Annotated in this window: 101 protein-coding genes and 1 pseudogene (1 of these 102 only partly in view); 52 read left to right on the top strand and 50 right to left on the bottom strand. The window is 71.7% G+C overall.

Annotated elements, in window-relative coordinates; genetic code table 11:
• A protein-coding gene (locus ABGB05_RS00510; protein WP_347651068.1) for a response regulator transcription factor crosses the window boundary here: on the top strand, positions 1–791 show its 3' portion. 10 nt of this gene lie to the left of the window's left edge; 791 of the gene's 801 nt are visible here — the last part of the coding sequence; the start codon falls outside the window, past its left edge; its stop codon occupies positions 789–791.
• Between the two features lie 123 nt (positions 792–914).
• Here the strand turns inward: ABGB05_RS00510 and ABGB05_RS00505 are convergent, their stop codons facing one another.
• Both ABGB05_RS00505 and ABGB05_RS00500 read right to left on the bottom strand, forming a co-directional pair.
• Entirely contained in the window at positions 915–1,346 is a 432-nt protein-coding gene (locus ABGB05_RS00505) for a VOC family protein (protein WP_347651067.1), read from the bottom strand.
• A complete protein-coding gene (locus ABGB05_RS00500) occupies positions 1,333–1,905 on the bottom strand; it encodes a cob(I)yrinic acid a,c-diamide adenosyltransferase (protein WP_347651066.1) in 573 nt (190 codons plus the stop codon). The genes ABGB05_RS00505 and ABGB05_RS00500 overlap by 14 nt, the downstream gene beginning before the upstream one ends.
• 64 nt (positions 1,906–1,969) lie before the next feature.
• On the opposite strand from ABGB05_RS00500, the gene murA reads away from it, so the two are divergent.
• Positions 1,970–3,397, top strand: coding sequence for a UDP-N-acetylglucosamine 1-carboxyvinyltransferase (gene murA / locus ABGB05_RS00495; RefSeq protein ID WP_347651338.1), 1,428 nt, complete (start codon positions 1,970–1,972; stop codon positions 3,395–3,397).
• A gap of 59 nt (positions 3,398–3,456) precedes the next feature.
• Here the strand turns inward: murA and ABGB05_RS00490 are convergent, their stop codons facing one another.
• Positions 3,457–4,026, bottom strand: coding sequence for a MarR family winged helix-turn-helix transcriptional regulator (locus ABGB05_RS00490; RefSeq protein ID WP_347651065.1), 570 nt, complete (start codon positions 4,024–4,026; stop codon positions 3,457–3,459).
• Positions 4,027–4,131: 105 nt separating this feature from the next.
• Here ABGB05_RS00490 and ABGB05_RS00485 point away from each other — a divergent pair, with 105 nt between their 5' ends.
• Positions 4,132–4,695, top strand: a complete 564-nt coding sequence (locus tag ABGB05_RS00485; RefSeq protein WP_347651064.1) for an NAD(P)H-dependent oxidoreductase — start codon at positions 4,132–4,134, stop codon at positions 4,693–4,695.
• 92 nt (positions 4,696–4,787) lie between these two features.
• Here the strand turns inward: ABGB05_RS00485 and ABGB05_RS00480 are convergent, their stop codons facing one another.
• Positions 4,788–6,236 (bottom strand): hypothetical protein, encoded by a 1,449-nt coding sequence (locus tag ABGB05_RS00480; RefSeq protein ID WP_347651063.1) that lies wholly within the window; start codon positions 6,234–6,236, stop codon positions 4,788–4,790.
• A 225-nt stretch (positions 6,237–6,461) separates the two neighbouring features.
• On the opposite strand from ABGB05_RS00480, the gene ABGB05_RS00475 reads away from it, so the two are divergent.
• The gene (locus tag ABGB05_RS00475) at positions 6,462–7,310 is read left to right on the top strand and encodes a 3-hydroxyacyl-CoA dehydrogenase family protein (protein ID WP_347651062.1); all 849 of its coding nucleotides are present in this window, start codon (positions 6,462–6,464) and stop codon (positions 7,308–7,310) included.
• Between the two features lie 47 nt (positions 7,311–7,357).
• On the opposite strand, the gene ABGB05_RS00470 is transcribed toward ABGB05_RS00475, so the two are convergent.
• The 3 genes from ABGB05_RS00470 to ABGB05_RS00460 all read right to left on the bottom strand — a co-directional run bounded on the left by ABGB05_RS00470 (position 7,358) and on the right by ABGB05_RS00460 (position 9,775).
• On the bottom strand, positions 7,358–8,209 hold the full coding sequence (locus tag ABGB05_RS00470; protein WP_347651061.1) for an ABC transporter permease: 852 nt from the start codon (positions 8,207–8,209) through the stop codon (positions 7,358–7,360).
• Between the two features lie 22 nt (positions 8,210–8,231).
• Positions 8,232–9,080 carry an ABC transporter ATP-binding protein gene (locus ABGB05_RS00465; RefSeq protein WP_347651060.1) on the bottom strand — a complete coding sequence of 283 codons (849 nt, stop codon included), beginning with the start codon at positions 9,078–9,080 and terminating at the stop codon, positions 8,232–8,234.
• Between the two features lie 65 nt (positions 9,081–9,145).
• A complete protein-coding gene (locus ABGB05_RS00460) occupies positions 9,146–9,775 on the bottom strand; it encodes a DUF4126 domain-containing protein (RefSeq protein ID WP_347651059.1) in 630 nt (209 codons plus the stop codon).
• Positions 9,776–9,848: 73 nt separating this feature from the next.
• On the opposite strand from ABGB05_RS00460, the gene nucS reads away from it, so the two are divergent.
• The gene (gene nucS / locus ABGB05_RS00455) at positions 9,849–10,508 is read left to right on the top strand and encodes an endonuclease NucS (protein ID WP_347651058.1); all 660 of its coding nucleotides are present in this window, start codon (positions 9,849–9,851) and stop codon (positions 10,506–10,508) included.
• Between the two features lie 75 nt (positions 10,509–10,583).
• Here the strand turns inward: nucS and ABGB05_RS00450 are convergent, their stop codons facing one another.
• On the bottom strand, positions 10,584–13,865 hold the full coding sequence (locus ABGB05_RS00450) for a glycosyl hydrolase (protein WP_347651057.1): 3,282 nt from the start codon (positions 13,863–13,865) through the stop codon (positions 10,584–10,586).
• Between the two features lie 139 nt (positions 13,866–14,004).
• On the opposite strand from ABGB05_RS00450, the gene ABGB05_RS00445 reads away from it, so the two are divergent.
• From ABGB05_RS00445 to ABGB05_RS00410, 8 genes are all read left to right on the top strand, one after another.
• Positions 14,005–15,003, top strand: a complete 999-nt coding sequence (locus tag ABGB05_RS00445) for a LacI family DNA-binding transcriptional regulator (RefSeq protein WP_347651056.1) — start codon at positions 14,005–14,007, stop codon at positions 15,001–15,003.
• 201 nt (positions 15,004–15,204) lie between these two features.
• Positions 15,205–16,101 carry an NAD(P)-dependent oxidoreductase gene (locus tag ABGB05_RS00440; protein ID WP_347651055.1) on the top strand — a complete coding sequence of 299 codons (897 nt, stop codon included), beginning with the start codon at positions 15,205–15,207 and terminating at the stop codon, positions 16,099–16,101.
• Positions 16,098–17,369 carry an enolase C-terminal domain-like protein gene (locus tag ABGB05_RS00435; protein ID WP_347651054.1) on the top strand — a complete coding sequence of 424 codons (1,272 nt, stop codon included), beginning with the start codon at positions 16,098–16,100 and terminating at the stop codon, positions 17,367–17,369. The genes ABGB05_RS00440 and ABGB05_RS00435 overlap by 4 nt, the downstream gene beginning before the upstream one ends.
• A 72-nt stretch (positions 17,370–17,441) precedes the next feature.
• The gene (locus ABGB05_RS00430) at positions 17,442–18,800 is read left to right on the top strand and encodes an extracellular solute-binding protein (protein ID WP_347651053.1); all 1,359 of its coding nucleotides are present in this window, start codon (positions 17,442–17,444) and stop codon (positions 18,798–18,800) included.
• Between the two features lie 152 nt (positions 18,801–18,952).
• Positions 18,953–19,852, top strand: coding sequence for a sugar ABC transporter permease (locus ABGB05_RS00425; protein ID WP_347651052.1), 900 nt, complete (start codon positions 18,953–18,955; stop codon positions 19,850–19,852).
• Positions 19,849–20,736, top strand: coding sequence for a carbohydrate ABC transporter permease (locus ABGB05_RS00420; RefSeq protein WP_347651051.1), 888 nt, complete (start codon positions 19,849–19,851; stop codon positions 20,734–20,736). The genes ABGB05_RS00425 and ABGB05_RS00420 overlap by 4 nt, the downstream gene beginning before the upstream one ends.
• 55 nt (positions 20,737–20,791) lie before the next feature.
• Complete coding sequence (locus tag ABGB05_RS00415) at positions 20,792–21,928, top strand: cellulase family glycosylhydrolase (RefSeq protein WP_347651050.1); 1,137 nt, start codon at positions 20,792–20,794, stop codon at positions 21,926–21,928.
• Positions 21,929–22,076: 148 nt separating this feature from the next.
• On the top strand, positions 22,077–23,675 hold the full coding sequence (locus tag ABGB05_RS00410; protein WP_347651049.1) for an FAD-dependent oxidoreductase: 1,599 nt from the start codon (positions 22,077–22,079) through the stop codon (positions 23,673–23,675).
• Positions 23,676–23,740: 65 nt separating this feature from the next.
• Here ABGB05_RS00410 and ABGB05_RS00405 read toward each other — a convergent pair whose 3' ends face one another.
• The gene (locus tag ABGB05_RS00405; protein WP_347651048.1) at positions 23,741–25,282 is read right to left on the bottom strand and encodes an FAD-dependent oxidoreductase; all 1,542 of its coding nucleotides are present in this window, start codon (positions 25,280–25,282) and stop codon (positions 23,741–23,743) included.
• A gap of 31 nt (positions 25,283–25,313) precedes the next feature.
• On the opposite strand from ABGB05_RS00405, the gene ABGB05_RS00400 reads away from it, so the two are divergent.
• The gene (locus ABGB05_RS00400) at positions 25,314–26,081 is read left to right on the top strand and encodes a helix-turn-helix transcriptional regulator (protein WP_347651047.1); all 768 of its coding nucleotides are present in this window, start codon (positions 25,314–25,316) and stop codon (positions 26,079–26,081) included.
• A 187-nt stretch (positions 26,082–26,268) separates the two neighbouring features.
• Here the strand turns inward: ABGB05_RS00400 and ABGB05_RS00395 are convergent, their stop codons facing one another.
• Entirely contained in the window at positions 26,269–26,472 is a 204-nt protein-coding gene (locus ABGB05_RS00395) for a DUF397 domain-containing protein (RefSeq protein WP_347651046.1), read from the bottom strand.
• Positions 26,459–27,358 (bottom strand): helix-turn-helix transcriptional regulator, encoded by a 900-nt coding sequence (locus ABGB05_RS00390; protein ID WP_347651337.1) that lies wholly within the window; start codon positions 27,356–27,358, stop codon positions 26,459–26,461. Before ABGB05_RS00390 ends, ABGB05_RS00395 begins: the two co-directional genes overlap by 14 nt.
• A 277-nt stretch (positions 27,359–27,635) precedes the next feature.
• Between ABGB05_RS00390 and ABGB05_RS00385 the strand changes: the two genes are divergently transcribed.
• From ABGB05_RS00385 to ABGB05_RS00375, 3 genes are read left to right on the top strand one after another with little or no spacing between them, the layout of a single operon-like run.
• Positions 27,636–27,812 carry a hypothetical protein gene (locus ABGB05_RS00385; protein ID WP_347651045.1) on the top strand — a complete coding sequence of 59 codons (177 nt, stop codon included), beginning with the start codon at positions 27,636–27,638 and terminating at the stop codon, positions 27,810–27,812.
• A 25-nt stretch (positions 27,813–27,837) separates the two neighbouring features.
• Positions 27,838–28,086, top strand: coding sequence for a hypothetical protein (locus ABGB05_RS00380; protein ID WP_347651044.1), 249 nt, complete (start codon positions 27,838–27,840; stop codon positions 28,084–28,086).
• Positions 28,087–28,110: 24 nt separating this feature from the next.
• Complete coding sequence (locus ABGB05_RS00375; protein ID WP_347651043.1) at positions 28,111–29,658, top strand: hypothetical protein; 1,548 nt, start codon at positions 28,111–28,113, stop codon at positions 29,656–29,658.
• Between the two features lie 33 nt (positions 29,659–29,691).
• On the opposite strand, the gene ABGB05_RS00370 is transcribed toward ABGB05_RS00375, so the two are convergent.
• Entirely contained in the window at positions 29,692–30,354 is a 663-nt protein-coding gene (locus ABGB05_RS00370) for a class I SAM-dependent methyltransferase (RefSeq protein ID WP_347651042.1), read from the bottom strand.
• A gap of 79 nt (positions 30,355–30,433) precedes the next feature.
• Positions 30,434–31,924: an aldehyde dehydrogenase family protein gene (locus ABGB05_RS00365; protein WP_347651041.1), complete on the bottom strand. Its 1,491-nt coding sequence runs from the start codon at positions 31,922–31,924 to the stop codon at positions 30,434–30,436.
• Positions 31,925–32,172: 248 nt separating this feature from the next.
• Between ABGB05_RS00365 and ABGB05_RS00360 the strand changes: the two genes are divergently transcribed.
• The 3 genes from ABGB05_RS00360 (at position 32,173) to ABGB05_RS00350 (ending at position 35,887) form a co-directional block, all read left to right on the top strand.
• A complete protein-coding gene (locus ABGB05_RS00360) occupies positions 32,173–32,730 on the top strand; it encodes an FHA domain-containing protein (protein ID WP_347651040.1) in 558 nt (185 codons plus the stop codon).
• Between the two features lie 132 nt (positions 32,731–32,862).
• Positions 32,863–33,918 carry an alpha/beta fold hydrolase gene (locus ABGB05_RS00355; protein WP_347651039.1) on the top strand — a complete coding sequence of 352 codons (1,056 nt, stop codon included), beginning with the start codon at positions 32,863–32,865 and terminating at the stop codon, positions 33,916–33,918.
• Between the two features lie 121 nt (positions 33,919–34,039).
• Positions 34,040–35,887 carry a 3-hydroxybutyryl-CoA dehydrogenase gene (locus tag ABGB05_RS00350; protein ID WP_347651038.1) on the top strand — a complete coding sequence of 616 codons (1,848 nt, stop codon included), beginning with the start codon at positions 34,040–34,042 and terminating at the stop codon, positions 35,885–35,887.
• A gap of 13 nt (positions 35,888–35,900) precedes the next feature.
• Here ABGB05_RS00350 and ABGB05_RS00345 read toward each other — a convergent pair whose 3' ends face one another.
• The 6 genes from ABGB05_RS00345 to ABGB05_RS00320 all read right to left on the bottom strand — a co-directional run bounded on the left by ABGB05_RS00345 (position 35,901) and on the right by ABGB05_RS00320 (position 43,015).
• Positions 35,901–36,989, bottom strand: coding sequence for an Ig-like domain-containing protein (locus tag ABGB05_RS00345; protein ID WP_347651037.1), 1,089 nt, complete (start codon positions 36,987–36,989; stop codon positions 35,901–35,903).
• 164 nt (positions 36,990–37,153) lie between these two features.
• Positions 37,154–38,275 carry an FG-GAP-like repeat-containing protein gene (locus tag ABGB05_RS00340; RefSeq protein WP_347651036.1) on the bottom strand — a complete coding sequence of 374 codons (1,122 nt, stop codon included), beginning with the start codon at positions 38,273–38,275 and terminating at the stop codon, positions 37,154–37,156.
• 52 nt (positions 38,276–38,327) lie between these two features.
• Positions 38,328–39,440: an Ig-like domain-containing protein gene (locus ABGB05_RS00335; RefSeq protein WP_347651035.1), complete on the bottom strand. Its 1,113-nt coding sequence runs from the start codon at positions 39,438–39,440 to the stop codon at positions 38,328–38,330.
• Positions 39,441–39,480: 40 nt separating this feature from the next.
• Entirely contained in the window at positions 39,481–40,584 is a 1,104-nt protein-coding gene (locus ABGB05_RS00330) for an FG-GAP-like repeat-containing protein (protein WP_347651034.1), read from the bottom strand.
• A 59-nt stretch (positions 40,585–40,643) separates the two neighbouring features.
• Positions 40,644–41,759 carry an Ig-like domain-containing protein gene (locus ABGB05_RS00325; protein WP_347651033.1) on the bottom strand — a complete coding sequence of 372 codons (1,116 nt, stop codon included), beginning with the start codon at positions 41,757–41,759 and terminating at the stop codon, positions 40,644–40,646.
• Positions 41,760–41,905: 146 nt separating this feature from the next.
• Positions 41,906–43,015: an Ig-like domain-containing protein gene (locus ABGB05_RS00320; protein ID WP_347651032.1), complete on the bottom strand. Its 1,110-nt coding sequence runs from the start codon at positions 43,013–43,015 to the stop codon at positions 41,906–41,908.
• Between the two features lie 175 nt (positions 43,016–43,190).
• Between ABGB05_RS00320 and ABGB05_RS00315 the strand changes: the two genes are divergently transcribed.
• Positions 43,191–43,517, top strand: a complete 327-nt coding sequence (locus tag ABGB05_RS00315; RefSeq protein ID WP_347651031.1) for a hypothetical protein — start codon at positions 43,191–43,193, stop codon at positions 43,515–43,517.
• Positions 43,518–43,545: 28 nt separating this feature from the next.
• Positions 43,546–44,346 (top strand): alpha/beta hydrolase, encoded by an 801-nt coding sequence (locus ABGB05_RS00310; protein ID WP_347651030.1) that lies wholly within the window; start codon positions 43,546–43,548, stop codon positions 44,344–44,346.
• Between the two features lie 79 nt (positions 44,347–44,425).
• On the opposite strand, the gene ABGB05_RS00305 is transcribed toward ABGB05_RS00310, so the two are convergent.
• From ABGB05_RS00305 to ABGB05_RS00280, 6 genes are read right to left on the bottom strand one after another with little or no spacing between them, the layout of a single operon-like run.
• Entirely contained in the window at positions 44,426–45,421 is a 996-nt protein-coding gene (locus ABGB05_RS00305) for a glycosyltransferase family 2 protein (protein WP_347651029.1), read from the bottom strand.
• Entirely contained in the window at positions 45,418–46,272 is an 855-nt protein-coding gene (locus tag ABGB05_RS00300; RefSeq protein WP_347651028.1) for a glycosyltransferase, read from the bottom strand. The genes ABGB05_RS00305 and ABGB05_RS00300 overlap by 4 nt, the downstream gene beginning before the upstream one ends.
• Complete coding sequence (locus ABGB05_RS00295) at positions 46,269–47,117, bottom strand: glycosyltransferase (RefSeq protein WP_347651027.1); 849 nt, start codon at positions 47,115–47,117, stop codon at positions 46,269–46,271. The genes ABGB05_RS00300 and ABGB05_RS00295 overlap by 4 nt, the downstream gene beginning before the upstream one ends.
• Positions 47,114–48,520: an O-antigen ligase family protein gene (locus ABGB05_RS00290; protein ID WP_347651026.1), complete on the bottom strand. Its 1,407-nt coding sequence runs from the start codon at positions 48,518–48,520 to the stop codon at positions 47,114–47,116. Before ABGB05_RS00290 ends, ABGB05_RS00295 begins: the two co-directional genes overlap by 4 nt.
• 53 nt (positions 48,521–48,573) lie before the next feature.
• Positions 48,574–49,554, bottom strand: a complete 981-nt coding sequence (locus ABGB05_RS00285; protein WP_347651025.1) for a hypothetical protein — start codon at positions 49,552–49,554, stop codon at positions 48,574–48,576.
• A gap of 60 nt (positions 49,555–49,614) precedes the next feature.
• Positions 49,615–50,970 (bottom strand): glycosyltransferase family 4 protein, encoded by a 1,356-nt coding sequence (locus ABGB05_RS00280; protein ID WP_347651024.1) that lies wholly within the window; start codon positions 50,968–50,970, stop codon positions 49,615–49,617.
• A 435-nt stretch (positions 50,971–51,405) separates the two neighbouring features.
• Here ABGB05_RS00280 and ABGB05_RS00275 point away from each other — a divergent pair, with 435 nt between their 5' ends.
• Positions 51,406–54,237: a PQQ-dependent sugar dehydrogenase gene (locus ABGB05_RS00275; RefSeq protein ID WP_347651023.1), complete on the top strand. Its 2,832-nt coding sequence runs from the start codon at positions 51,406–51,408 to the stop codon at positions 54,235–54,237.
• Positions 54,238–54,521: 284 nt separating this feature from the next.
• Complete coding sequence (locus ABGB05_RS00270) at positions 54,522–57,380, top strand: PQQ-dependent sugar dehydrogenase (RefSeq protein ID WP_347651022.1); 2,859 nt, start codon at positions 54,522–54,524, stop codon at positions 57,378–57,380.
• A 23-nt stretch (positions 57,381–57,403) separates the two neighbouring features.
• Here ABGB05_RS00270 and ABGB05_RS00265 read toward each other — a convergent pair whose 3' ends face one another.
• Entirely contained in the window at positions 57,404–58,132 is a 729-nt protein-coding gene (locus ABGB05_RS00265) for an SDR family oxidoreductase (RefSeq protein WP_347651021.1), read from the bottom strand.
• Positions 58,133–58,235: 103 nt separating this feature from the next.
• On the opposite strand from ABGB05_RS00265, the gene ABGB05_RS00260 reads away from it, so the two are divergent.
• Positions 58,236–59,087 carry a helix-turn-helix transcriptional regulator gene (locus tag ABGB05_RS00260; RefSeq protein WP_347651020.1) on the top strand — a complete coding sequence of 284 codons (852 nt, stop codon included), beginning with the start codon at positions 58,236–58,238 and terminating at the stop codon, positions 59,085–59,087.
• A 37-nt stretch (positions 59,088–59,124) separates the two neighbouring features.
• Here the strand turns inward: ABGB05_RS00260 and ABGB05_RS00255 are convergent, their stop codons facing one another.
• The 4 genes from ABGB05_RS00255 to ABGB05_RS00240 form a co-directional block, all read right to left on the bottom strand.
• Positions 59,125–60,726: a lipopolysaccharide biosynthesis protein gene (locus tag ABGB05_RS00255; RefSeq protein WP_347651019.1), complete on the bottom strand. Its 1,602-nt coding sequence runs from the start codon at positions 60,724–60,726 to the stop codon at positions 59,125–59,127.
• Positions 60,727–60,790: 64 nt separating this feature from the next.
• Positions 60,791–61,705, bottom strand: a complete 915-nt coding sequence (locus ABGB05_RS00250; protein WP_347651018.1) for a glycosyltransferase family 2 protein — start codon at positions 61,703–61,705, stop codon at positions 60,791–60,793.
• Positions 61,706–61,719: 14 nt separating this feature from the next.
• The gene (locus ABGB05_RS00245) at positions 61,720–62,898 is read right to left on the bottom strand and encodes a methyltransferase domain-containing protein (protein WP_347651017.1); all 1,179 of its coding nucleotides are present in this window, start codon (positions 62,896–62,898) and stop codon (positions 61,720–61,722) included.
• A complete protein-coding gene (locus tag ABGB05_RS00240) occupies positions 62,895–63,935 on the bottom strand; it encodes an SDR family oxidoreductase (RefSeq protein ID WP_347651016.1) in 1,041 nt (346 codons plus the stop codon). The genes ABGB05_RS00245 and ABGB05_RS00240 overlap by 4 nt, the downstream gene beginning before the upstream one ends.
• 179 nt (positions 63,936–64,114) lie before the next feature.
• On the opposite strand from ABGB05_RS00240, the gene ABGB05_RS00235 reads away from it, so the two are divergent.
• Genes ABGB05_RS00235 through ABGB05_RS00215 form a run of 5 tightly spaced genes read left to right on the top strand, consistent with a single transcriptional unit; the run spans position 64,115 to position 69,518 of the window.
• Positions 64,115–65,344: a class I SAM-dependent methyltransferase gene (locus tag ABGB05_RS00235; protein WP_347651015.1), complete on the top strand. Its 1,230-nt coding sequence runs from the start codon at positions 64,115–64,117 to the stop codon at positions 65,342–65,344.
• A 25-nt stretch (positions 65,345–65,369) separates the two neighbouring features.
• Positions 65,370–66,194: a glucose-1-phosphate cytidylyltransferase gene (locus ABGB05_RS00230; protein WP_347651014.1), complete on the top strand. Its 825-nt coding sequence runs from the start codon at positions 65,370–65,372 to the stop codon at positions 66,192–66,194.
• Positions 66,194–66,829 (top strand): PIG-L family deacetylase, encoded by a 636-nt coding sequence (locus ABGB05_RS00225; RefSeq protein WP_347651013.1) that lies wholly within the window; start codon positions 66,194–66,196, stop codon positions 66,827–66,829. Before ABGB05_RS00230 ends, ABGB05_RS00225 begins: the two co-directional genes overlap by 1 nt.
• A 29-nt stretch (positions 66,830–66,858) precedes the next feature.
• Positions 66,859–68,157, top strand: a complete 1,299-nt coding sequence (locus ABGB05_RS00220; RefSeq protein WP_347651012.1) for a polysaccharide pyruvyl transferase family protein — start codon at positions 66,859–66,861, stop codon at positions 68,155–68,157.
• 26 nt (positions 68,158–68,183) lie between these two features.
• The gene (locus tag ABGB05_RS00215; RefSeq protein ID WP_347651011.1) at positions 68,184–69,518 is read left to right on the top strand and encodes a Coenzyme F420 hydrogenase/dehydrogenase, beta subunit C-terminal domain; all 1,335 of its coding nucleotides are present in this window, start codon (positions 68,184–68,186) and stop codon (positions 69,516–69,518) included.
• Here ABGB05_RS00215 and ABGB05_RS00210 read toward each other — a convergent pair.
• The 5 genes from ABGB05_RS00210 to ABGB05_RS00190 all read right to left on the bottom strand — a co-directional run bounded on the left by ABGB05_RS00210 (position 69,488) and on the right by ABGB05_RS00190 (position 77,363).
• Entirely contained in the window at positions 69,488–70,828 is a 1,341-nt protein-coding gene (locus ABGB05_RS00210; RefSeq protein ID WP_347651010.1) for a hypothetical protein, read from the bottom strand. The genes ABGB05_RS00215 and ABGB05_RS00210 overlap by 31 nt on opposite strands.
• 296 nt (positions 70,829–71,124) lie before the next feature.
• Positions 71,125–72,354: an AI-2E family transporter gene (locus ABGB05_RS00205; protein WP_347651009.1), complete on the bottom strand. Its 1,230-nt coding sequence runs from the start codon at positions 72,352–72,354 to the stop codon at positions 71,125–71,127.
• An 89-nt stretch (positions 72,355–72,443) separates the two neighbouring features.
• A complete protein-coding gene (locus ABGB05_RS00200) occupies positions 72,444–74,732 on the bottom strand; it encodes a hypothetical protein (protein WP_347651008.1) in 2,289 nt (762 codons plus the stop codon).
• A gap of 182 nt (positions 74,733–74,914) precedes the next feature.
• Positions 74,915–76,195, bottom strand: a complete 1,281-nt coding sequence (locus ABGB05_RS00195; RefSeq protein WP_347651007.1) for a cell division protein DivIVA — start codon at positions 76,193–76,195, stop codon at positions 74,915–74,917.
• A 154-nt stretch (positions 76,196–76,349) separates the two neighbouring features.
• Positions 76,350–77,363, bottom strand: a complete 1,014-nt coding sequence (locus tag ABGB05_RS00190) for a TIGR03621 family F420-dependent LLM class oxidoreductase (protein WP_347651006.1) — start codon at positions 77,361–77,363, stop codon at positions 76,350–76,352.
• A 131-nt stretch (positions 77,364–77,494) separates the two neighbouring features.
• Here ABGB05_RS00190 and ABGB05_RS00185 point away from each other — a divergent pair, with 131 nt between their 5' ends.
• Positions 77,495–78,421, top strand: coding sequence for a hypothetical protein (locus ABGB05_RS00185; protein ID WP_347651005.1), 927 nt, complete (start codon positions 77,495–77,497; stop codon positions 78,419–78,421).
• A 48-nt stretch (positions 78,422–78,469) separates the two neighbouring features.
• On the opposite strand, the gene mce is transcribed toward ABGB05_RS00185, so the two are convergent.
• Positions 78,470–78,940, bottom strand: a complete 471-nt coding sequence (gene mce, locus ABGB05_RS00180) for a methylmalonyl-CoA epimerase (RefSeq protein WP_347651004.1) — start codon at positions 78,938–78,940, stop codon at positions 78,470–78,472.
• Between the two features lie 65 nt (positions 78,941–79,005).
• Here mce and ABGB05_RS00175 point away from each other — a divergent pair, with 65 nt between their 5' ends.
• Both ABGB05_RS00175 and meaB read left to right on the top strand, forming a co-directional pair.
• Positions 79,006–80,235 (top strand): acetyl-CoA C-acetyltransferase, encoded by a 1,230-nt coding sequence (locus ABGB05_RS00175; RefSeq protein WP_347651003.1) that lies wholly within the window; start codon positions 79,006–79,008, stop codon positions 80,233–80,235.
• Between the two features lie 92 nt (positions 80,236–80,327).
• Positions 80,328–81,287, top strand: coding sequence for a methylmalonyl Co-A mutase-associated GTPase MeaB (gene meaB, locus ABGB05_RS00170; protein WP_347651002.1), 960 nt, complete (start codon positions 80,328–80,330; stop codon positions 81,285–81,287).
• A 58-nt stretch (positions 81,288–81,345) separates the two neighbouring features.
• Here the strand turns inward: meaB and ABGB05_RS00165 are convergent, their stop codons facing one another.
• On the bottom strand, positions 81,346–81,807 hold the full coding sequence (locus ABGB05_RS00165; RefSeq protein WP_347651001.1) for a DUF2000 domain-containing protein: 462 nt from the start codon (positions 81,805–81,807) through the stop codon (positions 81,346–81,348).
• 49 nt (positions 81,808–81,856) lie between these two features.
• Here ABGB05_RS00165 and ABGB05_RS00160 point away from each other — a divergent pair, with 49 nt between their 5' ends.
• The 5 genes from ABGB05_RS00160 to ABGB05_RS00140 all read left to right on the top strand — a co-directional run bounded on the left by ABGB05_RS00160 (position 81,857) and on the right by ABGB05_RS00140 (position 87,476).
• Positions 81,857–82,684 (top strand): AraC family transcriptional regulator, encoded by an 828-nt coding sequence (locus ABGB05_RS00160; RefSeq protein ID WP_347651000.1) that lies wholly within the window; start codon positions 81,857–81,859, stop codon positions 82,682–82,684.
• A 105-nt stretch (positions 82,685–82,789) separates the two neighbouring features.
• Complete coding sequence (locus ABGB05_RS00155) at positions 82,790–83,239, top strand: Asp23/Gls24 family envelope stress response protein (protein ID WP_347650999.1); 450 nt, start codon at positions 82,790–82,792, stop codon at positions 83,237–83,239.
• A 115-nt stretch (positions 83,240–83,354) separates the two neighbouring features.
• Entirely contained in the window at positions 83,355–85,043 is a 1,689-nt protein-coding gene (locus tag ABGB05_RS00150; protein WP_347650998.1) for a methylmalonyl-CoA mutase family protein, read from the top strand.
• A gap of 101 nt (positions 85,044–85,144) precedes the next feature.
• Entirely contained in the window at positions 85,145–86,077 is a 933-nt protein-coding gene (locus ABGB05_RS00145; protein WP_347650997.1) for a tetratricopeptide repeat protein, read from the top strand.
• Positions 86,078–86,141: 64 nt separating this feature from the next.
• Positions 86,142–87,476 carry an arginase family protein gene (locus tag ABGB05_RS00140; protein WP_347650996.1) on the top strand — a complete coding sequence of 445 codons (1,335 nt, stop codon included), beginning with the start codon at positions 86,142–86,144 and terminating at the stop codon, positions 87,474–87,476.
• Positions 87,477–87,561: 85 nt separating this feature from the next.
• On the opposite strand, the gene ABGB05_RS00135 is transcribed toward ABGB05_RS00140, so the two are convergent.
• Complete coding sequence (locus tag ABGB05_RS00135) at positions 87,562–88,755, bottom strand: macrolide family glycosyltransferase (protein WP_347650995.1); 1,194 nt, start codon at positions 88,753–88,755, stop codon at positions 87,562–87,564.
• Between the two features lie 123 nt (positions 88,756–88,878).
• On the opposite strand from ABGB05_RS00135, the gene ABGB05_RS00130 reads away from it, so the two are divergent.
• The 6 genes from ABGB05_RS00130 (at position 88,879) to ABGB05_RS00105 (ending at position 93,624) form a co-directional block, all read left to right on the top strand.
• Positions 88,879–89,484: a TetR/AcrR family transcriptional regulator gene (locus ABGB05_RS00130; protein WP_347650994.1), complete on the top strand. Its 606-nt coding sequence runs from the start codon at positions 88,879–88,881 to the stop codon at positions 89,482–89,484.
• Between the two features lie 81 nt (positions 89,485–89,565).
• Entirely contained in the window at positions 89,566–90,120 is a 555-nt protein-coding gene (locus ABGB05_RS00125) for a WHG domain-containing protein (RefSeq protein ID WP_347650993.1), read from the top strand.
• A gap of 111 nt (positions 90,121–90,231) precedes the next feature.
• Positions 90,232–91,635 (top strand): cellulase family glycosylhydrolase, encoded by a 1,404-nt coding sequence (locus ABGB05_RS00120; protein ID WP_347650992.1) that lies wholly within the window; start codon positions 90,232–90,234, stop codon positions 91,633–91,635.
• A gap of 86 nt (positions 91,636–91,721) precedes the next feature.
• Complete coding sequence (locus tag ABGB05_RS00115) at positions 91,722–92,201, top strand: OsmC family protein (RefSeq protein ID WP_347650991.1); 480 nt, start codon at positions 91,722–91,724, stop codon at positions 92,199–92,201.
• A gap of 143 nt (positions 92,202–92,344) precedes the next feature.
• Positions 92,345–92,746 (top strand): cold shock domain-containing protein, encoded by a 402-nt coding sequence (locus tag ABGB05_RS00110; protein WP_347650990.1) that lies wholly within the window; start codon positions 92,345–92,347, stop codon positions 92,744–92,746.
• On the top strand, positions 92,743–93,624 hold the full coding sequence (locus ABGB05_RS00105; RefSeq protein WP_347651336.1) for a metallophosphoesterase: 882 nt from the start codon (positions 92,743–92,745) through the stop codon (positions 93,622–93,624). Before ABGB05_RS00110 ends, ABGB05_RS00105 begins: the two co-directional genes overlap by 4 nt.
• Before the next feature lie 64 nt (positions 93,625–93,688).
• Here ABGB05_RS00105 and ABGB05_RS00100 read toward each other — a convergent pair whose 3' ends face one another.
• Positions 93,689–94,537, bottom strand: coding sequence for a class I SAM-dependent methyltransferase (locus ABGB05_RS00100; RefSeq protein WP_347650989.1), 849 nt, complete (start codon positions 94,535–94,537; stop codon positions 93,689–93,691).
• A 105-nt stretch (positions 94,538–94,642) separates the two neighbouring features.
• On the opposite strand from ABGB05_RS00100, the gene ABGB05_RS00095 reads away from it, so the two are divergent.
• Positions 94,643–95,146 (top strand): hemerythrin domain-containing protein, encoded by a 504-nt coding sequence (locus tag ABGB05_RS00095; RefSeq protein WP_347650988.1) that lies wholly within the window; start codon positions 94,643–94,645, stop codon positions 95,144–95,146.
• 25 nt (positions 95,147–95,171) lie between these two features.
• Here the strand turns inward: ABGB05_RS00095 and ABGB05_RS00090 are convergent, their stop codons facing one another.
• Positions 95,172–96,143 (bottom strand): phosphotransferase, encoded by a 972-nt coding sequence (locus tag ABGB05_RS00090; RefSeq protein ID WP_347650987.1) that lies wholly within the window; start codon positions 96,141–96,143, stop codon positions 95,172–95,174.
• On the bottom strand, positions 96,130–96,633 hold the full coding sequence (locus ABGB05_RS00085; protein WP_347650986.1) for a hypothetical protein: 504 nt from the start codon (positions 96,631–96,633) through the stop codon (positions 96,130–96,132). The genes ABGB05_RS00090 and ABGB05_RS00085 overlap by 14 nt, the downstream gene beginning before the upstream one ends.
• Positions 96,634–96,754: 121 nt before the next feature.
• On the opposite strand from ABGB05_RS00085, the gene ABGB05_RS00080 reads away from it, so the two are divergent.
• The 3 genes and pseudogenes from ABGB05_RS00080 to ABGB05_RS00070 form a co-directional block, all read left to right on the top strand.
• Positions 96,755–97,297 (top strand): SigE family RNA polymerase sigma factor, encoded by a 543-nt coding sequence (locus tag ABGB05_RS00080; RefSeq protein ID WP_347650985.1) that lies wholly within the window; start codon positions 96,755–96,757, stop codon positions 97,295–97,297.
• A complete protein-coding gene (locus ABGB05_RS00075; RefSeq protein ID WP_347650984.1) occupies positions 97,297–98,580 on the top strand; it encodes a hypothetical protein in 1,284 nt (427 codons plus the stop codon). Before ABGB05_RS00080 ends, ABGB05_RS00075 begins: the two co-directional genes overlap by 1 nt.
• 49 nt (positions 98,581–98,629) lie before the next feature.
• Positions 98,630–99,356 (top strand): annotated as a pseudogene (locus tag ABGB05_RS00070) (FtsX-like permease family protein); the annotation flags it as partial.
• A 58-nt stretch (positions 99,357–99,414) separates the two neighbouring features.
• Here the strand turns inward: ABGB05_RS00070 and ABGB05_RS00065 are convergent.
• Complete coding sequence (locus tag ABGB05_RS00065) at positions 99,415–100,254, bottom strand: hypothetical protein (protein ID WP_347650983.1); 840 nt, start codon at positions 100,252–100,254, stop codon at positions 99,415–99,417.
• A 37-nt stretch (positions 100,255–100,291) separates the two neighbouring features.
• Between ABGB05_RS00065 and ABGB05_RS00060 the strand changes: the two genes are divergently transcribed.
• A complete protein-coding gene (locus ABGB05_RS00060; protein WP_347650982.1) occupies positions 100,292–100,951 on the top strand; it encodes a VC0807 family protein in 660 nt (219 codons plus the stop codon).
• Positions 100,952–100,976: 25 nt separating this feature from the next.
• On the opposite strand, the gene ABGB05_RS00055 is transcribed toward ABGB05_RS00060, so the two are convergent.
• Both ABGB05_RS00055 and ABGB05_RS00050 read right to left on the bottom strand, forming a co-directional pair.
• A complete protein-coding gene (locus tag ABGB05_RS00055) occupies positions 100,977–101,498 on the bottom strand; it encodes an HAD domain-containing protein (protein ID WP_347651335.1) in 522 nt (173 codons plus the stop codon).
• Positions 101,495–102,352: a peptidylprolyl isomerase gene (locus ABGB05_RS00050; RefSeq protein WP_347650981.1), complete on the bottom strand. Its 858-nt coding sequence runs from the start codon at positions 102,350–102,352 to the stop codon at positions 101,495–101,497. The genes ABGB05_RS00055 and ABGB05_RS00050 overlap by 4 nt, the downstream gene beginning before the upstream one ends.
• Before the next feature lie 175 nt (positions 102,353–102,527).
• On the opposite strand from ABGB05_RS00050, the gene ABGB05_RS00045 reads away from it, so the two are divergent.
• The gene (locus tag ABGB05_RS00045) at positions 102,528–103,322 is read left to right on the top strand and encodes a hypothetical protein (protein ID WP_347650980.1); all 795 of its coding nucleotides are present in this window, start codon (positions 102,528–102,530) and stop codon (positions 103,320–103,322) included.
• Positions 103,323–103,470: 148 nt separating this feature from the next.
• The gene (locus tag ABGB05_RS00040; RefSeq protein WP_347650979.1) at positions 103,471–103,818 is read left to right on the top strand and encodes a DUF6223 family protein; all 348 of its coding nucleotides are present in this window, start codon (positions 103,471–103,473) and stop codon (positions 103,816–103,818) included.
• A gap of 20 nt (positions 103,819–103,838) precedes the next feature.
• On the opposite strand, the gene ABGB05_RS00035 is transcribed toward ABGB05_RS00040, so the two are convergent.
• Positions 103,839–104,501 (bottom strand): response regulator transcription factor, encoded by a 663-nt coding sequence (locus tag ABGB05_RS00035; protein ID WP_347650978.1) that lies wholly within the window; start codon positions 104,499–104,501, stop codon positions 103,839–103,841.
• The gene (locus ABGB05_RS00030) at positions 104,498–105,637 is read right to left on the bottom strand and encodes a sensor histidine kinase (RefSeq protein ID WP_347650977.1); all 1,140 of its coding nucleotides are present in this window, start codon (positions 105,635–105,637) and stop codon (positions 104,498–104,500) included. Before ABGB05_RS00030 ends, ABGB05_RS00035 begins: the two co-directional genes overlap by 4 nt.
• A 205-nt stretch (positions 105,638–105,842) precedes the next feature.
• Between ABGB05_RS00030 and ABGB05_RS00025 the strand changes: the two genes are divergently transcribed.
• Positions 105,843–107,741 carry a heavy metal translocating P-type ATPase gene (locus ABGB05_RS00025; protein WP_347650976.1) on the top strand — a complete coding sequence of 633 codons (1,899 nt, stop codon included), beginning with the start codon at positions 105,843–105,845 and terminating at the stop codon, positions 107,739–107,741.
• Here ABGB05_RS00025 and fdhF read toward each other — a convergent pair.
• The 4 genes from fdhF to ABGB05_RS00005 form a co-directional block, all read right to left on the bottom strand.
• Positions 107,713–110,397, bottom strand: coding sequence for a formate dehydrogenase subunit alpha (gene fdhF / locus ABGB05_RS00020; RefSeq protein ID WP_347650975.1), 2,685 nt, complete (start codon positions 110,395–110,397; stop codon positions 107,713–107,715). The two genes, ABGB05_RS00025 and fdhF, sit on opposite strands and share 29 nt — an antisense overlap.
• The gene (locus tag ABGB05_RS00015; protein WP_347650974.1) at positions 110,394–112,139 is read right to left on the bottom strand and encodes an NAD(P)H-dependent oxidoreductase subunit E; all 1,746 of its coding nucleotides are present in this window, start codon (positions 112,137–112,139) and stop codon (positions 110,394–110,396) included. The genes fdhF and ABGB05_RS00015 overlap by 4 nt, the downstream gene beginning before the upstream one ends.
• Positions 112,140–112,238: 99 nt before the next feature.
• Complete coding sequence (locus ABGB05_RS00010) at positions 112,239–112,430, bottom strand: DUF397 domain-containing protein (protein WP_347650973.1); 192 nt, start codon at positions 112,428–112,430, stop codon at positions 112,239–112,241.
• A complete protein-coding gene (locus ABGB05_RS00005; RefSeq protein WP_347650972.1) occupies positions 112,421–113,224 on the bottom strand; it encodes a helix-turn-helix transcriptional regulator in 804 nt (267 codons plus the stop codon). The genes ABGB05_RS00010 and ABGB05_RS00005 overlap by 10 nt, the downstream gene beginning before the upstream one ends.
• Between the last annotated feature and the right edge of the window lie 284 nt (positions 113,225–113,508).

Below are 113,508 nucleotides of genomic sequence, written 5' to 3'. Positions count from 1 at the left end.
TCCTCGTGGTGGACGACCAGGCCCTGGTCCGGGCCGGGGTCACCCTGTTGCTGCGGACCGCCGGCGGCTTCGACATCGTCGGCGAGGCCGGCGACGGCCGGGAGGCGGTCCGGCTCGCCGAACGGCTTCGCCCGGACGTGGTGCTGATGGACCTGCGGATGCCCCGGATGGACGGCATCGAGGCGACCCGGCGGATCCTCGACCAGCATCCCGCCACCCGGGTGCTGGTCCTCACCACCTTCGCCGACGACGCCAACATCTACGGGGCGCTCGGTGCCGGCGCGATCGGCTACCTGGTCAAGGACGGTGCTCCGGAGGACCTGGTCGACGCGGTCGGCCGGGCCGCCCGGGGCGAACCGCTGCTGGCCTCGGCGGTGCTGTCCCGGATCGTCAGCCGGGCGTTGCGGGCACACCACCAGGAGACCGAGCGGGAGGCCGACAACGCCCGGCCGTCGGCGCGCCGGCTGCTCAGCGTACGGGAGCGTGAGGTGCTGGCCCTGGTCGGCGCTGGCCTCTCCAACGCCGAGATCGCCGCCCGGATGCACCTGGGCGTGACCACGGTCAAGACGCACGTCTCGGCGGCGATGGAGAAGCTGGGGCTGCGCAACCGGGTGCAGGCGGCGGTGGTCGCGCACCGGCTCGGGCTGGTCGACGACGAGTTCCGTCCGGTCGATCCCGACGGCCGGGTCCGGACCGGGTCCGGTCGGGATTCCGGCCACCTCGGCCCGGGGTGGGACGGGGCCGGTGACGACGGCGCCGGTGACGACGCCGACCCGCAGCCGGCACGTTGACCTGCCGGAGTGACGACAGCACGCCGACCTGCCGGGGTGACGACGGCACGGCACGTTGACCTGCCGGGGTGACGACGGCGGCCGGACCCGGCCGGGCCACCACCGGCGCCTGGCCGGCGCTGGTCAGTGACCGCCGGTGGGGACCGTGGCGCAGAGTTCCACCTCGAACCCGGCCCCGTCGGCCAGGTAGCCGGCGTAGTTGTCCGGCCCGCCGGCGTACGGGTGGCGGTCGGCGAAGAGCAACGTCCAGCCGTACGCCGGGGCTTCGGCGACCAGCCGGTCCACGACGGCGGGCGGGCCGGCGTGGAAGGCCAGGTGGTTGAGGCCCGGGGCGAGCCGGTCGTGCCGGCGGGAGGACAGCGCCGGCGACTCCTCCAACACCAGGTAGGTGTGGCCGAGTCGCCAGGACCGCCCGGCCGGCCAGTCCTGGAACGGGGTCCAGCCGAGTTCGCCGAGGAGCCAGCCCCAGCTCGTCACGGCACGGTCCAGCGCCGGTACCCAGATCTCGACGTGGTGCAGTCCGCCTACCGGTGGGACGGGGTCAACGCTCGCCACCGGGGACCCATAGCACATCGCCGTTCGGATTTGCCGTTCTTGCCAGGATGAAGAGCAGATCCGAGAGCCGGTTGAGATACTTTGCCGGAAGAGGACTGGTTCGATCCGCTTCATGAGTGACGAGCGCCCACGCGGAACGTTCCGCGCGGCGGGCGATCGTGCGGGCCACGTGCAGCAGCGACGCACCCGGAGTGCCGCCGGGCAGGATGAAGGAGTCGAGCTTGGCCAGTTCCGCGTTGAACTCGTCGCACCAGCCCTCCAGCCGGTCCACGTATTCCTGGGTGACCCGCAGCGGCGGGTACGCCGGTTCCGGCTCGACGGGATTGGACAGGTCCGCGCCGACGTCGAAGAGGTCGTTCTGGATCCGGCCGAGGACCACCCGGAGGCGCTCGTCGAGCTGGCCGAGGGCCAGCGCCACCCCGATCGCCGCGTTGCACTCGTCCACGTCGGCGTACGCGGTGATCCGGGGGTCGGTCTTCGCGACCTTCTCGTTGTTGGTCAGCCTGGTCGTGCCGGCGTCGCCGGCCCTGGTGTAGATGCGGTTGAGGTGGACGGCCATGACGCACAGCGTACGGATGTCGGCACCGACCACGTCCGCCCGGCCGGGCGCGGGCGGGGACCCGATGGCCGGAGCGGTCCAGGGCTGGCCGGACGGTACCGGGCCGGGGGGAGCCGACGACTCTACGATCTGCGACGTGGACGTGATCAGAGTCAGTGGCGGGGTCCGGCTGGCGGGCCAGGTGCACGTGGTCGGCGCCAAGAATTCGGCGCTCAAACTGATGGCGGCGGCCCTGCTCGCGCCGGGACGGAGCGTGATCACGAACGTACCCCGGATCACCGACATCGCCATCATGGGCGAGGTGTTGCGCCGGCTCGGCTGTGAGGTGTCGTTCGTCGACGACGTGGGCCCGGCGACGGTCGGCACCGGCACCGGCAGTGGCGTCGGGGCGGCGGGCGGCGACGGGGCCCGCTCCTGTTCGGTGGTGATCGACGTGCCGGAGGCGCCGGGCACCGAGGCGGACTACGACCTGGTACGCCGGCTCCGCGCCTCGATCTGCGTGCTCGGCCCGCTGCTGGCCCGTCGGGGGTACGTCCGGGTGGCGCACCCGGGCGGCGACGCGATCGGCTCCCGAGGGCTGGACATGCACGTGGCGGGGCTGGCCCGGATGGGTGCCGACATCTCCGGCGAACACGGCTTCGTCATCGCCTCGGCACCGCAGGGCCTGCACGGCGCCACCATCTGGCTCGACTTCCCCAGCGTCGGCGCCACCGAGAACCTCGTGATGGCGGCGGTGCTGGCCAGCGGGATGACCGAGATCGACAACGCGGCCCGGGAGCCGGAGATCGTTGACATCTGCACGATGCTGAACCGGATGGGCGCCCGGATCGAGGGGGTCGGCACCTCCACCCTGCGGATCGAGGGTGTCCCCGAGCTGCGGCCGGTACGGCACGCCACGGTCGGCGACCGGATCGTCGGCGGCACCTGGGCCTTCGCGGCGGCGATGACCCGGGGCGACGTGACGGTGACCGGGGTGAGCCCGGCCTTCCTGGAGATCGCGCTGGACAAGCTGGTCTCGGCCGGTGCTCTGGTGGAGACCCGGACCGACGCGTTCCGGGTGCAGTTGGACCGCCGGCCGTCCGCGGTCGACGTGGTGACCCTGCCGTTCCCGGGATTCGCGACCGACCTGCTGCCGATGGCGATCGGGTTGGCCTCGGTCAGCGAGGGAGCCTCGCTGGTCACCGAGAATATTTTCGACGGCCGGTTCATGTTCGTGAACGAGATGGCCCGGCTGGGGGCGGACATCAAGACCGACGGGCACCACGCGGTCGTCCGGGGACGGGAGCGGCTCTCCAGCGCACCGGTCCGGGCCACCGACATCCGGGCCGGGGCCGGCCTGGTGATCGCCGGGCTCTGCGCGGACGGCGTCACCGAGGTGTCCCACGTACACCACGTGGATCGTGGCTACCCGGACTTCATCGCGGACCTGCGGGCGCTCGGCGTCGAGGTCGAGCGGGCCACCGCGCCGGAAGAGCCGGCGTTCACGTTATGACCGCCCGGTGTCCGGCGACGGCCGGCTGCTCCCGCTCCCGTGCCGCTCCGGTGCGGGAGTCAGGAGTTGGCCGCGAGACCGGTGGCCCGGCCGTTCGCCGGGGCGGCCCGCCGGTTGTCGTCCGGCCCGCTCGGTGGCGCGGGCGGAACCCGGCCGTCGTCCGGATGGTTCGCGCAGATTCCGGTGGTCGCCAGGTTCTGCAGGGCGGTGGCGAGCTGGCGGAGGTCCAGACCCTCGAGGTGGTCGACGATGTGTCGCCGTACGCTCGCCAGTTGGGTCGGGTAGGCCTGCTCCAGCCGGGTCAGGCCGGCGTCGGTGAGGACGGCGTTCCAACCGCGGGCGTCCTCGACGCACCGTTCCCGGACGATGTAGCCCGGCTGCTCCAGCCGGCTGACGATTCGGGTCATGCCGCTCAACGAGAGGTCACAGGCGGCGGCGAGTTCGCTCATCCGCATCTGTCGGCCCGGGGCCTCCGAGAGGTGCTGCAGCGCCGAGTACTCGTTGAGCGACATCCGCTGCTCCCGGGACAGGTCGGCATCGAGTGCCCGGGGGACGACCAGGATGGCCCGGGCGAGGGCCCGGACCACCGCCTCCTCCTCGGGATTCAGCGGCGGCAGGGAGCCTGTCATGGAAACCACACTACCACCTCGGTTGCTTGACAAAGCAATAAAATCGCTATTTGCTTGAGTCGACAGCGCATGCAACTTGCGTAGATTTGGAAGGGAACAAGCAGTATGACCAGGATTGGGATCATCCTCGGTAGCACCCGGCCCGGCCGCAACGGTGAGGCCGTGGCCCGCTGGGTGCTGGACAACGCGGTCCAGCGCGGTGACGCGGAGTACGAGCTGGTCGACCTGCTCGACTACAAGCTCCCACACCTGGACGAGGCGATTCCGCCGTCCATGGGGCAGTACGCCCAGCCGCACACCCTGGAGTGGGCCGCCAAGATCGCTTCGTTCGACGGCTTCGTGATGGTGACTCCGGAGTACAACCACTCCACCTCCGGTGCGCTCAAGAACGCGATCGACTTCCTGTTCGCCGAGTGGAACCACAAGGCGGTCGGGTTCGTCAGCTACGGCTCGGTCGGGGGCACCCGGGCCGTCGAGCACCTGCGGTTGATCGCCGGCGAGCTGATGATGGCGGACGTCCGGACCCAGGTGGCGTTCGGGCTGGCCACCGACTTCGAGAACTACAGCGTCTTCAAGCCGGCCGAGTACCACATCGGCCCGCTGAACATGATGCTGGACCAGGTCGTGGCCTGGAGCGCCGCGCTCGCCCCGCTGCGCGCCGCGCAGTGACCCGACGGCGCCGCTGACCCGGCGCCGAGTCTGAACCGGGTACGGCGGTGGTCACGGAACCCTCCATCGCCGTACCCGGGACAGCGGCGGAGCTACCAGCGCCAGTTGCGCCAGGCCAGCAGTTCCGGATGGTTCCGGACGGCCGTGCCGGCCTGCCGGCCCAGACGGCCGAGCAGCGGCACCGTGAACCAGAGCAGCACCAGGGCGTAACCGGCGAGCGCGAGACGCTGCAACCCGGTCAGCGGCGGCGCCTCCATCAACGGTGCCCACAACGCGCTGTACTCCGGGGTGAAGTGGCAGAGCGCTTCCAGGTACCAGTTGTTGTCGTAGCAGACGAAGGGCCGGACCTGCCCGTACACCAGGCTGTTGGCCGCGCCCCAGACCGAGAGCAGGACGGCGGCGAGGGCGGCCAGGTTGGCCCACGGCCCGGCCCGCTCGGCGCAGAGGCAGACGGCCAGCCCCAGGCAGGCCGGCAGGATGGCGAAGAGGAAGAACCTCGGCCCCCAGTACATGCCGCCGTACCAGGCCCACCAGGACGCGTAGACCAGCACCAGGCCGGCCACGAAAACCGTCCACAGCAGCCAGAACGACCGGACGTCGTCGCCGGTCGTCCCGCCCTCCTCCCGGAGCCGTCGACCGATCGGCAGGAAGAGTCCGGGGGTGAACCAGAGCAGCCCCCGGCCGAAGGAGAAGAGGATGGCCACGACTCCGAGCAGGAACGGATAGGAGAACCCCGGCTCACCCGAGTACGGCATGACCGTCGGGCCGCCGCCGTTGTCCAGGTATTCACTGTGCAGTGGGCTGCCGAAGCGCAGCCACGCCTCGCCCATGATCACGAGCACCGCGGCCAGCGGTACCGCCAGGTACCGCAGCCGCCTCCGGCGCAGGCAGAGCAGACCGACGACCAGTCCGAGCGCCAGCAGGGTGGCCGGGGTGTTGGCGACCCCCAGCACCACCGCGACCCAGCCGCCGAACCGGGTCCAGCGTCCGGTCCAGGGCAGCGTCGCGGCGAGCAGCCCGACGCCGACCGTCATGGTGGTGAAGACCTCGCCGTAGAAGTCCTGCAGATGCGCGCCGATCATGCTGCCGGCGATCAGCAGCAGCAGGAACCGACGGAGCAGTCGGTCGTCGATCCGCCGGTGCAGCAGGGCGTGGATCATTGCCAGGCCGAGCGTGAAGAGCAGGAAGTTGTACTGGGCCACCACGGGCTGGGCGTCCCCGGCCCACTGGCCGACGAGCCAGAGCGGGGTGGCGAAGAGCGGCCCGATCATCGAGTACGCGTCGTCCGCCAGTTGGCGGTGCTCGAGCAGCCCGGTCAGCGCGTGGTAGCGGGCGAGGCCGTCGCCGATCATCTCGCCGCGCGGGGTGATCGCCAGCACCACCATGCCGAGCGTGATCAGGGCCCACTCCACCCAGGCGGTCACCCGGCCGGCCGGGCGGGCGTCCGGGGCGCCGCCGGGCCGGGCCGCGTCCGCGTCCCCGGCCTCGGCCGGGTTCTCCGGCTCCTCCCGGATGTCGTCGGCGACCGGCGGGTTCAACAACAGGTCCTCCTGCGGGTCAGTCCTGGGGGCCGGCCGCGTCGTGACGACGGCCACAGGCAGTGTGCCAAACATGGCCCGGGGGAGCCAGCGACGGAGCTGGATGGCGGTCGGTTCCGGCGCTTCTCGGGCCCGGGGGTGGTCGGGGTACGGGATCGCTCCCGGAGTGCCGGCCCGAGCGAGCGTTAAGGTGCTCCCAGAAGACAATCCAGCCGGAGGAGTGAGCACATGGCGGGTCGACTCGCGGTCATCGGAGCCGGGCTGATGGGGTCGGGTATCGCGCAGGTCGCGGCACAGGCGGGCTGGCGGGTGACCCTGCGTGATCTCGACGACGCCGCCACCGCCCGGGGACTGGCCGGCATCCGTACCTCGTTGGAGAAGTTCGCCGCGAAGGGCGTGATCGAGGCCGGTGACGTGGAGGCGACGCTGGCCCGGATCCAGCCGACGACGGAGCTGGAGGCGGCGGCGGACGCGGACATCGTCGTCGAGGCGGTCTTCGAGCGGCTGGAGGTCAAGCAGGAGGTGTTCCGGGCGCTGGACAAGATCTGCGCGCCCGGTGCGGTCCTGGCGACGAACACCTCGGCGATCCCGATCACCCAGATCGCGGCGGTGACCGGGCGGCCGGAGTCGGTGGTCGGCACCCACTTCTTCTCGCCGGTTCCGATGATGAAGCTCTGTGAACTGGTCCGTGGTTACAAGACCAGCGACGAGACGCTGGCCACCGTCCGGGCCTTCGCTGAGGAGATCGGCAAGACCGTGGTGGTGGTCAACCGGGACATCGCCGGCTTTGTCACCACCCGGCTGATCACCGCCCTGGTGATGGAGGCGGTCAAGCTGGTCGAGTCCGGCGTGATCTCCCCGGAGGACCTGGACACCGCCTGCAGGCTCGGCTTCGGTCACGCCATGGGACCGCTGGCCACCACCGACCTGACCGGGGTGGACGTGCTGCTGAACGCGACGAGGAACATCTACACCGACACCGCGGACGAGAAGTTCTTCCCGCCGGAGCTGCTCCAGCGCATGGTCGCCGCCGGTGACCTGGGTCGGAAGACCGGCAAGGGCTTCTACTCCTACTGACCGTCGACGCGGGCTGGGGTGTACGGGAGGTGGCCTTCCCCGACACCTCAGCCGTCGCGTCGGGTGGTCCAGCGGAAGGTGGTCAGGCAGAGCGCCAGACCGACCACGCACCAGACGGCGAGGACGATCGCGACCCGGCCGAGTTCGAAACTGCCGGCGGGTTCGGCGGCGGCGAACGTGTCGGGCAGGAAGACCGCGCGCAGCCCCTGGCACATCCACTTCAGCGGGAAGATCGCGGCAACCTGTTGCATCCAGGTGGGCAGGTCGGTGAAGACGAAGAAGACGCCGGAGATGAACTGGAGCACCAGGGCGACCGGGGTGGCCACCGCCGAGGCGCCGCGTCCGCTGCGGGCCAGGGAGGAGAAGGCGATCCCGCAGAGGGTGCAGGCGGTGGTGCCGAGCGCGGACACCCAGAGCAGGGTGAGCCAGCGGGCGGCGCTGTCGGGCAGGTCGAGGTCGAAGAGCAGGGTCGCGACCGCGAGCAGCAGGACCGTCTCGGCGAGGGCGATCAGTGCCACCATGATCACCTTGCCGGCGAAGTAGACCCACCTCGGCATCGGCGTACCGCGCAGCCGCTTGAGCACTCCCCGGTCGCGTTCGATCGGGATCTGGATCGCCAGGCTCTGGAACCCGACGGTCATCAGGCCGGTGGCGATCATGCCGGTGACGAAGTACTGGGTGAACCGCACCCCGCCGCCGATCTCGCCCTTGAAGATCGACGCGAAGATCAGGATCATCACCACCGGGAAGAGCATGGTGAAGACGACCGACTCCCGGCTGCGCAGGAACTGCCGTACCTCCAGCCGGCCCTGCCGGACCGCGAGGGCGACCGGGCCGACCCGGCGGGCGCGCGGCGGTGCCGGCGCGGCGGCGGTCGGGGTGGTGGCGGTGGTGCTCATGCCCGGATCTCGCTTCGCTCGCTCATCGGTGCCCGATCATCCGTAGGTAGACGTCTTCCAGGGTGGGCCGGGTCACGGTCAGGCCCGGGACCTCGCCGCCGAACCGCGCGGCCAGTTCGGCGACCAGCGCCGTCGGCGTCGCGCTCTCCGCGCGCTCCACGGTCCCGTCCGGGGTACGCCAGGCGACGGTGGCCAGCGCATTTTCCCGGTCGCCGAGCCGGGCGGGGGTGGCCACCTCGACCAGCCGGCCGCCCGCGATCACCCCGACCCGGTCGGCCAGCGACTCGGCCTCGTCCAGGTAGTGGGTGGTCAGCACGATCGTGGTGCCGGCGGCGGCCAGGTCGCGGATCAGCTCCCAGAACTCGCGGCGGGCCTCCGGGTCGAAGCCGGTGGTCGGCTCGTCCAGGAAGAGCAGTTCGGGGCGCCCGACGATGCCGAGCGCGACGTCGAGCCGGCGCTTCTGTCCGCCGGAGAGGGTGTGTGTCCGGGCCCGTGCCTTGCCGGCCAGCCCGACCCGGTCGATGACCTTGTCCGGGTCGTCCGGGTTCGGATAGAACGCCGCGAAGTGGTGCACCACCTCGGCGACGGTCAGGTCGTCGAACTCGCCGGTGCCCTGGAGCACGATCCCGACCCGGGAGCGCCAGGCCGCGTCCGCCCGGTCCGGGTCGACGCCGAGCACGCTGACCTCGCCGGTGTCCCGACGGCGGTAGCCCTCCAGGATCTCCACCGTGGTCGTCTTGCCGGCGCCGTTGGGCCCGAGCAGGGCAAAAACCTCACCCCGGTACACCGACAGGTCGATGCCGCCCACGGCGACGTTCCCGCCGTACGCCTTGTGGAGCCCCTGTACGGAGATCGCCACCTGCTCGCTCATGGCATCAACTATGCGTGACGGCTCGGCAGCGGGGGACACCGGGTGTGTCCCGATGTCGAGCCCCGTCAGTACTCGACAAGCGTCTCGTCCCGGGCGGCCCGGGCCGCCTGCCGCTCCCGCCGGCGACGCCGCCGGCGGCTGACGATCCACCCGACAAAAAAGCCCAGCGCGACGATGAAGATCAGCACCAGGGCCGGGAAGAGGAGCGCGGCCAGCGAGGCGAGGATGCTCGTCGCGTCCTCGGCGGTGCTCGCCACCGGGGCGCCGATGCCGCCGGTACCGGCGTTGATCACCGGTCGGGCGGCCGCCTTCACCCCGTGCACGCCGAGCGCGATCAGCACCCCGGCCACGACCGGTACCCACTGGTGGGAGCCGAAGAACTCTCCCGGGTTACTCACGGTCACCGTCTCCGCGCCGGAACCCGCACCGAACGCCAGCCCGCCGGCGGTCGGCCGGACCACGGTCTGCACCAGATCGTTGACGTGGTCGACCACCGGCACCTTGTCGGCGACGATCTCGATCCCGAGAAGCACCACCAGGATCGCCAGTACCCAGCCGTTGGAGAGCCACTGCCAGCCGCCGGGCAGGGTGACCAGGTCGCTGAAGCGGGCCAGCAGGCCCACGGTGAGCAGGGGAATGTACGCGTTCAGTCCGGCCGAGGCGGCGAGACCGGTTCCGGTGAGGGCTTCCAGCACGGCATCCAGGATCGCACCGACTCGCCAGCCCGGCCCGCCGAGCGTCGCCGGCGGGCTCGGCTACCCTCGTCGGGTGCGGTTGGTGATTGCGCGGTGCTCGGTGGACTACGTCGGACGACTCTCGGCACACCTGCCGTTGGCGACCCGATTGCTGATGGTCAAGGCCGACGGGTCGGTCTCGATCCACGCCGACGACCGGGCGTACAAGCCACTGAACTGGATGAGCCCGCCGTGCAAACTGGAGGAGGCCCCCGGGGTGTGGCGGGTGGTCAACAAGGCCGGCGAGGAACTGCGGATCACCCTGGAGGAGATCTTCCAGGACACGTCCTACGAGCTGGGTGTCGATCCCGGGTTGCGCAAGGACGGTGTGGAGGCGCACCTGCAGGAGTTGCTGGCCGCCAGCCCGACCGAGTTGGGTGACGGGTTCACGCTGATCCGCCGGGAGTACATGACCGCGATCGGGCCGGTCGACCTGCTCTGCCGGGACGGCGCCGGGGCCACGGTCGCGGTGGAGGTCAAGCGGCGCGGCGAGATCGACGGGGTGGAGCAGCTGACCCGCTACCTGGAACTGCTCAACCGGGACCCGTTGCTCGCGCCGGTCTCCGGCGTCTTCGCGGCGCAGGAGATCAAACCGCAGGCCCGGGTCCTCGCGGCCGACCGGGGGATCCGGTGCGTGGTGGTCAACTACGACCGGCTGCGCGGCATCAAGCGCGACGAACTGACCCTTTTCTGACCTCTCACCTCGGTGCGGCGGGTCCGCCGGCGGCGGAGAGGGCCGGCCTCTCCGCCGCCGTCCAGGTGGGGGCTGTCAGGGGCGGTCGATCGTCCGGGCCCGGGTCGACAGGTCCACCTCGTCACCGCCCGGGGGCATGAGCCGCAGGGCGTGGAACAGACTCGGATCCTTCGCCTCGGCGACACCCCTGCCCCAGGTGCTCCAGCCGCGGCGGCCCGACCCGTCGTTCTCGTTGACCGCGATCGTGGCGGCCATGATCCGACTGGCCGGGTCGACCCCGACCGCCGCCCACGTCGCAGCCAGCTCGTAGGTCGTCGTTTTCGTCTGCTCGTCCCGCTTCACCACGGCCGTGACGCCGTCCGTCCCGCCGCCCACCGGCAGCCACCGGGTGAGGTCGACCGGTCCCACGTCGGTCAGGGCGCTGCCGACCTCCCCTACCGGCCTGCCGCCTTCGCCCGGCCAGCCGGGGGAGGACCCGACCTGGAGGCTGTCACCCTGCCAGATGTCCGTACCCCTGGCGGGCTGCGCGTGGACGTCGTCGACGAGCTGCGCCGTGAGGTAGAGCCGGCTGTCGTCGTGTGTGATCCACAGGCTTCCGCCGAGGTCCTGCGGGCCCTGCCATCCGGTGATCACCTGCTCGTCCTCCCCCAGCGTCTGCGCCGGGAGGTTCCTCAGGGCGGGATCCAGCACGCCGTCGACCTGAATCGTCTGGTACGGGACGTCCACCGCCACCGAACTCGCCGCCACGACGATGCCGCTCACGCTGTCGGTCGCAGGTCCGGAGACGGTCGCCGACCACGCGCCGAAGGCGGTGAGTGGAACATCCTGTACGGCCGTGGCTCCGCCGGCCACCTGCGCATCGGCGAGCACCGTTCCCTGCGAACCGCCGAGGGTCCAGGTGACGCCGTCGAGGCGTACCGCATGCGTGCCGCGGTTGCGAACCCGTAGTCGCAGCACGTCCGCGCCGGCGGCGTTCAGCGCGTGCTCACCCGTCAGCTGCAGTGCGGGAAGAACCTGCGCGGCAGCGGTGAGGACGCCGATCGCGTGACCTCCCTCCCGTACGACCGCGGTCCAGGTGCGCTGCCCGACCTGAGCGGGCGCGAGCGCCGCCGCGACGTCCTGCGTGGCCCCGGCGGGCACGGTCGCCTGCGTGGTCAGCCCGTCGGAGACGAGCGAGAGGGGGCGGGCCGACGTCCCCGTGTTGGCGATGTGCCAGGTGGCATCCGGCGCGCTGCCACCGACGGCACCCGTCACGGCCAGCGAGAACGGTGAGCCGGTCGTAACCGTGCCCAGTGCGCCCCGCAGATAGACCGGCTCCGCACCCACCGAGACGTGCACCCGTCCACTGGTGTCGGGCTCTACGACGGTCGTACCGCCGTAGAGGTTGGTGACCGTTACCGAGCCGGTCGCCTGGACGCTCCAGGTCTGCGGCGTCAGTGCCCACAGGGCCTGCATGCGGGTGTCAGCGGACTCGCCGGTACGTCGGCCGAACTCGACCCCGTAGCGGCCGGTGCCGAGCGACAGGACCGCGCGGACGGGACGCTCCGCCGTCTGACGTGTCAGTACGCCCTGAGCGGTGAACGCGGGCTTCGGGACGTACGCGCCACGAACGTCGGCCTCGTTGCGGATCATCCCGAAGTTGTGCTCGGGATCGGTCGGGTTCGTGCCGTCGTCCTTGAAGTCGTAGACGGTGTAGCGCCCGATCCCGTCGCCGAGGCTCAGCAGTTGTGCGCGCGCGAGGTTGCGGGCCTGTACGGCAGGCGTCACGCCGGGCGGGTTCGGCGTCGTGTACCAGCCGTGCTCGGTGAACCAGATCGGCAGGTCGGGGTGGCCCGCCGCGGCGAACTTCTGGCGCAGGGTCGCCACGTGGGTCCGGAACGTCTCCGGCTCGGCGGTGAAGTTGTACGGATGGGTCGAGAACGCGTCGAGGTGGTCGAGGCCGCCGGCGGAGATGAAGCCGTCGAGCCAGCCCTGCCAGTCGTTCATCGGCGCGAGGGCGGGCCCGGCCAGCGTCGCGTCCGGATGCGTCGCCTTCACTCTCGCGGCCGTCGCGGCGAGCAGCGCGACGTAGTTCTGCGGCGTCGCCCCCGCGGGACCGTTCACGTCGCGGATGTTCCACTCGTTCCACACCTCGTACGCCGCGTGTGCGGTGCCGAAGTGATCGACGGATGCCTGGGCGTACCCGGCGAAGCCGGCCCGCCCGGCGTCGGTCGCGGGTGCTTCTCCCGCGTGGTAGAGCGCGTTGCCGTAGTCGAGTATCTGCAGGAAGTCCACGTCGGTCGCGCGTAGCGCAGCCGTGGCGCTTTCGACCCGGGCGGGGAAGACGTACGTGCCTCTGACCCGTTCGACCTCCGACCAGTACGCCTCGTCGCGGGCGAAGCCGAGACCGGCCTTTCCGAGCAGGGGCGCGGAGGTGCCCGGCCAGAGGCCACCGTAGTGCGTCGCGGCACCGATGCGTCGTTCACGGACAGTGGTCGCGGGCAGTACCGAGACGTCCGTGCCGCCGTTGACGGTGGTGCCGTCGGGCTGGACTGCGGTTATGTCGACGGTGTACCAGCCGGTCCCGAGCGTACCGAGGGAGATGGTGTTTCCGAGCTGCGCCGGGGTGCCGGAGCCGGTGGCGACGACGCCTCCGTACGCGTCCCGTGCCGACCAGCGCAGTGACGTGGCGGCCGTGTCGACGCCGAACGACACGGTGTCGCCGGTGGTGAATACGTTGCCGAGCGTGGTCGGCTTGATGGCGAGCGGGGGTGGTCCCTGGACGACAACGTCGTCGACGTCGAGCGTCACGGCGGGGCCGGGTGAGATGCGGAACGCGTCGATCAGCAGTGAGATCTGCTTCAGCGGCCCGTGCCACACGCCGTCATTGGCGCCGCCCCAGTGAATGTACTGGGTTCCGCCCGCGAAGGTGGTGACCGACAGCTGCTGCCACTGCGTGCCGGGCGAGAGCGCGAGGGTCTGCTGGTGCGCCTGCCCGGTGCTGTCGACGAGGCGCAGGACCAGGCCGGTCAGCTGGGCGCTGCGGACCGAGAGGTCGAGTCTTCGCAGGTCGAGCGAGGGGATGCCGCGCGCCATCTCGACCGTCCCGCTCGGCGCGTTCGCCTGGATGCGGGCGGCTGCGGTGCCGCCCGCGGGCGCGTTGGTGGTGGTCGTCAGCGTCGCTGTGGCGCCGCCCGTGGTCACCGGGAACCACGGGGTGGTGCCCTGTTCGAAGTCACCGATCACGACGGGCCCGGGGTCGGCGGCGGCGGGCTGTGGGACGGACAGCAGCGCCGCGACGGCGGCGAGGGATGTCAGCAGTGCGAGCGTTCGGCGGGGCAGCGCCCTTTCGGAAAGCGGGGAGATTGTCCTGAGCATGAGCACTCCTCGATGGGGCATCGGATGACCACGATCGGGGGACGGGGAGGCTTTGCGGTGCGAAACCGGTTTCGCAGTTCGCCAATTTTTACCGGGTGGTCAAACTCTGTCAATGCCCCTGCGCCGGTATGCTTTCGGCATGGCGTCGAACCGCAGCGTCCGGTTGAGCGACATCGCGGCGATCGCCGGAGTGTCGATCTCCACCGCGTCCAAGGCCCTGAACGGGGGAGATCGGATCTCGGCGGAGACCCGGGCGCGGGTGCGCGAGGTCGCGGAGCGGCTCGACTTCCAGCCGAACGCGCTCGCCCGCTCCTTCGCGCTCGGACGCAGCCGGACCATCGGGGTCCTGACCTACCGCGCGACCAGTACCTTCGCAGGTCCGGTCCTCATCGGCGCGGTACTGCAACTCGGCGAACTGCAGCAGGCGTCTCTGGTATTCGACGAGGACCTGCTGGTCCCGCGCCAGATGACCAGGAGCATCCGGGCACTCCAGGCACGTCGCATTGACGGCCTTCTTGTCGTCGGGGACGGTCACGAACGCGTGTCGCACTCGGTGACGCACCATTTCGGCGTCCCTGTGACGTACGCGTTCGCCGCGTCGGACCATCTCGAGGACGTCGTCTACCTGCCCGACAACGAGGGTGCGGGGCGCCTCGCGACCCGGCACCTGGTGGCGACCGGGGCTACCCGGATCGCCCACATCACGGGCAGTCGGGACAGCATCGCCGTCCGCCTGCGTGAGCGTGGCATGCGGGCGGAACTGGAGGCTGCCGGGCTGGAGCAGGCCGGCGAGACCCGGCACGGGTCCTGGTCCCACGACTGGGGCGCCGCGGCGATGGCCGAGATGCTCGACTCCGGTGTCGAGATCGACGCCGTCTTCTGCGGCAACGACCACATCGGCCTGGGTGTGCTCGAGGTCTGCGCCGTGCGCGGCCTCCGGGTGCCCGCGGACATCGCCGTCGTCGGCGTCGACAACTGGGAAGGCGTCGTGCTGGATCAGGGCATCCGCCGGCTCACCACCGTCGACCTGGAGCTGCAGCGGCTCGGCCGACTCGCCGCCGCCGACGTCCTCTCGTCCGAGCGGACACCCGGCGAGCACCTCGTGACGCCGACCCTGGTGCTCGGTCCTTCCTCCTGACGGCCTGCTGGCGGCCTCCTGACGGCGCAGTCGCACCGTACGGCGTTCCTGACCGCACGACAGTCCTGAGCGGACTGTCATGCCTCGGTGTGCGCCGGAGCGGGTCGTCGGCATTCGACTGTTGACATCCTCCGGGGCGTGTGCTTCTCTGCTGCGAAAGCAGTTTCGCAACATCGTTTCCCGACAGTGAGGATCACCGGCGTGCCTGAGCTCATCCGACCTACCCGAGTGTTGGTCACCGGTGCCGACGGGACCGTTGGCCGGCCGACGGTCGAGGCGCTCGTCGACCGCGGCATCGCCGTCACCGCGCTGTCCCGTACCTGGTCCGCGCCGACCCCGGCGGACCGGGTCCTCACCGGCGACGCCGCCGACGAAGACCTGGTACGGGACGCGCTGACGGACGTGGACGCGGTCGTCCACCTGGCGGCGACGGCGCATCCCGACCTCGACACGCCGCGGGCCGTGTTCGTCGGGAACACCTCCGCGACATTCACGGTTCTCGCCTGCGCGGGGGAGGCGGGTATCCGCCGGGCGGTCATCGCCAGCTCGATCAACGCCTTCGGGATACCGATGAATCGGCACGACGTGATGCCGGCGTACTACCCGCTGGACGAGGCGTCGCCGGTGGCACACGACGACGCGTACTCGCTGTCGAAGTGGGTCGACGAGCGGATCGGCGCGTTCGCCTGCAGCCGCTGGGACATGACCGTCGTTGCGCTGCGCTTCCCGCTCGTCCGCGAACTCGCGGCGTTGCGGGACACGGTGCGGCGCATGATCGCGATACCCGGGGAACAGGCGCGCCTCGCGCGTGAGGGGTGGGCGTACCTGGAGATGGCGGATGCCGTCGACGCGATCCTGCGCGGCCTCACCCAGCCGATCTCCGGGATGCACACGCTGCTCGTGGCCGCGGCGGACACCATCCTGGACCAGTCCACCGAGGACCTGCTCGACCGCTACGCCGCCGACGTCGAACGCAGGCAACGCTTCGACGGGCGACGCGCGCCGATCGACACGTCCGCCGCACGCCGGGTACTCGGCTGGGCTCCCGTCGTCTCGCTCGCCGAGGGCGAGACATCCATCCTGGAGGCAACCGCATGAGCACGCAGGACGGGGCGTCCCCCTTCGCCCAGCCCTGGGAGGCGCCCGACGACGTACGCATCACCCGGGTCCGGGCGATCGCGACCGCGCCGGAGGGTATTCCACTGCTGGTCGTCAAGGTCGAGACGAGCGACGACGGCCTGTACGGGCTGGGCTGCGCCACCTTCACCCAGCGCTGGCACGCGGTCGCGACCTACGTGGAGGAGCACCTCGCCCGGCTGGTCGTCGGCCGCTACCCGGGCGACATCGAGGACCTCGTTCGCCTCGCCCGGTTCTCGTCCTACTGGCGGGAGGGCCCGGTCGGCAACAACGCGATCTCCGGGCTCGACCAGGCGTTGTGGGACATCGCGGGAAAACGGGCCGGGCGGCCGGTGCACGAACTTCTCGGTGGCAAGGTACGCGGAGCGGCCGACACCTACCTACACGCCGCCGGCGCGACCGTCGAGGAGACGCTCGACCAGGCGGAACGTCTCCGGGATGAGGGGCTACGGCACATCCGGCTCCAGACGGGCCAGCCGGGTGCCGGGCACTACGGCGCCCCGGCGGTGCCGCACACCACCACCACCGACCATCAGTATCCGGGCGGCTGGGACGTCGAGGAGTACCTCCGGCGGACCCCCGAACTCTTCGCGGCGGCCCGAGCCCGGCTCGGCCCCGACATCGCCCTGCTGCACGACGTGCACTCGCGACTCTCACCGAAGCAGGCCGTCGTGCTCGCCCGCTCGCTCGAGCCGTACCGCCTGTACTTCCTGGAAGACGTCATCGCCCCCGAGCACTGGGACCGCCTGCCCGAGGTGCGGGCGGCCTCGCCGGTGCCCCTCGCGGTGGGCGAGCTGACCACCTCACTGACGGACGCGGCGCGCCTCGTGCTCGGCGGAGGCGTCGACTTCATCCGCTCCCACATCTCCGGCATCGGTGGCCTCACCGCGGCACGCAAGATCGCCGCCGCCGCGGAGTTGGTGGGCGTACGCACGGCGTGGCACGCCCCGGGCGACACGTCGCCGATCGGCGCGGCGGCCAACGTCGCGCTGGACATCACCAGCCCGGCCTTCGGCATCCAGGAAGGCCACGTGTACACCCCCGCCGTGCACGAGGTCTTCCCCGGGACGCTGCGTATCGAGCGCGGCTGGCTGCGCCCCAACGAGGCGCCGGGCTGGGGAATCGACCTCGACGAGGCCGCCGCCGCCCGGTTCCCCGCCGGGCTCTCCGGGCACGACGCGTGGGCTGCGCGGGTCCGGGGCCGGGACGGCGGACTCATCGCTCCCTGACCGGCGGCGCTCCCTGACCGGTAGTACCACCCACACCGAGTGATCCACCACCAATACTGTCCGAGGAGTGTCATGACAAGCACAAGAACCCGGCTGCTCGCGCTGGCCCTGGCCGGCGCGGCGCTCACCCTCGTCCCCGGATGCGGCGGGTCGAACAGCGAGTCGTCCGGACCCGTGTCGATAACCGTCGCGGGCATGCCCACGAGTCGGCACCCGGAGGAGCTCAACAACTTCAACCGGAACATCTCCGAGTTCACCAAGGCGAACCCCGACATCAAGGTCGTCGGCGACGAGGCCACCTTCGATGTGCGGACGTTCCAGGCGCTGCTGGCGGGCGGCAAGCTGCCGACCGTCTTCTACGTCCCCTTCACCGAGATGCAGGGCCTCATCGCCCGTAAGCAGGTCGCCGACGTCACCAGCGCGATCGGCGCGGACTCCGTGGTCAGCCGGATCAACCCGGCCATCCTGAAGGTGACCAAGGACGCGAGCGACCGCATCTACGGCGTGCCGATCCAGGCGTACAGCATGGGTCTGTTCTACAACCGGGACCTGTTCAAGAAGGCGGGCCTCGACCCCGACAAGCCCCCGACCACGTGGGACGAGGTACGCGCCGCCGCGAAGGCGATCCAGACGGCCACCGGCGTACAGGGCTTCGCGAGCATGACGAAGGACAACACCGGTGGCTGGGTGCTCACCGCGATGAGCTACGCCAACGGCAGCACGATCGCGTCGGCGGACGGCAGGAACGCGACCGTCGACAACAACGCCACCCGCAGTGTCCTGGAGTTCTACCGTTCGCTGCGGTGGGAGGACAACACCTTCGGCGCGAACTTCCTGACCGGCTACAACGACACCACGAAGGCGTTCGCGGGCGGCAAGGTCGGGATGTTCGTGCAGGGCGCGGACGCGTACAAGGTGGTCGTGGCGAACATGGGCATGAAGCCCGACGACTTCGGCATCGCGCCGCTGCCGCAAGGGCCCCAGGGGCTGGGTACGCTCGGCGGCGGTACGGTCGCGATCGTCAACCCGCGCGCCTCGGCCGCCGAGACCAGAGCGGCGATCAAGTGGTTGGAGTTCGTCAACTTCCGCAAGTACGACAGCGAGGCGGAGGCCGTCGCGGACGCGAAGGCCAAGGTCGCTGACAAGCAACCGGTGGGTGACCCGGCGCTGCCGCTGTTCGACCAGGCGACGACCGACCGGTACCTCGGCTGGGTCAAGGACTACATCAACGTGCCGCGGCAGAACTACGCCGCGTACTTCGCCACGGCGCAGACGCTGGCCCTGGTGCCGGAGCCGCCGGCAAAGGCGCAGGAGACGTACGGGACACTCGACACCGTGGTCCAGGCGGTCCTGACCCGCCAGGACGCCGACATCGACGCGCTGCTGAAGGACGCCCAGCGCAAGGTCCAGGCGATCATCGACGCTGGCTGATCATTGAACCTTTTCGAAGAAGGGTCATTGCCCGATCGTCCCTGTCGCGGCGCGGATCCCGGGGCCCGACAGAGATCCGCCCGCGAACAGACGAGGTGATTCCCCTGAGCGCCCCTGCCCGGTCCAGGCCGGCGTACCGCATGCCCGAAGTCGTGCCGAGCCGTCGTTCCCGCGGCCTCGTCAGCTGGGTACGCCGGGGCGGACTGTCCACGCTCGTGTTCTTCCTGCCCCTGCTGCTGTCGTTCGGGTTGTTCTCGTGGTGGCCGATCCTCCGGTCACTGCCGCTCAGCTTCCAGCGCACCAATTTCCTCACCACCGAGTGGATCGGCCTCGACAACTTCGCCCGAGTCCTGGCCGATCCGCTGCTCGGGACGGCGGCGTTCAACACGCTGTGGTTCGCGCTGCTGGCACTCGTGATCGGTTTTCCCGTGCCGGTGATCCTGGCGGTCTTCATCGCGGAGTTGCGTCGCAGCCGGGGACTGGCCTCGGCGCTCGTGTACCTGCCCGTGATCTTCCCGCCCGTGGTCGCCGTCCTGTTGTGGAAGGCGTTCTTCGACCCGAGCCCGACCGGCGTGCTCAACACCATCCTCGGGTGGGTGGGGCTGGGCCCGTTGTCGTGGCTCAACGACGGAGACCTCGCCATGCCCTCGATCGTGCTGCAGGCCACCTGGGCGTCGTTCGGCACCGCGACCATCATCTATCTCGCCACGCTGATGGGCATCCGGACCGAGCTGTATGACGCTGCGGAAACCGACGGGGCGGGTGCGTTCCGGCGCTTTTGGCACGTCACCCTGCCGCAGATGCGCGGCGTGCTGCTCGTGATGCTGCTACTGCAGTTGATCGGCACCTTCCAGGTTTTCACCGAGCCCTACATCATGACCAATGGCGGTCCCGAGAACCGCACGGTCACGATCCTCATGCTGATCTACCGGTACGCCTTCGTCTCCGGGGACTACGGGCGCGCGACGGCCCTGAGCCTACTGCTGGCGATCGCCCTGTCGGGCCTCTCCTGGATCTACCTCTGGGCGACCAAGCACTGGAGCACGTCGTGACCGCCGACGCCGAACGCAGCATCCTGTCCCGTCTCGACCGGCGCCGACCCGGCGTACGGATCGCCCTGGTCGCCGCCCGGGTGCTGGTCTTCGCCACTCTCGCCGTCCTGTGTGTGGGACCGTTGTTCTGGCTGTTCAAGGCCGCGACATCGACCACCACCGAGACGCTCTCCGCGCCGTTCTCGCTCTGGCCGAGCGGGATCCACTGGAGCACCTTCGCCGAGGTGTGGACAAAGGTCGACTTTGCGCGCTACTTCGTCAACACGCTCTGGCTCATGGCGGGATCGCTGTTCTTCGGCCTCGTCGTCGCGACGACCGGTGGCTATGGCCTCGCCGTCCTGAAGCCCAGGTACGCGAAGGCCGTGTTCGCGGCGATCCTTGCGACGCTGTTCATTCCCGGCGTCATCTCGCTCGTCTCGCTCTACCTGACCGTGATGGATCTGCCGCTCCTGCACGTCAACCTGATCGGAACCCTGTGGGCGGTGTGGCTGCCGGCCTCGGCCAACGCGGTCAACGTGCTGCTCATGCAACGGTTTTTCGCGGCCATTCCCGCCGATCTGTTCGAGGCGGCCCGAATCGACGGCGCGGGTCCCTTCCGGGTCTTCGTCTCGCTCGTGCTGCCGATGTCACGGCCGATCCTGGGCGTGGTGAGCCTGCTGACACTCGTCGGGGCGTACAAGGAGTTCCTGTGGCCATTGCTGGTGTTGCCGAATCCGGAGGACCAACCGATCTCGGTCGCCCTGCCGCGGCTGGAGACCGCTGGCGACTTCGCGCAGTTCATGGGTGCCCTGTTCATCTCCGTGATCATCCCGGTGGTGCTCTTCCTCGTGTTCCAGCGGCAGTTCCTCAGGGCGGCCGGCAACTCCGGAGCGCTGAAGGGGTGAGCGTGGACCTCGGCAATCCGCTCCGAGCGTCGTTCCTCGCGGATCGGCTGGGCCGGTGAGCACATCGGTTCGCTACGGCGTCAATTACCTGCCCAGCCGCGACTGGTGGTACGCGTGGGTCGACTGGAACGAGGCCGACCTCGCGCGTGACCTCGACGTCATCGCCGGCCTCGGTTTCGACCACATACGCATCCAATGTCTGTGGCCGTTGTTCCAACCGAACCCGGCGTACGTCTCCTCGGCCATGCTCAACCGGCTCGTACGCCTGCTCGACCTCGCCGGAGCGCGCGGCCTGGCAGTCTGCCCGACCGTGCTCGACGGCTGGTTGAGCGGCTTCGACTTCCGTCCCGCCTGGTTGCGGGATGCCGATCCCTTCACCGACCCCGTCGCGGTGGAAGCCTCCGCGATGGTGGTGACCGCGGTCGCCAAGGCCGTCTCGGCGCATCCGGCCCTGTGGTGTCTTGACATCGCGAACGAGCCGAACGTCCTCATGCGACGGTCTCGGCTCGGACCGGGCGCCTGCGACGACTGGGCGCGCCGCATGGTCACAGCGGCGCGCGCCGGGGCCCCGGGCGTACCGGTGACGGTCGGTGTCGATCACGAGCCCTGGATGACCGGTGACTGCCCACTCACCGCGGAGACGGTGGTCGACGTCTCGGACCTGGTCGCCATCCACGCCTGGCCGTACTTCACCGGGGCCCTGGCGCGGTTCGGCGAGCAGGAGCGCGGCGCGTGGGCGATCCCCGACTACCTTGCCCAGATCGCGTTGGCGGTTCTCGGCGGACGGCGGAAGCCGTTGTGGGTGCAGGAGGTCGGCGTGTCCGACCTCTGGCTCGAGCGGGCGACGGTGCCGGACTTCGCCGAACGGATGCTGCGGCGGATCGCCGCGATCCCGGAGGTCACCGCCGTGACCTGGTGGGCGTCACATGACATCGATCGCCGATTCCGCGGCTTCGACGAACTCGAGTACGGGCTCGGTCTCATCGACACGGAGAACGTCGTGAAGCCGGTCGGGGCGCGGGTCCGCGACGTGATCGCTGAGCTGCGGGTTCACCCCACGCCACCCGAACGTGTCGTACCTGGCATCGGATTGCCGCTGGGAACTGTTCCGGACCTGGAGTTCGCCTCGGAATGGTTCGCCCAGCTCGGAACCGATGCCGGCCCACGCATCGAACGCGAGGGCCGCCGGTGAGTGTCGGCGGCCCTCGGCTGCCTGCGTCGGACCGGGACCCCCTCCCCACGTCAGCTCATACACCAGCTGGGCCGCGGCGCCACCGCCGGTGGAGCCCGTCCCCGGGCAGACCGGGCGATGCACCGAGGTGCGAAAGGAAAGCGACTGCATGAGTACGGAGCTGCAGACGGACGTTCTGGTGGTCGGCGGGGGAGTCGGCGGCGTTGCCGCCGCACTGGCCACCGCCAAGCTCGGCCGCAGGGTGATACTCGCCGAGGCCACCGAGTGGCTCGGCGGCCAGCTCACCAGCCAGGCGGTGGCACCGGACGAGAACGCCTGGATCGAGACCCAGTTGACCGCTGTCAGTTACGCCGACTTCCGACGGCGCATCCGCCGTCACTACCGCGACAACTATCCGCTGACGCCGCGAGCCGCCGCCGATCCGCTGCTCAACCCGGGCCTGGGGCACGTCAGTCGGCTGTGCCACGAACCCCGCTCCGCCCTTGCCGTCATCGATCAGATGCTGGCACCGTGGCAGTCCGCCGGTCGCGTGACAGTCCTGCTGCGGCACGAACCGGTCGCGGCCGACACCGCCGGGGAGCAGGTCACCGCGGTCACCCTGCGCCGCCCCGACGGCAGCGACCTCACCGTCACCGCCGACTACATCCTCGACGCCACCGAACTCGGCGACCTGCTGCCGTTGGCCGGGGTCGAGCACGTCATCGGCGCCGAAGGCCAGGACACCACCGGCGAACCTCACGCGCTGCCGGTCGCCGACCCGCTCAACCAGCAGGCGATCTCGTGGTGCTTCGCCCTGGAGCACCGGCCCGGCGAGGATCACACCATCGACCGCCCGGCAGGCTACGACTTCTGGCGTACCGCGGTCGCCCCGTTCTGGCCCGGTCCGCAGCTGTCCTGGATCGATGTCGAACCGGTCACCCTCGGTACGCGCAACCGGCCCATCTTCCGCGGTGACCCCGGCAGCGGGCCCGCCGACGACCTGTGGCACTACCGGCGCATCCTGGCCGCCCGCCAGTTCACCGGTACCGCCTTCGCCGACGTCACCCTGGTCAACTGGCCGCAGATCGACTACTGGCAGACCCCGCTGCTCGGCGTCGACGACGCCACCCGGGCCACCGCGCTCGACGGCGCCCGCGACCTGTCGCTGTCGTTCCTGTACTGGATGCAGACCGAGGCGCCGCACCCGGCCGGCGACGGCACCGGATACCCCGGCCTACGGCTGCGGGGCGACATCACCGGCACCGCCGACGGGCTTGCCATCGCCCCCTACATTCGCGAGTCACGCCGCATCCAGGCCGAGTTCACAGTCCTGGAACAGCACGTCGGCGTCGATGCCCGCCCACCCGGGGCCGGCAGCCAGGTCTTCGTCGACAGCGTCGGCATCGGCCACTACCGCATCGACCTGCACCCCAGCACCGCCGGGCGCACCTACGTCGACATCGAGTCGTACCCGTTCCAGATCCCGCTCGGCGCCCTCATCCCGATCCGGGTCGACAACCTGCTCGCCGCCGGCAAGAACATCGGCACCACCCACATCACCAACGGCTGCTACCGGCTGCACCCGGTCGAGTGGAGCATCGGCGAGGCCGCCGGCGCCATGGCGGCGTACTGCCTCGACCGGGGCGTGCCGCCCCGCAAGGTCCGCACCGACCACACCCACCAGGCCGACTACCAGCGGCTGCTCACCGACACCCTCGGCGTCACCCTCGCCTGGCCGGACGAGATCCGCAAACACCGCGCACCGTGAGTCTGCTCGGAAGGGTGAACCTTCCGACGGACCGCCCGGGGAGTGGGGAGTGCGGATCTGACGGCCTAGGTGGCGGTCCAGGCGATGACCTGGCCGCGCTCGACGAGTCGGGCTTGGAGCCGGGCGACGTCGATGTCCTGCACGTCGGTGTGTTCGCGCAGGGACTGCACCGCGGCGACTGCCACGGATTCGGCCAGGACGCAGAACACCGGTTCCATCCGGGTTGCCGCGTAGCCGATGTGACTGGCGGACAGGCAGACCGGGACCAGCAGGTTTCCGCAGTCGGACTGCTTCGGGGTGACAGCCCGGTAGGGAATCGGGTACGGCTGGCCGGTGCCCAGGTGGCCGCCGAGAAACATGTCGCCCTCGGTCGCCACACCGAGCTGCCCGGTCTCCGGATCACGGTACGGAATCCGCCGTACCGGGTAGACGTCCACGCCGAACAGCGCGAGGCCGATACTGTCGCTGGGATCGGTCTGGTTGGCAACGTCCGCGTACGTGACCGTGTAGATCCCGGCGAGCCGCCGCGACACCCGCACGTAGAGCTGCGGTGGCCAGCCGTCGGTGTCCGGGAAGACGCTCGCGTCCAGGCCGTAGGCCGCCGTCTCCGCTCGGAACTGCTCAGGTACGGCGGGATCGGTCGACAGGAAGTGGTGGATACCGCGGAGATAGTCGATGTGGTGGCGCCACAGTCGCGAACGGTCGTTCCAGTCGCCGTCCTGGTAACGGCGGCTCACTCCGACAGGTGCGTTGGTGATCAGTGACGCGCGCTGGTAGTTGTACTCACCCGAGTTGAGCCAACCGGGGAAGATCCCGCGCAGCGCCTCGACGTCGGATCCCAGGTGTCGGACGTAACGCCGTACCAGCTCGAAGTCGTCGGCGTTGTAGTCGTCGGGGGGAGTGAGTTCGGCCCGACGTGCGGGGTCGGTCGTCAGGTAGAAGCGGAAGTTGTACGCCTGCGTGTAGTCGTCGGCCGCGCCGATGGACAGACCGTGATCCCGTTCCACCAGTGCCAGCAGTCCGCTGGTGCTGTCTCCCGGTACGACGTACGGGTCGACAGGTGTCCAGTTCGTGACCGGGCGAACGCCGGCGATCTGTTCGCCGAAGGCGTCTCGTGACTCGCGTCCGGTACGGTAGGGGACCTTGGCCAGCGCCATCAGGTCGCCCTCGTACGAGGCGTCGATGAAGACCGCCGCCCGCACGACGATGTCGGGAACCGACTCCGAAGCCGGCAACGGAACAGCCCACCGGTCCGGCTGCGAGGTCTCCAACTGGACGGCGGTGATGCGGTTGCCTTCCCGCCGCACCGAACGGACCCGGCGCTCGAAGATCACTTCGACGCCGGCACTCTCGATCCACTCGTGGAAGGCCAGCATGACGTTGTGGGGGTCGTCCCCGAAGCCGAAGACCACGTCGTTTGTCAGGCCGCCCGCGATCGCGGGGATCGGGCAGTCCTGCCGGGGCTTGATTCCCGCGCTCAGCATGCCGCCAAGCCACCGGCCCGGCTCGATGAGGATCACGGACGCGCCCTCCTGACGCGCCGTCATCGCGGCGACGCAACCCGCGGGCGTTCCCCCGTAGACACAGACATCGGCTGTAGTGGTCATGACCATGCACTCTGCCGTTGCGGGAGTCCCCATGGGCATGGCAATTCCGGCTGTCCGCATATACTTTTTTGCCATGGTGAGGCTGGACGGCTACCTGCTCGCCCCGTCCCGAGACCAGTTCAGCCTCAGCTTCGACAGGTACGACGACTGGTGCCTGCTGGTGCCGAGGACCGGATCCTTCACTTTCGAGATCTCCGGCGGACCGCGAGGGGTTTCGAAGCACGGCGACATCGTCGTCTGCCCGCCGGGTGGCACGCTCTGGCGCCGGATGCGGACCCCGACATCCTTCTTCCACGCGCGCTTCAGCACAGAGGTGGCGCCGCCGATCGGCCGTACCCGGGTACTGGACGTCGACCGCTTCCGCGCCGATCTCGCGATGCTCGAAGCCGCCGAAGCCCACCCCGGGCTGGTGGCCGCTCATGTTGTCACCGACCTCATCCTGATGATGCTCCGCGCCCGCCGCGACGCGCCCGGAGACGAACTGGTGCGGCGAGCGACAGTCCTGATCCTGGACCACTTCACCTCTCCGGACCTCTCGCTCGGCGACCTGGCCGCCGCACTCGGCATCAGTCCAACGCAGCTCTCCCGACGCTTCCGAGCCGTCCGGGGCGTCACGCCGGTCGCATATCTCCGCACAGTCCGGCTGCAGAAGGCACGGGAGTTGCTGACCGAAACCGACGACACACTGCAGGCGATCGCCGAGCGCTGTGGATACCGCAGCGCGTTCTACCTCAGCCGGGTCTTCCGCAACCACACCGGCCAGTCGCCATCGCAGTACCGGCACGACAGCCGCCTCTGACTGGACCTGAACCACGCGGCGCATGCGCCCCGACTTCCACCCGCGGTCACGACGGACCGCGCGACGAAATCCGTCGGCCCGGCGGCCGGTCGCCTGTTCCCGCAGGTCGTAGTGGTGCGCCGGGGTCCGCACGCCCCCGGTCCCAGTAGGGCCACCCTCCGACGTCCGACGGTCGTTCCCGACCGGGTCAGCGGGCGATGGCGTCGCCCTTGACCGCGCCGGTGAAGGCTGCCCAGGCGGCCGAACCGAAGACCAGAGCCGGGCCGGTGAAATCCTTGCTGTCACAGACGGCGACCGTCCGGTCGAGGCGGGCCGTCATGACACACTGGCCGTTTCCCGAAGAACGGCTCGACTTTTTCCACACCACATCGCCAAGGTCAGGGGCGTTCATGTCCCCAACCCCCTTCCTCATTGAGAATCTGTATTTTCGTCTCGATCATTTGCAGTGAACTGGAAGGATCGAGAGCCAGCGCCCGCAGGTGCTCGAAGACCACCGTGTACCGCCGTACGTCGGGCTCACGTTCCAGGAACAGGTCCCCCGCCATGCTGTCGATGTAGACCAGGTCGGGGTCCGCCGCGTCCGGAAAGTCCATAACGACAAACGAGCCAGGCATGCCCGGGTGAGCGCCCCGTTCGAAAGGGATCACCTGCACCGTGACGTGTGGGTGTGCGGCCGCCCGTACGAGCGCGTCGAGTTGTCCCGCCATCACGGCGGGCCCACCGACCAGACGATGGATGGCCGCCTCGTCGATGATCGCCCACAACTCCAGTGGTGGCTTCTTGGTGATGAGCTCCTGGCGCTGCAGGCGCGCCTCCACCCGGCGTTCGGTCTCCTCGTCGTTGGCCAACGGGAGTGCGCCCCGGATGACGTGCCGGGCGTAGCTCTCGGTCTGGAGCAGCCCGGGCATGAACAGACTCTCGTAGTTGCGGACGCCGCGGGCCTCGGCCTCGAAGCTGATGTAGGCGGTGTACTCCTCGGGGAGTTCCGACTCGTACGCCTGCAGCCAGCCCAGCTGGGTCGCCTGCCTGGAGAGGTCGACCAGTTCGGCGCGGCGGTCCTGGTCGGTCACGCCGTACTTGTCGAGCAGGGCGAGGAGGGTACGACGCTGTGGCCGTACCCGGGCCGTCTCGATCCGGTAGAGCGTCGCGGGGTTGACACCGGTCTGCTCGGCCACCTCTTCCCGGGTCAGGTTGGCGGCGGTACGCAGACCACGCAGCTCACTGGCGAGCCGACGCAGCCGCACGGTGGGTGGTTGCCGACGTGCGGGCAAATCGATATCCCCTTTGCTCCGACTTCGGCTAGCAGTGTCCCTGTCGTCCCGCGCCAGCAGCAAGGCAGGGTCGGCAAGTGAAGATAGGGCTAGTGCATACCTTGCAAAGTCCTATCGACTAGCGCATCCTATGCAATAGGTCACGGGGGATGTTCGGGTTGTGACACAGGGCCGGCGCAGGGCGGATGGCCACCTCCGGGGGACCGCGTCGACCCTGGCTTCCACGTGGAGGCCGGCGGGTAGCGGCAACTGCCCGCCGACCTCCCACCCGCAGGAGGGCACCATGTCGGTCGGAATCCTCTTCGTGGCCGTCGGCTGCGCCCTGTTCGGCTTCGTCGCCGGACTGCTGACGTTCAGGGTGAAATCCAGGTGGTGCGTCACCTGCGGCAGCCCGCTCGACTGCCTCGCCTGCACGACCGCGTCCCGGCGGGTCGCGACCGTCGGACACCGGGCCCGCTGAGACTCCGATGGAGACGGGCGGGGAAATGTCAGGACGGTCACCTGCCAGCAGCACTGCCAGGGTCGGCGCGGAGCCGGCCGGGACGGGCCCGCCCGCCGAGTTCTCCGCCCACGACCTGGTGGTGGAGAGCCGCTTCTACGCGGCGATGTCGCGGCTCGCCGAGGTCGCCTGGCAGCGGGACATGACCGCCGAGGCCCTGCTCGTCCTCGTCGACCTGCTGATCCCGGACCACTTTCCGAGTCAGATTCGGCACCCGAGCGCAGTGGACTCGTGACTCTTCGCGTACATGGTGGATGCCATGGGGGACAGGGTTCGGAGCAGCGACACGCTCCAGGTGATGCTGGCCTGGCTCGGCAGTCCGGTGAGTCTGCTCGCCGTGGTGGTGCTGGTGGTCAACGACCACGTCGGGAAGGCCGCCCACCCCGGGCTGGTCACCGGCAAACTCAGCGATGTCGCCGGGTTGCTCTTCGCCCCGGCACTGCTCGCCGTCGTACTCGCCGGGCTGCTCCCGCGGTTGGCCCCGACCCCGCTGGCGGTCACCGCCCTGACCACGGTCGGAGTGGTCTTCACGGTCGTCAAGGCGGCCCCGGTCGGGGCGGCGACCGCGTCCGTGCTCTGGAGTGTGCTGAGTGGACCGTCGGTGGTGCTCGCCGACCGTACCGACCTGGCGGCGCTGCCGGCGCTCGGCGTCGCCTGGTGGACGTACACCCGGGCCCGACGCCGGCCGGCGACCCGGCAGGCGGTACGCCGGATCGGCGTGTTCGTCGTGCTGCCCGGCGCGCTGCTGGCGGTCGCCGCGACCAGCGCGCCCCAGTACCCGAGTCTGGAGGCCGTCGGGGTCTGGCGGGACACCCTGGTGGTCGGGGAGGCCAACGCGTACTACGGCCCGGGCGACGACCAACTCGACTGGTGGGCCGGTGGGCCGGACGGACGGGACTGGCGGGAGATGACCCCGGAGGAGACCGACGCCGTGACCTTGGAGTTGCCCGACGACTCGGTCCGGCAGCGGCAGGTCTGTCTCCCCGACCAGCACTGCTACCGGCTGGTCCCGGGTCGGCTGGCGGTCGAGGAGAGCCGGGACGGGGCAGCCACCTGGCGGACGAGCTGGGAGGTCCCCGAGCCGCATCGGCAATGGCTCGCCCGGTACTACGACGACGTACGGGACCCGGACGTCGAGGTCGTTTCCCGGGCGCTGGCGGTACGCTCGGTGGCGGGCGGCCACATCGTGGTGGTGGCGAACGGAAGGGACGGGATAGCCGTCCGGGACGTTACCGGTACCTGGTCCCGGATCGGGTTCAGGGCCTACTCCGCCAGGGTGGCGAGGCCGGTCCCGCTGCCGGAGCCGCGCCGACCGCCCGACGGGCTCCAAGTGGAGATCGCCCTCGGGCTGATGTTCGGGTGCGTGGCGATCTGCCTGGGCTGTGGGTTGCTGACCCGACCGGACGGTGCCTCGGTGAGCTGGTTCGTGGCCACCGCCGTGCTCGGACTCCCGTTCCTGCTGGCCGGCCTCGCGGCGTACCGGATCGGGGGCGTCCCGGTGGCGCTGGCGCTGGCGCCGTTGGGCGCGGTGCTGATCCTGGTCGGGGTAGTCGGCGCGGTCGTCCTGACCGCACGGCTCCGGGGGACCCGCCGGCCGCTGCTTATCGTCGCGGTCGGCGTCCTCACCGCAGCCGGGTCGCTGCTGCCGTTCGCCGGCTGGGCGGGCGGGGTGACGGGTTACCGGGGAGCGGCCCTGCTCGGCACCGCCCTCGCGCTGCTCGGCACCGCCCTCGCCGGTTGGCTCGGCCACCGGGGCGGTCGGCCGGTCCTGCGCGACCCGCCCTGGCCGGCACCTCCGGCGGGGTGAGCGCCGGCACCTCCGGCGCCGACCCGGGCCAGCTCAGGGGCGCCCGGTGCGGACCGCGATCAGGGACTTGATCAGGCCGGCCAGCCGCTCCGCGCGGATCTCCGAGTACGGGAAGTAGTGCCGCATCTGCGACCGGTCCACCAACTCGGTCCAGAGGACCTGCTGGATCGCGATCTCTCGGCTGTCCGGACGGGTGTGCGCGAGCGGCCAGCGCCGGGCCAGCGCCACCCGCAGTCGGACCGGGGTGAACTGCATCCCCGGCGCGATCCAGTGGGGCTCGATCGGAAAGTAGCGGTACGGCGTCTGCACCCAGTGCGCGTCGGCGAGCGCGTGCACCGTCTCGGCGAACCGGAGCCGTCGTTCGTGTCCGCCGACGTGCTCCAGGACGGAGTTGGAGAAGACCAGGTCGTAGCGGCGGCTGGCGATCCGCTTCGGGAGCGCGCAGGCGTCCCCGTGGTCGACCTCGGCCCAGTCCGGTACGTCGGCCGGTGCCTCCTCGAGGTTCACCACGTGCACGTGCTTCGGCCGTACCGCGCTCTGGGCCCAGGTGCTCACCCGGCCGCCGAGGTCGATGACGGACATCTGGGCCAGGTCCGGGAACGTCTCGGCGAGCCAACCGGCCCGACGCTGTCGCCGCCGGGCTCCCCAGGAGTTCTCGCTGTCGACCAGGCGGAATCGCAACGCGTGCAGTCCCATTTGGCGAACGGTACCGATGCGGGCAGCGGCGAGGGATGTCCTAGTCGCTTGTTTGTCGCCACGATCGGTTAGTTACATTTCACCGCCCGTACAATATCCGTGCCATTTTCACAATGCGCTCGACCTGGGCCGGAGTCCGCTCAAAGGTCATCGCGGGCAATGGCGACGGTCCACGTCGTCTGGTCACGGCTTTCGACCGGGCGAATTCCCGCAGCCCGTCCGGGCCGTGGATGCGGCCGAATCCCGAGTCCCCGACCCCGCCGAACGGGAGTGTCGACATTCCGACGAAGGTGAGCGTGGAGTTCACCGCGACCATTCCGGCCCGGATCCGGGCAGCGATCTCGGTGGCCCGGCGACGGCCGAAGACCGACCCGCCGAGTCCGTACGGCAGCGCGTTTGCCCGGCTCACCGCCTCGTCCGCGTCGGCGACCCGGTTGATGGTCAGGGTCGGGCCGAAGGTCTCCTCGCGGATGGCGTCGGCGTCCTCCGGCACGCCGAGCAGGATGGTCGGCCGGACGTACGGCGGCTGCACCGCCTCCGGGCCGCCGAGCACCGCCCGCCCGCCCCGGGCGACCGCGTCGGTGATGTGCCGCCGGATCACCTCGATCTGCCGGGGCATGGTGATCGGCCCGATGTCGGCACCGTCCACCCCGACGGTGAGCCGGCCGGCCCGCTCCACCACCTTGTCGACAAACGCGTCGTGCACCGCGTCGACGACGTACGCCCGTTCGATGCCGATGCAGGACTGGCCGGCGTTGGTCAACGCCCCCCAGACGCAGGCCTCCGCGGCGGCGTCCAGGTCCGCGTCGGCGTCGACGATCATGGCGTCCTTGCCGCCGGCCTCCAGCACCACCGGGGTGAGTGACTCGGCGCAGGCGGCCATCACCCGCTTGGCGGTGCCGGTCGAGCCGGTGAACGCGACCTTGTCCACGCGAGCGTGGCAGAGCGCCGCACCGACCTCGCCGAGCCCGTGCACGACCTGGAACACCGGCTGTTCGGGTACCACCTCGGCAAAGGTGTCGACCAGCCACTGCCCGACCGCCGGGCTGTACTCGCTGGGTTTGAAGACCACGGTGTTGCCGGCGGCGAGGGCGTAGCCGATCGAGCCGAGTGGGGTCAGCACCGGATAGTTCCACGGTCCGATCACCCCGACCACGCCGTACGGCTGGTACTCCAGGTGCGCGGAGTGTTCGACGAGGACGAGCCGGGAGCGTACCCGGCGTGGTCCGAGCACCCGTTTCGCGTTCCGGTTCGCCCAGTCGACGTGCTCGATCCCCGCGAGGATCTCCACCACCGCTTCGGCGACCGGCTTACCGGTCTCCCGATGGCAGAGTGCGGCGAGTTCGGGCAGGCGGTTCGCCAGCAGCGCCCGCCACCGCGACAGCCGGGCACGGCGACCGGCGAAGCCGAGGCCGGCCCACCAGTCGGCCGCCTCTCGGGCCCGGTCGACCGCCCGGTCGACGTCCTCCGGCTCGGCGACCGGGAAGCGTCCCGCGAGTTCCCCGGTGGCGGGACTGGTGGAGACCAGTTCGCCGTCGTGGACCGTCGGCAGCCCGGTAACGGTTGTCATGGCGCGAGTGTAGACCGGAGCATTACTCGCGGGTAGGTACGCGGATGAGCACGATCGTCACCGATTCACGCACCGAACCGGCAGCGTCGGACCGCCGGCCGGACACACCGACTCGGTCCGCCGGACGTGGAGCTACGGCGGTACGAAGTGCGATGCTGGCCGGCGGAGCCGGTCTTACCTTGCGACGCTGGCCGGCGGAGCCGGCGTTGCCGCGTCGGCCACAGAACGGGGTGGATGGGGGCGGGTCCATGTCCGACGACGTGCATCTCATGCCGCTGTTGACCGTGACGAGCGGACCGCTACGCGGGGCGAGTTTCCGGCTGCGGCCGGGGCTACGCCGGATCGGCCGGGAGGACGGCGTCGACGTCCTGCTGGACGATCCGAAGGTGAGCCGTCGGCACGCCGTCGTCGAACTGGTTGGCGGGCGGGTGTTGCTCGCCGACACCGGCTCGACGAACGGAACCTGGCTCAACGACCGCCGGGTCGGTGCGGGGACCGAGCTGCGGGACGGGGACCGGATCCGGATCGGCCATGTCGAGCTGCGCTTCTTCGACCCCGGTTCGGCGCCGACCGAGCCGGTCGGCACGTTGCGTCGGCTGCCGCCGCCGGCCGCCGTACCGGCCGGCGCCGGTGTCCGGTCGGCGCTGCCGCCGGGCCCACCCGACCCGGCCGGGTCCGCGGCCGCGCTCACCATGCCGACCCAGCTGATGGATACGCCCCGGCGGTCCCGTCGGTTGCTGTTGCTGCTCGGCGCGGCCGCGGCCCTGGCCGGCTGGCTGGCCTGGACCTATCTCGCCCTGAGCTGAGGACCGGGTGACGGAACGCCGGCGGCGGACGGAACCGTCGTACGGCGGTGGTGGGTCGGCCACCGGCCCCGGGCCGGGATATGGCGCCTGACCACATGGAACGGGTCCGACCCGACTGGCATGATCGCCCGAATGAAGATCGGGCACAGGGAGATCGTCGCCAACGGCATCCGCCAGCGGGTGCTGGTGGCCGGCGCCGAGGACGGCGTGCCGGTACTGCTCATCCACGGCAACTGCTCCTCCGCCGACTTCTGGCAGCCGCTGCTGCGGCACCTGCCGGCACAGCTGCGGGTGGTCGCCCCGGACCTGCGTGGCTACGGCGGCACCGAGACCGCCCCGCTGGACGCGACCCGGGGGCTGCGCGACTTCGCCGACGACGTGGCCGCGCTGCTCGACGTACCGCAGTTGTTCGGGGCGGGGGCGCGGCCGGTGGTCGTCGGACACTCGCTCGGCGGGGGAGTGGCGATGCGGCTGCTGGTCGACCAGCCGCACCGGGTGGCCGGCCTGCTGCTGGCGGCGCCGGTGTCGCCGTACGGGTTCGGCGGCACCCGGGACCTGGCCGGCACCCCGACCACCCCCGATTTTGCCGGCACCGGGGCGGGCGGCGCCAACCCGGACTTCGTCCAGCGGCTCGCCGCGCAGGACCGGGGCACCGACGCCCCGACCAGCCCGCGCAACGTGCTGCGCGGCGCGTACGTGGCGGACCCGGCGCGCCTCGGCCCGGACGAGGACCTGCTGCTCGACTCGGTACTCTCCACCGCGGTCGGGGACGACAACTATCCGGGTACCGCCGAGCGGGTCGAGACCTGGCCGGGCACCGCGCCGGGGGACCGGGGTGTGCTGAACACCCTGGCCCCGAAGCACTTCCGGATCGCCGACGAGCTGGTCGCCGTCGAGGTCAAGCCGCCGATCACCTGGGTACGGGGTGACGCCGACGTGATCGTGTCGGACACCTCGCTGTTCGACCTGGCGTACCTCGGTTCGCTCGGTCTGGTCCCCGGCTGGCCCGGGGCGGACGCCTGCCCGCCGCAGCCGATGGTCAGCCAGACCCGGGCGGTGCTGCAGCGGTACGCGGCGGCCGGCGGCAGCTTCCGGGAGCTGGTCTTCGCCGGCTGCGGCCACTCCCCGAACGTCGAACGGCCGGCGGAGTTCGTCGCCGCGCTGCTGGAACTGACCGGCATCCGCTGAGCGCAGCGTGCTCCCGGCCCGGGGCGGGCTGTTCCGGCGGCGGCGTATGGCATGGCAGACTCGCCCGAAGTGGCTGAGCGGCCGTTCAGGTGGCGGTCCGGCGACGAGGTGGGAGGCTCCAGTGGCAGACGGGTTCACCGACGGAACCGGGATCTCCCGGGTGGGTGTCGTCGGCCTCGGCACCATGGGCGCCGGCATCGCGGAGGTCTTCGCCCGCAGCGGGTTCGAGGTGGTCGCCGTCGAGGTCACGCCGGAGGCGCTGGAACGCGGCCAAAACATCCTCACCGCCTCCACCGAGCGGGCGGTCCGCCGGGGCAGACTCGCCGAGGCCGAGCGGGACGCCCTGCTCGGCCGGGTCACCTTCGCGGCCGGACTGGCCGCGCTCGCCGACGTGGACCTGGTGGTCGAGGCGGTGCCCGAGCGGCTGGACCTGAAACGGCGGCTCTTCGCCGACCTGGACGCGGTCTGCAAGCCGGGCGCGATCCTGGCCAGCAACACCTCCTCGCTGAGTGTCACCGAGATCGCCGTCGCCACCGGTCGGCCGGGGCAGGTGCTCGGTATGCACTTCTTCAACCCGGCGCCGGTGATGAAGCTGGTCGAGGTGGTCCGGACCGTGGTCACCGCCCCCGAGGTGGTCACCGCCGTCGAGGCGCTCTGCGCCCGGCTCGGCAAGGTCGCGGTGACCATCGGCGACCGGGCCGGATTTGTCGCCAACGCGCTGCTTTTCGGCTATCTCAACCAGGCCGTCGCCATGTACGACGCCGGCCACGCCTCCCGCGAGGAGATCGACGCCGCGATGCGGCTCGGCGCCGGGCTGCCGATGGGGCCGTTCGCCCTGCTGGACCTGATCGGGCTGGACACCGCGTACGAGATCCTGGAGACCATGTACCGGCGGGGTGGCCGCAACCAGCGACACGCCCCGGCGCCGTTGCTGCGCCAGCTGGTCGTGGCGGGACTGCTCGGCCGCAAGTCCGGCCAGGGCTTCTACCGGTACGAGCGGCCGGGCTCGGGGAAGGTCGTACCGGACGGGTGGACGCCGGCGGGGGCGTCACCGGCCGCGCCGGCCGCCCCGGAGGACGGCCGTCCGGTCGGGACCGTCGCCGTGGTCGGGTCCGGTGCGCCGGCCGCCACCCTCGCCGGCCTCTTTACCGGGGCCGGATACACCGTGCTCCCGGTGCCGTGGACCAGGGCGGAACCCCTGGCGCCGGCGGGAGCCGCCGACCCGGCGACGGCTGGGACCGGCGGTGTCGACCTGGCCGGGCTCGCCGACGCGGACCTGGTCGTGGTGGCGACCGCCGGGCCCGTGGCGGCGACTGCCGGGCCCGGGACGGCGACCGCCGCCGTCGGGACTGCCGACGCCGTCGGGGTGACCGGCGACGAGCTGGCCGGGGCGCGGGCGCTCTTCGCCGAACTGGGCCGGCGGTGCGGGCCGGGAACGGTGCTCGCCGCCACCGGCGCCGTGCTGCCGGTGACCCACCTGGCGGTCGCGTCCGGCCGCCCGGCCGACGTGGTCGGTCTGCACTTCGGCACGGTCACGCCGGAGGCGCCGCTGGTGGAGATCGTCCGTACCGTGCTCAGTTCGACGGAGGCGGTCGCCACCGCCCGGTCGGTCTGCGCCCGGCTCGACCGGACCGCCGTGGTCTGCCCCGACCGCGCCGGGTACGTCGTCAACAACCTGCTGTTCCCGTACCTGAACGACGCGATCCGGATGCTCGCGGAGTCGTACGCGACGGCGGACGACATCGACCACGCGATGACGCTCGGCTGTGGTTACCCGGTCGGGCCGTTCGCCCTGCTGGACCGGATCGGTCTGGACGTCGCGCTGGCGGTCCAGGGTGGAATCTACGATGCGACCCGGGAACCGGGACTGGCGCCGGCGCCGCTGCTGGAGCAGTTGGTCACCGCCGGCTGTCTCGGCGAGCGCACCGGTCGCGGCTTCCGCGACCACCCGGTGACCCCGACCAGTTGACCTCCGGCGTCCGTCAGCGGGCGAGTCTCAGGTTGACCGCCGCGTTGCTGGCCCGGCCCGCCTCGGTGAGCCGGTAGACGAACCGGTCGGCGAGTGACCGGGCGTCCGGGTCCGGCCGGTAGACGACCGTGCCGGCGCTGGTGATCTGCACCGTGCCGTACGTCGGCGGGGTGACGACGCTCAGCCGCGCGGCGGCGGTGGCGAAGTCGTTGGCCCGTACCGCGAGGTTGGTGGCCCGGAGACCGCTGACCCGGAAGTTGTCCAGGATCGCGGTGGGGCTCGGGTGGAAGGTGCCGGTGCCGGTACCGAGGAAGACTTCCTGGCTGCCGGTCATGGTGCTGGTGGTCCGGACGTCCAGGTGGCCGTCTCCGTTCACGTCCAGCGCCTCGACCGTCCAGTGGTCGTCGCCGTGGACATCGCCCTTCAGGTCCACCACCGTGCCGTCGTCGAGCACCACGACCACGCCGCTGAAGTAGCTTCCGCAGCCCTCGAAGTATCCGATGACCACGTCCATCGCGCTGTCGGTGTCGAAGTCCGCGAGTTGGAACTCCGGGCGACCGGAGCAGTACCGGACCGGGCCGGGGCTCAGTGCACCGGTGCCGGCGTTGAGGTAGGTGGTGAAGCCGTCGCCCTGGTCGGTCCACTCGTAGATGTCCTGCCGACCGTCCCCGTTGAAGTCGGCGGTGCCGATGTAGCTGGGCTGGAAGATGGTGTCGAAGCCGGCGGACACGGCGAAGTCGTCGAGCACCAGCAGGGTGTGGTCGACCGACGGCGGCGGTCCGGAGAACCAGGTGACCGCCAGTTCGGCCGCGACGTCACCGTCGAGGTCGAGTCCCACCCCCATGTCCGGGCAGTACGGCGCGGAGAGGTACGGATAGGCGTGTGGCGGTCCGTAGCCGCCGCCGGACAGGCCCAGCTCCACCGTGACCACACACTGGCCGGGGCCGGGCAGCTGGCCGAGGGTGTTCCGGTCGGCGCGTCCGTCGCGATTGACGTCGGCGATGATCGGCTCGTCCGGCCCGCCGGCCCGGACCGGTGCGGTCGTGGCGGCCAGGGCCACGGTCACCGCGGCGGTGACGGTGGCGATTCGCCGAATCCACATGGTGCCTCCTCAGCCCTGATCAGCTGCTCCGGCGGCGGAGTCTCCACTGCAGATTAGGTCGGTTTTGTCATCATCAGGGGTAAATGCAGGTAATCCGACAGTCCGCTGAGGATCAATCCGGCGGCGGTGAACGCCGGCACCGCCAGACGTCGCCGGTCCCGGCGTCAGGGCGTGATCTTGACAATGACCGTCGCGTCGCTGGTCCGGCCGTCCTGGGTGACCCGGTAGACCAACCGGTCGGTCAGCCCGGGCGTGGAACCCGGAATGTAGACGATGGACCGATCGGCCCGCACCTGCGCCGTACCGGCCGTCGGTGGGGTGACAATGCTGATCTTCGCCCGGCGACTGGCCCAGTCGTTGTCGAGCAGCGGGATGTTTGTGGGCGCGGCGCCGCTGACCGTGACGGTGTCCCGGAGCGCGAGCGGCGACCTGACGAACGTACCGTCACCAACGCCGAGGAAGGTGGTGGGCAGCCCGGTCGGTAGGTGATAGGTGAGCACGTCGGGCACGTTGTTGTGGTCCGCGTCCAGCACGTGGACCGTCCAACACCGCTCGCCGTCCGTCATGTTCTGGAGTTCGACTGCGGTGCCGTCGTCGAGCACCACCACCACACCCCGGGTGCCGTCGGCGCACCGGTCGACGTACGTGAGCGCGACGTCCATCGCGCCGTCGCGATCGAAGTCGGCGAGTTGGTGGTCGAACTGTCCGGAGCAGTACCGGACCGGGCCGGGCCGCAGTGCCCCAGCCCCGTCGTTGAGGTAGGTGGCGAACCCCTGCCCCTGGTCGGTCCACGCGTAGAGATCCTGCCGTCCGTCTCCGTCGAAGTCCGCCAGTCCGAGAAAGTTGGGCAGGGGGAGCGCCGGGAAGCTGGACGACACCGCGAGGTTTCGCAGCACCACCAGATCATGGATGGACCTGTCACCAGGATGACCGCCGTACCAGCCGAGGACCAGTTCGTCCATGCCCGGATCCTCGGCCGTCGCGGGGGTGTCGAGATCAACCGCCACGCCCAGGTCGGGGCATCGGGCCGACGCGCCGCGTCCAGGTGCCTGGTAGGTGTACTGGCGCGGCGGGAGATGCCCTCCCTCGGGTCTGCCGAACTCGACGGTGACGGTGCATGCGCGGGGCGCGGCGCCGAGCCGGGCCCGGTCGACCGGGCCGTCGCCGTTGAGGTCGCCGTACAGTGGTTCGCCGGGTCCGCCCGCCCGGGCGGGCGGGACACCGACCGTGCCTACCGCGATGATCGTCGCCATGGCGGCCACTGCCGCGAGCGGGCTTCTCCACATGACCTTCCTCCGAAGTGGTGAGACGCGGCGCGGACTCGGTGGTTCGGTGGCATCATCCGATGATCTTGAGGCTGACCGCGGCGTTGCTGGTCCGGCCGTCCTGGGTGAGGCGGTAGATGAACGTGTCGGTCCGGCCGTGGGTGGGGTTCGGGGTGTAGATGACGGTTCCGCTGGTGGTGACCTTCACCGTGCCGTGCCGGGGTGGGGTCCAGATGGTGACCCTGGCCCGGGCGGTGGCGTGGTCGTTTCCAAGTACCTGGATGCCGGTCGCCTTGACACCGCTGACCGTCGGGTAGTCGCGGATGGCGACCGGGGACCGGACGAAGGAGCCGTTGCCGAGGCTGATGAAGGTGGTGATCTGGCCGTTGAGCTGGTTGTAGGTGGTCACGTCGATCAGCCCGTCGCGGTTGGCGTCGGCCGTCTCCACCGTCCAGCTCGCGAGCCCGTCCACGTCTCCGTGCAGGTTGACCTGGGTGCCGTCGTCAAGGACCACGACCACGCCGCTGAAGTAGTCGGCGCATCCCTCGATGTACGTGATAACGACGTCCATCGCGGCGTTCTGGTCGAAGTCGGCGAGCTCGGGGGTGTGCGGGCCGGCACAGTAGCGGACCGGACCCGGCACGAGTGTCCCGGTGGTGGTGGCGAGATAGGTGGCGAAACCCTCACCCTGGTCGGTCCACTGGTAGATGTCCTCCCGCTGGTCGCCGTCGAAGTCGGCGGTGCCGAGATAGCTGGGCTGGTAGATGGTGTTGAACCCGTGGGCCACCCGGAAGTTGTCCAGCACCAGCAGGGTGTTCGAGACGGTGGTCGGCGGCCCGGCGAACCAGGCCACCGCGAGCTCGGCCGGGACGTCGGCGTCGAGGTTGACCCCCACCCCCATGTCCGGACAGTTGGGCTCGTCCGCCGGCAGGGTCAGATAGGTGTACGTCTGCGGTGTGCCGTAACCACCGCCGGACAGCCCAAGGCTGACCGCCACCCGGCAGTTCGACGCGGCCGTCACGACGAGGTCGAGCACCGCCCGGTCCGGCCGGCCGTCCCCGTTCACATCGGCGATGATCGGCTCGCCGGGCCCACCGGCCGAGGCCGGGAGCGCGCCGAGACCCACCACGCCGACCGCTGCCATGGTCACCGCCATGGTCGCCGCGGCGATCCGTCTACCCCTCATGGCACGCCTCCTCGGGCTGGCCAACCCGACCGGGTTGGACTCATCCGGTCCACCGGATGTACACGACCGCGCTGCTGCGGCGGCCGTCGTCGGTCAGTTGGTAGGTGATCCGGTCGGTCGTGCCGTGGTTCGCCCGGGGGCGGTACACGATCCGGCCACCGCTGATCACCTGCGCGGTGCCGTACCGGGGCGGCGAGGTGATGGTGACCGTCGCCGAACTGGTCGCCCAGTCGTTGTCGAGCACGTTGATGGTCACGGCGCGGGTGCCGGTGAGGTAGACGGCGTCGGTGTTCGCCTTCGGGGACTGGACGTACCGGCCACCGGTGTTGATGAAGTAGTCGACCTCGCCGGTCAGTCGGGACGCGGTCCGGATGTCCGGGAGCCGGTCGCCATTGAGGTGGGTCACCTGGGCGGTCCAGGTCTCCACGCCGACCGGATCGGATTCCAGCTCCTGTGCGCTGCCGTCGTCGAGCACCACCGCGACCCCGCTGGCGAAGGTGGCCGACAGGCACCGTTCGGTGTAGCTGTTGACCAGGTCCGTCCGGCCGTCGACGTCGAGGTCGCTCAGCTCGTACTGGATCGGCTTGGCGCACCACTGGGCCGGTCCGTGGGTGAGCGTGCCGTTGCCCAGGTTCAGGTATGTCTCGATGCCCTGTCCCTGGTCGGTGACGAGGTAGACGTCCGTCCGGCCGTCGCCGTTGAAGTCGGCCTCGCCCAGGTAGTACGGCGCGAAGATCGCCGAGACCAGGCCGAACGACGGCTGGAACGCGGTGTCCAGCACCATCAGGTTGTACGGCACGGTCGGCGGTGGGCCCGGGAACCAGGCCACCACCAGTTCCTCGGTGCGGTCGGTGTCCAGGTCGACCGCCACCCCCAGTTCCGGGCAGCGGGTGCCGGCTCCGGTGCCGCCGGGTCGCAGGTAGACGTAGGCCGCCGGAAGTCGGTAGTCCCCGGACGGGGTGCCGTATTCCACGATCACCGAGCAGAGGTCCGGGTCGACGACGCCGAGGGTGACCCGGTCGGTGAGGCCGTCACCGTTGACGTCGCCGAGGATCTGTTCGCCCCGACCGCCGGCCCAGGCGGGAGCGGGGGTGAGGCCCCCCACCCCACCCGCCGTGACCAGCAGCATCGCCACTGTCAACATCGCTGTCCGCTTCCGCCACATGGCGTTCGCCTCCTCGTGGATACGTCGGTCCGCCGGATTCAGCCCGGGAGCTGGATGGTGACGGTCGCGCTGCTGCGTCTGCCCTCTTCGCGGAGTTGGTAGCTGAACCGGTCGGTGCGGCCGTACCGGGGGTTCGGTCGGTAGACGATCCGGCGGTCGGACTGGACCTGGACGCTGCCGTACCGGGGTTGCTGGGTGACGACCACGTCGACGTTCCGGGTCGCGTGATCGTTGGCCAGTACGTCGATCGCCAGCGCCTTGACCGAGGCGAGTCGGACCCGGTCGGTGTTCGCGTCCGGCGTTCTGATGAAGAGGGTCTCGGTGCCGACGGTGCGGTTGATGAAGTGGCTGACCCGGCCGGTGTCCCGGTTCACGGTCCGGACGTCGATGTACCGGTCGTCGTTGGCGTGCACCACCCGGCTGTCCCAGGACGTCGCGCCGGTCGGATCGCTCTCCAGGACTTGCGCGACCGGACCCTCGTTGCGGATCCGCAGCACTCCGCTGCTGTTGTCGGCACAGCTGCGTTGGTAGGTGACCAGGGTTCCGTCGATGCCGTCCTGGTTGAAGTCGCTCACGATGACGGCAGGGCTGTCGACGGTGCAGAACGCGACCGGGCCCGGCACCACCGAGGCGCCGTTGATCACGAAGTTCTGCACTCCGCCGGGCCCCACGTCGTACGGACTCGGCCGGCCGTTCCCGTCGAACATTCCCATCCCGACGAAGCTGGGCTGCCGGATGATCGAGGTGTGGTAGGCGCTGGGTACGAAGGTCGGCGGCTGCAGGACGAGACGGTTGAAGGAGACCGTGACCGGGGCGCCGGTGGACCAGCCCACCCAGAGTTCGTCGGCGGGATCGTCGTCCACGTCGAGCGCGACCCCGACGTCCGGGCAGTGCGCGTCGGAGCTGCCGTTCGGACGCAGGTAGGTGTAGGCGACCGGCGGCGCGAGGACGCCGGCCGCCCGACCGAACTCGACGACGGTCGAGCAGAGGTTGGGGGCGGTCTCGCCGAGGACGGCGAGGTCGGTGATTCCGTCGGCGTTGAAGTCGCCGTAGAGGGGGTCACCGGGTAGGGCTGCGTGGGCGGCGGGTGCCGCCGCGCTGGTCGCGACCGCGACGAACACCGCAACCACTGCCGCAAGGCGCCTGCTCGACATGGATGCCTCCTGCTGTCTTCCCCGTTCCGTATGGCTGGCTGCTCCTGATACGGACGGTAGACACCTTTTGATGGAGTTCATTGTTGTCTGACCGTGATCCGACAGCGGCGGTGGGAACATTTCCGCAGCTCAGCGCGGTTGCTCGGTTACGGTTCGCGCGGATAGCTGAGGTAGACCACGGCGCTGCTGCGCCGGTCGTCCCGGATGACGGTGTAGGTGAACCGATCGGTCCGGCCGTGGGTCGGGTTCGGCGAGTAGAGGATCCGGCGGTCCGTCAACACCTGGACCCGGCCGTACCGGGGTGGGCTGCTGATGACCAGCCGGATGTTCGAGGACACCCAGTCGTTCGCCAGCACATCGATGGCGATCGGTCGATTCGTGGGTAGGGTGACCCGGTCGGTGTTCGCCTTCGGCCCGCGTACGAACGTGCCGTCGCCCCTCCCGAGGAAGTGGTTGACCTCTCCGGTGGCCGTGTTCTCGGTCCAGATGTCCCGGTTCCGGTCGCTGTTGGCGTCCAACAGCCGGACTCGCCAGACGGTCTCGTTCCGTGGATCGAATTCGAGCTGCTGAGCGGTGCCGTCGTCGAGCACCACGACCACCCCGCTGCCGCCGTCGGCGCAGCCGTCGGTGTACGACACGAGACCGTCCATCGCCCGGTTTCCATTGAAATCCTGAAGCTGGACGGTCGGCGGTCCCGCCGTACACCACTGCTCCGGACCGAGTTGTCCCACGCCGTTGATGAAGACGTAGGTGGCGAACCCACCGTGGCCGTACGAGTAGGGGGTGGGGACGCCGTCACCGCTGAAGTCCGCGTTGCCGAGGAAGACCGGGGTGATCGGCGAGGTGAAGGTCGACACCACCCGGAAGTTGTGGTCGACGATCACGCGGTTGTAGTTCAGGCCCGCTGGTGGACCCGAGCTCCAGCCGAGCCAGAGTTCGTCCATGAGATCGCCGTCCTCGTCAAACGCGGTCCCGATGTCCGGGCAGTCCGACGCCTCGCCGCCGGGGCGCAGATAGGTGAAGGCGATCGGTGGCTGGTAGACCCCGGGGCCTGTGCCGTACTGGACGATGATCGAGCAGAGGCCCGGGTTCACGGAACCGGTGACGGCGAGGTCCGGGATGTCGTCGTTGTTGAAGTCGCCGACGATCGCATCGCCCGGTCTGCCGGCCGAGGCGGGCTGCGTGGCGGACGGTACCGCGATGAGTGCGGCGGCGGTGGTGAGGATGGTCAGGGTGGTGATGCGCCTGCTCCGCATGGCGCCCTCCTTGCTCCGTAGCCGCCGCCCGTCGAGGACGACCGCTATTCGCGGACGTTAGACCCGTATGCGGAGATTCGCGTCACACTGACCGTGATCTGACAACTACTTCAAGTGATGAAAGTCCCGGTTGGTGCCGTGATCCACCCGCGTCGGCGCTGCGTACCCTGGAAAGGTGAGCCCACGTCGCAACCGTCCCCGCCCCGAGGAGGCCCCACCGCTGGACCGGGAGCGACTGGAACGCGGCGTCGGCTCGGTCCAGACCTGGCAGGACGGCGAGTGGCAGGTCCGGGCCATCCCCGCCTCCGCCGCGGCCAAGACGTACCGCTGTCCCGGCTGTGTCCAGGAGATCCGCCCGGGGGTCGCGCACGTGGTGGCCTGGCCGGCCGACGGTCGGGGTGACCTGGGCGATCGGCGGCACTGGCACACCGGCTGCTGGCGGGCCCGGGACCGGCGGGCCCCCGGAGTGGAACGCTCCCGCAGCGCCCCCCGGTACGGCTGACCGGGCCGACCTGGGTGAGACTGGACCGGTGAGCACACCGATCCGCGCCGCCAGCATCCTGCCCGCCCGCCGGGAGGACATCGAGCTGCACACCGCCGACGGCCTGCGCCTGGTCGGCGAACTGGCGCTGCCGGCCGACCGGGACCCGGTCGCCACCCTGATCTGCCTGCACCCGCTGCCCACCCACGGCGGGATGATGGACAGCCACGTGTTCCGCAAGGCCGCCTGGCGGCTGCCCGCGCTCGCCGACCTCGCGGTGCTGCGCTTCAACACCCGGGGCACCAGCAGCGTGCGCGGCACCAGCGAGGGGACCTTCGACGCCGGCGACGCCGAGCGGTACGACGTCGCCGCCGCCATCGAGTACGCCGAGTTCCACGAGCTGCCGAACATCTGGCTGGTCGGCTGGTCGTTCGGCACCGACCTCACCCTCCGGCACGGCTGCGACCCCGGGGTGGTCGGGGCGATCCTGCTCTCACCACCGCTGCGGACCGCCGGCGACGAGGACCTGGCCACCTGGTCCGCCTCCGGCAAGCCGTTGACCGCGCTGGTCCCGGAGTTCGACGACTACCTGCGCCCGGACGAGGCCCGGCACCGGTTCGGGGTCGTGCCGCAGGCGGAGGTGGTCGGGGTGCCCGGGGCCAAGCACCTCTGGGTCGGCGCCGCCGAGACGGTGCTGGACGAGATCGTCCGGCGGGTCAACCCGGCCGTACCGGTGCCGCTGCCGTCGACCTGGGACGGTCCGATGGAGACCGGCGACGCCAGCGCGTACGCCGACCGTACGGTGGCCGCGTTCGCCGACGTACCGGTGTCGGAACGCGGCGCGGACTGACCGGTCTCGGAACGCCGGGTCGGCTGACCGGTCAGCCGGTCCGGGCTGGTTGAGGGGGCAGGCCGGGCTGGCGGTGGGGTCAGGCGGGACGCCGGAGACCGCCGGCCGCCGGCGCGCCGTCGGCCGGACCCGATTCGGTGATCTCCACCGGAGCGAGTTCGGCGGCGGGCGGCCAACCGGCCAGCCACACCCGCCGCTGCCGCCACACCTCGCGCCAGTAACCGGCCCGCCCGGTCAGTCGGGCGGCCGCCGCCCGGGTCGCGATACCGAGCCGCAGCAGCACCCGGCCGAGCCGAGCCCGCGACCGGGACCAGCGCAGCCGCTGGAAGGTGACCTGGCCGCGCAACAGCATCACCCGTTTGCCGGCACTGGTCGACGCGGCGCCGCCGACGTGCACCACCCGGGCGGTCGGCACCAGCACCGGGCGGGCCCCGATCGCGGTCGCCCGCAGGCAGAGGTCGAGGTCCTCGCTGTACATGAAGTAGTCCGGGGTGAAGCCGTCAAGCTGGGCGAAGAGCGTGCGGCGGACCAGCAGCAGACAGCCGGAGGCGGCCGGCACCCGGACCAGGGTCGACCGGTCCAGCCAGGGCAGCGCCTCCCGGTTGAAGAACCGGGAACGCGGAAAGAGCTTGGACAGGCCGGTGGCGAAGCAGGTGAGGGTCCACAGCGACGGCGGCCCGAAGACCGAATGGCCGTCGTCGGTGCCGTCCGCGCCGAGGGTACGACCGGCGTAGACGCCGTGGCCCGGATGCTCCCCGGTGGCGGCGAGCAACTCGCCGATGACGTTGCCGACCGGCTCGGTGTCCGGGTTGAGCAGCAGGAGCCAGTCACCCCGGGCCCGGGCCGCGCCGACGTTGACCGCCCGGGCGAACCCGACGTTGCGGGCCAGCCGGACCACCTGCGCCTCCGGGAAGGTCGCTGCCACCGCCGCCGCCGAACCGTCCGTCGAGTTGTTGTCGACGACGATCACCTCGTACGGCTCGCCGGGGCAGGCCGTGGCGAGGCTGGACAGGGCGGTCAGGATCAACTCGCGGGTCTGGTACGACACCACGATCACGCTCACCAGCGGCGTCACGACCCCGCCCCCGTCATCGGTTCACCGTCCGGGCGGCGGCTGGACTCGTCGCGTCCCCACTGCCCCCGGGTCCCCGGTCGGCGGGCGGAGGCGGCGGCCAGCAGGGTCAGCCCGACGTAACAGACTCCGGCGGGCAGCAGCCACGGGCGGGGCAGCACCACGTCGACCAGCCAGGACGTCCGACGGGCCGGCCGGACCTGGTCGTCGGCGGCCCGCAGGGTGGCGTTGCCGGCCCGGACCCGGCCGAGCCGGCGCAGCAGGTCGGCGGTGCGTCGCGGGGTGGCCACCACGGTCGCCACCGAGGTCACCTCGCGTTTCTCGGCCTCGGTGAACTGCGCGTCCAGGAACAGGTCGTCGGCGATCACGTCCGGGAACCGGTCGAACCGGGCCCGGCCGGCGGCGGAGAGTGCGATCGCGCCCCGGCCGAAGAGCGCGTTCCGGTACGCGGGATGCCGGCCGTTGATCGCGTAGTAGGCGCGTACCAGCAGGGGGCGGCCGGTGGTGTCCAGCCGGCGGCCCGGCGCGGCGGCCAGCACCCCCGGCTCGTCGAGCGCGGCGACCAGCGCCCGGACCCCGGCGGTGGCCAGCCCGATGTCGGCGTCGAGATAGATCCGGGGAAACGCGGTCGCGGCGGCGTCACCGGCGTTCAGCGCGCCCGGCTTGCCGGCCGCGGGCAGTTCGAGGACCGTCACCCCGGGCACCCCGCGCGCTACGTCGGCGGTGCCGTCGGTGCAGCCGTTGGCGACCACCACCACCTCGAACTCGCCGGGAGCGGCGCCGGCGAGCAGGGTCCGCAGGGTACGGCCGAGCACCGCCGCCTCGTTGTGCGCGGCGATCACCACACTGGTCACCACGGCGCCCGCCCGGTCAACGCGAGCCGGATCCGCCGGGCGGCGTTGCGTCGGCGCAACCGCCAGCCCTGGTATTCCCGCAGGTCGAGCGGGGCGGCCTGGACCACCCGGGCGGAGTGCCGCATCTGGGCCGTCCACTCGGCGACCGTGGTCACCCCGGTACGGCGGGCCGACAGCGGCCGGCGGGCCAGGAAGTCGGCGTCCGTCTTGTAGATGGTGTGCGGACTGCGCGGGTCGTCCATGTGGTCCTCGGGGAGGAAGGGGTGGTACCAGCCGTTGACCCAACCGAGCCGGGCGGAGCGCAGGCACCAGGCGGTGAAGGTCTCCCCGTCACGCAGCGGACCAACCTGGTCGAGCATCTCCCGTTTGAGCAGGTAGCCGCTGCCCTGCACCCAGTGGTTGCGCAGCAGCCGGTGCCCCCCGGGACAGTCGGCGAGCTTCGCCGCGACCAGGGTCCCGTCGACGTCCTCCGGCGGGAAACGCCAGGTGCCGACCACCCCGAGGCCGGGTACGTCCCGGTGCGCCCGGCGTAGCACGTCGAGCCAGGTCGGGTCGGGCAGGCAGTCGTCGTCCACCTTGCTCAGGTACGCCCCGGTCGACTCCCGCCACAGCCAGTTCGTCGGTTCGGTGAGCCCGGCGTTGACCGGACTGTGGTGGAACCGGTGCACCCGCGGATGGTGGCGGAACTCCTCGACCGCGTCCAGGGTGGGCTGGTCGGTGCCGTTGTGCCAGAGCCACACCCGGGCGTCCGGGGGACACGTCCTCAGCAGGTGCGGCAGCGAGAGCCGGACGTACTCCGGCCGGTCGTACGTGATCATGAGGATGTCGATGCCGTCGTCGCTCATGGCGCCTCCTCGCTGCGCTCCGCCGGGCTGGTCCGGGCGACCCGGGCGGCCCGGCCCGCCTCGATCACGTTGATCCGTTCCGCCCTGGTCAGCCGCCACAACGCACCGGCCAGGCCGAGCAGCAGGTGCACCGTGATGAAAAACGTCGTGAAGTACATCGAGTCGAAGGTGAAGCCGGAGACGGCGGCCACCCCGAGCGCCACCGCGAGCACCGCCGCCAGGTCACGGTCGCGTTCCGAGCGGGCGAACCGGCGTACCCGGCCGGCGACCACCACCCCGGACATGAAAAAGACGGTGAGCCCGACGACCCCGATGATCCCGGTCTGCACCAGGGTGGTCAGCCACTGGTTGTCGAGCAGTTGGTACAGCTCGGGCAGGAACGTGCCGATGCCCCGGCCGAGCCAGGGGCGTTCCTGGATGAACGGCGTGACGTAGTCGTAGTCCTCCACCCGGGCCTGCACGCTCGGGTCGCTCTCCCCGGCGAGCAGCAGCGACTTCAACGTGGCGAGCAGCCCCGGCCGGACGGTCTGGATCAGTGCGGTGAGGAAACAGCCGACCACCAGCACGTTGAACGTGGTCCGCAGCGGCCAGACCAGGATGAAGAGCAGGATGGCGGCGCCGAGGGCGAGCACCCCGGTCCGAGACAGCGAGATCGGGATGACCGCCGCCTGGACCATCGCCAAGGCGCCGTAGATCTGCCGGTCCCGCCGCTTGTCGGCGAACCGGGCGAAGTGGATCGCCACCACCAGGCCGATCACCATCAGCACGCTGAACTCGATGTAGTGCCCGGCGGTGCCGGCGACCCGGACCAGCCCGTCCCCGCCCCGCTCCCGGAAGCCGACCACCTCCCGGTGGAACGTCAGCACCGGCGGAAGCTTCATGTACGTGGTCAGGTCGATCCGGGTGACGAACTGGGTCAGCGCGACGAACGCCATGAAGGTGCAGCCCCAGCAGAGCCAGCGCAGGATCGTGTCGATCCGGTCCCGGGTCAGCACGCCGTCGGCGGCGGCGAGCAGGATCCCGGCGCCGGCCAGCGCCTGCAGCAGGGTCCGCTCCGCGCCGTTGACCTCCAACACCGGCATGCCCCGGGCCTGCCCGGCGACGTAGGAGAGCAGCAGGGTGACCAGGTAGATCGCCATCGCCCAGCGCATCGGCTGCTGGCCGCGGGTGGCCAGGTTGGGGTGCAGTCGGCTCAGCGCCCACCAGACGAGCAGCCCGAACCCCACCATCAGCCCCGGCTTGCCGAGGTCGCTCAGCGGCGGGAAGACCAGCCGGAACGGCAGCAGGTAGGCGAGCAGCAACGAGGCGATGACGGCCGCCGTCGCGTCCGGGAAGTGACGTACGGCGGGGGCGATGCCGTCGTACACGGTGTCGGATCGCCGCGCGGATAGGTAGGTCGGCACGTCGCTCGTCTCGTCCGTGCGCCGTCATCCGGCGCTGCTGGGGCTTTCGGCGATCACTGGGCCGAATCGTCGGCGGGGTTGCGGACGGTGGCCAGCAGGATGGTCTCGTCGGGCTGCCCGGACCGGTACTCGCCCCGGGGCGCCGGGCCGAAGGTCGCGTTCCGCTCATTGACACCGGGTCCGCGTTCGTCGGCGGCGTGCGCGCCGCCCCGGTCGTCCGTCTGCCGTCCGGTAATCCGCCCGGCGGGGACCGAGAGGGGCTGGGTGAGGTCCCGCTCGCCGCCCGCTGCCGACCCGGCGGAGCGGGCGGCCGGGGCCGGGGTCACCGCAGGCTGGCCGCCGCCCCGGGCCGGCCCGACGGTCGCCTGGCCACCGTTCCAGGTCATCGGGGTACGCGGGTCGCGCCGGCCGAGCCGGGCGGCCGCCCGGCGGCGGAGCACCGCGTCGTAGACGACGGCGGCGACCGCGGCCAGCAGCAGACCGATCGCGGCGATCACCACCTGCGCCCGGAGCACGTTGGAACGGGACGGGACGATGTTCAGCCCCGGGTCGAGCACCTGGGTGGTGATCTGCTCGCCGGGCTTCGGCCGGTACTCGGCCTGCTTGCCGGCCACCTCGTCGGTGAGCAACTGGGTCACCGCGGTCACGGTCGCCCGCGCGCTCTGCTCGGTGGCGGCGGTTACCGCCACGGTCAGGATCGAACTGCGGGTCACCAGGCCGACCTCGTAGTCCGGGTCGCCGCCAGCCGTCGCCACCTTCATCCGGGCGTCGTGCGAGGAGATGGAGATCTGCACCGCCTGGGCCATCGCGTTCTCGCCGATCCGCAGCCACGGGTTGCCCGGCTGCGGGGTCGCGTTCGGCGCCGGGGGGGCCTGCGCGGTGGTCGGCGGGACGAGCAGGATGGCCACCTCGGTCTTGTACTCCGGCTGGATCGCCAGTCCGAACGCGAAGGCGGCGCCGAGGGTCCCGACCACGATCGGGGCCGAGACGTACCACCGCCGAAACATGAGTTTCAGCAGGTCGAGAAGGTCCATCGGGCGGCCCCTTCGCCGGGTGCGGATGTGCTGGTGTCGTCGTCGTTACGGCAGCGCCGGTCAGTTCGGCAGGCGCGCGGCATCGGCTCCGCTATCGGGTGAAACTTCGTTGTAGCCGTTTGGCGACGGCCGGAGCAATCGATCCCAGAGTCGGATGTACGACTTGACCTGGTGGTCCCAGGCGAGTTCGGCAATGAACCGCTGGCGACCCGTACGGCGCATTTCCGTCCGGGCGTGTCCGTCACTGAGCAACTGGTCGATGGCCTTGGCGAATTCGTCCGGACTGCCGGTCTGCACATAACTCGCCGCCCGGTCGGCGGTACGTCTGGTCTCCAGCAGGTCCACCGCGACGACCGGTACGCCCCGGGCGACGTACTCCACCGTCTTGGCCATCGTGTAGAACTCGGCCATCCGGCTCGGCAGGTCCGGCTGGATCGCGATCGACGCGGAGCAGAGCAGGGCGTCCACCTCGTCGGCCTCCAACCAGCCGGTGAACCGTACGACGTCGTCGACGCCCCGGTCGGCGGCGAGCCGGCGCAGCTCGGGCAGGCTCTCGCCGTCACCGGCGACGACCAGCTCCCAGTCGTCGGCGCCGCGCAGCCCGACCAGGCGTTCGGCGGCGAGGACCGCGGCCTCGACGTTGTCCTGCGGGTTGATTACGCCGACGTAGACGATCCGCTGCCGGTTCCGGTCCACCGGGAGCCGGTCGGTGTCCGGGAACCCGTCGGCGCTCTCCGACCCGGTCCCGGCGTCCGGGGTCCGGACGACGGTGGGCTTCGGCCCGGCCGCGACGTCCGGTCCGAGCAGTCCGGCCCGGCCGACCTCGGCCAGCGCGGGACCGTTGCGGACCACCACGACCTTCTCCGGTGGGCAGCCGCCCCGGCTGACGGCCAGTTCCCGGAACGACTCGTTGGTGGCGACCACGGCGGTGGCGACCCGCCAGGAGAGCCGTTCGAAGAGCTTCAGCGTCCAGAGCACCGCCGGTCGGGGCTGGCCGGACTTGCACTCGTAGAGTTCCGGGCTCAGGTCGTGGTGGTCGAAGACGAACGGCCGACCCAGCGCCCGCATCAGCAGCCCGACGATCCAGAAGACGTCCGGCGGGTTGCAGGCCTGTACGGCGTCGACCCGGGTCCGCAGCATCAGGCCGAGCAGTCGTACGGTGACCGCGATCAGCGCCCAGGCGAACTCGGCGGCGAAGGAGAGGATGCTCTTGCCGGCCAGCGGCTGCGGGAAGGAGTGGATCCGGGTGGCCACCGTACCCGGCACCAGGGTGGGACGCCGCGGACCACGGGGGCAGATCACCGACGCCCGGTAGCCGGCGGCCTCCAGCCCCTGGCACTCCCGGATCACCCGGCGGTCCCGTTCGGCCGGCAGATTGACCACCACGATGACCACGTGTGGGCGTCGATCGGCCATCTTCAACTCCCATCCGCGCAGCTCGGACGACGTTTTCGATGGAAGGTCGCGGCATTGTCGAAATACGCCGCGACCCGAATAAAACTCGTTGTCACCGGGGCATACGCCACCGGCTCCGGTCCTACAAAGACACTGCTGCACGGAACCGCCACGGGCAAGGACCGTTGATTGACGAGTCTGTCGACTTACTTACAAGGTCGCGACCGATCGGCCGATTGTTCGTTCACTCATTCATCCGCGTCTTGGCGGTCCGGACGGGTCCACTTCGAGACTGTCGCCCGACAAATCGCCACGCTCCCCGTCGGGTGCGCGCTGATAACGTGATCTTCGTCCGCATTCGCGTTTTGACGCGGCGGGCTTTCCTCCACCGCACCGGTGCCCGACCCTGTGCCCACACAGGCGGGCGGCGGGACGTGCGGAGGTACGGCGGTGCGGATGCGTCGGGGTAACGGACTGACTCTGGTCGCGGTGCTGGTCGGCGGGATACTGGCCGCACCGGGCGGTACGCCGCCGGCGGCGGCGGTGACCCTGCCGGCCGGCTTCCAGGAGCAGATCGTGTTCAGCGGGCTGAACCAGCCCACCAACCTGGAGTTCGCCCCGGACGGGCGGATCTTCGTCGCCGAGAAGGGCGGCCGGGTCAAGGTCTTCACCGACCTCGCCGACCCGACCCCGACGGTGGTCGCCGACCTCGGCACCAACGTGCACAACCAGTGGGACCGCGGCCTGCTCGGGCTGGCCCTGCCGCCCGACTTCCCGGCCAACCCCTGGCTGTACGTGCTCTACACGTACGACGCGCCGCCCGGGCAGACCGCGCCGATCTGGAACGACGTCTGCGGCGACGCGAACAACGGGCGCTGCCTGGTCACCGGCCGGCTCTCCCGGTTGCGGGTCAGCGGCGACCAGATGACCGGCGCCGAGCAGGTGCTGATCTCCGACTGGTGCCAGCAGTACCCCAGCCACTCCGTCGGTGACCTCCGCTTCGGGGCCGACGGGATGCTCTACGTCACCGCCGGCGACGGGGCGAGCTTCAGCGCCGTCGACTACGGCCAGCTGGGCAGCCCGGCGAACCCGTGCGCCGACCCGCCCGGCGGCACGATGACCCCGCCCCGAGCCGAGGGCGGCGCGCTGCGGTCCCAGGACGTCCGGAGCACCGCCGACCCGACCGGCCTGGACGGCACGGTGCTGCGGCTCGACCCGGCGACCGGGGCCGCGGCCCCGGGCAACCCGTTGGCCGGCTCGGCGGACGTCAACGCCCGCCGGATCGTCGGCTACGGCGCCCGCAACCCGTTCCGGTTCACCATCCGGCCCGGCACCAACGAGGTCTGGTTCGGCGACGTCGGCTGGAACACCTGGGAGGAGGTCAACCGGATCGTCGACCCGACCGCCGGCCCGACCAACCTCGGCTGGCCCTGCTACGAGGGGGCCGGGCGGATGAGCAGCTACGACAACGCCAACCTGAACCTCTGCGAGTCGCTGTACACCGGGGCCGGGCAGACCGCGCCCTACTACACCTACCACCACAGCGCGGCGGTGGTGCCGGGGGAGAACTGCGGCTCGGGCGGGGACGCGGTCTCCGGACTGGCCTTCTACCCGGGCAGCGGCGGCAGCTATCCGTCGACGTACGCCGGGGCCCTGTTCTTCGCGGACTACTCACGCGGCTGCATCTGGGCGATGCGCCCGCCCGTCCCGGGCGGCCTGCCGAACCCCGCCAACCTGGAGGCGTTCGGGCAGGCCGCCTCCGGTCCGGTCGACCTGGCGCTCGGGCCGGGCGGCGAGCTGTACTACGCCGACCTGAACGGCGGCACGGTCCGGCGGATCCGGTACTTCCCCGGCAACCAGCCGCCGACCGCAGTGATCAACGCCAGCCCGACCAGCGGCCCGGCGCCGCTCACCGTCACCTTCGACGGCACCTCCTCCACCGACCCGGACCCGGCCGACGTCGGCCGGATCAGCTACCGGTGGGACTTCACCAGCGACGGCACGGTCGACGCGACCGGGCCGACCGCGAGCCACCGCTACCCGGACGGCGGCAGCTACACCGCGACGCTTACCGTCACCGACACCCTCGGCGTCTCAGCCAGCGCCACCGTCACCATCCAGCCCGGCAACGGCGCCCCGACCGCGATCCTGGACACGCCGGTGCCGGGGACCGACTGGACGGTCGGGCAGACCCTCACCTTCGGCGGGCGCGGCACCGACCCGCAGCAGGGCACCCTGCCGGCGTCCGCGCTGCACTGGCGGCTGCGGATGCAGCACTGCGAGTCGGTCGGCAACTGCCACACCCACCATCTGCGGGAGTGGCCGGGGGTGGCCGGCGGGTCGTTCGTCGCCCCGGACCACGACTACCCGTCGTACCTGGAACTGGAGCTGACCGCCACCGACGCCCAGGGGCTGACCAACACCGTGGTACGCCGGCTCGACCCGCGCACCGTCGACCTCGGTTTCGTCAGCGACCCGCCGGGGCTGCGGCTCAGCGTCGGCGCGGTCACCGGTACCACCCCGTTCACCCGTACCGTGATCGTCGGTTCGACAAACACGGTGAGCGCGCCGAGCCCGCAGACCTTCGGCGGGGTGGCGTACACCTTCACCGGCTGGTCGGACGCCGGCGCGGCGACGCACGTGCTCACCGCACCGGCGACCGCGACCAACTACACGGCGACGTACGCCGGGGCGACCGGCTGCGGCGCGGTGCCCGGCTACACCTGCGCCACCGAGACCGGCCGGCCGTGGCCGACGGCGGACGACACCGTGCTGCCGCTCGCCGGTGACGACACGGTGACCCGGGTCGCGCTCCCGTTCCCGGTACGCCTCTTCGGCCAGCCGTACGACAGCGCGTGGATCTCCGGGAACGGCTTCGTGTCGTTCACCGACCCGGACGGGTCGCAGCCGATCAACGGCCCGCTGCCGGACGCCGCACTGCCGAACGCGGCGGTCTACCCGTTCTGGGACGACCTGTACGTCCGGGCCGACTCCAGCGTCCGGACCGCGGTCACCGGCGTCGCGCCGCACCGCCGGTTCGTCGTGGAGTGGCGCAACAGCGGACTGTACGGCTCCAGTTCGGCCCGGATCAGTTTCGCGGCGGTCTTCGCCGAGGACGGCGAGATCGCCTTCAGCTACGCGGACCTGAACAGCACCGGGCGGGAGCGGGGTGACTCGGCGACGGTCGGACTGGAGAACGGCGCCGGCACGGTCGCCCTCCCGTACTCGGTCAACCAGCCGACGCTGGTCAACGGGACGTCCGTGGTCTACCGGCCGGACACCCCCTGATCGGGTACGGGACGCGAGCACTCAGCGTGTCGATGACGGGCCGCCCGGTGGGTCCGGGGACAGCTGTCCCACCGGGTCGGGCCGATTGTCTCCCCCGCGCCCGCCGACCGTTCCGGCCCGTCGATCAAACGTTTGACCTGGGAAGCTGATCGGGCGTTAAGTCGGTCTGGTTGATGTCGGCCCCGGTCGGGCCGCCGACAGTCCGGTTGGTCACCGACGGTGATCCTGAGGTGTGGGCATCGGGTCTCGGAAGAGCCGACCCGGGTCCGCGGAGGGAGGCCGTCATGTCACGGGTACTGCGGCGGAGCTGGGTTCTGACCCTGGCCGTTCTGCTCGGTGTGCCGGTCCTGGTCGGGCTGCCGCCGGTGCCACCCCGGCCGGCGGCGGCGATCCCGGCGGGTTTCACCCAGCAGGTCGTCTACACCGGACTCACCCGGCCGACCAAGCTGGTCTTCTCCCCGGACGGGCGGGTCTTCGTCGCCGAGAAGAGCGGTATCGTCAAGGTCTTCGACAGCCTCGCCGACAACACCCCGACGGTCTTCGCCGACCTGCGGCCCAAGGTGTACGACTTCACCGACCTCGGGCTGATCGGCCTCGCCCTGGCCCCGAACTTTCCCGACGACCCGTACGTCTACGTCAGCTACAGCTACGACGGCGTGGTCGGCGGCAGCGCGCCGACGTACCACGACTCCTGCCCCAAGATCGGCGACTGCGCGGCGAGCGCCCGAGTCTCCCGGCTGCGGGCGGCCGGCGACGTGATGACCGGCAACGAGCAGGTGCTGCTGCACGACTGGTGCCACCAGATCGACAGCCACTCCATCGGCGACCTCGGATTCGGCCCGGACGGCGCGCTCTACGTCTCCGGTGGCGAGGGAGCGTCGGCCACCTTCACCGACTACGGCCAGGCCGGCAGCCCGACCAACCCGTGCGGCGACCCGCCCGCCCCGGCCGGCGGACCGATGACCCCGCCGACCGCCGAGGGCGGCGCGCTGCGCTCCCAGGACATCCGCTCCGACGCCGACCCGACCGGACTGAGCGGAACCCTGATCCGGATCTCCCCGACCACCGGCGCCGCGCTGCCGGACAACCCGCTCGCCGCCAGCGCCGACCCGAACAACCGGCGGATCGTCGCGTACGGGCTGCGCAACCCGTTCCGGTGGACGTTCCGGCCGGGAACCAGCGAGGTCTGGGCCGGTGACGTGGGCTGGCGCACCTGGGAGGAGATCAACCGGATCGTCGACCCGGCGGTCGGACCGGTCCGCAACTACGGCTGGCCCTGCTACGAGGGCAACGCGGCGCAGAGCGGCTACAACGCGGCGAACCTGACGCTGTGCGAGAGCCTGTACGCCAACCCGGCGGTCGTGCCGCCGTACTACACGTACCAGCACAGCCAGTCGGTGGCGGCCGGGGACGGCTGCCGTACCGGCGGGTCGTCGCCGGCCGGGGTGGCGTTCTACCCGACCAGCGGCGGCGGCTACCCGGCGACGTACGCCGGGGCGCTCTTCTTCGCCGACTACTCGCGCGGCTGCCTCTGGGCGATGCGGGCCGGCGCCAACGGGCTGCCCGACCCGGCCCGGATCGTGCCGTTCGCCGCCACCCCCGGCGTCGTCGACCTGCGGATCGGTCCCGAGGGTGACCTCTACTACGTGGACCTGACCGGCGGTACGGTCCGTCGGTTCCACCACAGTGCCGGCAACCAGATCCCGCACGCGGCGGTCGACGCCACCCCGACCAGCGGGAACGCCCCGCTGACCGTCTCCTTCGACGCGGTCGGCTCGTCGGATCCGGACCCGGGCGACATCCTGGAGTACCAGTGGGACTTCACCGGCGACGGCACCGTCGACGCGACCGGGCTGACCGCCAGCCACCGGTACACGTCGATCGGCACCTACACCGCCCGGCTGCGGGTGGTCGACATCGGCGGGCTCAGCGACACCGCGACGGTGCAGATCCGGGTCGGCACCGCCGCCCCGGTGCCGGTGATCGAGAGCCCGACCACGGCGGCGCGCTGGTCGACCGGGCAGACGGTGACCTTCCAGGGCCGGGCCACCGACCCGCAGCAGGGCGCCCTGCCGGCGTCGGCGCTGACCTGGGAGCTGGTCCTGCAGCACTGCAGCACGGTGGAGAACTGCCACAGCCACCCGGTACGCGGGTGGACCGGGGTCAGCACCGGTGACTTCCTCGCCCCGGACCACGAGTATCCGTCCTACCTGGAGCTGACCCTGACCGCCCGGGACGCCGGCGGGTTGACCGGCAGCACCACCCTACGACTCGACCCGCAGACCGTACGGATCTCGCTGGCCACCAAGCCGGCCGGGCTGCGGATCAACCTGAACGGGCGCAGCCTCACCACCCCGAACAGCGTCGAGGTGATCGTCGGTTCGACCAACACGGTCAGCGCCCCCGGGCCGCAGACCCTCGGCCCGGCCACGTACACCTTCGCGAGCTGGTCGGACGGGGGTGCGGCGACCCACGTGATCACCGCACCGGCGACCGCCCGGACCTACACCGCGACCTACGACGGGGTCGCCGGCACCTGCGGCGACAGCTACGGCTACACCTGTACCACCGCACCGAACCGACCCTTCTTCTTCGTCGACGACGTGCTGCCGCTGACCGGTGACAACGCGACCGTGCCGGTGGACCTGCCGTTCCCGGTGCCGTACTACGGCCAGACCCACACCCGGGTCTGGGTGGACAGCAACGGCGTGCTCTCGTTCACCGACCCGGGCGGCTCGTGGCCGACCAACAAGCCGATCCCGAACCCGGCGAAGCCGAACGCCGCGATCCTGCCGTTCTGGGACGACCTGGAGGTGCTGGCCGACTCCAGCGTCCGGATCGGGGAGGTCGGCATCGCACCGGACCGGCAGTTTGTCGTCGAGTGGCGCAACGTGGGCTTCAGGGGCGCCGGTACGGCCCGGGTCAGCTTCCAGGTGCTGATCTCCGAGTGGGGTCAGCTCGTCTTCAACTACACGGGTTTGAACTCCGGCCGGGAGCTGGGCAACTCGGCGACGATCGGGATCGAGAACCCGACCGGCACCGGCGGGGTGCAGTACTCCTACAACCAGCTCGTGCTGGCCAACAACAGGGCGATCGTCTTCACCCCACCGGCGCTGATCCCGATCACCGGCGGTACGCCGTAGCCGGCCGCCGGACCGGTCGGGGGTCACCAGGGTTCGGGGCCGTCCTCGCTGAAGAAGCCGCCGGTCGGGCCGTCCGCCGGCAGGGTGGCCAGCCGCACCGCCGCGACCGCACCCTGGCCGGGCGTACGCGGCCCGGAGTGCCCGTTCAGGTCGGTGGCGCAGTAGCCCGGGTCGGCGGCGTTCACCTTGATCGGAGTGCTGCGCAGCTCGTTGGCGTACGACACGGTGACCGCGTTCAGCGCGCTCTTCGACGAGTTGTACGCCAACAGCGGCGCCTGCGCGTACCGGTGTCCCGGGTCACTGGTCAGGGTGAGCGAGCCGAGCCCGCTGGAGAGGTTGACGATCCGCCCGGCGGGGGAGCGTCGGATCAGCGGCAGCAGCGCGTTGGTGACCTGGACCACGCCGAGGACGTTCGTGTCGTATGTCCGCCGCAGCAGCTCCACCGGCGCCAGGCTGGGTGCCTGTCCCCGTTCCAGCAGGACACCGGCGTTGTTGACCAGGATGTCCAGCCGGCCGTACTCCCGGTCGATCCGGGCGGCGAGCGCGGACACCGAGACCGGGTCGGTGACGTCCAGCTCCACCGGCACCGCGCGCAACCCCTCGGCGACCAGTTTCTCCGCCGCCACCGCCCCGCGCCCGGGGTCACGTGCCCCGACCAGCACGGTGGCGCCGGTGGCCGCGAGCCCCCGGGCGATCTCGTGGCCGATTCCCTTGTTGGCCCCCGTGACGAGGGCGACAGTCGTTCCGTTCATGCCGTCGAGCCTGGGCCGGATCGGTCGCGTTGAGCAGAGCACGGCTGATCCAGGGACCGGCGGTCCCTGGATGGGCCGCTGACCGGCCGGGGAGGATGGGGGAATGGACCGCCAGCAGCTCGCCGAGTTCCTCCGCAGCCGTCGGGCCGGGATCAGCCCGGCCGACGTCGGACTGCCCGCCGGCCCCCGGCGTCGGACCCCGGGGCTGCGGCGGGAGGAGGTGGCCGGGCTCGCCGGGATCTCGGTGGACTACTACACCCGGCTGGAGCAGGCCCGGGGGCCACGTCCGTCCCGCCAGGTGATCTCCGCGTTGGCCCGGGCGCTCCGCCTGTACGACGCCGAGCGGGCCCACCTCCACCACCTGGTCGGCGAGCAGCCCGCCCCGCCGGCCGGCCCCAGCCCGCAGGTACCGGCCGGGGTCCGGCACCTGCTCGACCGGCTCGACGACACACCCGCGTACGTGATCGACGCCAAGTACGACATCCTGGCCTGGAACCCGATGGCCGCCGCCCTGCTCGGCGACCCGTCGAGCTGGCCGGCGGACCGCCGCAACATCGTCTGGAACCTCTTCACCGGGGAGTACTCGGCGCCGGCCCTGGCCGATCCGCAGTCCTCGGCCTTCGCCGACGAGTGTGTCGCCGAGCTGCGGGCCGCCGCCGGACGTTATCCGGACGATCCAGGCATCGCCCGGCTTATCGGCCGGCTGCGGGCGGCCAGTCCCGAGTTCGTCCGACGCTGGAACCAGCTGCGGGTCTGTGTCCGACACGGCTCGACCACCAAACACCTGCGTCATCCGGTGGTGGGGGAGCTGACCCTGGAGTGCGAGGTGCTGGAGCTGGCCGGACACGGGCAGCGGCTGGTGATCTACACCGCCGCGCCGGGCAGTCCGTCCGCCGACGCGCTGAAGCTCCTCGGCGTGGTCGGCACCGGCTGGCCGGCCGACCAGCTCCGCTGAGCGGCTCGGCCCGGCTGATGCTCGGCCCGGCCGACGGTCAGGCTGGCGCGCTGGTCCGGCGGGGAAGCCGGGCCAGGACGAGTCGGCGCAGCCGGGCGTCGGTGGCCCAGAGCAGCACCCCGGCGACCAGCCCGGCCACCCCGCCGAGCAGCAGCAGGTCGACCACCGGACCGGCGTCGACCCCGAGCCGGTCGACCGGCCACGGCACCGAGGCGGCGGCCAGCGCGGCCAGTACCGCCGGCAGCGTCGGGGTGAGGAAGCGCGCGATCGACGCCCCGGCGGTGCGGCGTACCGTCACCCAGACCGAGAGTGCGGTCACCGAGGCCTGCATGGCGATCCCGGCGAGCGCGACCGCGGTCGCCTCCACCACGTCGCTGCGCCCGGTCAGCAGGGTGCCGACCGCGGCCAGCGTCGCCACTCCGAGTATCCCCCGGGTCCAGAGGATCGCGGCGAGCCGGCCCGGCTGACCCATCGCCTGCAACGCCGGACCGAGCAGGACGCCGTACACGTTTGTCGCGCCGAACAGGCAGAGCAGCCGCAGCGGCAGTTCGGTGCCGGCCCACTGCGGACCGAGCAGGGTGACCAGCGGTCCGGCGGCGGCGGAGAGCACCCCGAGCACCGGCAGCCCGGCCACCGCGCCGAGGTGCTGCAGCTGGTTGAGGTGGGCGGCCAGGGCCGCCCGGTCGCGCTGCAACCGGGACAGCGACGGGAGCGCGACCTGCTGCAACGACCGGACCGTGACGTCGACCAGCATGTCCGGCAGCCGGGCCGCCAGCCGGTAGATGCCGGTCGCGACCGGGCCGAAGAACAGCCCGGTGAAGATCACGTCGGCCTTGGAGCTGAGCATCAGCCCGAGCCCGGCGTTCGCCGAGTGGGCGGAGAAGACCAGCAGGTCCCGGATCCCGGAGAGCTTCGGCCGGCGGCTGGGCCGCCACGGGCAGACCACCCAGAGCACCACCAGGCCGACCGCCGCGTTCACCAACTGTTGGGCGACCAGCGCCCAGATACCCGCGCCGAGCAGCGCCAGCACCACCCCGACCACACCGCTGAGCAGCGAGGCGAGCAGGGTACGGATGGCGACCGCCCGGAACCGCAGCTCCCGGCGCAGCACCGCCTCCGGCACGATGGACAGCCCCTGCAGCAGCACCAGCGGTGACAGCGCCACACAGATCACGGTCAGCTCGGGCGCCCGGTTCGCCCACGCCCAGAGTGGACTGGCGGCGGCGGTGAGCGCCCCGATGCCCAGCCCGGCCAGGATCAGGACGACAAACGCCCCGTCGAGATGCTCCGAGGTCAGCCGGTCCCGCTGCACGATCGCCGAGACCAGCCCCTGCTGGATCAGGGTCTGTGCCACGGTGATGAACACGGTGGCCATCGCGACCAGGCCGAACTCGCTCGGCCCGAGCAGCCGGGCGAGCAGGAACGTGACCAGGATCGTCGAGCCGATCCGGCCGGCGGTGAGCACGTACGACCAGCCGATCGCCGAGCGCAGCCGGCTGCCCGGGCGGCCCGGCGGTGCCGCCGGGGTGGGCGGCGGCTCGGGCGGGGCCGGTGGACCTGTGCCGGTCGCGAGTCCCCCGGGGAGAGCGGGCCCGCCGGGAAAGTCGTTCGCGCCCTGAACGATATGACGCTCAGTCATAAATATGCCGCTGCGTCATGATGCTCGACCAGGACATCACTTCGGCCACGGAAGCTCCGATCGTTCACGCGCTGCTCTTCGCCGTACTGGCCCGGGCACGTCGGGCGAGCCGGCGGCGGAGCCGGCCGAGCCGGACCCGGACCCGGCGGGCCCACCAGGTGGCCAGGAACGCCACCGCCGAACTGAGCCGGGTGCCCAGCGGCTCCGACCCGGTGGCCAGGGTGCGCAGCGTCTCGGCGAGCATCCGCAGCCGGGGCGCCCGGACCCGGCCGCCCTCCTGACCGAACCAGGCCAGCGCGGTGGTCGGGGTGGCGTCCTTCGCCTGCCGGGTCGAGGCGCCGTGCATCCGGCGCAGGAACAGCGGCTCGGCCACCTCGTGGATCTCGCCGAGCCGGGCCACCTCGGCGATCAGCGTGTAGTCGGAGGAGAGGAACGGCCGGATCATCCCGGTGCGGCGCAGCGCCGACATCCGGAACACCCCGAAGTGGGCGTGGCAGAGGTTGATGTTCCTCGCCACCCGGGCGACCCGCCGCCAGGGACGCGGGTCGCGCAGGTCCAGCCGGTCGGCGTACGGGCCGATCACCTCACCGGCCTCGTCGATCAGCACCGTCCGGGGATAGGCGAGCACCGCCTGCGGACCGGCGGCGTCGAGGGCGGCGACGCAGGTGCGCAGGTACGTCGGCAGGCAGACGTCGTCGTAGGCGACCCACTTGAACAACTCGCCCCGGGCCAGTTCGACGACCCGGGCGTAGTTGACATGCCCGCCGAAGTTGCGCGGGTTGCGGTACAGCCGGATCCGGCTGTCCAGGGCGGCGTACCGCTGACAGATCTCCCACGTCCGGTCGGTCGAGGCGTTGTCGCTGATGATCACCTCAAAGTCCCGGTAGTCCTGGCCGAGGATCGCGTCGAGGCAGCCCTCGAGGTAGCGCTCGGCGTTGTAGAGGGGTACGCCCAGAGTCACCCGCGGCGCCGGCTCCATCACTCTCCTCCGCCTCAGGCGACCAGCAGGTCGGCGTGCACCCCGAGCCGGCGCAGCGCGGTGCCGATCTCGCTGCGGTAGGCGGGGTTGGTGATGATCACCGTCCGGGTGCCGAGCCCGGCGAGGGTCTCCGGCGCGGTCACCTCGTGCCCGGTCACCGGCAGGAACCGGCCCCACTTGCGCGGGTTGACGTCGACCACCGCGGCGAGCCGCCGGTCCGGGTCGGCCAGGTGCAGGAACTGCACACCACGGGAGCCGGCACCCCAGAGCACCGGTTGGTCGCCGGCCCGGACGAGCCGGTCGATCGTGCCGCGCCAGCGGTCCCGCTCGGCGGCGTGCCGATCCCCGAAGCCGGCGATCGAGGCGAGCTGGCGGTCCCGGTCCGCCGGACCGGCCGCCTGGATGTCACCCCGCCCCGGGCCGGGGTCGTTCACCGAGATCTCCACGAACCGGAACATGCCGGAGAAGAGCCGTCCGGTCGCCTCCACCCGCCAGCCGGCCCGTTCCACGATCCGGCACAGCGAGTACCCGTCGAAGTAGGAGACGTGCGGGTAGATCACCTCCCAGCCGGCGGTGGCCAGGTCGTAGCCGGCGTCCGGCACCTCCAGGTAGCCGTGGACCGGTCGGTCGCCGGCCAGTTCGCGCAGCCGGACCAGGAAGCCGTACGGGTCGGCCAGGTGCTCGAACCAGTGCCGGGAGGTGACCAGGTCGAACGCCGGGGTGTGCTCGTCCAGCGGGGCGTGCCCGGCGTGGAACCGCGCCCCGGACGGATCCGGGCCGACCGGACCGGCGTACATCGCGTCGTAGCCGACCCCCCGACAGCCGGCCACCTGGCACAGCTCACGGAGGAACTCGCCCTGCCCGCAGCCGACGTCCAGCACCGTGCCGCCGCGCAGCGGGTACCGCTCGGCGAGGTGCTTGACCAGTTCCGCCGAGAACGACTGGAACGCCGGGGAGTGGTGCAGGTTCGTGTCCATGGTGGTGTCGTAGACCAGAACGGCCGGATCGAAGGCGAGGTTGCGCACGTACCCGCATCCTGGACAGTGCCCCAACCGCATCCGGCCCAACGGACTGGCCAGCGCCTCGTCCCGGCTGGCCCAGTGCACCCCGCAGAGCACCGGGATCCCGCCCAGGTCGGCGAAGGGCACCAGGTCGTGCCGGCCGCAGGCGGCGCAGCGTACCGGGTCGGTCACCGTGCCTCCGTGCCCGTCCAGCGCAGCTCCCGGTCCAGCCGGCCGGCCTCGGTCAACGCCCGGATCCGGCGCAGCCGCTGGTGCCGCTCGCCCCGGAACGCCTCGATGGTCAACCCGTGCCGCTGGTACGCCTCGACCAGTTCCTCGATGCCCTTGCGGACCGTCCACCGGGGCCGGAAGCCGGGCACCTCGGCGGCCACCCGGTCACCACTGACCCGGTAGTTGCGGGCGTCCGCCGAGGCGCCGCCGGCAAACGTCACCCGCGACCCCGGCACCACCTCGGCGACCAGCTCCGCGACGTCCCGGATCAGATAGTTCTCGCTGGTCACCGCGATGTTGTAGGCCCGGCCGTGCACCGTGGACCGATCGGCCTCCAGCAGCGCCAGGAAGGCCGCCGCGATGTCCTCGGCGTGCACCAGCGGCCGCCACGCCGAACCGTCGGAGAGCAGGCGTACCTCGCCGGTGAGCAGGGCGTGTGCGGTCAGGTCGTTGACCACCAGGTCGCCCCGCAGCCGGGGGGAGAAGCCGTACGCGGTGGCGTTGCGCAGGAAGACCGGGGAGAAGCTGTCGTCGGCCAGGGTTGACAGGTCCTGCTCGGCCAGGATCTTCGACTCGCCGTACGGGGTGATCGGGTTGAACCCGGCCTCCTCGTCCAGCGGCCGGTCGTCCGGGCCGGCGCCGTAGAGGCTGCACGAGGAGGAGAAGAGGAACCGGGTCACCCCGGCGGTTTTCGCCGCCCGGGCCAGTCGCACCGTGGCCCGGTGGTTGACCTCGTACGTCAGCTCCGGGTTCAGATTGCCGATCGGGTCGTTGCAGAGCGCGGCGAGGTGGCAGACCGCGTCGAAGCCGGCGCAGTCCGCCGCCGTCACGTCCCGCAGGTCCCGGCGCAGTGCCGGCACGTCGTCCGGCGGTGGCCCGAGCAGGCAGTCCAGGTAGTAGTCGGTATCCAGGCCGGTGACCTCGTGTCCGGCGGCCCGCAACAGTGGGGTGAGTACGCCGCCGAGGTAACCATGATGACCGGTCACGAGAACACGCACGGCAAAGCTCCCGTCGTCGCCCGGGTGAGAAGGCGAGTTTATGGGTGGCCGATCGGGGCGCCGGTCTATTGTCGGACTTTTTACTGAACCACCCCGGCCCTCCGGCGCCCGTGGTTAGCGTGACCCCGGCGGGCGGGCGCCACGCCGGTTTATTCCGATCACATCGGGGTGGGTGGGGCATGACCGTTGCGAAATGCCGGCTGTGTGCTGCGGTATTGACCGAGACTTTTGTCGACCTCGGTATGTCGCCGTTGTGCGAGAGCTATCTCCCCGCCGACCGGCTCGATTCGGCCGAGACGTTCTATCCCCTGCACGTACGGATCTGTTCGCAGTGTCTGCTCGTCCAACTTCCGGCGTACGTGACCGGTGAGGAGATATTCTCCGACTACGCCTATTTTTCCTCCTATTCGGACTCCTGGGTCGCGCACGCCCGCCGGTACGCCGACACCATGGTCGAGACCCTCGGCCTCGGGCCGGACTCCCTGGTCACCGAGGTGGCCAGCAACGACGGCTACCTGCTGCAGCACTTCGTCAACCGGGGCATCCCGGTGCTCGGGGTCGAGCCGGCCGGCAACGTCGCCGAGGTGGCCCGGAGTCGGGGCGTCCGGACCGAGGTGCGGTTCCTCGGCGCCGGCACCGGGGTCGAGCTGGCCGACCGGTACGGCCGGGCCGACCTGGTCGCCGCCAACAACGTGTACGCGCACGTACCCGACCTGATCGGGTTCACCGCCGGGCTGGCCGCCCTGGTCAAGCCGACCGGGCTGGTCACCTGCGAGTTCCCGCACCTGTTGCGGCTGATCGAACGCCGGCAGTACGACACCATCTACCACGAGCACTACCAGTACCTGACCCTGCGTACCGCCCAGCGGGCCCTGGGCACCGCCGGCCTGATCGTGGTCGACGTCGACGAACTCTCCTCGCACGGCGGCTCGCTGCGGGTGCACGCCCGGCCGGCGGCGGCCGCCGGGGAACCGTCCGGCAACGTCAAGTCGGTGCTCGACGCCGAGGCCGAGGCGGGGCTGCACACCGTCGCCGGGCACCTCGGCTTCGCCGACGCGGTCTTCGACATCAAACGGGACCTGCTCGACTTCCTGCTGACCGCCCGGGCCCAGGGCCGCCGGGTGGTCGGCTACGGCGCCCCGGGCAAGGGCAACACCCTGTTGAACCACTGCGCGATCCGCGCCGACCTGCTCGAGTACACCGTCGACCGGAGCCCGCACAAGCAGGGACTCTTCCTGCCCGGCACGCACATCCCGATCCACGCCCCGGAACGCATCGCCGAGGACCGCCCCGACTACGTCCTGGTGCTGCCGTGGAACCTGCGTACCGAGATCTCCGCCCAGCTTGCCTACGTACGGCACTGGGGTGGCCGGCTGGTCTTCCCGATCCCCACCCTGGAGGTGGTCTGATGCCTGGTCCCCGGAGCGTGCCCTGATGAAGGTCGTGCTCTTCTGCGGCGGTCTCGGGATGCGGATGCGGGAGGACGCCGCCTCCGCCCCGAAACCGATGGCGATGATCGGTGACCGGCCACTGCTCTGGCACGTGATGCGCTACTACGCGCACTTCGGCCACACCGACTTCATCCTCTGCCTCGGCTACGGCGCCGCCGCGGTCAAGGACTACTTCCTCCGCTATGACGAGACCCTCTCCAACGACTTCAGTCTGGCCATGGACGGCCGCAACATCCGGCTCTTCTCCGCCGACATCACCGACTGGAACATCACCTTCATCAACACCGGCCTCGGGGCCACCATCGGAGAACGGCTGATGCGGGTCCGCCGGTACGTCGAGGACGAGGAGATGTTCCTGGCCAACTACGCCGACACCCTCACCGACGCCCCGTTGCCGGAGATGATCGACCGGTTCCGCCGCACCGCCGCGGTGGCCAGCCTGCTCGCCGTACCGGTGCAGTCGACCCACCACGTCATCGACGTCACCGCCGGCGACCAGGTCACCCGGGTACGCCCGATCCGCGAGCTGATGCAGTGGGAGAACGGCGGCTACTTCGTGCTCCGTCCGGAGATCTTCGACGTGCTCCGGGACGGCGAGGACCTGGTCCCGGACGGGTTCGACCGGCTGCTGCCGGCGGGCCGGCTGATCGCCCAGCGCTACACCGGCTTCTGGCGGGCCGCCGACACCTTCAAGGACCGGGCCGAGCTGGAGGAGCTGTACCACTCGGCGCGCTGCCCGTGGATGCTCTGGGACTCCAACCACAACCGGGACCGCGCCCCGGCCGGCCTGGAACCGGTGCTCGGCTGATGCGACCACTGCGACTGGGCGCGGTGCGCTCCGTGGTGCTGCTCGGCGCCCACCCGGACGACGTCGAGATCGGCGCCGGCGGGCTGCTGCTCACCCTCGCCGAGGTGCCCGGGCTGCGGGTGCACTACGTACTGCTGACCGGCGCGCCGCACCGGCAGGCCGAGGCGCGGGCGGCGGCCGCCGCGTTCCTGCCCGACGCGCGGCTGACCTTCGCCCTGCACGACCTGCCGGACGGCCGGGTGCCGGCCCGGTGGGCGGAGGCGAAGCAGGTCGTCGAGGAGGCGGCGGCGATCCTCGCCCCGGACCTGGTCGTCGCGCCCGCCCCGGACGACGCCCACCAGGATCACCACACACTCGGTGCGCTGGTGCCCACATCGTTCCGGGACGCCACGGTGTTGTACTACGAGATTCCCAAGTGGGACGGGGACCTGAGGCGACCCAACATCTACCTTCCGCTGACCGGCGAGCGGGTGCGGCGCAAGATCGAGCTGCTGCACGCCTGCTATCCGTCGCAGAAGGCCCGGGACTGGTGGGACGACGAGGTGTTCCTCGGGTTGGCCCGGCTGCGGGGAATGGAGTGCCGGTCCCGGTACGCCGAGGCGTTCCGGTGCGAGAAAGCGGTGATCGAACTGTGAACCGAGACGCGACGACCGATGTGGATGGTGTGCGACGGCCGCTGGCGGCCTGCCTGTTCGGCGTACCCGGGGCGAACCTCAACCTCGGGGTCGGCGCGCTGCGCGCCGCGACCCTGGCCGGGCTGCTGGCCCGCGAGCCGGAGGCCGAGGTCACCGTCTTCGACGACGGCTGGGGACAGCGCCGGGGACACACCTTCGTCGCCGGCCGGCCGGTACCGATCGGACTGGCCGGCGCCCGGCACTCCCGCCGCTACCACCGGCCGGAGTCCTACCTGAACATGCGGATCAGCGCCGCGCTCGGCGGGCTCGGCAACGCCGGGCTGGCCCGGATCGACGCCGCCGACGTGGTGCTCGACGTCAGCGGCGGGGACAGCTTCAGCGACATCTACGGCGAGCACCGGTTCCGGACCGTGGCCTGGCCGAAGCGGCTGTCCCTGCTCCGCCGCCGGCCGCTGGTGCTGCTGCCGCAGACGTACGGGCCGTTCCGGGGTGCCCGGCTGCGGGCCGAGGCGGCAGCGCTGACCCGGGGCGCGACCATGGCCTGGGCCCGCGACCCGGACAGTTTCGCCGCCCTGGCCGACCTGCTCGGCCCGGACCTCGACCCGGCCCGGCACCGGCAGGGGGTGGACGTAGCCTTCGGCCTGGAACCCCGGCGCCCGGACGAGCCGGCGGCCGAGTTCCTGGACGGCTGGTTCGAGGCTGCTTCCGGCCCGGTCGCCGGGATCAACGTCAGCGGCCTGATCAGCCGTCCGGAGGGGCGCAGCCAGTTCGGTCTGGCCGGCGACAGTCACCGGGTCGCCGAGCAGCTCTCCGTACGCCTGCTCGACCGGTCCGGCCACCGGCTGATCATCGTGCCGCACGTGCTCACCCCGGACGGCACCGACGACGACCGGGTGGCCAGTGAGCGGCTCTACGCCACCCTCGCCGCCCGGTACGGCGACCGCGTGGCGCTCTCCCCGGCCGGGCTCGACCCGCACCAGACGAAGTGGGTGATCGCCCGGACCAGCTGGTTCTGCGGGATGCGGATGCACGCCACCATCGCCGCGCTCTCCTCGGCGGTGCCGGCGGCGATCGTGGCGTACAGCGACAAGGCGCGGGGGGTCTTCGCCAGCGTCGGGCAGCAGCGGCACGTCGCCGACGCCCGCCGGCTCGGCGACGAGGCACTGCTGGACGCGCTCTGGCGGTCCTGGACGGAACGGGAGCAGGCCGCCACCGAACTGGCGGTCCGGACCCCGGCCGCGGTCGCCCGGGCGGCCGCCCAGATGGACGAGATCGTCGCGCTGGCCCGGCGTGAACACCAGCGTCGTACCGTGGTCGGGGCCCGGTGATGCGGCGGCCCCGCACCGTGCACGACGTGGCGGCGGGCAGGCTCTGCACCGGTTGCGGGGTCTGCGCCTATCTCGCCCCGGACGAGGTACGGATGGTCGACGTGCTCGACCACGGCCGGCGTCCGCTGCCGATCACCCCGGTCCGCACCGGCACCGCGGCCTCCGCCGCTGGTCCCTCCGCCGCCGGCTCGTCCGGTGCCGCGACGGCGCTCGGCTGCTGTCCGGGGGCCGGGCTGCGGCACGAGAGCAGTCGACCGGCGCCGGGGGAGATCGCCGAGCTGCGGCCGGCCTGGGGACCGGTCCGGGCGGTCTGGGAGGGCTACGCCGCCGATCCGGCGATCCGGTACGCCGGCAGCAGCGGCGGGGTGGCGACCGCACTCGCCGGGTACTGCCTGACCGGGGAGGGGATGGCCGGGGTGCTGCACATCGGGGCCCGCGCCGACGTGCCGTACCTGAACGAGACCCGGCTGTCCCGCAGCCCGGCCGAACTGCTGGCCAACGCCGGCTCCCGGTACGCCCCGGCCAGCCCGTGCGACCGGCTCGACCTGGTGGAGCAGGCCGACGGGCCGTGTGTCTTCGTCGGCAAGCCGTGTGACGTGGCGGCGGTGCGGATGGCCCGGCGGCTGCGGCCGGAGCTCGACCGGCGACTCGGGCTGACCGTCGCGATCTTCTGCGCCGGCACCCCGACCACCCGGGGCACCCTGGAGATGCTCGACCGGCTCGGGGTCGACGACCCGGCGAAACTGGAGTCGGTGCACTACCGGGGCAACGGCTGGCCGGGCGAGGCCCGGGCCCGGCTGACCGACGATCCACCGGAGCACCGTCGGGAACTCAGCTACGCCGAGTCGTGGGGCGACATCCTGCAGAAGCACCGGCAGTGGCGCTGCTACCTCTGTCCCGACCACACCGGCGAGTTCGCCGACGTCGCGGTCGGCGACCCGTGGTACCGGCCGACCGGGGACGACCCCGGACAGTCGCTGGTGCTGGCCCGCACCGAGCGGGGGGTACGGCTGGTCGAGGCGGCGATCGCCGCCGGGGTGCTGGTGCTGACCCCGGTGGCGCCGACGATCCTGCCGGCCTCGCAGCCGAACCTGCTCGGCGCCCGGGGAGCGGTCTGGGGGCGGGTCGCCACGCTGCGCCTCGCCGGGCTGCCCGCACCCCGGTTCCGGCACCTGCCGATGGCCGGGATCTGGTGGCGGCACCTGTCGCTGGCCGAGAAGCTCCGGTCGACGGTGGGTACGTTGCGCCGGATCGGTCGCAAGCGGCTGCGTGAGCCGGCCACGCTGGCCCCGTACCAGCCGCCGGAACCCCGGGCCGGGTCGGCGGCGGCTCAGACCACCGGCCGCCCGTTGTCGAAGTAGACGTTGGTGGGCCGGTCCCAGGTCACCCCGGCCCGGTTCCAACCCGAGACGACGCCGTACCGGTAGTTGCGGCCGTACTTGTTGTTCCGGAAAAAGATGTTGGAGCCGATCAGCCGGGGGCTGATCCCGATCGAGTAGTTGCCGCCGTTGCAGTAGTTGTCCTCGTAGATCAGGTTGGTCAGCGTCGGTGCGGTCTCCGAGCCGATGGTGAGACAGGAGTTGAACGGGTCGTTCGTCACCGGGTTGTACGACAGCAGCGTGTTGTGCCGGACCAGGACGTTGTTGCCGCCGGTGCTCTGCAGGATGTCGTTGTGTGAGTTCGGCACCCGGGCCAGGCTGTGGAGGTAGGAGTTGGTCACCCGGGTGTTGGTGGCCAGCCGGGGGCCGTCGATCATGTTGTAGACGTTGGCCCGGTTCAGCGTGTAGTTGGTGCAGCAGATCGAGGCCGAGTTCTTTCCCATCCCGTTGATCTCGACGTCCTGGATGAGCAGGTTGGTCGTCCCGGCCAGGGTCCGGATCGAGTACGTGGTGCTGCTGCAGGTGATCTTCGAGCGCAGGATCTGCACGTTGGCCGCGGCGACCGTGATGCAGCCGACGATGTTGAGCCCGGTCACCACCTGCCCGGCGGTACGGAGGCTGAGCGAGCCCGAGTTGCGCAGCGCGGTGCCGGCCGGCACCCCGGTGTTCGCCGCGCTCGGCCAGTACGTGATCGGGGTCGGCGGGGTCTGCGCCGGGGCGTACACCGGTTCGTTCGCCATCTGCGCCGCCGCGGCGGGGTCGGGGATCGGACCGATCGGGCTCGCCGGCGTCCCGCCCGGGTATGGCCGGCCGTCCTGGGTCGAATCGACGATAGTGGCTGGATTGCCCTCGGTCTGCCGGAACGCCTCGCGGCAACCCTTGACCCGGACCCGGAGCGCCGAGTAGCCGCCCGGCCCGATCCCGTCGGTCCCGGACGAGACGCACTGGATCGTGCTCTCCTCGACCAGGGTGCCGAACACCCCGGGGCGGACCACGATCGCGGCCGTACCGCCGGCGCGTACCGTCACCCGGCGGATGGTGATGCTGTTCGCGGCGACCTCGATCGGGCGGTTGACGGTCTGTCCCCAGAAGACCGTGCCGGCCTCGTCGAGCACCAGTGGCGCGGTCCGGACCGGTTGACCGGTCAGGGTCAGCACCAGGTACCCGCTGGCGGCGAGGACCGCGATGGTGAGAGTGAAGGCGCCGACGAGCAGCTTCCGGCGGCGGGGCCGGCCCGCCACGGGTACGGAGTCCGGCGGCTCGGTGGACTTGGCGGCGTTGGTGTCGGTCACGGCTACCCCCCACGGGCGCGTTACACACCGGCATGGGAAACGGCTCGCCCCCGACGAGGTCACCCACCGTTGATTTGTGCCTCTGGATGCCGACTCGCTCCGGCCGGCATGATCGTCACGACCCCCACGGCACTTCTCCCAGGTCGGAAGGGGTGTGGCCAGGGGTGGTGCGATCTGTTGACCCCGACATGAATATTACAACCCGTGTTGAAGCGGTTACAATTCTCGATTCAGACGGATTGTGGACAGATGTGGGTAGCGGGGCACCGCCATTCCGGCACGGTCGCCCCGTACGGTCAGCGGAGCTGCTGCCGGGGCAGCACCACCTCGCGCAGCACCAACTGCACCGCCGCGACCGCCGGGATGGCGACCAGGGCGCCGACCACCCCGAACAACGCCACCCCGAGCAGCGCCGCGACGATCGCCGCCGCGTCGTTGACCTCGACCGAGCGACGCATCACCCGTGGATAGATCAGGTAGTTCTCCAGCTGCTGGTAGATCAGGAAGAAGACCACACAGGCGATACCGGTCGGCACGTCGGCGGCGAAGCCCACCAGACTGATCAGCACCGCGCCGATGGTCGCGCCGATCTGCGGAATGAGGTCACAGATCGCCACCACCACGGCGAGCGCGAACGGGTACGCCAGTCCGACGCTCACCGCGAAGACGAAGGTGCTCACCCCGGCCAGCAGCGCGATCGCCAGCGCCCCCACCATGTACGCGCCGACCTTGGCGAGGATGGCGTCCCCGATCAGCTGGACCCGCTCCCGCCGGGTGGCCGGCACCAGGCCGTAGCCGAGTTTGCGGAGCCGGTCGAAGGTGGCCATGAAATAGATGGTCAGGACCAGCACGGTCAGCACGTTGAAGACCGCGCCGAAGACGAACCGGGCACCGCCGAACACCCCGCCCAGGGCCCGGGTCACGTTCTCCTGGCTGACCGCCGAATTCACCCGCTCCACCAGGTCGTACTGGACGACGAGGTCGTTGACGGTCTCGCTGCGGCGCAACTGCTCCACGTAGTCCGGCAGCTCCTTGATGAACTGACCGGACTGGCTGACCAGCGGCGGAATGAGCGCGTAGACGCCACCGGCGAGGAGCAGCAGCAGGCCCAGCGTCACCACCGTCACCGCCAGCCCGTGCGGCAGTCCCCACCGGCGCAGCCGGGCCACCGCCGGGGTCAGCCCGATCGCCAGGAAGAGCGCGATGAAGATGAGCACCAGCATCGAGCCCGCGTTGCGCAGCGCCTGGTAGATCACGTACGACAGCAGCAGCCCCAGCCCGCCGGTGAGGCCGATCAGGAACGGGTTGAGGTGCAGCGGCCGACCGAGTCGCCCGAACCGGTCACCGTGCCCCGGTCGGCCCTCGGCGGTCGGCGCGGCGGGCCTCTCGGCGGTCGGCGCGGCGGAATCCTCGTCCCGCGCGGTACCGACCGTCGGCGTGGTGTCCGCCGTGCCGACCGCCAGCCGACCCTCGTCGGGCAGGCCGGCGGGCCCCTCGTCCTGCACCGCTGGCTGCTCGCTTCCCACCCGCACCTCCCGACGTCACGCCAGGCCCGTCAGGTTAGCGGGCGGTCCCCAGCTCCGCTCGCCGGTGCCGCACCACTCTCTCGCCGATGTCACTCCGAGTCGGCGGTGACCTTCGTGGTCTTGCTGCCCGACTCCTCTTTGGTCTTGCTGCCCTGGTCGTCGACGGTGGGCTTGCCGCTCCGCTTGCCGGAGTCACCGGTGCTCGTGATCATGGTCGGCACCGGCTCGCGCCCACCGCTGCCCGGCACGGCCGCCACCGTCGGCTCACCCTCGTGCGGCTGGTCCGCCCCGTTCGTCACCGGGTCGGTCACCCGGGCCGGCCGGTCACCGTCGGCACGCAGATCGGCGGAGACCTGCTCGACAGCCGCCTCGACAAGCTGCTGCATCACCGGCTCGGCCTGCGCCAACTGCTGCTCGGCCCGTTCCAGCTGCTCCTCGGCCCGCTGGGCCGACTGCTCCGTACCGGTCAACCGGTCCTGCTCGTTGCCGAGCTGTTCCCGGGCCGCCGCCAGCTGCCGCTGGATCCGGTCCGACTCCTGCCGGGAGGCGACCGTCTCCTGCCGGATGTCGGCGAGCGCCTGCTGCGCCTCGGCCAACTCCTGCATCACCTCGGCGAGCTGCTGGCGCCCGGCCGCCGCCTCCTGCTGGGTGCTGGCCAGGTGCCGCTGGGTGGTGGCCAGGTGCTGCTGCGCGGTGGCCAGGTACTCCTCGAACTGCCGTCGGGACGCGGCGGCCTGCTCCTCCGCCTGCCGCTGCAACTCGGTCAGCCGCTCCTCGGCCTCCCGACGCTTCTCGGCGGCCTGCTCCTCCGCCTCGGCGCGGATCCGGGTCGCGTACTCCTCGGCCTCCCGGCGCAGCTCGTCGGCGCCGCCCTCGATCTGGGCGCGCCGCTCCTTGTACGCCTGGTCCAGCTCGGCCATCCGGGTCTGGTACGTCTGCTCCAGCTCCGTCCGTCGCTGCTCGATCGACTGCTCCAGCTCCGTACGCTGCTGCTCGATCGACTGCTCCAGCTCGGCCTTGAGCTGGTTGAACTCGCGGTCCGCGCCGGCCCGGTACGCGGCCAGTTCGTCGTCGAGCGCGGCCCGGCCGGCGGTGATCTCCTGCTCGGCCGCCTCCCGCTGGGCGGTGATCTCCTGGTCGGCGGCGGCGGTCCGCCGGTTGATCTCCTGCTCGACCCCGGACCGCCAGGCGGCCAGCTCCGACTGCGTCTCCGCCCGGACCCGCTGGGCGTACTCCTCGACCTCGGCCCGGGAACGGCGGACGAACTCCTCGGTCTCCTCGGTGATCCGCTTCGCCTCCGCCGTCGCCGTGCTGTGTGCCGCCTGACCGGACTCACGGAGCTGGGTCGCCTCGTGCTTCGCCTTCGCGTACGCCCCCTGGCCGGCCTCGCGCAGCTGGGACGCCTCCGCCCGGGCCAGCTCGATGGTCCGGTCCGCCTCCTGCCGCGCCGCGTCGAGCAGCCGCTGGGTCTCCTGCTGGGCCATCGCGTGGGCGGCCTGGCCGGCCTCCCGCAGCCGGGTGGCCTCCTGCTGGGCGGCGTCGCGCAGCCGGTTCGCCTCGTGCTGCGCCGCGTGCCGCAGCCGGGCCGACTCCTGCCGGGCCCGTTCGACGACCTGTTCGGCCTCCCGGTTGGTCCGGTCGGTCAGCTCAGACGTCTCCCGGGCGGTCTGCTCGGTCAGCCGGGTCGCCTCCTGCTCGGCGGTGTCCCGCAGCTGCTTCGCCTCCTGCAGCGCCTTGGTGTGCGCGGCGTGGCTCGCCTCCCGCAGCCGGTTCGCCTCCTCGGCGGCCCGGTTACGCAGCTCGGAACTCTCCTCCTGGGCCTTGACGAACGCCGCCTGCGCGGCCTCCCGCAACCGGGTGGCCTCCTCGGCAGCGGCGGCCACGGCCGCCTCCGCCTCGGCCCGCCGGGCGTTGTTGACCTTCTCCTCCTCGGCCCGCCGGGCGGCCAGCGCGAGTTCGAAGTCGCGCAGCGCCTCGGCGGCCTGTTGGCGGGCGTCCTCGAGCACCTGCTCGGCCTCGGCCCGCCGCGCCTCGATGTCCTGCGTCGCCTGATGGTGGATGACCTCGGCCTGCTCCTCGGCAAGGGTCAGGATGTGCTCCACCACCGGCCCCAGGTGCCGGAACGAGGCACGGTCCACCACACCGACCTGCCGGCGCAACGCCATCAGGTCGCGTTGCAGCACCTCGACCTGACCGGCCAGGTTGTGGATCTGCGCGTACGCCTGCTCACGCTGCGCCGCCAACCGGGCAATGTCCTTCTCGGCCTCGGCGACGTACCGGTCCACCTGCCGTTTATCGTAGCCCCGCAGGGCCGACTCGAAGCTCGGCTCCGTAGCCACGTCCCCGTCCAGGGCGAACAAGTCCTCGCCGTACGACATGCTCCCATCCTCACACGGGTCGCCCGGTTCTGCGGCCATACCCGGCGGCGTTGATCGGGCCGGGCGTCACGGCATGCTAGGGGACGATCCGGTGGACGGACAGCGCTCGGGGCCGTACCGGAAGATCCGGTACGGCCCCGGCCGTGCTGCTGCCCCGCAGTCCGACCGTGCGATCGGTCGGCTCAGCTGGCGACGTCGGCGGTCTGCCGCTCGTCGGAGTCGCTCTTGTCGGCGGCCTTCGCCTCCGGCTCGGCCTTCGCGGGGGTGGCGGCGGGAGCCGCCGAACCGACGCCGGGCACGATGCCGGCCAGGCCGGAGAGCATCTGGCCGAGCTGCGCGGTGACCGCGTCCTTCTGCCGGGTGAGGTCCTCGACCTCGCGGCGGGCCGCCTGCGTGGTCAGTTCCGCCTCGGTACGCGCCTCGGTGAGCAGGCGGTGGGCCTCGGCCCGAGCCTCGTTCACGGTCTTGTCGGCCAGCGCCTTGGCCTTGTCGACGGTGTCGTTGGCGGTGCGCTCCGACTCGACCCGGCGGGCCTCGGCGCGCTGCTCGATCTCCTTCGCCCGGTCCTGGGCGGCCCGGGCCCGCTGCTCGGCCTCGGCGACCAGCTTCTGGGTCTGGGCGACCTGGGCGGCGTGCCGCTCGGACTCCTCGCGCTCCGCCTTCTCCCGGCGCTCCGCCAGCTGCAGCTCCAGGGCCTGCAGGTCCTTGTCCCGCTTGTCCCGGGCGTCGGCGAGCAGCTTGGTCGCCTCGGCGCGCTTCTCCTCGGCCTCCCGGGCCGCCTTCGCGCGCTGCTGGGTGATCTCCCGCTCGGCGGTCGCCCGCAGCGTCGCCACCTCACGCTCGACCGTGGACCGCAGTTCGGCGACCTCGTGCGCGGTCACCGTACGCAGCTGCTTGGTCTCCCGCTCGGCGTCGGCGCGCAGCGTGTCGGCCTCCCGGCGGGCCTGCACCCGGACCTCGGCGGCCTCCCGCTCGGCGGCGGTACGGACGCTGCCCGCCTCGCGCTCCGCGGACGCCTTCATCGCGGCGGCCTCGGCGCGCGCCTTGTCGGTGATCTCCCGGGCCTCCAGCCGGGCGGCCGAGAGGATGCCCTCCGACTCGCGCTTGGCCTCGCCACGGTGGTCGTTCGCCTGCTCCTCGGCGAGCCGCAGGATCTGCTCGACGCGGGTGCCCAGGCCGGAGAGGGTCGGCCGGTTGTTCTCCTCGAGCTGCTTGTTCGTGTCGGTCAGCTTCTGCTCGAGTGCGGCGAGCCGCTGCTCGGCCTGGCGGAGCCGACGCTGCGCGTCGTTCATCCGCTGTTCGGCGTCGGCCCGGTCCTGCTGCGCCTGGTGCAGCGCCGCGGTCAGCCGGCCGAGGTGACTGTTGACCTGCTCACGGTCGTAACCGCGCAGGGCGACTGTGAAGTCTGGCTGCGAGTTCGCGTTGTCGAAGAACGCGAGAGGGGAGGATTGCTGCTGGGGCATTGGGACATACTTGCAGACACACCGGGGGCCTTCGCAAGAGCCGGGACGTTGTATCGCGCCCAGTTCACATGGTCAACTCGACCCGCCGGGCAGCCGTACCTTTTTCATGATCTTCGTTGGCTGCGTCGGTGGCCGGGACCGCCGGGGCAGTGGCTCAGCGGCCGGCGAGCCGGGCCACGATCGGGGCGGCGGCGTCCAGGTTGCCGCCGAGATGCAGGTAGTTGATTCCGTACCGCTCGCGGAGCGCGACCAGCCGGTCCACGCACTCGTCGACGTCGCCGTGCAGCACCGCCGGTGAGGCGGCCAGGGTGGTGGCGTCGGCCAGCCGGGCGTGACTGGAGGTGGACCGGTGTGTCACTCCCCGGTGCGTCACCCGTACGTCGAACATCCGCAGCTGGAACTCCAGCCGCTCCGGATCGCGGCCGGCGGCCGAGGCGGCGGAGCGGGCCCAGGCCACCTTCCGGGCGAAGCGGTCCGGAGCCATCTCGGCCACCGCGGCGAGTGGGTCGACGTCCGGGGCGAGTCGTGGGTTGATCCCGACGATGTCGGCGTACCGGCCGGCCAGTTCGAGGATGCGCCGGCTACCGCCGCCGACCAGCAGCGGCGGGTGCGGCCGCTGCACCGGCTTCGGCAGCCCGTCCAGCTCACCGATCTGGTAGTGCCGGCCGGTGAAGCTCACCGGCTTGTCGCCGAAGAGGCCGGCCAGCACCTCGATCGCCTCGGCCAGCCGGGCCACCCGTACGCCCGGCGGGTCGAACGGCAGACCGGCGGCGTCGTGGTCGGTACGCAGCCAGCCGGCGCCGAGCCCGATCTCGACCCGACCGCCGGAGAAGACGTCGAGGTTGGCCAGGGATTTGTGCAGCAGCACCGGATGCCGGAAGTCGTTGCAGAAGACCAGCCCCAGCACCCGCAGCCGGGTGGTGGCCTCGGCGGCGACCGTCATCGCCACCAGCGGGTCCATCGCCCAGCCACCGGTGAAGTGGTCCGAGACCGAGACCGAGTCGAAGCCGAGGTCCTCGATCCGGCGGATCTCGTCCCGCCACCGTGCGACCGGCCGGTCGAGTCCGGGCATCGAGGCGGTGAACCGGAACGGCCGGCGACCGGCGGACGGCCCGGGACCGGTGGGGTCGGCGGTCGAGCCGGGGACGGCCGGAGGCGGGGGTGGCATCGTCCGACTCTAAGCGCGCCAACCGGCCCCGGATACGCGGTTCGGCCGGAGATCCGGTCCACGGGCAGTCGGATTCTCGACACGGTTGGTGACCTGACGGCCCTCCCCGCCCCGGCCCGGGGCGGCTTAGCGTGACCGACGCGCAGACCTACCGTGAGCTACCGCAGGAGGCCGCAGTGACGGTGCTGCACTTCGACTCGCCGATGTCCGACGCGGAGCGTCGGGCCCGGCTCTTCGCCGGGGACCTGTTCGTCTACTCGCCGACGCCACACTCGATGGCGCTGGTCGCCTTCGCCCGGGAGATGGTCGAGACGGCGTTCACCCCCCACTTCCCGCCCGACGCCCAGCACCACCTGGCCGGCCCGGACTACGTACGGGTGCTGGCCGACCTCAAGCCGACCTTCATCAACCACCCACGCAGTGCCGAACTCGTCCGGGGGGTGCTCTCCGACCTCGGCGCCGACCCGGAGCAGACGTACTTCGACGTGCCCCGGCTGCGCACGATGACCAGCGAGTACCTCAACGCGGGGCTGACCCTGCAGTTCGAGTCGCACCGGGACACCTGGTTCTCCGCGCCGATGTCGCAGCTCAACTTCTGGATGCCGGTGTACGACGTGGTCGAGTCGAACGTGATGGCCTTCCACCCGAGGTACTTCGGCACCGGGGTGCGGAACAGCTCCCGGAACTACAACTACGCCGAGTGGGTCACGCACGGTCGTACCGCGGCCGCCCAGCAGGTGCACGCCGAGACCCGGGAACAGCCCCGGCTGGAACAGGACCTGGAACGCGAGCCGGACCTGCGGGTGATCACCCCGCCCGGCGGCGTACTGATCTTCTCGGGTGCGCAGTTGCACACCACCGTGCCGAACACCTCCGGCCGGACCCGGTTCTCGATCGACTTCCGGGCGGTCAACCTGACCGACGTCGAGTCCGGGGCGGGCGCCCACAACGTCGACTCGGAGTGCACCGGCACCACCCTCGGCGACTTCCGCCGGGCCACCGACCTGGCCCCGCTGCCGGCCGGGCTGATCGAGGCGCACGACGCCGTGCCGGGCTGACCGCCACGCCGACCGGCCGCGCCGGCAGGGCACGGGCGTGCGCCGCCGTCAGGACGTGGCCGGCTCGACCAGTTCCACAAGTACGCCGCCGGCGTCCCGGGGATGCACGAAGTTGATCCGGGAGCCGGCGGTGCCGCGTCGTGGGGTCTCGTAGAGCACCCGTACGCCGCGCTCCCGCAGCGCCGCGCAGGCCGCGTCGACGTCCGCCACGGTGTACGCCACCTGCTGCACACCGGGCCCGTTACGGTCCAGGAACTTCGCGATCGGCGAGTCCGGGGTCAGCGGCGCCAGCAGCTGTACGCAGCCACCGGTCGGGTCCGGGCCGACGCTCAGCATCGCCTCCCGTACGCCCTGCTCGGTGTTGGTCTCGGTGTGCACGCAGCGCATGCCGAAGACCCGCTGGTGGAACTCGATCGCGGCGTCGAGGTCGGCGACGGCCACCCCGACGTGATCGATGCGGAGCAGTCCGATCCCTGTGACATAGTCGGCAGCGGGCTCGGCCGGGACGTCATCACCCATGACGCTAGTCTGACCTAACTATCGTTAAGCCGTACCGTCAGGTCCCCTCGGAGGCGACAGTACCCATGGTTTCAGCTCCCCTGACACCGGCCCGGCCGGCTTCCGTGATCGTCGGTGGCGCCCGTACCCCGATGGGGCGACTGCTCGGCAACCTGAAGGACTTCCCGGCGACGAAGCTCGGCGGCGTTGCCATCCGGGCCGCCCTGGAGCGGGCCGGCGTCCCCGCCGACCAGGTGCAGTACGTGATCATGGGTCAGGTGCTGCAGGCCGGCGCCGGCCAGATCCCGGCCCGGCAGGCCGCGGTCGAGGCGGGCATCCCGATGTCCGTACCGGCGTTGACCATCAACAAGGTCTGCCTCTCCGGCCTCGACGCGATTGCGCTGGCCGACCAGCTCATCCGGGCCGGCGAGTTCGACATCGTGGTCGCCGGCGGCATGGAGTCGATGACCAACGCCCCGCACCTGCTGCTCGGCCAGCGGGCCGGCTACAAGTACGGCGACGTGGTGGTGAGGGACCACATGGCGCTGGACGGCCTCACCGACGCCTGGGACTGCTGCGCGATGGGCGAGTCCACCGAACGGCACAACGGCCGGCACGGGATCACCCGGGCCGAGCAGGACGCCTTCGCCGCCGCCAGCCACCAGAAGGCCGCCGCTGCGCAGAAGAACGGCGCCTTCGCCGAGGAGATCACCCCGGTGACCGTGCCGCAGCGCAAGGGCGACCCGCTGGTGATCAGCGAGGACGAGGGCGTACGCCCGGACACCACGGCCGAGTCGCTGGGCCGGCTGCGTCCCGCCTTCACCCCGGACGGCACCATCACCGCCGGCAGCTCGTCGCCGATCTCCGACGGCGCCTGCGCGGTCGTGGTGATGAGCCGGGCCAAGGCCGAGGAACTCGGGCTGAGCTGGCTCGCCGAGATCGGGGCGCACGGCAACGTCGCCGGCCCGGACAACTCGCTGCACTCGCAGCCCTCCAACGCGATCAGCCACGCGCTGGGCAAGGCCGGACTCGGCGTCGCCGACCTGGATCTGATCGAGATCAACGAGGCGTTCGCGCAGGTCGGCATCCAGGCCACCCGCGACCTCGGGGTCAGCCCCGAGATCGTGAACGTCAACGGCGGCGCGATCGCGCTCGGGCACCCGATCGGGATGTCCGGTGCCCGGCTGGTCCTCACCCTCGCCATGGAACTGCGCCGCCGGGGCGGCGGCACCGGGGCGGCGGCGCTGTGCGGCGGCGGCGGACAGGGCGACGCGCTGATCATCACGGTTCCCCGCCAGGGCGGCGGCCAGGAGTGACCGCACCAGGCTCCACCGGACGACCAGCGGCAGCCGGGCCGGCTCCGGCCGGGTCCGCCCCCGGGGCCCCCGGCCCGGCCGGCCCGGTGTCGGTGCGACGCAGCCGCGACGTACCGCTGCTGGTCGAGCGGGCCCGCGACGGTGACCCCCGGGCGGTGGCCCGGCTGATCACCCTGGTCGAGTCCGGCGACGACCTGCTGCCGGAGATCGCGGCGGCGCTGGCCCCGCACACCGGCCGGGCCCAGGTCATCGGGCTGACCGGGTCGCCCGGGGTCGGCAAGTCGACCACCACCAACGAGCTGGTCCGGGCGCTGCGGGCCCGGGACCACCGGGTCGGGGTGCTCGCCGTCGACCCGTCCAGCCCGTTCACCGGCGGGGCGATCCTCGGCGACCGGGTCCGGATGCAGGACCACGCGACCGACCCCGGCGTCTACATCCGTTCCATGTCCAGCCGGGGCCACCTCGGCGGGCTGGCCGCCGCCACCCCGGCCGCGGTCCGGGTGCTGGAGGGTGCCGGCTGTGACGTCGTCCTGGTGGAGACCGTCGGGGTCGGCCAGGCGGAGGTGGAGGTCGCCTCGCTCGCCGACACCACGCTGGTCCTGCTCGCCCCCGGGATGGGCGACGCGATCCAGGCGGTCAAGGCCGGCATCCTGGAGATCGCCGACGTTTTTGTGGTGAACAAGGCCGACCGGGACGGCGCCGACAACACCGTCCGGGACATCCAGGGCATGATCGCCCTTGGCGAGCGCGGACCCGGCGAGTGGCGTCCCAGGGTGGTTCGCGCGGTCGCCGCCCGGGGCGAGGGGATCGACGACCTCGTCGCCGCGATCGAGAAGCACCGGGGCTGGCTGGTCGAACACGGCGAACTGCGGCGCCGCCGGGAGGCGCGGGCCGCCGCCGAGGTCGAGGCGATCGCGCTCGGCACCCTGCGCGCCCGGCTCGGCTCGCTTCGCTCCGGTACGGCGCTCGCCGACCTCGCCGCCCGGGTCGCCGACGGGACCACCGACCCGTACGCCGCTGCCGGTGACCTGCTCACCCAACTGGAGCTGTAAGGACGGGCCCCTTCCCGTCGTCCGGGCGGCGGGCAGGAAGGGGCCTTCCCGACACCGGTCAGCGGTGCAGTGCCGCACCCTTGAGGACCTTGTCCACGGCGTTGCGGGGGCCGTGCAGGGCCAACCCCACCAGGTCCAGTTTGGCGCGTGGCACGGCCCGTACGGCGGCCCGGTTGTCCCGGTCGTTGCCGGTGTGGAACAGGTCTGCGGTGAAGACGCTGAGCGGAATGCCCCGGTCCAGCGCGCGGCGGTGCGCGGCGGCCAGGATGTCCCGGTCGCCGGCGAAGACCAGCACCGGCTGGCGGAACATCGGCAGGTAGCGGGTGTCGTCGGCGTCCAGGTAGTCCTCGCCGAGCAGCTCCGGTTCGGCCCCGGCGATTCCGCTGACCAGGAACGCGGTCACGTTGAGCCGCTGCCAGCCGGCCAGGTCGTCCCGGAGCAGTACGGCGATCTTGCTGTCGAACCGGACCGGTGGCGGAGTCGGCTCCCCAGCGGCCGGTGGGATGTTCGGATCGTTCATCCGACCGAGCCTGCCGAGCGGCCCCGTCCCGGTCTTGTACGTTCCTGACGTGCGTACCCGGGTCGCGGCCTGGCGTCCGGCGGTGGCCGGCGTCGCCGAGGTGTTCCACGCGGACTTCGTCGACCACGCCTACCCGGCGCACACCCACGACGCCTGGACCCTGCTGATCGTCGACGACGGCGCCATCCGGTACGACCTGGACCGGACCGAGCACGGCACGGTCGGGGCGGAGGTCACCCTGTTGCCGCCGCACGTCGCGCACGACGGCCGGTCGGCGACCCGGCACGGCTTCCGCAAGCGGGTTCTCTATCTCGACACGTCCGTGCTGGGCGAGGAGTTGATCGGCGCGGCGGTGGAGACGCCGAGCCTGTCCGACCCGCAGCTGCGGGACCGGATCCACCGGCTGCACCGTGCGCTCGTACACCCGGGGGACGCCTTCGAGGCGGAGAGCCGGCTGGCGTTCGTCCGCGAGCGGTTGTCCGGCCACCTGCGGACCCGGCCGGGCGGCGGACCGCCGGCACCGTCGGGGTCGGCGACCGTGGCGACCGGACAGCTCGCTGGCCGGCTCCGCGGGCTGCTGGACGCCCGACTGACCACCGGGATCACCCTGGTCGAGGCCGCCGCGACGCTGGCGGCGCATCCGACGCACCTGGTCCGGTCCTTCACCCGACGGTACGGTCTGCCGCCGCACCGCTATCTGACCGGTCGCCGGATCGACCTGGCCCGTCGGCTGCTGCTGGCCGGGATGCCACCGGCCGAGGTGGCGGTCTCCGCCGGCTTCTACGACCAGGCACACCTGACCCGGCACTTCCGCCGGTATCTCGGCGTCGGCCCGGCCCGGTTCGCTGCCGGAGCCGAGCCGGTCGGCCGGACTTGAGCCGAGAATCCGTCACGTTACGCCGTTGGTTTGCCGGTGCCGAGTAGGCTCCGTCAACGCTGACTGCGCCGTGTCAGGCTGCCAAGACCAGGGGAGAGACAGAGCATGACCGAGGTTCCGAACGAGGCGGGCCAGGCCGCGGAGACCGCCGCGCCCGCTGCCGCACCGGCTGCCGCGCCCGCCGCGGCACCGCGCGGTGCGACCGAGGTGTCCGAAGAGGTCATCGAGAAGATCGCCGGTACGGCGGCCCGCTCGGTGCCCGGGGTCGCCGAGCTGGGCGGGGACGTGGCCCGGTTCTTCAACAACGTGCTGGACCGGGTCGGTCTGGACGAGGTCGGCGATGCCGGCCGGGGCGTCTCGGCCGAGGTGAAGGGGACCAGCGCGTCCATCAGGATCGTGCTGGTCATCGAGGCCGGGCAGGTCGTGGCCGACGTGACCGAGGCGGTCCGGGTGAAGGTGATCGAGGAGGTCGAGAAGTACGGCATCCAGGTCAGCGAGGTGAACGTCAAGGTTGACGACATCGAGCTGAACCCGCCGGCGGCCGCCGGAGCGTGACCGTCCCGTCGCCGTACACCTGTTGAGAAGGGCCCCTCTGCCGCGGACAGCGATCGGAAGGGGCCCTTCCCCGCGTCCTTAGCGATCGTTCAGGTTGACCCTTTACACTGCGGTGATGAACGCGGACGAGATCGCCGCCGGACGGGAACGCTGGCAGGCCCGGTACGACGCGGCCCGGAAGCGGGACGCGGACTTCACGACGCTCTCCGGAATGACCGTCGACCCGGTGTACGGGCCGCCGGAGGGGACCGCCGACCCACGGTTCGCCCGGATCGGCTGGCCCGGCGAGTACCCGTACACCCGGGGGTTGCACCCGACCGGCTACCGGGGGCGGACCTGGACGATCCGGCAGTTCGCCGGCTTCGGCAACGCCCGGCAGACCAACGAGCGCTACAAGATGATCCTCGGCGCCGGCGGCGGCGGTCTCTCGGTCGCCTTCGACATGCCGACCCTGATGGGGCGCGACTCCGACGACCCGCAGGCGCTCGGCGAGGTCGGGCACTGCGGGGTGGCGATCGACTCGGCCGCCGACATGGAGGTGCTGTTCGACGGCATCGACCTGGCCGGTGTCACGACGAGCATGACCATCTCCGGTCCGGCGGTGCCGGTCTTCTGCATGTACCTGGTCGCCGCCGAGCGGCAGGGCGCCGACATCTCCACCCTGGACGGCACCCTGCAGACCGACATCTTCAAGGAGTACATCGCGCAGAAGGAGTGGCTCTTCGACCCGGAGCCGCACCTGCGCCTGATCGGCGACCTGATGGAGTACTGCGCGGGCACCATCCCCCGGTACAAGCCGCTCTCGGTCTCCGGCTACCACATCCGGGAGGCCGGTTCGACCGCCGCCCAGGAGTTGGCGTACACCCTGGCGGACGGTTTCGGCTATGTCGAGCTGGGGTTGAGTCGCGGCCTGGACGTGAACGTCTTCGCCCCCGGGCTGAGCTTCTTCTTCGACTCGCACGTCGACTTCTTCGAGGAGATCGCCAAGTTCCGGGCCGCCCGCCGGATCTGGGCCCGCTGGCTGCGCGATGTCTACGGCGCCACCAGCGAGAAGGCGCTCTGGCTGCGGTTCCACACCCAGACCGCCGGGGTGTCGCTGACCGCCCAGCAGCCGGTCAACAACGTGGTCCGGACCGCGGTGGAGGCGCTCGCCGCGGTGCTGGGCGGGACGAACTCGCTGCACACCAACGCGCTGGACGAGACCCTGGCCCTGCCCACCGACTCGTCCGCCGAGATCGCGCTGCGGACCCAGCAGGTGCTGATGGAGGAGATCGGGGTCACCAACGTGGCCGACCCGCTCGGCGGTTCCTGGTACGTCGAGGCACTCACCGACAAGATCGAGGCCGAGGCGGAGGAGATCTTCGCCCGGATCCGGCAGTTGGGTGGCGAGGGGCCGCACCCGATCGGCCCGATGACCTCCGGCATCCTGCGCGGCATCGAGGACGGCTGGTTCACCGGTCAGATCGCCGAGGCGGCCTTCGTCTACCAGCAGGCGCTGGAGAAGGGCGACAAGAAGATCGTCGGAGTGAACTGCCACACCGGTACGGTCGCCAAGGAGCTGGAGATCCTGCGGGTCTCGCACGAGGTCGAGCTGGAGCAGCGCCGGGTGCTGGCCGCCCGCAAGTCCGGCCGGGACGACGCCGAGGTGCGCTCCGCGCTGGCCCGGATGGTCGAGGTGGCGCGTACCGACGGGAACCTGGTCCCGCCGATGCTGGACGCGGTACGCGCCGAGGCGACACTCGGGGAGATCTGCGACGCGCTGCGCGACGAGTGGGGCGTCTACCGCGAGCCGGCCCGGTTCTGACTCCGATCCGGTGCGCCGGCCGGGCCGGGCGGGCTCCGGTCAGCTGTCGTCCACCGGCGGTTCGTCGGGGACGGCCGGCGCGCGTGCGAGACTAGACAACCATGAGCGACCCACGGATCACCTCGTCGATCTTCACCCGCGGCGCGGTCGACCTCGGCGCACTGCGCGCCGCCCAGACGCCCGCACAGTCCCCGGTTACCCCGCCCGCCAGCCGTCCGACGCCGGGCGGCGGATATCCCGGCGCACCGGCCGGCGGACCGGGCGGCGTCACCGTGATCGACGTCACCGAGGCCACCTTCCAGTCCGAGGTGCTCGAACGCTCGCTGACCACGCCGGTCGTCATCGACTTCTGGGCCGAGTGGTGCCAGCCGTGCAAGCAGCTCTCCCCGGTGCTGGAGCGCCTCGCCGTCGAGGGCGGCGGCGCCTGGGTGCTGGCCAAGGTCGACGTCGACGCCAACCCGCGGCTGGCGCAGATGTTCCGGATCCAGGGCATCCCGATGGTGGTCGCGATCATCGGCGGGCAGCCGGCGGACGCGTTCACCGGGGTGCAGCCGGAGGCCCAGCTGCGGCAGTGGATCGCCGCGCTGCTCAAGGCCGCCGGAGTGAGCGTGGAGGCCCCGGAGGACCCCCGGCTGGTCGAGGCCGACGACGCCCTGATCAGCGGGGACCTGGACGCGGCCGAGCGGGCGTACCGGAAGATCCTGTCGGAGAGTCCGGCGGACGCGGCGGCCGAGGCCGGCCTCGCGCACGTGTCGCTGGCCCGGCGGGTGGCCGGGGTCGACCCGGCGGCGGCGATGGCCGCGGCCGAGGCGGCGCCGGACGACGTACCGGCGCAGCTGCTCGCCGCCGACATCGAGGTACTCAGCGGTCAGGCGGAGCAGGCGTACGCCCGGCTGGTCGACCTGGTCCGACGGACCAGCGGCGATGACCGGGACGCCGCCCGGCAGCACCTGGTGTCCCTTTTCAGCATCGCCGGTCCGGACGATCCTGCGGTGGCGACCGCTCGGCGGGCGCTCTCCCGCGCGCTCTTCTAGAACAATGTGAGTACGAGCGGCGGGCATGCCGGCTGGCAGCCGCGATACCGGACGGGAGCAATGTATGCGCCGGATCGCCGTCCTGGACGCCCCCTCCAACCTGGGCCTGCGTCCACCGACCGGTACGTCGGTGCCGGGCTGTGCCAAGGCTCCCGGCGCGCTGCGTGACCACGACCTGATCGCCCGGCTCGGTGCCCGGGACGCCGGCTGCCTCACCCCGCCCCGGTACGACCCGGGCGACTGGCGTCCCGGGGACGGGGTGTGTCATGCGGCGTCGATCGCGTCGTACTCGATGCGGCTGGCCGACCGGGTCGGCACGATCATCGACCGGGGGGAGTTTCCCCTGGTCTTGGGTGGTGACTGCGCCATCCTGCTCGGTTCGGCGCTGGCCATGCACCGGCTCGGCGAGGCGGTCGGCGGCCGGGTCGGGCTGGTGTTCGTGGACGGCCACTCCGACTTCCGGCACCCGGGCAACGCCTCGTACGTCGGTGCGGCGGCCGGTGAGGACCTCGCCCTGGTCACCGGTCGGGGCCAGGCCGACCTGGCCGCGATCGAGGGGCGGCGGCCGTACTTCCGGGACATCGACGTGGTGGTGCTCGGCATCCGGTCCCACGACGAGTACCGGCTCGACCTGCAGGCGGCCGGGATCGTCACCCGGCCGGTCCCGGCGTTGCGGGCCGAGGGCGCGGCCCGGACCGCACAGTGGGCGCACGACCAGTTGACCGACTGTGTCGGCTACTGGGTGCACGTGGACGTGGACGTGCTCGACCCGGCGGTGATGCCGGCGGTCGACGCGCCCGACCCGGGCGGGATCGCCTTCGCCGAGCTGGAGCTGCTGCTGGCCGGTCTGGTCGACACCCCGCACTGCCTCGGGGTGGAGGTCACCGTCTTCGACCCGGACTACGACCCGGACGGGGCGTACGCCGCCGAGATCGTCGGCACGCTGGTGGCCGGTCTCAGTCCGGTGACCACTCCGGACGTCGTACCGCCCCGGCTGCTGCCGGGCGGCACCCCGACCGGGTCCGGACCGGCGGCGGTGCCGGGCCCCCGGCACGGGCCGACCGGGTCGTCGGCCGGCGGCGGGGCCCGGGAGGTGCCGCCGCTCGGGCTGGCCGGGTTGCCCCGACCGTCCCCGGTGGTCGCCGCCGAGCCGGTCGGTCCGCCCCCGTCGGCCGGCCCCGGCCGGCTGCGGCGCCCCACGGTGCCACCGCTGGAGCTCAGACCCGCGGAGACCGGGGCGCCGGTCCGGGCGCCGTTCGTGCCGCCGACGGGTCCGCAGTCCGTGCCGCCGGCGGGTCCGCCCGCTGGCGACGGCTCCGGCGTCGTGGAGGCCGGGCCGGAGGACGACAGGCCGCCGCACCGGGTTGCCGGACCCGGGTCGGCAGCCGAGATCGCCTGACTCCGGGACCACTCGGCAATCCGTCGACCACCGACCGCCGGTGTCCTACGCCGGCCGGAGCGGGGCGGCCGTGGACCACGCTGCCCTACGCCGGCCGGACTGGGGCGGCGGACAGTTCGGCCTCGATCAGCTCGACCGCCCGGGCCGTGCCGCTCTCGTCCCGTACCTGACGGCGGAGGTCGGCAGACCGCGTCGCCACCACGGCGTCGGTGGTGAGGTGCAGCAGTGCCGTCCGCAGCTCGTCGGCGGTGACCGTGGCCAGGTCGACGACCCGGGCCACGCCGAGGTCGGCCAGTCGTTCGGCGTTGGCGAACTGGTCGGCGGCCTGGGGCGCGGCGATCATCGGCGTGCCGCAGTACAGTCCCTCGCTGCTGCCGCCCATGCCGGCGTGGGTGAGGAACGCGTCGGCCTGCTCCAGGATCGCGAGCTGCGGCACCCAGGTGTGCACCTCCACACTGTCCGGTACGACGCCGAGTTCCGCCGGGTCGACGTGCCGGCCGATCTGCAGCACGGTGTGCCAGCCGGGCAGCGTGCCGAAGGCGGTGACGCAGCGCCGGTAGAAGTCGGCGTGCCGGGTGAACGCCGATCCGAGCGACACCAGCAGCACCTTTTCGGCGGTCGCCGGGCGGGTCCAGGTGCCCTGGTCGGACCGGTCGCCGAGGACGGGGCCGACGAAGCTGTAGACGGCGGGGTCCACCCGGTCGGCGTTCGGTTGCAGGGCGCGGGGGATGAGGGCCAGGCAGCGGGGCGGTCGGCCCTGGAAGGCGAGGCTGTCGGTGACCGACGACCCGTTCTCGGTGAGCCACGTCGTGTACCGCCGGTAGTAGTCCGCCCCGCGCGGTTCGGCCCGCATCGCCTCCACCGCCGGCGCCATCTCCGCCTCGTAGCCGTCCCAGGCCACGAAGGTGGGGGAGAGTTGGATCGCGGGGATGCCCCACTGTTCGCCGAGGAGCCGGGCCGGTGCGCCGGCGATGTCGTAGAGGAACAGGTCGGGGCGGTCGTCGGCGTACCGGGCGCGTAGCTGCGGGAGCATCGCGATCGAGTCGTCGAGGAAGAGCGTCAGTTGGGCGATCGGATCCTCGACCCACTCCTCGTCGGGGGCGGGCAGCGTCGAGCGGTACGGCGTGAGTTCGGCCCCGGTGCGCTGGATGACGTCGGCGAACGACGGGTCGTTCGCGTACGTGACCCGGTGTCCCCGGTCGACCAGGGCGCGCAGGATCTGCAGGCTCGGGTTGACGTGCCCGGGGGCGGGGATGCTGACCATGGCGATGTGGGACACGGTTCTCCTCGGCGGGGGTGGGTGGCGCAATCACAAGACGAGACGTCTCGTCCAGTTACTGTGCCACGTCGGGGTGGTGCTGGCAAGACGAGTCGCCTCGTCTCGCTGCGGTACGCTGGGTCCGTGCCCGCCGACCCCGCCCGCCGCAACGACCGCGCCCGCCGGGCGATCCTCGCCGCAGCCCTGGAACTGCTGGCCGAGACCAGCTATCCCGAGCTGACCGTCGAGCGGATCGCCGCGCGGGCCGGGGTCGGCAAGCAGACGATCTACCGCTGGTGGCGCGGCAAGGGGGCGGTGATCCTGGACGCGCTGGTGGAGGCCGGGTCGGCCGGCGACGGGTCGGTGCCCGACACCGGTGACGTCGCCGCCGACCTGCGGGCGCTGATCCGCGCCACGGTCGCCGAGTTCGCCGATCCCCGGCTGTCCGCCACCACCCGGGCGATCACCATCGAGACGCTCGCCGACGAGACGCTCGCCGAACAGGTCCGCGACCGGCTGCTGCGGCCCCAACTCGACGCGGTCCGGTCCCGGCTGGAGGCGGGCCGGCGCGTCGGGCAGGTCCGGCCCGATGTCGACCTCGACCAGGTGGTGGAACTGCTCTTCGGGCCGATCTACCACCGCTGGCTGCTGCGTACCGGCCCGCTCACCGAGGCGTACGCCGACGGCGTGGTGGATCTCGCCCTGGCTGCGGTCACCCCGGTGGGCGTCGCCGGCCGACGGTCGACTTGACGGTGGACGCTAGCCAGATTAGCTTTCCGGCTATGGTCCTTTTCGTGGTGAACGGAAAACGGGCGGATCGCGGGTGGGCCCGTGCCTAGGGTCGGACTCTCTACCGCCGCCGTCGTCTCCGCCGCGCTCGACGTCATCGACGCGCAGGGCCCGGAGGGGCTGACCCTGGCCGCGGTCGCCAGCCGTACCGGGGTGGCCGCGCCGTCGCTCTACAAACACGTCGCGGGTCTCGCCGAACTCCGCGCCCTGGTCGGCGTACGGGTGCTGACGGAGATGACCGAACGGTTCACCGCGGCGGTGATCGGGCGCAGTGGGGACGACGCGGTCGCCGCACTGCTCCGCACCTACCGGGAGTACGTCCTCGAGCACCCCGCCCGGTACGCCGCGCTGCCGCTCGACCCGCTGCACGACGCCGGCATGCTCGAGGCCGGCAACCGGATGATGCAGGTCTTCCTCGGCATGCTCCGCGGCTACGGGCTCACCGACTCCGCCGCGATCCACGCCACCCGGTGCGCCCGGTCGATCGCACACGGATTCGCCTCGATCGAGGCCAACGGCGGCTTCGGCCTGGCCGAGGACCAGGACGAGACGTACGAGCGGTTGATCGCGATGTTCCTGGCCAGTCTTCCGCGCTGACCGGCGCCACCGGTTGCGGGGACTCTTAGCCTTCCTTATAGTTCGACGCTAATTGATGCCTGTCGGCCGTTCACCGACCGGGCACCGCCGTCGACCGTCCCGGAGGCACCTGTGACGCGTACCCGAAGGACCCTCCTGTTGGCCGGTCTGGTCGCCGCCGTCGTGACCGCGTCGGCGGCCGTGGTGTCGGCGCCGCTGACCACGGCCGCGCGGGCCGCCGCCACCCCGACCGCCAGCTTCGCCAAGGTCTCCGACTGGGGCTCGGGCTGGGAGGGCCGCTACACGATCACCAATTCCGGCACCAGCACCATCACCTCCTGGCGGGTCGAGTTCGACCTGCCCGCCGGCACCACCGTCGGCAGCTACTGGGACGCCACCCTGACCAGCAGCGGACAGCGCCACACCTTCGGCAACCGCGCCTGGAACGGCACCGTCACCCCCGGTTCCTCGGTCACCTTCGGCTTCATCGGCTCCGGCCCGGGCGCCCCGGCCGGCTGCCGGCTCAACGGCCAGCCCTGCGCCGGCGGCACCACCCCGACCCCGACCCCGACCGCCACCCCGACCCCGACCGTGCCACCGGGCAGCACGCCGGTCGCCGCGAACGGCCAGCTCCGGGTCTGCGGCCGGCAGCTCTGCAACGCCCGGGGCAAGGCGATCCAGTTGCGCGGGATGAGCACACACGGCCTGCAGTGGTACGCCAACTGCGCCACCCCCGGCTCGCTCGACGTTCTGGCCAACGAGTGGCGGGCGGACGTGCTGCGGATCTCGATGTACGTCCAGGAGGGCGGCTACGAGACCGACCCCCGGCGCTTCACCGACCTGGTGCACAACTACATCGAACTGGCCACCGCCCGGGGCATGTACGCGATCGTGGACTGGCACATGCTCACCCCGGGTGACCCGAACGAGAACCTGGGTCGGGCGCGGACCTTCTTCGCCGAGATCGCCGACCGGCACCAGGCCAAGAACAACGTCATCTACGAGATCGCGAACGAGCCCAACGGGGTGGCCTGGAGTTCGATCAAGAGCTACGCCGACCAGATCATCCCGGTGATCCGTACCCGGGACGCCGACGCGGTGGTGCTGGTCGGCACCCCGGACTGGTCCTCGCTCGGTGCCTCGGGTGAGGGCGGCGGGCCGGACGTGATCGCCGCCAACCCGGTGAACGACAACAACGTCATGTACGTCTTCCACTTCTACGCCGCCTCGCACGACGACTACTACCTCGACACGGTGACCCGGGCGGCGGACCGGCTGCCGCTGTTCGTCACCGAGTTCGGCACCCAGGAGTACACCGGCGACGGCCCGAACAACTTCACCATGGCCCAGCGCTACCTCGACCTGTTCGCCGGCCGGAAGATCAGTTGGGTGAACTGGAACTTCTCCGACGACTTCCGCTCCGGCGCGGTCTTCACCAGCGGCACCTGCGCGGCCGGCCAGTTCTCCGGCACCGGACGGCTGAAGGAGGCCGGCGTCTGGATCCGCGACCGGATCCGCACCGCGGACGACTTCTGACCGGACCGGGCTCAGCCGTCGTCACCGAGCCGTCGTGACCGGGGCCGCCTCGCCGAGGCGGCTCCGGTGTGCGGCAATATTGGATGATGGAGAGATCCCACGCGTACCCGGTCACGCTCACCTGGACCGGCGCCGGCGCCGAGGGCACGGTCAACTACCGGGCCTACGGCCGCGATCACACGCTCGTCGCCGAGGGCCCGCCACCGCTGCTCGGCTCGGCCGACCCGCTGTTCCGGGGCGACCCGGCCCGGTGGAACCCCGAGCAGCTCCTCGTCGCCGCGCTCGCCCAGTGCCACATGCTGTCGTACCTGAGCCTCTGCGCGCGGGGGCGGGTCGTGGTGACCGGGTACACCGACGAGGCGGCCGGCACGATGGTGGAGAGCGGTGACGGCGGGGGAGCGTTCACCGAGGTGGTGCTCCGCCCCCGGGTCACCGTCGCCGCCCCGGAGATGGTCGAGCAGGCCGCCGAGCTGCACGAGCGGGCGCACCGGCTCTGTTTCATCGCCAGTTCGGTGAACTTCCCGGTACGCCACGAGCCGGTCATCCTCGTCGCCGAGCCGGCCTGACCTGGTCGCCGGCCCTCGTCAGGGACTGACCGTACGGGCCGGTGCGGCTATCGTGACGGAGGGCGGTCGTATCGAGCGGTCCGGTCGCCGGTTGTTTCAGTTCTGCGTGGTTGTCGGTTCTGTATTGAGTGGTGGTGGCGGTCGTGGCGGTCGGGAAGCTGTTGCGGTTCGACGAGGTACGCGGTTACGGGTTCATCGCGCCGGACGCCGGTGGTGAGGACGTCTTCGTCCACGCCAACGACTTCGGCGAGGACAAGCACCTGATCTATCCGGGCATGCGCCTGGAGTACGAGGTGGAGCAGGGCGAACGGGGCCTGAAGGCGACCACCATCCGGATCGTCGACCGGCCCTCGGTCAAACCCCGGCCGGCCCGGCCGGCGGGCGAGAACGAGGAACTGTGTGACGTCCTGTCCGGCGCCGAACTCAGCGCCGAGGTCACCGAACTGCTGATCGACAAGGTGCCGACGTTGACCGGCGCCCAGATCGGTGCCATCCGGCAGCAGATCGTCAACCTCGCCCGGGTGCACGGCTGGGTGGAGCCCTGAACCCGGCCGTTCCCGGCGACGTCGCCCCGGCCCGGGGTGAACTGCTCGCGGTCAGCGACCTGCATGTCGGCTACGCCGACAACCGGAAACTGGTCGAGGGCTTCACCCCCGGCTCCGACGAGGACTGGCTGCTGCTCGCCGGTGACCTCGGTGAGCGGGTCGAGGACATCTACTGGGCGCTGCGGGTGCTCAGGGAGCGGTTCTCCACCGTCGTCTGGGTGCCGGGCAACCACGAGCTGTGGACACCCCGGCAGGACCGGGTGCAGTCGCGCGGGGTGGCCCGCTACGACCTGCTGGTCGAGATCTGCCGGCGGGTCGGCGTACTGACCCCGGAGGACCCGTACCCGGTCTTCACCGGTGCGGGCGGGCCGGTGACCGTCGTCCCGCTCTTCCTCCTGTACGACTACACGTTCTGGCCGCCCGGGGTGACGAGTCGGGAGGAGGCGCTCGCCCTGGCCCACTCCACCGGGGTGATCGCCACCGACGAGTACCTGCTGCACCCCGACCCGTACCCGAGCCGGCAGGACTGGTGCGCGGCCCGGCTGGAGTCGACCGAGCGGCGGCTGGCGGCCGAACTCGACCCGACGCTGCCGACCGTGCTGGTCAACCACTTCCCGCTGGTGCAGGAGGTGACCCGGATCCTGCGGTATCCGGAGTTCGCGCAGTGGTGCGGCACGGTCCGGACCGCCGACTGGCACGTCCGCTACCGGGCCGCCGCGGTGGTCTACGGGCACCTGCACATCCCCCGGGTCAACTGGTTCGACGGGGTCCGGTTCGCCGAGGTGTCGCTCGGCTACCCACGGGAGTGGCAGGCCCGGGACCGGCCGCCGGGCCGGCCCGTACCCGTGCTGCCCGGCCGGGCCACGGACCCGGCCTGACCCGTTCCGCCCGGCACCCGACGGCCCCGGACCGCCGCGGCGGCCGGGCGCGCCGGCTCGGCCGTCAGCGGGTACGGCGCATCCAGAACGCGCCGGTCGGCAGCCCCCGCAGCTCGGCCGGTACGGCGTCCGGCCGCTGCGCCCACAGCCACGAGGTGAAGAGCAGCACCTGCCAGGAGGTGTTGTGGGTGAGGAACGCCCGGAGCAGGTAGACCTCGGTCCAGTCCCGGCCCTCGCGCAGCCACTTCTCCGGATACTCGAACGGCCAGTGGATGTCGTGCACGTGCACCACCACCCCCGGCCGCAGCGTGGGCAGGACGTGCAGCAGCAGCCAGACCACGTCCGAGCCGGCCTTCACCACGTGCGTCGAGTCGATCAGCAGGATGTCGCCGGCGTCGAGGGCGGCGAAGGTCTCCCGGTCGACGTCCTGCACCCGACGCTGGATCAACTCGACCCGGTCCCCGGGGCGCAGTCGGGACCGCAGCCGCTCGGGGTGCGGCTCCACGCAGGTGATCCGCAGCTCCGGCAGGTGCCGGTCGACGACGTCGAGGGCGACCGCGGTGGAGTAGCCGGAGCCGACCTCGATCAGCCGGGCCGGGCGGTGGTGCCGGAGCATCGCGTGCAGTACGGCGGCGTCGGGGCGCCCGTACATGCCGTTGTGGTCGTGCCACCGGTCGGTCGGCAGCTCCCGCAGGTACGGCGTGAGTTCGGCGGCGAGGCGTACCTGCTCGGCCTCGCGCAGGTCGATCCCGACCGGGGCCAGGTCACGCCAGCCGACCGCGGTGGTCCGGTCGGCGGGCGCGGTGGCCGGCGAGTAGTAGTGACCCGGTTTCACGTACGGCGGTGCGCTGAGCACCGCACTGATCCCCCGGGCGCGCCGGATGACCTGCGTCTGGAACCCCCCAACAGCCATGCGGGGAATTCTGGCCTTTATCGCAATACTTCGCTAGTACCCCGTAAAAATAGAACTTCCGCGTGTAATCCGTGAGATTTGTTCTGTACATCGGAGGGGTGGGCGATGGACGACATCACCGGACTGGTCCTCGACGACCACGAGGCGTTCCGGCGCGGATTCGCCCGGCTCGACGACGCCCGGGGCGAGACGGAGCTGCGGGCCATCTGGGACCCGCTCTCCCTGCACCTGGACATCCACGCCGAGGCGGAGGAGGCGATCCTCTATCCGTACCTGGTCCGACACGGTGACCCCGACACCGCCGCCGACGAGACCGACGACGCGATCGGCGACCACAACCGGATCCGGGACGCGGTCGCCGAGGCGCGTCGGCACGTACCCGGCACCGACGGCTGGTGGGCGGCGATCTGGCAGGCCCGGCGGGAGAACAGCGCGCACCTGGCCGAGGAGGAGGACGGCGTCCTCGCCGACTTCCGGCGCAACGCCAGCCGGGAACTGCGCGCCGAACTGGCCATCCGGTGGCTCACCTTCTACGGCGAGCATCCGGGCGGCCGGGACCTGCTCTTCCAGAACAAGGACCCCCGGGCGTACGTCGAGGGGCACCGCTGACGCCCGCCCTGCCGGACGGCGGTGCTCAGGGCGAGGGCGTGCCGACGAGTTCCCTGATCCGCCTGGCGCGGTTGGTCACGCCGGGGTGGTCGAGCGGGAGGTGGCGGGGCGGACCGAGCCAGCGGCAGAGTTGACGCAGCGCGAGCAGGATCGCGCTGCGCCGGATCGACTCCAGGTGGTCGGCGGGCAGCGGCTGGACCCGCTGGTAGCCGGTGAGCAGGGCGGGCAGCAGCCCGGGGGTCGTCCGGTCGTGCAGCCAGAAGTGGCCCAGGTCGAACGTCGGCTCGGCGCCCCGGATCTCGCCGAAGTCGATCAGACCGGTGTACCGGCCGTCGGCGCAGAAGACCTGGTCGAGGTCGAAGTCGCCGTGGGCGAGTCGGGCCTGTCCCGGTGGCTGTCGGCGCTCGTGCCCGACCAGGTCCGCGAGGGCGTCGAGGACCGGGGTGGGGAACAACGAGGCGAGCGGGCCGGGCCAGGGCGTTGGCAGGTACGACGCGACGAACGGTGGATAACTCGGGTGGTCCGCCTGCGGTGGCCACTGGCGGCCACGCCGTCGTATCCAACCGAACCCGTCGACCGGCACCTGGTTGAGCAGCGCGAGGTCGGCTCCGGCCGCCTCGACGACCGACGCGGCGTCCACGCCGGACCCGGTGCGGGTCGGTGCGGCGATGCCGGACAGCGGGAGGCCGGGAACCTCGGTGGTGACCATGGTCGAACGGCCGATCGCCGGGTTGAACGGTTCGACGTCGACCACCCGGGCGACCCGGACCCCCAGGTCGCACAGCCGCTGGTGCAGCTCGGCGTCGGTTTCCAGGTTGTCGTCGGCCTCCTCGGCGATCCGCAGGTAGAACGTCTCGGATCCCCGGGACAGCCGGTAGACCTGGGTGGAGACGCCCTCCGGGGTGCGCTGCCAGGTCACCGGGACCGAGGTGCCGAAGACCCGACGCAGCAGGACGTCGATCGCGGCGCCGTCCACGTCCGGCTTACGGGGCGACAACGGGCCTCCCGGTCTTCTCCCGGCCGGACACGGTCGCGTCCGGACCCGGCGCTGCCGGCAGCGGCGCGACCCCGACCACCGCGATCAACTCGACCGGGAACTCGTTGTCGGCCTGGCCCACCGCGAGCCCGACCCAGCGGTCCGTTCCCGGCGGTCGCCAGACCAGCACCTCGCCGCTGACCTGGCTGAGCCGCTCGAACGGTTCCGGCGGTGTCGGATCCTCGGGCCGGAGGTACGCGGTCAGGTCCACCGGCACCGGCGTACCCCAGCGTGCCGTCAACGCGACCACCAGTGGTTGGCGGACGGCCTCGATCTCCCGATCGGCCGCCGCGTACCGCTCTTCGCCACGGTCGTCCCAGAAGTCGTGGGTGCGGTGCAGGACCGCCAGGTGGAAGTCGGTTTCGCTGTACCGCTCCGCCGCCTGTTCCACGTCGTCCGAAAAGGACAGTTTGAGTAGTTCGCCGATGAGATCCTGGTGTCCGTCGGTCACCCGGCCCATCCTGGCGGACGCGGTCGAGGCGCGGTGTCCCGGCGGGCACCGGCAAAAAACCTGCCGGCGCCGTGCAACCGGTCGAGTCGTCGAGGCGCACCTATCCGACGAGAGGAGCGGGATGCGACGCGACGAGAACGAGGACCGCCGCCAGTTCAGCGAGTACTTCGCGGCGCGGCGGGATGTGGTGCGGCGCAGCGCGTACCTGATGTGCGGCGACTGGCACTGGGCCGACGACCTGGCGCAGACGGCGTTCATCCGGCTCGCCGCCGCGTGGCACCGGGTACGCGACCCGAAGGCGCTGGACGCCTTCGTCCGGACCTGTCTGGTCCGGGCGTACCTGGCCGAAACCCGGCGGCTCTGGCGGCGGCGTGAGCGGGTCGTGGCGGACGCCCCCGACCCGGTCGACCCGGACGACTCGACCGAGGCGGCCACCCGGCGGGTGCTCTTCGCCAGGGCGTTGCGGCAGGTCCCACCCCGGCAACGGGTGACCCTGGTCTGCCGCTTCTACCACGAACTCGACGTGGCCGAGACCGCCGCCGTACTGGGGTGCTCGGAGGGAACGGTGAAGAGCCAGACGGCGCGTGGACTCGCCACGCTGCGCCGGGTGCTCGACGAAACGGTACCGAGCGGTGAACTGATCACGGTGGAGGAGCGAACCTGATGACCGGAATTCGGGAGATGTTCGAGGATGCGGCGGAGCAGCCGCCACCGACCCGGCTGCTCGCCGACGAGGTGTACGGCGCCGGCCGGCGCCGGTGGCGACGGCGCCGCGCCGTACTGGCCGGGGGCGGGGCGGCGGTCGCCACCTCGCTGGCCCTGGTGATCGCCGCCCTCGTCCTGCCCGGCGGTGCCGGTACGCCGGTCGCCGGCGATCCGTCACCGGGTACGACGGCGGCCGGCGACCGGGGCGTGTTGCCGGGCGACGGGATCGTCCAGTGGGTCGGTGCCGCCGACGTCCGGCACAGTTACGCCGCGCTGTCGACCTGCTCCCCGGAGCGTCAGCCGTGTCGCAAGACCGTCTGGCAGTTGGTCGGCTCCGACGACGGTGGCCGGAACTGGACCGTGCGTGGCGCCCCGGTCGACGTCGCCGCTCTGGCGGTGGTCGGCCCGGACGTGCTGATCGCCGAAACGCTGAACCCGGCCACGCCGGGAGCGCCGACGCTGATGAGCAGCCGGGACGGTGGCCGGAGCTGGCAGGCGCCGCAGGCCGGTCCGGAGGTGTCGACGGCGCCCCCCGGCCATCCGGTGCTCTGCCGACCGGTGCCGGGAACGGACTCGCAGTCCTCGGTGGCGCCCGCGCTGCGCTCCTGTGGGCTGTACGCGTTCGACCCGGCGTCGAACCGGCTCTCGCCGCTGGCCAACCGGCCCTCGTTGGTCCTCGGTAACCTGCTGGTGGTCCCGGGGGCGTCCGGCCGGCTCTGGGCGCCGGGCCTCGATCAGGCGACGGGTCGGCCCGCGGTCGCGATCAGTGGCGACGGCGGCCGTACCTGGTCCAGTCACGTCTTCACGGACGGACCGGCGTGCGGTACCGACGGCTGCGTCGCGCCGAAGATCACCACCGGTCCCGGGACCGACGGGTACGCCGTGATCAGCACCTTCTCCGAACAGGCGGTGCACCGCTACACGGCGGCCACCGGTTGGCGGCGGGCCACCGGCGTGGACGCGTTGCCGCTCGCTGACTCGGATCTCGGGTCGTTCGTGACGGCGGACGGCAGCCACGTGCTCTACCAGGGCAGCGGCCGGGACGGTTCGGGTGGGGGCTACCGGTTCTGGGCGGCCCGGGGCGGCGTGTCGGGGTACCGACCGGTCGAACTGGACGGTCTGCCGTCGCTGGCGGATCCGGTGGGCCGGACCGTCGACGGCCTCTACTACGCCCGGGACCCCGCGACCGGCATCCACGGCTCGACCGACGGCTGGCACTGGTTTCCCCTGAGCCGCCGCTGACCTGATCCTCCACCGGCCCGGTGTGCTGAGCACACCGGGCCGGGTGACCTATCCGGCGGTTGTCCTCGGCGACGTGGCGGCCCGCCGGCTCGACGTACCGGGGGTGGGGGTACGGGTGCGGCTCGGCGGGGAGTGGTTCGCCGTGTCGGCATCCTGGCGCCGGTGCCGTTGGCCGAGGACCTGGACTCGGCTGCGCTGGTGGGCTGGCAGACGGCCACGACGTTCCTGAAGTTCGACGGACATCCGACCCGGATCTACGTCCGGGCCACCGAGAGTCAGGTCGTGGCGGTGCGGGCGGTGCTCGGGCCGACGGCCAACCCACGGGCGCCGGGCGAGGTGGTGGTCTCCCGGCCGTCCGACGCGCTCGTCGCCCGACAGGCCACCGACTCGGCGATGCGCGGGCTGCGGCTCGGACTGGGGCGGTGGCGTTGCTGGTCGGCGGGGTCGGCATCGCCAACACGATGATCATCTCAGTGTTGGAGCGGCGGTCCGAGGTGGGGCTGCGCCGGGCGCTCGGCGCCACCCGTGGGCACGTACGGACCCAGTTCCTGGCCGAGTCGCTGCTGCTCTCCGCGCTGGGCGGGGTGGGTGGACTGCTGCTCGGGATCGGGGTCACCGGCGGGTACGCGTACGTCCAGGGCTGGCCGACCGTGGTGCCGGCCTGGGCGACCGGCGGCGGGCTGGCGGCGACCCTGCTGATCGGCGCGGTCGCCGGGCTCTATCCGGCGGTCCGGGCCAGCCGGCTGACGCCGACCGAGGTGCTGGCCGCCGGCTGACCGTCGGAGTGCCCGGCGCCGACCGAGGCACCGGCCGCCGGCTGACCCGTCGCCGGGGTCAGGGCGTCGCCGCGTCGACCTGCCCGGCGACGTAGGCGACCGACGGGCCGGCGAACACCTGCTGCAGCCGCTGGATCGCCTGCCACAGCGCGGGCAACGGCCAGTCCGGTGGCAGCAGCGTGGCGGGTAGCCGGGGAGCGCGCAGTGTGTCGACCATCGGGGCCCGCAGCAGTTCCGCGTATCGGCGCAGCGTCTCCGGACCGGGCTCCGGCGGGGTCGGCTGGGCCCGTACGGCGGCGTCGAGCGTGCGGACGTGGCCGGCGTACAGGTCCGCGAGATCGTCGAGATCCCAGGCGAGCAGGGCCGCCCGGGCGGCGTCCGGCTCCGACATCTCCAACCGGGCGACAAAGACGCGGACGTCCTCCGGTGGCTCGGCCAGCAGGTCGAGTTCCCCGGAGCGGTCCTGGAGGTTGACGAGTACGCCCTGCTGGAGCAGCCCGTACCCGAGGTGTACGGCGGCGCGGCGCAACCCGTCCCGGAAGGCGCGGCGGGACTCCGGCACCCGGTAGACCAGGGCGTGGAAGGAGCCGGTCCAGGTGGGTTGCGGGTCCCCGGCCCCCTGGCGGATCCGGTCGAAGCGGCGCCCGTACTCGCCGGTGAGGCGGTAACCGACGCCGCGACCCCGGCGGACGCTCTCCAGTTTGCCTTCCTGGCGCATCCGCAGCAGCAGGGCGCGGGCGGCGGCCTCGGTCAGGCCGAAGTCGCCGAGCAGGCGGGTCAGCACGGTGCCGGGCAGTTCGGGGCGTTGGGCGACCCCGAACAGGAACGGGACCAGCGAGGACGACCGTCCGGTGGGGACGGTGCCCCGACCCGACTCAGATGCTACATTCTCCTGCACGTTCGTGAGAATATTCGTTCAAGGTCGGGAGGGTGTCATGGGGAAGCTCCGAGCCGTCCTGTGGAGTTGGGGTCCCACGATCCTGTTCAACGCGTTCCTGCCCTTTCTGACGTACGGGATGCTGACCGACCGGGGAATGAGCGAACTCTCCGCCCTGGCGGTCAGCGCGGTCTGGCCGGCGGTCGAGGTGGCGGTGCTGTTCGCGATCCGACGCCGGATCGACGAGATCGGCGTACTGAGCCTGCTCATCATCGCCCTCGGGGTGGTCTCCGCGCTCGCCCTGCAGGACGAACGGCTCGTACTGATCAAGGACTCCGCGGTGACCGGCCTCTTCGGGCTTGTCCTGCTCGGCTCGTTGCTGGCACCCCGACCGCTGATGTTCTACTTCGGCCGGAAGTTCGCCACCGACGGGTCGGCCGAAAAACTGGCGTGGTGGAACGGCCTGTGGCGGTACGCCGGCTTCCGGCGTACCCAGCGGATCCTGACCGTGGTCTGGGGAGTCACGTTCGTGGTCGAGGCGGCGGCCCGGATCGAACTGACCGAGCTGCTCTCCGTCGACACGATGGTGGCGGTCTCGGCCGTCCTGCCGTACGTCGTCACCGCCGCCCTGGTCACCTGGACGATCCTCTACACCAGGCGGGCCCGTGCCCGGGCTGGTCAGGCCGCCGTCGCCCCGGTCGCCGAACCGGCGGCCTGAGCGCGTCTCGCCGGAACCCCGACGCTCAGTCGGCGAGCCCGCGCAGCCAGTCGGCGATACGTCGGACGTCGCTCTCCACCAGGCCGAGGTGTGGTTCGACCCGGTACAGCAGTGCCGGACCCGGATGGTGCGCCGCCACCCAGGCCCGATCCAGGTCGGTGATCTCGTCGTCCACCCAGACGAAGGTACGGCCGGCCGTCCGGTCGACCAGCCCGGCGGTCTTCCAGTGCAGGCCGGGTACGGGCGGCCCGGATCCGGCCGGCTCGTCGGGCCAGTCGACCACCGGCAGGGCGGGCAGGCCGAGCCGAGGGGACAGCTCGGTGTTCGCCTCGTCCATCCAGGTCGTGGCCCAGACGAGCTGGCCGGGCAGGGCCGCCAGCCGGGGCCCGAGTGCCGGGTCGAGCCGGGCCAGCAGCGGGTTGCCGGGCTCCTCCGTCGGCGTCGACCACCCGGTTTGGTTGACGGGTGACGTCCGTCCGCCACCGAATGGGATGAGCGTGCCGTCGACGTCGAGGAAGATCAGCGGGAAACTCGTCGTCAAGCTCAGCCCACGGTCAGGGTCCGGATGTTCAACGGGGTGTTCGGCGCACCGCCGCCGACCTCGCCGAACGAGTTGTCGTGCCCGCCGGCGGCGACCCGGTCGACGATGTCGAGCCCGGCGTTGACCGTACCGAACGGGGTGTACTGCGGCGGCAGTTCACTGTCCTTGAAGATGATGAAGAACTGGCTGCTGTTGGTGTTCGGCTCGCCGATGTTCGCCATCGCCACCACGCCCCGGGTGTACTTCGCGCCGGTCAGGTTCTCGTCCGCGAAGCGGTAGTCCGGGCCGCCCCGGCCGGTGCCGGTCGGGTCGCCGCACTGCAGGACGAAGATGCCCTCGGTGACCAGGCGGTGGCACCGGCTCTCGTCGAAGAACTTCTTGTCGGCGAGGTGCTGGAAACTCGCCACCGTACACGGGGTCTTGGCCCGGTCCATGGTGATGGCGATCGGCCCGAGGCCGGTATTGATCTGCATGGTGGCGGTGCCGGTCTGCGGTGCGGAGTCGAAGTCCGGCATGCCGACCGCCTTGATCTCCGGGCCACCCTCCATCTTGCTGGCCTGGCAGGAGAGCGGCTGAGCCGGCAGCGGCGCGTCGGAGGTCGGCTCGACCCGTACCTCGGACCAGTAGTACGCCCCGAAGCCGACGCAGCCGGCGCCGACGCAGAGCAGCGCCACCACGCCCGCGACGATCAGCCCGATCACCAGCGGGCGCCGGCTCTTCTTCGCCGGCGGCGCCCCCGTCGGGTACGACGGCCCGGCCGCCGCTCCCGACGGCGTGGGCTGACCGGTCGGCCAGGGCTGGCCGGCTCCGGCCGATGAGGTGGGACCGTGCTGCGGGGGTTCGAGGGGCGGTTGGCTCACCCGGCCACCCTACCGATCGGCTGTGCCGAACGGGCGCCCGCCCGGCCGGCCCGGCTTCCATGAAAGATCTGAGATCTTGAATAGAAACAGTCGCGGTAACGACGGTTACCATCCAAGATCTCAGATCTTGGGGTCGGGGTCGGCGCGGGGGAGGATGAGCCGTATGCGGGTGACGATGGCGAGTGTTGCCGCGGGGAAGGCCGGCCGGGGCAACGAGGACTTTGTCGGTGCCGTACCCACGGCGGTCGTGCTCACCGACGGGGCCGGTGGGGTGGCCGGCGCCGAACTGGTCTGCCGGCACGACGTCGGCTGGTACGCCACCCGGCTCGGCACGGAACTGCTCACCCTCCTACCAGGTCACCCCGAATCGCCCCTCCCCGTACTGCTCGCCGAGGCGATCGAGCGGGTCACGGACGCCCACCGGGACGGCTGCGACGTCACCGATCCGCGCAGCCCGTGGGCGGCGGTGGCGATGCTGCGCCTCGTCGACGACCGGGTCGACCACCTTGTCCTCGGCGACGCGACGCTGGTCCTCGACCGGGTCGGCGGGCCGGTGGTGGTCACCGATCACCGGGAGGCGACGATTTGCCAGCCGTACGAGGAGCGGCTGGCCACGCTTGTCGAGGGCAGCGCCGAGTACGAGCAGGTGTATCGCGAGGCGGTCACCGTGGTCCGGGACAGCCGCAACCGACCGGGCGGCTACTGGGTGGCCAAGGAGGATCCCCGGGCGGCGGAGCAGGCGTACACCGGAAGCTGTCCGGTCGCCGAGCTGTCCGGTGCGGTGCTGCTCAGCAACGGCGCCAGCCGGATCGAGGACCGGTTCGGGCTCGCCGACTGGCCGGAGGTCCTGGCGATCCTCGGCGTGGACGGGCCTGGCGAAATCATCCGGCGGGTGCGGGAGGCGGAGGCATGTGGGGCGGTGCCGGCGGACGACGCCACCATCGCCCACTGCACCGACCCCGCCCCATGAGTCGGCTGGGGACAACTCCGGAGGTACGACGAGCGGAGCAGCCGCAACCCGGGGGGTAGGTGAACCGGCAACTCCGGCATGACGACCGGTGACCGTGCCGCTCCATACGCTTCCGCCTGTACGTGTCGTACCAGCGGAAGGACCTCCGATGAACGTCAGTTACCTGCTCGTCGCCGCCGATGCCTACACGATGAGCGCCGGGCGGATCGGCTCCCTCGTCGCCGGCGTGTTCGGGCTGGCCGGTGTGGTTGTCGGCGGGCTGGCGCTGGCCCGACCCGCCAGTCGGATCGGCGTCGGCTCCGGTCCGCTCGGCGCCACCGTCGCCCTGCTGGCGGGACTGCTCTCCATGGTCGGCGGTGGCCTGGTCGTGGCCACCTCCGACGGTGGCCTCGGCACCGGCAACGGGCGCGGTGGCGGCTACGTCGCCCTGGTGCTCGGGCTGGTCGCGGTCGCGCTCGGCGGGCTGGCCCTGCTCCGCTCCCGACGAACCGCCTGACGGCCAACGCGCGGGGCTGTTCAGGAGCGGGCGGCCCAGCCGGGGACGGTCAGCCCCGACTCGTACGCGAGGATCACCAGTTGGGCCCGGTCCCGTACCCCGGTCTTCGTCATGATCCGGCTGACGTGGGTCTTGGCGGTGGCCGGGCTCAGCACCAGCCGCTGCGCGATCTCGTCGTTGGAGAGCCCGGCGGCGACCAGCGCCATCACCTCCCGCTCCCGCTCGGTGAGCCCGCCCAGTCGGGGGCCCGGGTCCGGGTGGCTGGCCCGGGCACTGAACTCGGCGATCAGCCGGCGGGTGATCGACGGCGCGATCAGGGCGTCGCCCCGGGCCACCACCCGCACGGCGTGGATCAGCTCCGTCGGCTCGGTGTCCTTGACCAGGAAACCGCTGGCGCCGGCCCGTAGCGCGGCGTAGACGTACTCGTCGAGGTCGAAGGTGGTCAGGATGATCACCCGGACGCCCGCCATCGGGCTGATCTCCCGGGTGGCGGCGAGGCCGTCCAGGACCGGCATCCGGATGTCCATCAGGACGACGTCCGGCCGCAGTTGCCGGGCGAGGCGTACCGCCGTGGCACCGTCGGCGGACTCGCCGACCACCTCGATCCCGTCCTCACCGTCCAGGATGGACCGAAAGCCGGCCCGGACCAGGGTCTGGTCGTCGGCGAGCAGCAGTCGGATCATTTCACCGCCTCCGCGGGTACTCGTCCGGGGCGCAACGGCAGGCGGGCGCGTACCCGGAAACCGCCGTCGGGCCGGGGGTCGGCGGTCAGCGAACCGCCCAGCGCCCGGGCGCGCTCGCCCATGCCGACGATTCCGTTGCCCGGCGGGCCGGGCACGGCGTCGCCGTTGTCCTCGACCTCCACCAGCAGCGTGTTCTCGTCGGGTCGGACCCGGACCACGGCGGTGGTCGCGCCGGCGTGCCGGGTCACGTTGGTGAGCGCCTCCTGGACGATCCGGTACGCCGCCAGGTCGACCTCCGACGGAAGCTCTCGACCCCCGGCCAGTTCGGTGTGGACGGTCAGGCCGGACCGCTCGGCCGTCGTGACCAGCTCGTCGAGTCGGTGCAACCCGGGCGGGGGAGCGGTCGGCGCCGCCTCATTCTGCCGCAGCACCCCCAGGGTGGTACGCAGTTCGCACAGCGTCTCCCGGCTCGTCTCTTTGATCGCGGTCAACGCCTGCGCGGACCGCTCCGGGTCGGGCCGGTGCAGCGCGGCACTCGCCTGCACGTTGATCAGCGACAGGTGGTGGCCGAGTACGTCGTGCAGCTCGCGGGCGATCCGCAGCCGCTCCTCGGTGGCCCGGCGCCGGCCCTCCTCCTCGGTACGCCGTTCGGCGGCCAGGGCCCGGGCCGCCGCCTCGGCGAGATACGCCCGCCGGTTACGGGTCACCCCGACGATGACGGCGACCAGCCAACCGACGTGCAGCAGCGTCGCGCCGTTCGCGGTGTTCCGGTCGTAGCCGTCCGCGACCGCGAAGGCGACCACCGAACCGAGGCCGAGCCCGATCGCGGCGGCGAGATGTCCCTCGTCGACGACGGTGTAGAGCGCCACGACAAACACCAGCATGATCGGGCCGGGCCGGTGCAGCAGCAGCCCGTAGGCACCGACCGCGGCCAGCGCCACCAGGCCCACGACCACCGGATGGCGGCGGCGCAGGCACAGCGCGGCGGAGGAAGCGAGCACGATCGGCAGTGCCGCCCACTCGGCGGCGGTGTCGAGACCGTCAGCCTGCACGATCAGGCCGCCGAGCGCGACCAGGCCGACGGCGAGCACCAGGGTCGGGTTCGCGGCCCGGCCCTGCCATCGCCAGGTCAACATGGGCCGAGCGTACCCACGGCACGCTCGGCTATCGGCCCCGGCGAGATCGCACGGTCAGCCGCCGGTCGACCCCGGCGACGAAACCCACCAGGCGGAATGTCCGCCAGATCCCACTGGATCGGCTGATTGGCCTGGTCAGGGCTTCTGTGGTTGAGACGCTGGTGACGCCGGGCTCGGGCAGCCGGCGTCGTCAGGGGGTGAACGCGTGGGTCGCGCGGCTGATGGGTCGGCGGCCGGACGGTGGCGCAGATGGCGTGACTTCGTACCGGCGGTCGCGCTGACGATGCTGGTGCTGGCCGGTGCGGGCCTGTGGCTCGCCGACCTGCGCCACGCGGCGAACGGGTGCTGGGCCGCCGCCGCACTGGTGACCCTGCTGGTGACGTTGCGCTGGATGGTCCAGGCGTTGCGGCAGCACCGGATCGGGGTGGACGTGGTCGCCACCCTGGCGATGGTCAGCTCGCTGGTGGCGCGGGAGTACCTGGCCGGGGCCGTGGTGGCGCTGATGCTGGCCACCGGACACACGCTGGAGGTGTACGCGCAGGGGAGGGCGAAACGGGACCTGCACGCCCTGCTGGCCCGGGCACCACGGACAGCCCGGCGTCGCGGGCCGGACGGGGATCTCCAGGTTGTCGAGGCCGACCAGGTACGTACGGGTGACCGGCTGCTGGTGGGTCCGGGTGACGTCGTACCGGTCGACGGCGTCGCCGAGGACCCGGCGACGCTCGACGAGTCCGTGGTGACCGGCGAGTCCCGCCCCGTGGAACGGCGGGCCGGGGAGCGGCTGGCCAGCGGGGTGGTGAACGCCGGGGCGGCGTTCGGCCTGCGGGCGGCGGCGACCGCCGGCGAGAGTACGTACGCGGGCATCGTCCGGCTGGCGGAGGCGGCGAACGCGCAGAAGGCGCCGATGGTACGGCTGGCCGACCGGTACGCGGCGGCGTTCGTACCGTTCACCCTGGCCGTGGCCGCGATCGCGTGGGGCCTGTCCGGCCGGTTCGTCCACGCGGTGGCGGTGCTGGTGGTGGCGACGCCGTGTCCGCTGCTGCTGGCGACCCCGATCGCGATCGTCTCCGGCCTGTCGCGGGCGGCCCGGATCGGCGTACTGGTCCGCGACGGCGGTTCGCTGGAGTCGCTGGGCCGGGCCCGGACCCTGCTGGTGGACAAGACCGGCACGCTCACGACCGGTCGGCCGCAGCTGGCCGAGGTGGTGACCGTGGCGGGTGGTGACCGGGACGAGTTGTTGCGGCTGGCCGCGTCGGTCGAGCAGCTGTCGTCGCACGTGGTGGCCGCGGCGGTGGTGCGGGCGGCCAGGGAGCGGGGTATGCGGCTGGTCGTACCCGAGCAGGTGACCGAGGAGGCCGGGCAGGGAGTGTCCGGTCAGGTCGACGGCCGGCTGGTGCGGGTGGGGCAGCACGGTGCCGAGCTGCCGGACTGGGCGGTACGCGAGCGGCAGCGCGCGGAGTCGGACGGCCGGTCGACGGTCTGGGTGAGTCTGGACGGCATGCTCGCCGGGGCGCTGCTGCTGCGGGATCCGGTACGCCCGGACGCCGGGGAGACGGTGCGGCGGCTGCGGGAGGCCGGCTTCTCCCGGGTGATCATGCTGACCGGGGACCGGCCGGAGGTTGCCGAGCGGGTGGCGCGAGCGGTCGGGGTGGACGACGTGGTGGCCCGGTGTCCTCCGCAGGAAAAGGTCGCCCGGGTACGGGCGGAGTCCGAGCGTGCGGTGACGGTGATGGTCGGGGACGGGATCAACGACGCGCCCGCCCTGGCGACGGCCGGGGTCGGGGTCGCGCTCGGGGCGACCGGTGCCACCGCGTCGGCGGATGTCGCCGACGCCGTGCTGTCGGTGGATCGGCTGGACCGGCTCGCCGACGCGGTGGAGATCGCCCGCAGGTCCCGGGTGATCGCGGTGCAGAGCGCGGTCGCCGGGATGGGCATGGCGGCGGTCGCGATGGTCGCCGCCGCGTTCGGGCTCCTTCCCCCGGTGGCCGGCGCGTTCCTCCAGGAGGGCATCGACGTGCTCGTGATCCTCAACGCGCTGCGTGCGCTCGGCGGCCGGCGACGGGCCGACCGCCGAGCTAGCCCGGCCGCAGCGCCACGGCGGTGACCTTGTATTCCGGGCAGCCGGTGGTGGTGTCGGCGCAGTCGGAGGTGAGGGCGTTGGTGGGCCGGTCGGGGAAGGCGAAGGTGGTGAAGACCTGGCCGGGGGCGACGGTGTCGGTGAGGCTGACCGGAAAGGTCACCCGGGCGCGTCGGCTGGTCACCTCGACCAGGTCACCGTCGGCGAGCCCGAGCCGGGCCGCGTCGTCCGGATGCACGTCCAGCACCTCGCGCGGGAAGAGGTCCAGGTTCGGGGTACGGCGGCTCATCGACCCGCTGTTGTAGTGCGCCAGCCGCCGGCCGGTGACGAGCACGAACGGAAAGGACCGGTCGGGTTGTTCGCCGGGCGGCAGGTAGTGCCGTGCCGCCAGGGCGGCCCGACCGTCCCGGGTGGCGAACCGGTCGAGGTGGAGCCGTGCCTCTCCGGGCTGGTCCGGTCCGCGGCAGGGCCAGTGCAGCGGCCCGTCCCGGTCGAGTCGTTCGTGCGAGATCCCGGCGAAGGTCGGGGTCAGGGTGGCGCACTCGGCCATCGCGTCGGCCGGGGTCGGGCAGCCGAGGTCGGCGCCCATCCGCCGGGCGACCAGGTGGAGGATGTCGAAGTCGGTCCTGGCCTGCCCGGGCGGCGCCAGCGCCGGGTGGACCCGCTGGACACGACGCTCGAAGTTGACGAAGGTCCCGTCCTTCTCCAGGAAGGAGACGGCGGGCAGGACCACGTCGGCGTGTTCGGCGGTGCGGGACAGGAACAGGTCGTGACAGACGACGAGGTCGCACGCGGCCAGCGCGGCCTGGACGCGGCGGGTGTCGGGGTCGGTCTGGGCGATGTCCTCGCCGATGACGTACAGCGCGTGGAGCCGGCCGGTGGTGGCGGCGTCGAACATGTCCAGGATCCGCAGCCCGGGCCGTTCCGGCACGTCGACGCCCCAGGCGCGGGAGAAGCGGGCCCGGACGCCGCCGTCGGTGACGGGCTGGTAGCCGGGGAGCAGGTCCGGTAGCGCGCCCATGTCGGACGCCCCCTGGACGTTGTTCTGGCCGCGCAGGGTGAGCACCCCGCAGCCGTCCGGGGTGCCGACCGAGCCGGTGAGGATCGCCAGGTTCGCCAGGGTGCGGACGCCGTCGGTGCCGTGGGTGTGTTCGGTGATCCCGAGGCCGTAGACGATCGCCGGCCGGGAGGCGCCGCCGTACAGGAGGGCAGCCTGCTGCAGCACTGCGGCGTCGACGCCGGCCAGCCGGGCGACGCGGTCGAGGGGGTAGTCACGGAGCAGTTCGGCGAGTTCGGCGAACCCGCTGACCCGGTCGCGGACGAAGGTCCGGTCGACGTGGCCGTTGTCCAGCAGGGCGCGGGCGATGCCGTTGAAGACGGCCACGTTCGTACCCGGCCGGGCCCGCACGTGTACGTCGGCGACGTCGACCAGGTCGATCCGGCGCGGGTCGACGACGACGAGCCGGGCACCGTCGAGGACCCGCTGTTTGATCCGGGCACCGACGACCGGGTGGGCTTCGGTCGGGTTCGCCCCGGCGACGAGGATGCAGTCGGCCCGGTCGAGGTCGTCGAACGGGTTGGTGCCGCCGGCCATGCCGAACGAGGCGGTCAGGCCGGCCGCCGACGGCGAGTGGCAGAGCCGGGAGCAGTTGTCGATGTTGTTGGTGCCGAGGACGGTCCGGGCGAACTTCTGGGCCAGGTAGTTCTCCTCGTTCGTTGCCCGCGCCGAGGAGACCACCCCGATCGCGTCGCCGCCGTACCGGTCCCGGACGGCGGTCAGCCCGGCCGCCACCACGTCCAGAGCCTCCTCCCAGGTGGCCGCCCGGAGTGGCGAGCCGCGCCCGGCGGTACGGACCAGCGGGGTGGTGAGTCGGTCCCGGGAGCGGGTGAAGGCGTGCGCGAAGCGGCCCTTGACGCAGGCGTGGCCCCGGTTGACCGGGGCGCCGTGGACCGGGGTGATCGCGGCGACCCGCTCGGCCCGGACGTGCACCCGCAACGCGCAGCCGACTCCGCAGTAGCCGCAGGTCGTGGCGACGGTGCGGTCGATCGGCGCCGGGTCGAGCAGCCCGGGCTCGGCCAGCGCCCCGGTCGGGCAGCTGTCGACACAGCCACCGCAGCCCACGCAGGGCGACGAGAGCCACCGCTCGCCGGTGCCGGCCACGACCACCGTGTCGAACCCCCGCCCGGCCAGGGAGAGCGCGAAGGTGCCCTGCACCTCGGCGCACATCCGCACACACCGACCGCAGGCGATGCAGAGGTCGCGGTCGAGTTTCACGTACGGGTGCGAGTGGTCGACGCCCCGGGCGTGGCCGGAGCCGTGGAACTGGCTTCCGGTGATCCCGAAGTGTTGGCAGGCCCGGACCAGTTCGCTGCGGTCGGCAGGGATCTGGAGCGCCCGGGGCGGCTGTTCGGAGACGAGCAGTTCCAGCGCCAGCCGGGCCGCGCCGGCGGCCTTCGGGTCGTCGGTCCGGACCACCATGCCCTCCCGGGCGGGCAGGGTGCAGGAGGTGACCGGCGGGCCGCCGTCGACGCTGACCAGGCAGACCCGACAGGAACCCTGCGGGGAGATCCGCTCGTCGAAGCAGAGCCCGGGCAGGCCGGTGCCGGCCGCCCGCGCGGCGGCCAGCACACTGGTCGCTTCGGGGACCTCGACGGGCCGGTCGTCAACCGTCAACCGGATCACGGCGACGACCGGGCGAGCTCGTCGGAGTAAACCCTGGTCACGTTCCGTACGGCGCACGCCACCCCTCGCCCGAACGCACAGAGGCTGGCCGTGTCGAGCACCTCCAGCAGCGGCTCCTGCCGGGTCAGCAGCTCCGCCGCCCGGCCCGGCCTGCCGGGCCCGGACGCTGATGCGCCGTTGAGCTGAGTCCCGCCGATCCGCTCGGCGAGTTCCAGGCCCCGACGGGTGCCGACCCGGCACGGCGTACAGGCGCCGCAGCTCTCGGCCGCGCCGAACGCCCACTCGTGCCGCAGGATCGCCGCCGCCGGCATCGCCGTGTCGAACGCGATCAGGCTCGCATGTCCCAGTGGCACCCCGGCCTGCGCCAACGGCCCGGTCAGCAGCGGCAGGTCGAGCTGGTCCGGGGTGAGGAAACCGCCGAGGGGGCCGCCGACCTGCACCGAGCGCAGGGTGTGTCCGTCCCGCAGACCGCCGCCGAGGTCCTCCACCAGGTATCGCAGCGGCACACCGTACTCGACCTCGTAGACGCCGGGACGGCGGAACAGCTGGCTCAGGCAGACCAGCTTGGTGCCCGGCTCGTCGGGATGGCCGAGGCGGGCGTACGCGGCTCCGCCGTGTCGCACCACCCACGGGACGGCGGCCAGCGTCTCCACGTTGTGCAACACGGTCGGCCGGCCGAGAAACCCCCTGCTGGTCGGGTACGGCGGCCGGGGGCGGGCGTCGCCGCGCAGCCCGGAGACCGTGTGCATCAACGCCGTCTCCTCGCCCGCCACGTACGACCCGGCGCCCTCGACCACCACCACGTCGAAGTCGAACCCGGAGCCGTGGATTCGCCGGCCCAGGTGTCCGGCCTCCCGCGCCTCGGTCACCGCCGCGCGCATCCGGGCGACGGCTGCCGGGTACTCCGAACGGACCAGCACCAGCCCGTGGTGCGCGTCGACCGCGAAGGCCGCCAGGGCCAGCCCTTCGAGGATCCGGTGCGGGTCCTGCTCCATCAGCAACCGGTCGCAGTACGAACCAGGATCGCCCTCGTCGCCGTTCGCGATCACATACCGTGGCCCCGGTTCACCGGCGGCCATCGACCACTTCTTCGCCGTCGGGAACCCGGCACCGCCCCGCCCGCGCAGCCCGGACGCCTCGACCTCACGGTGCACCTGCTCCGGTGCGCCACCGGTCACCACCGCCGGCCACACCTGCCACTCGTCCTCGGCGCCGAGCAGTCCGGCCAGCACCACCGGCGGATCGGCCTGGTACGGGATCGGCGGCGCTGGAACCCGAACCGACGCGCCGGAGCCGGGCGGCTCGTCCAGCAGTCCGCCCAGGGTCGGGCCGGTGCCAGCCTGTTCGCCGTCGAGCACCGCCGGCGAGTCGTAGCAGTACCCCAGGCAGCGGACCGCCTGCACCGACACCGATCCGTCGGCGGCACATGTCCCCGGGGCGACCCCCAGCACCTGCGCCAGGTCCCGGATGTGCTGGCCGCCGGTGCTGGCGAAACACGATGTCCCCTCGCAGACCCGGACGTGCCGCCGGCCACGGCGGCCCTCGGCGAAGTCGGCGTAGAAGGACGCCGTTGCGGTCACCGCCGCCACCGGCAGGCCGAGTTCGTCCGCGAGCCGGGTCAGGTCGCCCGGGTTGATGTCGCCCCGCTCCCGCTGGACGTCACGCAACCGCTCCAGCAGCGGGGTGCCCGGCCGGGCCAGGCGTGCCTGCAGGCCGACGAAGACCTCTCTCGGCTCGGTCACCACTGCCCCCGTGTCGCGCGTCGACCCTCAGCCCGGAGGCTACGTCCGCAGCGTCGACCCGGACCGGGTTATCAGCGGTCAGTACCCGAAGGAGAGCGGTCAGCGCCGTCGGACGATTCCGGTGACAAAAATCCGCCAGGCGTACGGGTCGAAGGTCAGTGCCGGACCGTGCGGGTCCTTGCTGTCCCGGACACCGACCACGTCCGGCAGGTTGTCGGCGACCTCGACACAGTTGCCGCCGCTGCTGTTGCTGCGGCTGCTCTTGCGCCAGGCAGCGCCGGTCAGCTCCATGATTCGGCCACCTCCGCGATCAGGTCGAGCGACTGCCGGTGGGACAGCGCGACGCTCCGGATGGTCTCCCAGATGTCGATCATATGGTTGACGAACTCGGGCCGGTCGTCGACGTGACCGTGCCAGTGCCCCTCGAAATAGACCATCGGCTCGCCGTTCGGCGGAGTGGCCAGCACAAACGGGCCGTCCAGTCCGGCATAGGCGCCGACCGACGCCGGCACCACGTGCAGGTTCACCTGCGGCACGCTCTCGCCGATCTTGATCAGGTGCCGCAGTTGCTCCTGCATGGTCTGCCGGCCACCGAGCTGGCGACGCAGCACGTACTCGTCGAATACAAAGGTCAGCAGGGGTGGTTTGGCCCGGGCCAGGATCTCCTGCCGGCCCAGTCGGGTCACCACCTGCTCCTCGATCTCGTCCGCCGAGAGCAGCCCCGGCCCGGAGAGCACCGCGCGGGCGTACTCCTCGGTCTGCAGCAGGCCCGGCACGTAGGTCGGCTCGAACGACCGGAGCGCCTTGGCCTCCTCCTCGACGCCGGCCCACTCCCGGAAGTACTGGACGACGGTTTCCCGGCTGATCCGCCGTTGGATCCGTTCGAACTGGCCGTCGGTCTCGAAGAGCACGTCACAGCGGCGGGCGAAGTCCAGGCTCGGGCGGCGCTCGCAGGTCTCCACCTTGGCCACCATCGGGGCCGAGTAGTTGATCGCCTCGGCGAGTGCCGCCTGCGACATGTTGCGGGCCGCCCGAGCCAGCCGTAACTCCTCGGCGAAGTGTTCGAGCATCGGTGAGTGGGTCACTGACAACCTCCATACCTGGTCGGTACAGGTGCGACAAAGCCGGATACGGGTGATTGGTGGAGCCGGAGAAGCTCCCCACAGTAGCGCCGTCCACAGCAGAGTGTCACTAGATGATTGAGTCCTAAATCTGGCCTGGTGGGGGACTTGGCGTATCGACACAGGGAAGGGTGTCGTTGTCTGCTCGTGACTGCCGACATCGACACCCTTCTGACTGCACTGTACGTGTTCGTAGACGATCACCTGGTACCGCATCGCCGCCGTCCCGGCCGTCCCCGGCAACTGTC

The organism is Plantactinospora sp. B5E13, from assembly GCF_039871775.1.
Taxonomy (GTDB): Bacteria; Actinomycetota; Actinomycetes; order Mycobacteriales; family Micromonosporaceae; genus Plantactinospora.
This window is presented reverse-complemented; position numbering and strand designations above follow the sequence as displayed.

What these genes read in the sequence shown, in the direction of transcription:
- ABGB05_RS00190 (WP_347651006.1), bottom strand. Translation starts at nt 77,363, where the DNA reads ATGCCACCCCCGCCTCCGGCCGTCCCCGGCTCGACCGCCGACCCCACC.
- ABGB05_RS00255 (WP_347651019.1), bottom strand. Translation starts at nt 60,726, where the DNA reads ATGACTGAGCGTCATATCGTTCAGGGCGCGAACGACTTTCCCGGCGGG.
- ABGB05_RS00035 (WP_347650978.1), bottom strand. Translation starts at nt 104,501, where the DNA reads ATGATCCGACTGCTGCTCGCCGACGACCAGACCCTGGTCCGGGCCGGC.
- ABGB05_RS00395 (WP_347651046.1), bottom strand. Translation starts at nt 26,472, where the DNA reads ATGAACGCCCCTGACCTTGGCGATGTGGTGTGGAAAAAGTCGAGCCGT.
- ABGB05_RS00250 (WP_347651018.1), bottom strand. Translation starts at nt 61,705, where the DNA reads ATGGAGCCGGCGCCGCGGGTGACTCTGGGCGTACCCCTCTACAACGCC.
- ABGB05_RS00410 (WP_347651049.1), top strand. Translation starts at nt 22,077, where the DNA reads ATGAGTACGGAGCTGCAGACGGACGTTCTGGTGGTCGGCGGGGGAGTC.
- ABGB05_RS00355 (WP_347651039.1), top strand. Translation starts at nt 32,863, where the DNA reads ATGAAGATCGGGCACAGGGAGATCGTCGCCAACGGCATCCGCCAGCGG.
- ABGB05_RS00285 (WP_347651025.1), bottom strand. Translation starts at nt 49,554, where the DNA reads ATGGACCTTCTCGACCTGCTGAAACTCATGTTTCGGCGGTGGTACGTC.
- ABGB05_RS00100 (WP_347650989.1), bottom strand. Translation starts at nt 94,537, where the DNA reads ATGGCTGTTGGGGGGTTCCAGACGCAGGTCATCCGGCGCGCCCGGGGG.
- ABGB05_RS00445 (WP_347651056.1), top strand. Translation starts at nt 14,005, where the DNA reads ATGGCGTCGAACCGCAGCGTCCGGTTGAGCGACATCGCGGCGATCGCC.
- murA (WP_347651338.1), top strand. Translation starts at nt 1,970, where the DNA reads ATGGCCGGAGCGGTCCAGGGCTGGCCGGACGGTACCGGGCCGGGGGGA.
- ABGB05_RS00500 (WP_347651066.1), bottom strand. Translation starts at nt 1,905, where the DNA reads ATGGCCGTCCACCTCAACCGCATCTACACCAGGGCCGGCGACGCCGGC.
- ABGB05_RS00155 (WP_347650999.1), top strand. Translation starts at nt 82,790, where the DNA reads ATGACCGAGGTTCCGAACGAGGCGGGCCAGGCCGCGGAGACCGCCGCG.
- ABGB05_RS00330 (WP_347651034.1), bottom strand. Translation starts at nt 40,584, where the DNA reads ATGTTGACAGTGGCGATGCTGCTGGTCACGGCGGGTGGGGTGGGGGGC.
- ABGB05_RS00270 (WP_347651022.1), top strand. Translation starts at nt 54,522, where the DNA reads ATGTCACGGGTACTGCGGCGGAGCTGGGTTCTGACCCTGGCCGTTCTG.
- ABGB05_RS00260 (WP_347651020.1), top strand. Translation starts at nt 58,236, where the DNA reads ATGGACCGCCAGCAGCTCGCCGAGTTCCTCCGCAGCCGTCGGGCCGGG.
- ABGB05_RS00195 (WP_347651007.1), bottom strand. Translation starts at nt 76,195, where the DNA reads ATGCCCCAGCAGCAATCCTCCCCTCTCGCGTTCTTCGACAACGCGAAC.
- ABGB05_RS00370 (WP_347651042.1), bottom strand. Translation starts at nt 30,354, where the DNA reads ATGGGACTGCACGCGTTGCGATTCCGCCTGGTCGACAGCGAGAACTCC.
- ABGB05_RS00115 (WP_347650991.1), top strand. Translation starts at nt 91,722, where the DNA reads ATGGAGAGATCCCACGCGTACCCGGTCACGCTCACCTGGACCGGCGCC.
- ABGB05_RS00400 (WP_347651047.1), top strand. Translation starts at nt 25,314, where the DNA reads ATGGGCATGGCAATTCCGGCTGTCCGCATATACTTTTTTGCCATGGTG.
- ABGB05_RS00465 (WP_347651060.1), bottom strand. Translation starts at nt 9,080, where the DNA reads ATGAGCGAGCAGGTGGCGATCTCCGTACAGGGGCTCCACAAGGCGTAC.
- ABGB05_RS00140 (WP_347650996.1), top strand. Translation starts at nt 86,142, where the DNA reads ATGCGCCGGATCGCCGTCCTGGACGCCCCCTCCAACCTGGGCCTGCGT.
- ABGB05_RS00010 (WP_347650973.1), bottom strand. Translation starts at nt 112,430, where the DNA reads ATGGAGCTGACCGGCGCTGCCTGGCGCAAGAGCAGCCGCAGCAACAGC.
- ABGB05_RS00365 (WP_347651041.1), bottom strand. Translation starts at nt 31,924, where the DNA reads ATGACAACCGTTACCGGGCTGCCGACGGTCCACGACGGCGAACTGGTC.
- mce (WP_347651004.1), bottom strand. Translation starts at nt 78,940, where the DNA reads ATGGGTGATGACGTCCCGGCCGAGCCCGCTGCCGACTATGTCACAGGG.
- ABGB05_RS00490 (WP_347651065.1), bottom strand. Translation starts at nt 4,026, where the DNA reads ATGACAGGCTCCCTGCCGCCGCTGAATCCCGAGGAGGAGGCGGTGGTC.
- ABGB05_RS00405 (WP_347651048.1), bottom strand. Translation starts at nt 25,282, where the DNA reads ATGACCACTACAGCCGATGTCTGTGTCTACGGGGGAACGCCCGCGGGT.
- ABGB05_RS00265 (WP_347651021.1), bottom strand. Translation starts at nt 58,132, where the DNA reads ATGAACGGAACGACTGTCGCCCTCGTCACGGGGGCCAACAAGGGAATC.
- ABGB05_RS00325 (WP_347651033.1), bottom strand. Translation starts at nt 41,759, where the DNA reads ATGTCGAGCAGGCGCCTTGCGGCAGTGGTTGCGGTGTTCGTCGCGGTC.
- ABGB05_RS00175 (WP_347651003.1), top strand. Translation starts at nt 79,006, where the DNA reads ATGGTTTCAGCTCCCCTGACACCGGCCCGGCCGGCTTCCGTGATCGTC.
- ABGB05_RS00060 (WP_347650982.1), top strand. Translation starts at nt 100,292, where the DNA reads ATGGGGAAGCTCCGAGCCGTCCTGTGGAGTTGGGGTCCCACGATCCTG.
- ABGB05_RS00475 (WP_347651062.1), top strand. Translation starts at nt 6,462, where the DNA reads ATGGCGGGTCGACTCGCGGTCATCGGAGCCGGGCTGATGGGGTCGGGT.
- ABGB05_RS00225 (WP_347651013.1), top strand. Translation starts at nt 66,194, where the DNA reads ATGCGACCACTGCGACTGGGCGCGGTGCGCTCCGTGGTGCTGCTCGGC.
- ABGB05_RS00075 (WP_347650984.1), top strand. Translation starts at nt 97,297, where the DNA reads ATGACCGGAATTCGGGAGATGTTCGAGGATGCGGCGGAGCAGCCGCCA.
- ABGB05_RS00485 (WP_347651064.1), top strand. Translation starts at nt 4,132, where the DNA reads ATGACCAGGATTGGGATCATCCTCGGTAGCACCCGGCCCGGCCGCAAC.
- ABGB05_RS00230 (WP_347651014.1), top strand. Translation starts at nt 65,370, where the DNA reads ATGAAGGTCGTGCTCTTCTGCGGCGGTCTCGGGATGCGGATGCGGGAG.
- ABGB05_RS00080 (WP_347650985.1), top strand. Translation starts at nt 96,755, where the DNA reads ATGCGACGCGACGAGAACGAGGACCGCCGCCAGTTCAGCGAGTACTTC.
- ABGB05_RS00275 (WP_347651023.1), top strand. Translation starts at nt 51,406, where the DNA reads ATGCGTCGGGGTAACGGACTGACTCTGGTCGCGGTGCTGGTCGGCGGG.
- ABGB05_RS00150 (WP_347650998.1), top strand. Translation starts at nt 83,355, where the DNA reads ATGAACGCGGACGAGATCGCCGCCGGACGGGAACGCTGGCAGGCCCGG.
- ABGB05_RS00340 (WP_347651036.1), bottom strand. Translation starts at nt 38,275, where the DNA reads ATGTGGAGAAGCCCGCTCGCGGCAGTGGCCGCCATGGCGACGATCATC.
- ABGB05_RS00335 (WP_347651035.1), bottom strand. Translation starts at nt 39,440, where the DNA reads ATGAGGGGTAGACGGATCGCCGCGGCGACCATGGCGGTGACCATGGCA.
- ABGB05_RS00030 (WP_347650977.1), bottom strand. Translation starts at nt 105,637, where the DNA reads ATGTTGACCTGGCGATGGCAGGGCCGGGCCGCGAACCCGACCCTGGTG.
- ABGB05_RS00095 (WP_347650988.1), top strand. Translation starts at nt 94,643, where the DNA reads ATGGACGACATCACCGGACTGGTCCTCGACGACCACGAGGCGTTCCGG.
- ABGB05_RS00145 (WP_347650997.1), top strand. Translation starts at nt 85,145, where the DNA reads ATGAGCGACCCACGGATCACCTCGTCGATCTTCACCCGCGGCGCGGTC.
- ABGB05_RS00045 (WP_347650980.1), top strand. Translation starts at nt 102,528, where the DNA reads ATGGCGAGTGTTGCCGCGGGGAAGGCCGGCCGGGGCAACGAGGACTTT.
- ABGB05_RS00385 (WP_347651045.1), top strand. Translation starts at nt 27,636, where the DNA reads ATGTCGGTCGGAATCCTCTTCGTGGCCGTCGGCTGCGCCCTGTTCGGC.
- ABGB05_RS00235 (WP_347651015.1), top strand. Translation starts at nt 64,115, where the DNA reads ATGACCGTTGCGAAATGCCGGCTGTGTGCTGCGGTATTGACCGAGACT.
- ABGB05_RS00165 (WP_347651001.1), bottom strand. Translation starts at nt 81,807, where the DNA reads ATGAACGATCCGAACATCCCACCGGCCGCTGGGGAGCCGACTCCGCCA.
- ABGB05_RS00295 (WP_347651027.1), bottom strand. Translation starts at nt 47,117, where the DNA reads ATGAGCGACGACGGCATCGACATCCTCATGATCACGTACGACCGGCCG.
- ABGB05_RS00435 (WP_347651054.1), top strand. Translation starts at nt 16,098, where the DNA reads ATGAGCACGCAGGACGGGGCGTCCCCCTTCGCCCAGCCCTGGGAGGCG.
- ABGB05_RS00320 (WP_347651032.1), bottom strand. Translation starts at nt 43,015, where the DNA reads ATGCGGAGCAGGCGCATCACCACCCTGACCATCCTCACCACCGCCGCC.
- ABGB05_RS00470 (WP_347651061.1), bottom strand. Translation starts at nt 8,209, where the DNA reads ATGAGCACCACCGCCACCACCCCGACCGCCGCCGCGCCGGCACCGCCG.
- ABGB05_RS00280 (WP_347651024.1), bottom strand. Translation starts at nt 50,970, where the DNA reads ATGGCCGATCGACGCCCACACGTGGTCATCGTGGTGGTCAATCTGCCG.
- ABGB05_RS00200 (WP_347651008.1), bottom strand. Translation starts at nt 74,732, where the DNA reads ATGTCGTACGGCGAGGACTTGTTCGCCCTGGACGGGGACGTGGCTACG.
- ABGB05_RS00040 (WP_347650979.1), top strand. Translation starts at nt 103,471, where the DNA reads ATGAACGTCAGTTACCTGCTCGTCGCCGCCGATGCCTACACGATGAGC.
- ABGB05_RS00380 (WP_347651044.1), top strand. Translation starts at nt 27,838, where the DNA reads ATGTCAGGACGGTCACCTGCCAGCAGCACTGCCAGGGTCGGCGCGGAG.
- ABGB05_RS00430 (WP_347651053.1), top strand. Translation starts at nt 17,442, where the DNA reads ATGACAAGCACAAGAACCCGGCTGCTCGCGCTGGCCCTGGCCGGCGCG.
- ABGB05_RS00360 (WP_347651040.1), top strand. Translation starts at nt 32,173, where the DNA reads ATGTCCGACGACGTGCATCTCATGCCGCTGTTGACCGTGACGAGCGGA.
- ABGB05_RS00375 (WP_347651043.1), top strand. Translation starts at nt 28,111, where the DNA reads ATGGGGGACAGGGTTCGGAGCAGCGACACGCTCCAGGTGATGCTGGCC.
- ABGB05_RS00450 (WP_347651057.1), bottom strand. Translation starts at nt 13,865, where the DNA reads ATGCTCAGGACAATCTCCCCGCTTTCCGAAAGGGCGCTGCCCCGCCGA.
- ABGB05_RS00345 (WP_347651037.1), bottom strand. Translation starts at nt 36,989, where the DNA reads ATGTGGATTCGGCGAATCGCCACCGTCACCGCCGCGGTGACCGTGGCC.